Here is a 115,343-nt window from a genome sequence, read left to right on the forward strand (position 1 = left end):
CCGCTCTATTCATCACCGACTCGGAGTTTCGGATTCAAACTTGTAACGAAGTGGCAAGCACCTTATTCCGTTTCGAGCATGCCGAAGACATCATTGGTCTCCAAGCGACGGTTCTACATGATGCGAAGGAAATCGCTACCCGCCGTCAACATCTCGAACAATTGAACTTAAAAGACTTATCGGACGCGCAACTGTTTTTACTGCATGGACGGGAAGCCGAAAATGAATGGACCTATCATCGCTTGGATGGCTCAACGTTCCATGGACGCCTTTATATGACACGGTTGCCAAACGATACGTACTTCCTGCTCATTCAGGACATCACACCGCAAAAACAAATCGAATGGCATCTGACAAAAAGCGAACGCCGCTTCCGACTCTTCTCGGAATCCGTCGTTGAAGCCGTTATCTTTCATGACCACGGAATCATCATCGATGCCAATCGCGCAGCAGAAGTCATTTTCCGGACGAAACTCGAGAAAATGAAAGGCAAGACGACGCTTGAATTGATTCATCCGGATCATCACGCGCGTGTCTTGCAACGCATCGAGGAGCATCGAGAAGAACCGTACGAAGTCCTCGGTCAACGTGCCGACGGAACTTCTGCCGAAATCGAAGTGTTTCCGCGTGAAATCATCTACAACAACATCCGGATGCGTGTCGCCGTCGTTCGTGATATTACAGAACGAAAAAAGATTGAGAAAATGCTTGAACGCGAAAAAAATGCCATCATGCGTCAGCGTGATATCACACAATCGATTCTTCAGGCATCCAATGAAGGGTTCCTACTGACAGAAGAGGATGGGAGTTTCATCTTCATGAACGTCAAAGCACGCAAATTACTCGATGTCCCAGGCATTGCACCAAGTAAGATTCAAGAACGAATCAGTCTGATTCCGAATCTCGATTTGAACACTCGATTCGAGATGCTCCGACAAGTAGAAGAATTACTCGCCGGAAAACATTCTGAACTATCGTTTCGTTTCACGTTACAGCGACCAAATGAGTCCAGTCCACTTTATTTCGAATTTTATGCGACTGCGATCAAAAAGGAGAAGAGCCGCATTTCTCGTCATGGCTTCCTATTTGTTTTCCGTGATCGGACAGAGGAAGCAAAGATGGATCAAGTAAAGGACGAACTCGTCAGTACAGTATCGCATGAGTTGCGTACGCCGCTGTCCTCCATTCTTGGCTATATGGAATTACTACGATATAAAAAACAATCGGCTGATCGAATCGAACGGTATGTTGAGATCGTCCACGAAGAGACAAAACGCTTGACGACGCTATTAAATGAGTTTTTAGACATTCAGCGTCTAGAAGGTGGAAAACAGGAGTATACCTTCACGTCGTTCTCGTTACGCGATCTTCTTGCATCAACCGTCGATGCCTATGGCGAAACCGTCGAGACGCATCGGATTGATCTAGAACTACCAGAGGATCCTGTTCTGATTTTTGCGGACGAGCACAAAATCAAGCAGGTGATCTTGAACTTGCTTTCGAACGCCATTAAGTATTCTCCACAGGCGGATCATATTCGAGTCATTCTTTCAGCCAATCCGGAACAAGCAACGTTCTCTGTGACGGATCACGGGCTCGGTATTCCACAAAATGCTTTTGAAAAGCTCTTTACGAAATTTTACCGGGTCGATAACTCAGACATCCGGAAAATCGGCGGAACCGGTCTCGGACTTGCCATCTGTAAGGAAATCATCGAATCGCACGGAGGTGCGATTTCCGTTGAATCAGAAATCAATGATGGTTCGACTTTCACCGTTGTACTCGAACGTGATCCAAGAAAGGAATGGAATTGATGCGGACCTATTTCATGACAGGTTTCCCCGGTTTTTTAGCGACCAAACTGATCGAACAACTGGCACGTGTTCCGGACCAAATCGCTTGTTTTCATTTGCTTCATTTATCGTCAGAACGAAACGCAGCTGTTAAGCGACGCCAGGATCTTCTAGAACGTACATCCTTACGATCGGAGCAACTTGTATTGCACGAAGGCGATATCACGGTCGAACAGCTTGCTTTATCGTCTGATATACGGATGATCCTGCAACAAGAGGTCACACATATCTTTCATCTTGCTGCGCTATACGATTTAGCTACGGCATATGAACCTGCCTTTCGGATCAATGTCATCGGTACCGCGAACGTGACACAGTTTGCCCACACGTGCCGTGCTTTAGAACGCTACATCTACTTCAGTACAGCGTATGTCTCCGGTCTGCGCTCCGGCACGATTCTCGAAGAGGAATTACAGGCAAGTCGCTTTAAAAATGCTTACGAAGAAACAAAATACCTTGCTGAAGTGCGCTTACGCAAAGAACTCGGAACGATTCCCTATACAATCATCCGCCTCGGCATCGTCGTTGGACATTCTGAAACAGGTGAAACACCGAAATGGGATGGTGTTTATTTTGTTTTGAACGCGATGCGTCTCCTGCAATCCTTTGCTCCTCTTCCGTATCCTGGTCGAGCAAACGCGCTCGTCAATCTCGTGCCATATGATTATGTCATTGAAGCGACTGCTTATCTCAGTCATGCACCCGTCGGAAAAAATAAGACATATCATCTGACGGATCCATTTCCACATGGCGCACGCGCGATTTTCGAGATGTTACATGTCGCCTATTATGGACGTTACCCGCGTGGTATCGTACCATTTCGGCTCATCAGTACAGCGTTGACATCCACCGTCGCAAAACGACTCCAGATGCAACGTCAGACACTCGATTATTTCATCCATCCCGTTCAATACGATACGACACAGGTCTTACGTGATTTACGAGATACCGGAATCATTTGTCCGGACCTAACAGAAACGATGCCTCGGCTCGTCCATTATTACCAAACACACGCGACACACTAAAAAAGTCCAATCGTTCTTCCTCAAGGGAAGTCGATTGGACTTTTTCATCGGTTACCCGATCAACATATTCTCTTTTGGATAACGAATCGTTCGATCTCGTTGCGTCGCGAACGTGAACAGAATCGTCAAGGAGCCGACACGTCCGAGTAACATCATGAACATGATCAAAAACTTACCAAAGCTATTGAGCTCAGCTGTTACGTTCAAAGAAAGACCGACTGTTCCAAATGCCGAGACCGTCTCAAAGAATAAACCAATAAAGGAAATGTTCGGCTGGGTCAACGCAAGGAGCGTCGTAATTAAAGCGATGAACAATAAACTGAAGACAGCAATCGCGTACGCTTTTTGGATTGCCTGTGCTTGCACCGTCCGTCGCATCAGCACGGTCTCACGCTGTCCGCGTAGATACGTCCAGACATTCTTTAAGATAACTGCCGCCGTCGTGACCTTGATCCCGGAGCCTGTCGACGCGGAACCTGCTCCGATGTACATCAAGACCATCATCAAGCCGATCGAGAGCGGCACCATCGTCGTTAAGTCGATTGTCTGGAAACCAGCCGTCCGTGTCGTGACGACTTGGAAGAATACGATATGAAGTGCATGAAAGAACGACTCGTCGCGTAATGAACCTAAGTGAGACACCCATTCATAGAGCATCATCGCTAAGACACCCAGTCCATTGATGACGAATAACGACAGCACCATCAATTTCGAGTGCAGAGAGATTTTTTTGAAGCTTCGTTTTCCCGCGATGTCAGCAATGACCGTAAAGCCTAATCCACCAATCATCAAGAGCGCCGCGATCGTCAGGATGAACGTCGTATCTTGTTGGAAACCAATCAAGTTATCGCCCCAAAGTGCGAACCCTGCATTGTTAAAGGCAGATACGGCGTGGAACAAACCGTAGTAAAGTGCTTTCCCAAAGCTATATTTGTATTGAATGAACAAATCGAGCGCAATCAAGAACATACCAACGATTTCGACAAGGACTGTCGTGACGATGATATTTCGAACAAGACGAATCGTTCCCCCTGGGCTATCGAGGTTGAACATCTCTTGGATGATGATGCGCTGACGAATTCCGATCTTTCGCCCTGTCACGCTCAGTAAGACGAGCGCAATCGTCATGAAGCCGAGCCCTCCTACCTGAATCAAGAGCATCATGATAAGTTGCCCGAACAGATTAAAGGCTTCCGCGATATTAATCGTCGAGAGACCGGTAACGGTTCCGGCAGAAGTCGCGACGAACAAACAATCGATGAAGGAGATATCTTGCCCCTCCTGTTGCGAAATAGGCAACCACAACAAAAAACCACCTAGCAAAATCGTCAATGTGAAACCCGTCGCGATGAAGCGTGCCGGTTTATCGAACAACTGATGGTACATCAATTCACCCACACGACCAAAACGTGCCAGTGGTGAACGTCTTTTATGCGAGAACATCTTACTCCCCCTAGATTTTTTCAGACAGAATTGTCTTTATCATACTCCCTCGAATTAAGAAGTTCTATCGAAATATGCAATCGACTAAACGTTTTCTTATTTTTTTGGTAAACTAGATAAAAGTGGACGTGTAATCATTAAAGGAGGTTGAGGGAAACAGTGGACCCTAAGACGGCTGATCATTCGATTGAGGATGTCTGGCGAAGGCTGGAACGGCAATCACAATGGATGCCTGCGCAATTGTATTATCAATTTGAGGAACTCTTGTCACTACATTTGGAGCAACCGATTCTAAATGAATTGTATCAAGTGTTAAAAAAATACGACGTACTGACCGATATAGAGCGTGACGAACGAAACGAAAGCATTCAAATGCTAATCGATGAAAACGGCGCTTGATTCTCGGTTTTTGGATTTCCGAGCAGAAGAAGTGTCTTCTGCTCTTTTATTTTTCGTTCTTATACGCATTACATACAGAAAGGTGGCACACATCAATCATGGATATCGTGTCGATAATCGGGATCATACTAGGTCTTATCACATTGATCGGAGGAATGATCTTAAAAGGTGCGCCTCCAGTCGCCCTACTTAACCCTGCAGCCCTCGTCATCATCTTTGTCGGGACAGCCGCTGCCATCATGATTTCCTTCCCGAAGGAACGCCTAAAGGTACTACCGGCACTGTTTAAAGTCATCTTTTTCGAACAAAAATTAATGACGAAACAAGTCTTACTCGGACAGTTTCTGACACTTTCGACGCAAGCACGGAAAGAAGGACTGCTGTCATTAGAAGCAGCTTTAGAAGAAGTCGACAATGCGTTCATGAAGCGTGGTGTCATGATGGTCATCGATGGGCAGCCATCTGAATATGTCGAGGACGTCATGACGCGCGACCTCGAAAACATGACGGAACGGCATCATGCCAATGCAAACATCTTCACGCAAGCTGGAACTTACGCTCCGACCCTTGGGGTTCTCGGTGCCGTCGTCGGTCTTGTTGCCGCTTTATCCGATCTGTCGGATATTGAAAAATTAGGTCATGCGATCTCAGGTGCCTTCATCGCGACGCTGTTCGGGATTTTCACCGGGTATGTCCTGTGGTTCCCGTTCGCAACGAAACTGAAGCAAAAATCAGCGAGCGAGATTCAACTGTACGAGATGATGATCGAAGGCATTCTGTCGATCCAAAACGGTGAATCACCAAAAAACTTAGAAGATAAGCTACTCGTGTACCTGACACCGAAGGAGCGTGCGAACTATGAAGCGGAAAAAGAAGCCGCATGACGAACATATCTCCGAAGGCTGGTTGATTCCCTACGCCGACTTATTGACCTTACTTCTAGCACTCTTCATCGTTCTTTTTGCTTCGAGTAATGTCGATGCCGTCAAGCTAAAAGCGATGTCCCAGTCGTTTAGCTCCGTCTTCAATGGTGGTTCAGGGATGATTACGAACAGCTCGCTCTCCACTCAAGAAGAAGAGGATTCGAAAAAACTCGACGCACGAACGAAGGCACAAAGCTATGAAATCGCAGAACTCGAGAAGATTAAAGACGAAGCAAACAAATATATCAAAAATGAACAGCTCGAAAAAGACATCAAGGTGGAAATTACAAATGAAGGACTTGTCTTCACGATTCGTGACCGAGCCCTCTTCTCGCCAGCTCAAGCAGAAGTAAGAGGACGCTCGCTTCAAATCGCAGAAGGCATGAGTGCACTACTCGTCAAGGCAGGACAACGTCAGATTCAAGTCTCCGGTCATACGGATAATATCCCAATCAATACGGCACAGTATCCATCAAACTGGGAACTCAGTGCAGACCGGGCGATCAGTTTCATGCGTGCCTTACAACGCAATCCAAAGCTCGAACCAAAACGGTTTACTGTCAGCGGTTACGGAGAGTTCCAACCGATTGCGTCCAATCAAACAGAAGCCGGTCGTAGTCAGAATCGACGTGTCGAGGTATTGATTCGACCATTGATCGACTTAAAAGCAAACGTACTCGACGAAACGAAAGTTAAGTCCGGCACGTAAAAAAGATCCTTCGTGGTTGGTTACCACGAAGGATCTTTTCAATAATACGGACGAATCATGATATAGACGATGACGCCAGTGAAGCTGACGTATAACCAAAGCGGCATCGTAAAGCGTGTCCATTTTTTATGCTTCTCGAAATTTTGATTCACAGCATGCGCGAGTGACATCAAGACGAGCGGGACGATGACTGCAGCTAGAATGATGTGCGTAATCAAGATGAAGAAATAGATCGGACGAACAAATCCTTCTCCACCGAACTTCGTCGATTCACTGACTGCATGGTACGTGACGTATGAAATCAAGAATAGCGTTGTCGTCGTCATCGCACCACCAATGAAGCGGCGATGATTCACACGGTTACCGCGACGAATCGAAATCCATGCCCCGAGCAACAGCATGAAGGTAAAACTATTAAAGATGGCGTTCAAAAAAGGAAGTAACGTCCAATCGAATCCTGAGTCGACTTGTACAGGTGGCGCAAAAAATAAGAGAGCCACGAGTAGGTTGATGACAAGAGTCAACAGGATGACGAGTGGGACAAAATTCCGTTTAGTAGCAGGTTGTTGCATGAATCATTCTCCTTGTTTCCAGTCGAAATAACGTTTCAACCATTTTGGGATCGGACCAGCGAATAAACGCTCACGCCAGTAGACATCAGCAGCACGCTGAACGGCAGCACCACGAATCGGATACGGATGCACGACACGTGACAGTTGACCGACCTTATCTTTACGTGCCATTGCATAGACGACTTCTTGCATCCACTCGCCGGCTTGTTCTCCGATCGCATGTGCCCCGATCAGTTTCCCGCGTTTATCGGCGATGAGCTTGACGCGCCCTTCCGTCTGACCATTGATGACGAAACGATCCACTTCATCGAGACCCGTCTGGTAGACTTTGATGTCACCGTGTTTCTTACGTGCTTCTTCTTCTGTCAAACCGAGATGGAACAATTCAGGCGTTGTGAATGTTACCCACGGGACCGCTCGATAATCAGGTTTCGTCCGTAAACCGAACAAAGCATTTGTGACGACGGTTTTTCCTTCTAGTCCTGCGACGTGCGTAAACGGTAAGGAATCAATCGTATCTCCGACGGCAAAGATATGCCGCTGACTTGTCCGGAGCGAACCGTCGACTTGAACGAATCCTTTTTCGACATGAACACCAGCCCGATCAAGACGTAACGCCTCGATGCGTGGCTTACGACCGACCGCGACAAGAACGGCATCCGTTTCGATGACACGTGATTCCCCATTTGCTTCGACCGTCACTTCGATGCCTCCAGCTGACTTGCGGACATGCGTGACCTTCGTATCGAGATGCAACGTCAATTCTTGCTCGAGCTGACGTTGAATGACTTCGACCATGTCACGATCTTCTTTTCCGAGCAGCGTCTTCATGCCCTCGATAACTGTGACTTCCGTTCCGAGGTGCGCGTAAGCTTGCGACAGCTCAAGACCGATCGCCCCACCACCAATAACGAGCAGCCGCTCAGGACGCTCTGTTAATTCAAAGATCGTCTCGTTCGTTAAATAATCGATCGTATCTAGCCCATCAATCGGTGGAATGATCGGTTGGGATCCTGTTGAGATCGCAAACTTTTCACCAACGACAAGCTGTCCCGCTACTTCGACTTCATGTGCACTAAGGAATGTCGCTTCTCCGATATAGACATCGACACCAAGATCTTCAAATCGTTTCGTTCCATCATGGGATTGAATGATGTTACGCGCACGATCAACGCTTGCTTTCGTTTTAGAATAGACCGCGTCTCCGTTCAGCGTCACGTTGTATTTTTCAGCCGTCCGCTTCATGACGTGCACGTCGTGTGCGGCTTCAATCAAAGCCTTTGAAGGAACACAACCATAATGGAGACAATCTCCACCTAGATGTGCATGACGTTCAATCAGGGCAACATGTGCACCAAGACTTGCTGCACCGGCAGCAATCGTCATTCCGGCTGCACCACCACCGATGACAACTAATTGATAGGTCTTCATCGCAAACCCTCCTCATACCGACGTGTGATGTCTTCCATCCGTTTACGGTTGACGCCCCAGTCAGAGTATCCGACACGTGATGCCGAACGGAAATGAATCACTTGTGCGGCTTCATCGAAGTAAAATTCGACGTCATCCTTGAAGCGAAAGACTTTACTCGTGAAGATGGCATGGATGTATGTTCCTTCCTCCTTAACGATTTTGACTCGGTCGAGGCTTTGTAGAATACGTAAGAGGTGGAACTTCGAATCCGCAAGCGTTTCTTTGAACGGGAGCGGACGCATTTTCATATCCTGTAGATCGGTTTGAGTAGATACCGCATTCGGTTTTCCGGAGAGCGGTTGAAGCGTACCATTTGAAACACCAAGTGCCATGACTGATTCCTCCGTTTCCTATCATCTGATCCATTTCGTACTATAATCCACTTTACTTTACCAGTTTCTGTTTCACTCTGCCTGTCTGAGTGTTTACGCTTTCGTGACAGGGAGCAGAATCGTCGCGATGACGCCGCCTTCTGGCTGATTGTCGATGAATAGCTTGCCTTCATGTGCTTCAACAAGCTCTCGACAAATCGATAGCCCGAGTCCCGTTCCGCCCTTTCCTTTTTGCACTTGATAAAACTTTTCCGTGACATGACGTAGGTGTTCTTTCGGAATACCAGGTCCTTCGTCACTGAAAGAAAGGAATAACACACGCTCGGAACGAACGAGTCGAACCGTAATCGCTCCTCCAATTGGTGAAAAACGGATTGCATTATCAAGCAGGTTCAAGAAGACTTGTTTCAATCGGTTTTCGTCGTATAGACCAATGACTTGCGCCGGTAACTTTTGCACGATCTGAACATTTTTCTCTTCCAGCTTTTGACGTAGTTGCGCTGCGACGGTCTCGATGATTTCCGTTAAGTTGACTTCCTGACGGTATAGGACGAGACGACTCGTCTCGAGTTTTGAGAAATCGAGTAACTGTTCAACGAGCGAAATCAAACGCTCCGTCTCTGAATGAATGATGCCCATCCCAAGCGACGCCTCTTCCGGCAACTGATCCTGTTCGACGAGTAATGTCTCACTCCAGCCTTTGATCGATGTCAACGGTGTCCGTAATTCATGGGAAATACCAGAAATGAATTCATCTTTTAATGTTTCCTGCTGTTTGATCTGTTGTCCCATATAATTGATCGTCCGGGCTAGTTCTCCAAGCTCGAACGAGTATTCCTCGTTCACCTTGACGTCGTAATGCTGTTTCGCAATTTGATCCGATGCTCCGATGACTTCTTGAATCGGTCGGACGATCGACGAGACGAGACGTGAGGAATAGATGAAGGCAAGTCCCCAAATTACTGTACCCAGGAGGACGATCGCTAAACAAATTTCGATCACACGTCGATCGATTCGTTCAAGCGACGTCGTATAACGAAGCGCTCCCGTCGTCTGACCAAACGACACGACAGGTTCTGTTACTTCCAGTAAATGTTCTCCCGTCGCCTCATCGTCATATCGTTTCGTGACGGTCTGTCCCGCTCTTACTTGATTGATCGCCTCTAGCGTCAACTTACGTTCCGAGATGAATCCGGTCGAAGAGTAACGTGGAATCCCTGTCGCATCCAACACTTCGATCTCAGCGTCTGGATAAGCATAAGAATCAAGTACATCATGGATTGTCGCTTCTGAATCAGCGTAATCATAAGCAAGGCCACTATTCGCAAATAAGACAGCACTCGCATTCGCATGGCGTTTCAAGACATCCGTCGCCGTCACGTAGTAATAGTTATAGGTCACGAACGAGAGGATCCCGATGACGAGTAAGACTGTCACCGTGATAATCGTCATGAACCGCATCAATATCTGGCGCTTCATTCTTCGTTACGCCACTTGTATCCATGTCCCCACAATGTCTCAATGAACTTCGGTTCCGCTGGATTCTCTTCGATTTTTTGACGAAGACGGCGAATGTTGACATCGACCGTCTTCCGATCACCAAAGTAATTCTCACCCCATACCGCATCGAGTAATTCATCTCGCGACATGACTTGATCTTCGTTTTTGATGAAGTGGCAAAGTAAATCGTATTCAGTTGGTGTCACTTCGACATCGACACCTTCTTTTTGGACGCGCTTCGCCCCTAAATCAATCCGAAACGGTCCAGAGATGAGTTCACGTGGCTGTTTTCTGCGGCGTAATGTCTCTACCCGTCGCAGGAGCGACTGGATGCGCGCGAGTAGCTCTGCTGGACTGAATGGCTTCGCGATGTAATCGTCCGCTCCTACGCTCAGTCCCATGACTTTATCCTCTTCTCGTGTCCGTGCCGTCAGCATGATGATCCCGACGACTTCATCCTTTGTCCGCGCCTGTTCACAGACGGCAAAACCGTCGACTTCCGGCATCATGATATCGAGTAACAGAATATCGAAGGTTTGTTGATCAAACTGCGCAAGCGCTTCTTTCCCATTTTCCGCCTCGATGACATCATAGCCTGCCCGTTTCAAATTAATGACGATGAAACTGCGAATCGCATGTTCATCTTCAGCTACTAGTATTTTGGTCATTCTTTTCTCCCCCTGATTCTTTATTCCACGAGTGTGACACGATTGACGAACACTTCATAATCCTTCGTCGCACCAATCACATAGACATAATCGATACCTTCTTTGATTTTTCGCTTTTGATCACTCGCAATGTATTGATTCTTCGGAATGACCTCTAATTCGAAATCAATCTGCTTCGTTTCTCGATTGATGAACCGAACACGATTTTCGCGTTTCTCGATCGTTTCACGCGTCGCCCAGTTGGCAGGGAACCGCATGACGAAATTGTATTCTTGATCGATGTACTGCTCTTCTCGCAGTTCGAACCCACTCTCGAGAAATGGTGGATTATCTGATCCATTCCATGTGTAGTATGCCGTGATGCGTGGTTTTGGTTCACCTTCACGCCCTTTACTGCCTTCTGGCGTGTATTGATGACCGAACTCGACGATTCCGTCTTGATCGACATCTTTCGGGAAGGTATACATCGGCTCGACGATCTCATCGACCTGACCGAAACGGACCTGTTCCAACGTATCGTTCGCTAAACGGAATAATGCGATGTGCATCTTAGCATCACGTGTATAAGAGACAATCAAGCCTTTATTGCGCGCAGCATTGATCGTATCGACTTCAAATAAATCATGTTCTGCGAATAAATCGCCATCTTTTGTCGCTAGCGTCGTCTCTTGACGCTTTTCCGACAAGATATCCTTATAATAGATCAAACGAGATGGACTTCCCTTTTGTAGAAGCACCATATCTCGCTCGCGATCTTGATTCAAATCATTCACCGACAGGCGGTCATACCGATCCACCTTCGTGACATCTCGTTGCTTCGACAACAGCTGTTCAATGATATATAACGTGTTTTCACCATAACTGGTAATCCCGATGACTAAATGGTTTTGTTTATGTTGCGCGTCAGATACGACTTCGAGTCGATCGATGGCTCGCCCATCAGCAACTGTCTGCCGTGTCACAAGTCGCCATTTTTCACCTTGTCGTTCATGAACGAGAAGATGAATCGTGAAACGTCCATCCTGCTCACTACGGTAGAAGGTGATCGCCTCATCCTTACCGTTTCGATCTAAATCAACGAGTTCATATAGACGGGATACTGCTTGATTTCGTGGCGCCACGATTTCTGCCTGTTTCGGCAAATCGCGGTCAATCCGCTCTTTCAACGACTGCTCCCATGCCGGAAGGGACGGATGTTCGAGTAGAGAGGCGGGATGCGGAAACATCGTACTGCATCCTGCTAATAATAGACTTGATATGATCATGAAGAGATATTTCATAAAGTTGGAATCCTTTCCGTACTGGCTCTGTTTCCACTTTATCATACTCTCTCAATGGAGAGTATATTGTCGAATGGGACACAAGTTGTTACGATATACAGATAATTGAAAGGGGTTTGAATGTATGACGTATAAAATGATTGTTCTCGATTTAGATGATACCTTGTTGACAAGTGACCATACGATTTCACCACGTACGAAAGAAGCTTTACTCGCTGCGCAGCGTCGCGGGAAGAAAGTCGTGCTCGCTAGCGGTCGTCCGACATTTGCCATGCTCGACCTCGCAAAAGAACTGGAACTCGCCCGCTACGGCAGTTACATCCTAAGCTTCAATGGCGCTTCAATCATTGATTGTAAAACGAACGAATCGCTCTTCCTCAGCACGCTTTCCCCGGAGACGGTCCATCGTCTTTATGATGTAAGTAAACGGGAGGATGTCTACATTCACACGTATGTCGGACATGAGATTCTGACAGAACAACCGAACGAGTATACGACACTCGAAGGACAATTGACTGGTATGGACGTCATTCCCGTCGCTGATTTTAAAACAGCGATTCAAACACCTGTCGTCAAGTGTTTAATGATGGCAGAAGAGACACACCTCGCGCGGGTCGAGCAGACGCTTCAACAAGAGCTTGCAGGGGAACTCGCGGTTGCTCGCTCAAAGCCATTTTTCCTTGAATTCACGGAAGACGGTGTCACAAAAGGCACAAGCCTTGCCTTACTGTCTGAGAAGCTTGGTATCGCTCAGGAAGAAGTCATTGCTTGTGGAGACGGCAACAACGATCTATCGATGATCGAATGGGCAGGTCTTGGCGTCGCGATGGCGAATGCAGCCGATACCGTTAAAGAAAAAGCCCAGTATATGACCGCTTCGAATGATGAAGATGGTGTCGCCCTCGTCGTCGAAAAGTTCATGATGGATGAAGAACCGACTATCTCAAGTCACTGAGTAACTCAAAAAAGCGTGTATTCCGCATTCAACGGAACACACGCTTTTGATTTACGATAAACACCAGTCAATTGGCTCTCTTCCCTGCTCTTTCAGCCAAGCATTCGTTTGCGAATAAGGTTTGCTACCGAAAAATCCTCGGCTCGCTGATAAGGGACTTGGATGAACGGCTTCGAGAACAAGATGACGATTCGTATCAATCAGCACCTTTTTACTCTTCGCGTGATTTCCCCATAGGATGAACACGATCGGTTGTGTCTGTGTTCCTAGGACTTCAATGACCTGATCCGTGAATGATGCCCAGCCTTTTTTAGCATGCGATCCCGCTTTTCCTTCTTCAACCGTGAGCGACGTATTCAGTAAAAAGACACCTTGTCGTGACCAAGCTTCGAGATTTCCGGATGTCGGAGCCGGACAACCGATATCCGCGACGAGTTCCTTATACATGTTTCGAAGGGACGGCGGGATCGGAACTCCGTCATGGACAGAAAAGCTGAGTCCATTCGCCTGACGTGGACCATGGTAGGGATCTTGCCCTAAGATGACGCACCGGACATCTTCTGGCGCGACTGCATCGAACGCATGAAAAATCCGCTCTTTCGGAGGGTAGACGGTCGTCGTTTGATAGGCTTCCTTCAAAAAAGCCCACAGTTCTTGAAAATAGGGTTTTTCCTTTTCTTCTTTTAACACGGTTTGCCAAGATGGATGCACGTGAATCCGCTCCTTTTTCAGTCTCAAGTCGCTGTTCGTCCGTCTTGATTCTGCTATGATGGATGATGAGGTGGAAAACTATGATTCAGACAAAACAATTATTCGGACTACCATTCGTCGATGCGACACCTTCGCAATGGTATACCCATATTAAAACAATCTTACACGACCGCGGAAAAGCCTTTCTTGTCACAGCGAATCCCGAGCTCGTGTTGCGTGCATTACGCGAACCTTCTTACGATGCCATCTTACGACGGGCGACGTTCATCACACCAGACGGAATCGGTGTGACGGCTGCCAGTAAACGGATGGGAGCACCGCTCACTGCGACATTGCCGGGAATCGAGACGGCACGTGAACTATTGCGGACGGCAGACGCACTCGAGAAGCGTGTCTTTTTACTCGGTGGACGTCCGGAAGTCATGAAATCGTTGATCCGTCAGTTATCGATTCGTTTTCCGAACATCCACTTCGTTGGAACGTTTCATGGTTTTGGAAAGACAGAAGAAGCAACGCAAGCCATTACAGAAGCAGACGCTGATCTTGTTCTCGTCGCACTCGGTGCGCCAAAACAGGAAGAATGGATCGCTTCCATCTATGATCAAGTCGATCACGGCATCTTTATCGGTGTCGGTGGTGCGTTCGACGTCTGGTCCGGACACAGTAAGCGCGCGCCTAAATTATTCCGTCGCTTCAAGCTAGAGTGGCTCTATCGTATCTCGACGCATCCTCGTGGATTCGAAAAACTCAAGGATTTGTTACTTTTCCTGACGCTTGTGCTTCGTAAAAAATCAACGCTCTCTTGAGCACACACAAAAAGGGCTGACTTAAAAAATGACGCGTCCTTTCACGCCCTTTCCTCAGGCGAGACACAAGCAAGAGCGACCCTGCAACGAAGTGAAGCAGCCCGATGCTTGTCCCAGGAAAACGATGCGAGATGAACAAAAAAGCGCAATTTTTCTCGTTAAGAGAAAAATTACGCTTTGTCTTCAGTCTCAAGGCTCCCGACACGGCGGGAGCCTTTTTGACGCTTATCTTATGCGTTGACAGTCGAGAATGAACGACCGAGTTCTTTTGCTTTAGCGATTGCTGCTTCTTTGATCTCTTCTGCTTTTTCTGGGTTCATTGCCATACCTTCGATGAAGAGTGCATCGTAATCTGTTACACCAGTGAAAGCAAGCGCTTGACGGAGGTAGTCATCACCGAAGTTGAGACCAGATCCTGTGTAGACGCCACCTGTTGCTTGGATGTGGAGTGCTTTTTTGCCTTCCATCAAGCCTTTTGGACCTTCTGCAGTATAAGCGAATGTTTTACCTGCAAGAAGAACGCTGTCGATGTACATTTTGAGACGTGCTGGGAAAGAGAAGTTCCACATTGGTGTGACGAAGACATACTCATCTGCTTCCATGTATTGCTCGAGATGTTTTGTCATCGTACCGACTTTTGCGATCTCCACTTCTGTTAACTCTTCGCCTGTTGCGAATTTGCCCCATGCGCTAAGAACATCTGTATCGATTTCTTGGACTGTTTCGTTATATAGATCAAGAACTTCTACTTCAGCTGAAGGATTCGCTGCTTTGTAGCTTTCGAGGAATGCTTCACCGACTTGAAGGCTGAAAGAATGTTCTGTAGCTTTCGGGTTAACAGTTACATAAAGTAATTTAGTCATTATTATTTCTCCCTTTTATTTAAAGTAAATTCTGTAACTAAACATACCAACCACCTTTTCGTTTGTCAATCAGTTTGACTTCTAAACAAATAAAAAAAAGCTCAAGTCCGTGACCTGAGCTTTCTTGATCTTATGAGTGCTAATCCTTACACATTTTCGAGTGGCGTATAATGTTCGGCTCGTAAACCGATTCGTTTCAACTGATCAATCAACTGTTCCTTTTCAGAAACCGACAAATCCTTAAATAAGTCTGCTAAAAAGGCTTCATGCTTCGGGAATGTCTCTTCCATTAGTTCGCGTCCAGCTTCCGTTAATGTCCCAAACGTGACACGACGATCCGTCGCACATGATTTTCGCGCAATCAACCCACGCTTTTCAAGTTTATCCACGACATACGTCACACTTCCGCTCGTTAATAGAATCTTATCGCCAATTTGTTGTAGAGGCGTGTCCCCTTTGTGGTACAGCAATTCAAGAACTCCGAATTCCGATAAATTCAACTGATGTGTTTTGATGTCTGCCTTTACTTGCTCCGTCACCGCATGCATCGTCCGAGATAGAACAACGAGCATTTTTAATGCCAGCTTCGAGTCTGTCGATTCCATTTTACGTTCGCCCCTCTTTGTGTTGTATCGTCACAATCATAGACTTCTTTGTCTAACTGGTCAATTCTTGCTGAATTTTTGCAATGATCCACTGCTCAAAAATAGTTCTTGCCGTGAAACGCGTTTCATACTCTATCGTCTTGATATACACTAAAAAGGAGGTAATCATCATGTCGATCCATACTCGGTTAACCCAGCTATTCAAGCGGAATGTTGCTTTTGAGTGGGCCATCGAACAATTGCATACACCAGCAGGTTATTATTTGTGTCAGCACACGTTGGTTGATCAATACCCTGATTTGTCTCCTCAAGAAAAAACGAGACTGCTCTCAAAGATCAATGAACTGGCTGAGCAGACAGCTCCATTCTCGGCTCCCGTCTCTCGACAGGATTGGCGCCGACTTGAACGACGATTATCTCGTAAGATGTAATCCAGGAGGGATGCGCGATGACGAACATCCGAGACTTGGCACGTGAAGCCAACGTGTCCGTTACGACAGTCTCACGTGTACTAAATGATCATCCTTACGTTGCGAACGAGAAGCGACAAGCTGTTCGAGAAGCTATCGAAAAACTCGGATATATCCGTAATCAGACTGCCGTCCATCTATCGACGGGTATGACAAAAACGGTCGGAGTCATGCTTCCGTTCGTTGATCATCCATATCACGCTGCCATTCTCCAAGGCATCGCGCAAGCCGCCTTTGACGCGAGCTATCGGTTCTTGACGTGGCAAACGAATTATGTGGAAACGCATGAACAACTGGCACTGGATGCGCTGGCGCAACAGGAAATCGACGCACTCATCGTCGTGTCGCACAGTCTTCCCTTATCAGCGATTTTATCGTATGAACAATATGGCCCGATCGTCTTTTGTGAACATCATGAAGATGTCGCTGCCGTCTATATCGATCACTATACGGCCTTTCAACAGGGACTTGCACATCTACGACAACAAGGACATACAAGCATTGGTATTTGTCTCTGGCGCCCCGACAGTACGAATAGTTTGGCGCGTAAACATGCGTATCAAGAAGTTGTCAGTGACGCGTTCGTCTATGAACAGACATTGACGATCGAAGATGGTGCGAACGTCGCAAGGCGCTGGATGCAACAGAAACAACGACCGAGCGCCATCTTGACTGCCAGTGATCACGTTGCCGCGGGACTCATCTTGGAACTACGAAAACAAGGCTATCAGGTCCCGGGAGATCTCTCTGTCATTGGCTTTGATGGAAGTGAGCTTGCTGAAGTCTTATCGATGACGACGATCGCGATTCCGTATGCCACGATCGGACGACATGCTTTTCAGCTAACAGTTCGAAACGATATGAATATTCGTCCGCAAATCGAAGTACCGTCAACGTTCATTGCCGGAACGACCGTTCTTCCTTATACCTGAATCCATATAAAAAAGCGACGAGTTCATCGATTTGAATTCGTCGCTTCATTTCGTTTAAAGTGCCCCTGCCGCTACATACCGTGATCCCCAGTAGCCGCCACGGAACGATTCTTTGACGACTCTTCCATAGTACGAGTTCGCATTGATCATCGTACCGCCATCGACAGCGATTCCAACGTGTTGAATCCCACTTCCATGTGTAAAGAAGACGAGATCCCCAGCGCCAGGTGCCGTACGTTTTGTTGCTGAGTATTGAGCCGCTGCCGTACGTGGGAGTGATTTTCCTAATGCTTGATAAACGTAACGTGTAAATCCAGAGCAATCAAAGCTAACAGGACCTGTCGCACCAAAAACATAAGGACGTCCTTTGAGACCTTCTGCTACCGAAACGATCGTTGATCCTGTTTTACTAAGACCTTTCGTCGCTTTAGCGTTATATGCTTTCGTGTATGTAGAGGCGATGTATGCTGATTTCCCTTGATGACGAATTTGATACCATTCTTTAACCTGACCTACGACGGTTACAGCTTGTCCAAGTTTCAATTGCCCGACTCGTTTACTTGATACAGCAGCTTTTGCACGAATATTCAGCACATCCACTGACACCACTACTTTTTTACTTGTTGCAGCTTGCGTTGATGCTGGGACGAGTGTCCAACTACTGATGAGTAACGTTAAGGTTAACAAAACACGAGTGACAGCTTTCATCGATTCATTCTCCTCTTATATATGAATGTATTGTACGTCTGAATTGTCAGATAATTTCTGTATTTATCCTATCATGTTCCAGATTTTCATCATATTACAGTTCTTTAACGCGCATTATTTTTCGTAATACTTTTGTAACAAAATAAAAAAACAGGTTGTAGAACGGCTTAGGATAGCCATTTCTACATACCTGTCAGTTTGAGTCACTTAATCGTTTTTTCAAGAATCAATTGACTTCTTTTTACGGAAACGTGCTAAGAATTCATAGACGATCGGCACGATAAGGAGTGTCAACAACGTCGAACTTGTCAGTCCACCGATGACCGTCACACCTAACCCTTTTGAAATCAATGCGCCACCTTCGAGTCCAAGCGCAAGTGGTGCAAGTGCACCAATCGTCGCAAGTGCTGTCATCAAGATTGGACGTAAACGTGTACCTGCTGCATCGAGTAGTGCTTCACGCGTCGATAAACCTTCCGCTTCTTTATGAATGACACGGTCGATCAAGACGATCGCATTCGTCACGACGATTCCGATCAACATCAAAGCACCAATCAAGGATGATACAGAAATCGTCTCTCCTGTAATCAACAGAGCAACCAGTCCACCGATGATTGCGAATGGAAGTGAGAACAAGATGACGAGTGGTGTCAATGCTCCTCCAAACGTAATGACGAGGACAAGATAGACGATCGCTACAGCTGCTGCCATTGCTAGACCAAGTTGTGTGAACGACTCTTGGATCTGCTCTGTGACTCCGCCTTGCTCATACGAGACGCCTGTCGGACGATCAATGTTTTTAACGGACTTTTCAATCGCTTGAGAAGCCTCTGTTGCTTTATCCGTTTTTAGTTCTGCTGTAACGGTAGCGACGAGTTTTCCATCACGTTCGTTGAGCGAATCAGGAGTCGTTCCTTTCTTCACTTCAACGAAATCGGACAATTTGCGAACGCCAAGCGGTGTCACGACATCCGTCTCTTCCAAATCTTGAACGGAATCGTATGTCGTTTGTTCGTTTGGAACGATGACATCGAGTTCCTTCCCATCTACCTTAATAGTAGAAAGTGGTTTTTCTTCTCCTTGGACATTAGCAATGCCTTGCGCAAGTTGTGCTGTTGAAACGCCGAATTCAGCCGCTTTTTGCTGATCGACTTCGAACGTATATTGCGTATACGCTTCTTTTAAATCTGTCGTTACTTTTCGAACATACTTCGATTCACCTTCTATCGCATCAACGAATTTCGGTGTTACTGCTTCTAAATCTTCAATATTATTCGCAAAGATTGAATACGAGACGCCTGACGAAGCTGCGCCACCGCTAAAGTCTTGCTCTTTCCATTCTCCTGTCGGAATGTCAGCATTCAGCTGTTTGATGGCTGTCTGTTTAACATCTGCGAAATCTTCCGTGTCTGGATCGTATTGGACGATGAAGACCCCTTGTTTCGTATTCCCTGGATTCAATGGATTTTCTCCACCGACGGTAAACTGAAGATTATCGATATTTTTTTGTTTGTTGAAATAATCTTCTGCTTGATCAGCTGCTTTTAACGAATCATCCAACGTTTGACCTGGTTTTGGATTGTACGTGACGTAGAGTGTCTTTTCTCCTTCTTGATTCAAGAAGTTGACACCAATCGTTGGTACGAGAGCAAAACTACCGATCAAAAGCAAGACTGAAAGACCAAAGACGATGAGTTTATGGTTAAGAGACCAATTCAGCATACGGCGATACCCATTCGCCAACTTTCCGCCCTCTTCTTTTTCCGGTTTTGGTGCTTTACCACGCTTAAAGAGCGAATCCGCGAACATCGGAACGACCGTAACCGCAACGATCAAGGACGCGAACAGTGCAAAGACGACTGTCAAAGCGAATGGTAAGAACAGCTCACCAACGAATCCCGTAACGAATCCGAGTGGCAAGAAGACCGCGATCGTAACGACTGTCGACGAAGCGATTGGAATGAAGACCTCTCGTGTTGCACTGATGATCAGTTCTTTTCCTTTTAACTTTTCCGCCGGATCCGTCAAACGACGATAAATATTTTCGATGACGACGATGGAATCATCAACGACTCGACCAATCGCGACCGTCATCGCTCCGAGTGTCATGATGTTCAAGGAAATATCCATCTGCTTCAAGACAAGAATTGCCATCAGAAGGGATAACGGAATCGAAATAACAGCAATGATCGTTGATTTAATGTTTCGTAAGAACAGCAAGATGATGACAATCGCAAATAACGCACCAATCAATGCTTTACTGATCATCGTCGAAACGGATTCCTCAATTGGTTTACCTTGATCAAGTGTCACAGATGCATTGACCGAACCGTTTTCTTTTTCGAAGTCTTTGATCGTCTGCTTGACTGCATTGACGACATCGACTGTATTCGCATCTTGCGACTTTGTTACTTGAACACCAATCGATCGTTCACCATTCGAACGCGAGATCGATTCCTCGATCCCTTTATCCTCAATCGTCGCAACTTGCGACAACGTGACAGTTGGTACTTGCGTTGGCGCCGTCTGTGTTGCCTGACCGGACGTTGCGCCTGTCGCTGGTGTCGTTTGGGATGCCGCAGGGGCTGACGCTGGAGCTTGTCCTGCTTGTCCTGCTTGTCCTGCTTGTCCTGCTTGTCCTGCTTGTCCTGCTTGTCCTGCTTGTCCTGCTTGTCCTGCTTGTCCTGCTTGTCCTGCTTCAGGAGTATTCGATACTGGCGGCGTATATGGAAGACGAAGATCTTTTAATTCCTTGACCGTCGTTGCTTTTCCATCTAATACGACTGCTTGTTCCTTATCTCCCAACTCGTACAAGCCAAGCGCTAAACGGGAATCATTAGCTTGAATTAATTGTTTCGCATTCTCTTCGGTTAGACCGTAACGTTCGAGTTTTTTCTCATCGAAGCGAATTTCGATCCGGCGAATCTCTTGACCCGCGACTTGAACCGTCTGCGCCCCTTCGATTCCTTCAAGCTTTGGTTGAAGTTCGTTTTCAACGAGTTTCGTCAATTCAGATAGGGATCGTTCCTTATCCGAAACGGCAAAACCGATGACTGGGAATGCATCAAAGGAAATCCGTGATACTTGTGGTTCCTGAACACCTTCCGGCAATTCGACGTTTGAAAGAGCTTCTTTTACTTTTTGCTCGGCTTCTTCCATATTCGTACTGAAGTTATAGTCGATTTGTAGGTTCGATGCATTTTGGAAGGACGTCGAACGTACAGTATCGACTCCTGATAAATTTTCGACCTTACTTTCAAGTTCTCGACTGACTTCATCTAGAACTTGTTCTGGTGTAGCACCTGGATAAATCGTCGTCACCGACACGGTCGGTGTCGTGATGTCTGGCAATGTCTCGAGCTTCATCGATGTTCCCGCATAAATACCGGCAACCGTGATGATGATCGTCATGAGCCAGAGGGCAAACTTATTGTTCACCGAAAACTGGATGATCTTTTTCATCGTATGGTTCTCCCTCACTCTTCAATTTGTTTATCTAGTCGTCGTGCACGTTCTATTAATTGCTGAATTAATCGTTGTCGCACATCTGGAGACGGTGCGCCGAACTGAAAATGCTCCGACAATTTCAAACCGTCTAATATAAAGCGAATCGATAACACTTCAACCGGATCCATCTGTTCTGTCAGTTGGCGGAAGAACTGCTCCGCTTGTCGCTTTCGTTCCTCGACGAACGTCGCATGATCCTTTAACAAGGACAACAAGTAAAGAAGCGCATCCATGTCGAGATGGAACTCCTCTTGTTGCTGGATTTGCAACGTCACGAACGCTTCCATCGGTCCCATCGTCAACTGATGCTGTTCATATAGTTCAAATTGTCGTGCTTCTTGCGCCTCGATGACCCCCATTAATAAAGCTTCCTTCGAAGCGAAATGATACAATAGTCCACCTTTTGAGACATTTGCTTGTTTCGCTACTTCTTCAAGCGTCAATTGGGTGAATCCTTGTTGCAAAATAATCGTCGTCGTTGCTTCAAGAATCCGACGACGAGTCTCTTGCGCTTTTGCACTGGCCAATAGTCTCCCCCTTCCCTCATATTTACTGTACCGTCTGGACGGTTTCTTTTTACAGTGTACGAATTCTTATTTGAAGATGCAATCGCTTTGTTTATGTTTCACGTGAAACTTTCGTGAACAAAAAAAGACTGACTCAAATGTCAGTCTCTACAAAGATAAGGGCGTAAAAAGACGCGTCATTCTTTTTGAGTCAGCTTCTTTTGAATCCATTATTCGGCTGTTTCGCGTGCACTCTCTCGTAGTGCCGCTTGCATCGTATCGAATAAGTGACGCTCTCGTAGCACTTGGACGCCACGATCCGTCGGTCCACCAGGTGCCGCAACATCAGCAATCAGACGATCCGTACTTGCGTCGGAGCGCATGAGAATTTCAGCTGAACCTTTCATCGCTTGAGCAACGATTCGACGTGCATTTCCTTCTTCAAAACCAGCATCCGTCAAAACCGGCACCATGCCAGCTACGACTTCATAGAAGAAAGCAGGACTACATCCTGCTGCCGCCATGAATGCAGGCATCGTCGATTCATTTGCTTCCGCAATTTCTCCGACACGTCCAAATAATGCTTCGACTACACTTCGGATCTCTTCATTCACGCGTGAGCCGAACCATAGTCCAGTCATTCCTAAACGGTGTGCGACTGGAGTATTCGGCATGGCAGCGACTGTCGGACGTTTTGCCAACTGTTCGATTTCATATGGTGTAATATGTGCAGCAATCGAAACAATCGTCTGATTCGTCCATTGTTGATTCGCTACATAGTCGAGTACACCATCGGGTTGCATGCCCAGCATGACGATATCGTATAAGGAGACATCTTCCTGCTCGACCGTTTGAACACCGTGTCGTGCTGCGACTTCTGTCAAGCGTATCCCGCCACTCCGATTCGTCATCGTGATATCTTCTCGTGCAAATCCAGAAGCGACCCATCCTTGAACGAGTGCCTCACTCATCGCACCGGCTCCTACTATTAATAGTTTCATCATCTATCCTTCCTCTCCCTCAAAAAAAGACCAGTCATGAACTGGTCTTGTGCGGGTCCATTATACACGAACGGCTAAATCTTCGACAGCAACGACTCGAAGTCCCTTATCGTCAAGTTTCTTGACGATTTTTTTCTTCGTCTTCTCGTCACAATCCGTCGGTAATGTAATCAATACACGACGCATGACGCTACTCTTCGCATCGAGTGTCATCAGACTCGCGACCGTTGAATATTTGTTGACGATCTTCGAGATCTTCTCAAGTGCCCCTTTTTGTTCACTTAGGGCTACTGTCAGGACGTAACTTCCAGAATCACGGTTCCACGCTTCTTCAAGCATTCCAAGCATTTTTCCGTGAGGTAGAATACCGAAGAAATGACCATCGTCATTTAAGACCGCGATATACGGTAATTCCTTGATCGAGAAGAAGACTTCAAAGAAATTACTTCCTGTATAGATGTATTTGGATGTATTCTTAATCAGCGACATGACGTTGTCGTCTAAGCTGCCACCATTCATCCCATGCCGGTAGATGTGCATCTTATAGATGTTGCCCTTGAAGTCCTGTCCTGATTGGTCAAGGACCGGGACACAGCGGTATCCGGTTTTTTCAAGTGTGTCGAGTGCTTCACGAATCGTCGCTGTCTCGGAAATCGTGACACATTGATGCTTCGGAATACATAAACTTTGTACGAGCATAATAAAATCCTCCTCTTTTAACTGATTACGCAGACTTAATCATATCATTCGATTTTCATGCGCCATATCCTCTTTTCCCACTTCTGATGCGCTTTTATTCTTACAATCACAAGACAATCTCTTGCAATTACAACGTAATCCAACTCATTTCAATCAAGTACATTTCAATTTTTCCATTGTCAGACAATTTATTAAATCTACAATCACCTTCATATTAAGATTTATTAAGATTTCGTAAAGACGCTTCATAAATGTATTCTTTTACAATACCGTCTGCTACAATCGAACTCGTGAAGTTACTTCACTATTCTATTCTTGTTCTTAATATGGAGGCAGAAGAAATGTTTAGTAAAAAACAAGATCCATTCGCAGTGAAATTATCCGAAATCGCAGGACACTTAAAAACGACTTCGCAATTCTTCGTTGACTTTAAAATCAACGGCATCGCGGATGTAAAAGAATTTGCACATAAAGTAAAAGACTTCGAAACAGCTGGGGACGATTTGATGCACCAGTTGATCATCGACTTGAACAATGCGTTCATCACGCCGATCGACCGTGAAGACTTACTCGCACTTGCTAACGCACTTGATGACGTCTTAGACGGTTTTGAAGAATGTTCAGCGATCTTCGAAATCTACAATATCGTTCAAGCAGACGAGCACATGATCAAGTTCGTCGATGAAATCAACATCGCTGTCACAGAACTCGCGATGTCAATGGATCTTCTTGTTGCACGTAAATTGCAACCGATGCGTGAACACGTCATCAAAATCAAAGAACAAGAGACGATTTGTGACAACCTACGCCGTAAATCGATCAAAGCATTGTTCGCAACAGAAACAGATCCAATTAAAATCATCCAATATAAAGAAATCTATGAATCGCTCGAATCAATCGCGGACTACTGCCAAGATGCAGCTAACGTCATTGAAACGATCATCATGAAAAACGCTTAAGTGAGGAGCTAACGAGATGGATAGCCTGTTTATCATCACCGCCATAATCGTGATTCTCGCACTTAGCTTCGACTTCATCAACGGTTTCCACGATACAGCGAACTCGATCGCGACTTCGGTGTCGACTCGTGCTTTGAAACCACGTCATGCCATCATCTTGGCTGCATCGATGAACTTCCTAGGTGCAATCACGTTCACTGGAGTCGCAAAAACGATCTCTGGTGACATCGTTGACCCGTCAACACTTGAACATGGTAGCTACGTCGTCATCGCTGCCTTGATTTCAGCCATTGCCTGGAACCTTTTGACTTGGTACTTCGGTATTCCGTCAAGTTCTTCGCATACACTGATCGGTTCGATTGCTGGTGCTGCTGTTGCCTCTGTTGGATTCGGAGGAATCGAAGCAAAAGGCTTCTTGAAAATCGTTCAAGCCTTGCTCATTTCACCAGTACTCGCATTCACACTTGGTTTCATCGTTTATGCAATCTTTAAAGTCATCTTCAAAAAAGGAAACTTGGCGAAGACGAATCGTCGCTTCCGTCATGTTCAAATTGCAACCGCTGCTTTGCAGTCGTATACACACGGTACGAACGACGCACAAAAAGCGATGGGGATCATCACGCTTGCTTTGATCTCATCTGGTTATCAAACAGATCACGAAGTTGCGACTTGGGTTAAACTCTCATGTGCGATCGCGATGGGTCTCGGAACATCTGTCGGTGGATGGCGGATCATCAAAACAGTTGGTGGTCAAATCATGAAAATCCGTCCGGTCAATGGGGTTGCAGCTGACTTAACATCAGCAGCGATCATCTTTGGAGCGACAGCGATTCATCTTCCGGTTTCGACGACACACGTCATCTCTTCTGCCATCTTGGGTGTAGGTACATCACACCGTAAGAAAGGTGTAAAATGGGGAACTGCACAACGTATGCTCATCACATGGGTCATCACATTGCCGATTTCGATGGCTTTCGCTGCCTTGATCTACTATATTCTCGACTTCTTATTCATTAAATAAGTACTTGCCCCGCCTACTCAAAAGAGGTGGGGTTTTGTGTACGTTAGAAGCGTCGACAGTTGTTGTTTTTCCCATAATTCGCTATGATGAAGAACAAGAAGGATTGTCTATTTCTTTAGGAGGAATGCCCCATGACAAAACGTAAAGCCTTAACGATTGCTGGTTCCGACACGAGCGGTGGAGCTGGTATTCAAGCTGATTTGAAAACATTCCAAGAACTTGGTGTCTATGGAATGAATGCTTTGACGGTCATCGTCGCCCAAGACCCTGATCACTCTTGGCACCATGCGGTTTACCCAATCGACACAGAACTCGTCCGGACACAAATCCACACGGTCCTTGGAGGTATTGGTGTTGATGCGATGAAGACGGGTATGCTCCCGACTGTCGAAATCATTGAAGCCGTAGCTGAGAAAATCAAATCATCCGGCGTTCAAAACGTCGTGATTGATCCTGTCATGGTCTGTAAAGGTGAAGACGAAGTACTGAACCCTGATACGGCAAACGCACTTCGTGATGTCTTGACACCACTTGCGACGGTCGTCACACCGAACGTCTTCGAAGCCGGACAACTGTCGGGCCTTGGTAAGACACCAGCAACGATCGACGAGATGAAACTTGCAGCAGCACGGATTCACGAAAAAGGTGCGCAATACGTTCTTGTCAAAGGTGGCAGCAAGATTGACCATCCACAAGCAGTTGACGTGCTTTATGACGGAAAAGAGTTTATCCTGATTGAGGACGAACGAATCGAGACACCGTACACGCACGGTGCTGGCTGCACGTACTCTGCAGCAATCACGGCCGAACTCGCAAAAGGTGCATCGGTAGAAGCTGCTGTCCGTACAGCAAAATCTTTCATCACTTCCGCGATTCGTCATTCATTCCGTTTGAATGAATACGTCGGACCAACTGATCACGCTGCACATCGTATAGTCCAGTCTTGATCCGCTTAAGAAGTCCGCGATATCCGCGGACTTCTTTCTGTATAGGAGAGGAGAAAAGTTTATGCAAGCCATTGATGTACAAGAAATACAGCGTTATATCGACGAACATGCGAATACACCGTTATATGTACACGTCGAGACGACGAACGGTGCCTACGCGACGCACCAAGATCCAACTTTCCATAGCGCGGGGATGTTTTTCCGTAATGCGGAAATCACTTACGAACGTGGTCTGATCACAGGAAACGGACCTTACCGGATCGGTTTGAAACTTGCCCACGGCTGGTTATACGGTGAAGGATTGACTGACTTCGAATTTGCTGGGGAACAATTGTTGATTGCCGGTCACGATATCGAAGGACGTCTTGCGATTGCTTTTGAACTTAGCCCGACACCATTCGCTCAAGGTGCAGAGGAGGTAGACGCATGACACACGAAGATCATTTACTCGTCGTCTTCCCTCACCCGGATGACGAAGCTTTCAGTTCTGCCGGTACGATCATCGAGCACGCAGAAAATCGTGGTCCTGTCACATATGCTTGTTTGACGCTCGGTGAGATGGGCCGTAACATGGGACGCCCTGTCTTTACGAACCGGGAACAGCTCGCAACGATTCGCAAACGTGAGTTGATCGATGCAGCTGAAAAAATGAAGATTTCGGATCTCCAAATGTGGGGACTTCGCGATAAGACCGTTGAATTCGAGGATGAAGCGGCACTTGCTGACCGTATCCTTACCTTGATTCAACAGACGCGCCCGACTCGCTTGATTTCATTTTATCCGGGTTACGCGGTCCATCCCGATCACGAAGCGACAGCTCGCGCCGTCGTTCGTGCCCTTCGGATGATGGATCCTGCCGATCGCCCTGAGTTCCTTGCGGTCGCTTTTGCGAACAATACGAAAGAAGAGCTTGGAGAAGGAACATTCATTCACGATGTCAGTGCCTATACGGATCAAAAGATCAAGGCACTCGAAGCACACGCTTCACAAACAGGTGGTTTGATGAAAGTCATCTCGGAAGACTCGAACATCCGTGACCTGCTCCTCAAAGAACGCTATTACCACTATCCGCTGTAATTTCCTATTAAGAGATGCCGATCGTCCGAGCGACAATCAGCATCTCTTTTTTGGCCTTCATTAGAAAACGTCGACTTTTTTGACGGCTTCTGCTAGTGTGAATAGTTGAGACTACGTCTCCGGAGTTCGTAACCTCCTCCGTTATAAAAACTAGGAATGGAAGTGTACATTATGAAAAAAGAACGTGCTCTTGTCGTCTTTAGTGGCGGCCAAGACTCGACGACTTGTCTGTTTCAAGCATTGAAACAGTATGAAGAAGTCGAAGTCGTGACGTTTAATTACGGACAACGTCATGCACAAGAACTCGAAGTCGCACGCGACATCGCCTCTGAGCTCGGTGTCAAACACCATGAGCTTGATCTCTCTCTTCTCAGTCAACTAACGAGTAACGCCTTGACTGACCACAGCCAAACCATCACGACGAATGAAGATGGTCTCCCTTCTACTTTCGTAGATGGACGAAACCACCTGTTTCTTTCGTTCGCAGCCGTCCTCGCGAAAGGACGCGGAATCCGTCATATCGTCACTGGCGTATGTGAAACGGACTTTTCTGGTTACCCAGACTGCCGTGATGCCTTCATCAAGTCACTGAACGTGACATTGAACCTTGCAATGGACTATCCATTCGTACTGCACACGCCACTCATGTGGCTCGACAAAAAAGAAACGTGGGCGCTTGCCGACTCGCTCGGTGCGTTTGATTTCGTTCGAAATCGCACGTTGACGTGTTACAACGGCGTCATTGGAGATGGTTGCGGCGAATGCCCGGCCTGTGAATTACGAAAAAATGGATTAGATGCATACATCAAGGAGGTTCAACACACATGACATTCAATTACGAAGCACCTGAAACGGTCGAGCGCCCGACTGGCGACTCGCTTATCTATACGAAATCTCGCGTCATGATTGTCAAAAAATTAACGTTTGACGCAGCGCACCATCTATATGATTACGATGGAAAATGCCGTGCGCTTCATGGTCATACGTACCATGTCGATATGGGCATCAGTGGTTTTCTTGATCACCGCGGTATGACACTTGATTTTGGTGATCTTAAGAAAATCTTTAAAACACATCTCGAACCACTTCTCGATCACCGTTATTTAAATGAATCATTACCATACATGAATACAACAGCTGAAAACATGGCGGCGTGGATTTTTGAGACGCTCGGTCAACACCTTCCAGACGAACGTGGACTTCGTGTCGAATTCGTCAAACTCTATGAGACGCCGACTGCTTTTGCTGAAGTCCGTCGTGAGTGGATGAACGAAGCATGAGTGCCTTAACGAAAACGCCAAAAATTCCGGTTCTCGAGATTTTCGGACCAACGTTCCAAGGGGAAGGACGATCAATCGGTCAAAAGACGATGTTCGTCCGAACCGGTGGCTGCGACTATTCCTGTTCGTGGTGTGACTCCGCCTTCACATGGGATGGTTCTGAAAAACCCGAACTCTTGACGGCAGAGACGATCATGGAACGCCTCGATGCACTCGGCTCTTACGGACATGTCACGATTTCCGGTGGGAACCCGTTACTTCATGCTTCGATCGGTACGCTGGTTGAGGCATTAAAAGAACGAAACATCACGATGTCGGTTGAGACACAAGGTTCTTACTGGCAAAATTGGTTGCTTGATATCGATGACGTCACACTCAGTCCTAAACCCCCTTCAAGTGGCATGAAGATTGATTTTGATCGTTTGGATGTTTTTTTCAAGCGTCTACCGGAACAACAGCGTGCCGTTAAAATCGTTATTTTTGATGAGGCAGATCTCGACTTCGCGGCGATGATTTCAGAGCGATATGCCTTAAAAACGCTCTATCTATCACTTGGAAATCCGGATCCGCACGAAGAAGGAACGATCGCCCCACGGATGTTACACGATCTAAAAACACTTTGGGAACGCGTCGCCCGTGATGAACGCTTTAATCACGCGCGTGTTCTACCACAATTACATGCCCTCGTTTTTGCAAACGACCGTGGCGTTTAAGGAGAAATGATTCATGCGACCTGAAGACTTAAACGATTTGTCATTACTCGGCCAAAAAGCCGTACCTTATATTTTCGAATACCAACCAGAAGTACTCGAAGCGTTTCCGAACCGCCATCCGGAAAATGATTACTTCGTGAAATTCAATGCACCAGAATTTACGAGCCTTTGCCCGATTACGAATCAACCGGACTTCGCGACGATCTACATTTCGTATATCCCGGATGAAAAACTCGTCGAATCGAAATCACTTAAATTGTATCTATTCAGCTTCCGTAATCACGGTGATTTCCACGAGAACTGCATCAACGTCATCGGGAAAGATCTCGTGAAATTGATGGAACCGCGCTACCTCGAAGTGTGGGGGAAATTTACGCCACGTGGTGGAATTTCGATTGACCCGTACTACAACTACGGAAAACCTGGTACAAAATATGAACGAATGGCAGAACATCGTCTATTCAATCACGATCTCTATCCTGAGACTGTCGATAATCGTTAAACGCTCAAAAGAGGAACAGTGGACTTTTCCACCGTTCCTCTTTTTCATACCTATTAACTCGATGGGATGTCGATCAAGGTCGTACGATCGTGCTGACCGATGACTTCAGATGACCAAATATAAATATGCCGTAACAAATGATCCGAAGTAATCTGCAAAGCACGGACCAGCCGCTCAATCATCGAAAAAGACGGATCCACAATGCTATTTTCGATACATCGAATCACCTCAGGTGTCATTTTAGTCAATTCAGCTAATGTATGCTGATCTAACTGATGACGTTCTCGTAATGTACGAATCCGCTGACCGTACTGCCCGATCGGTTGAATCCCTTCTTTCATCCGCCCAACATCTTTTCTTTTTGAAACCAAACAACGTTCACTGTAGTCTTATTCCCACTTTTTTTAAATCTGAATACCTTTCCGAACTATCAATTTTTAATCAAAATAAAATTTAAATATTTTTCTTATAAAACACTAGCTTTTTAAAAAGTTATCGCTTACAATTCTATATGCAAACGGTTGCATTAATCGCTTACATTATTGCACTGTTCTTACACACATATTAGAGAAAAAGAGATACAAAAGGAGTGAATGATCTTGAAAAATGCTATTTCGTTCGATTTTTGGCAAAAACTCGGTAAAGCCTTGATGGTCGTCATCGCGGTTATGCCTGCTGCAGGAATCATGATCTCGGTCGGGAAACTGATCGGCATGTATGGAGGCGATATCGCGTTAATGCAAACGATTGCTCGAATCGTTGAAGATTTAGGTTGGGCTATCATTACGAACCTTCATGTCTTATTCGCCGTCGCGATTGGTGGGTCATGGGCAAAAGAACGTGCTGGTGGTGCGTTCGCAGCGTTACTCGCCTTCATTTTGATCAACCGTGTCACAGGAGCTATCTTCGGTGTCAACGCTGACATGATCGCGGACCCAAAAGCAACGGTCGATTCATTGCTTGGTTCTGAGCTCATCGTAAAAGATTATTTCACTTCAGTTTTAGGGGCACCTGCTCTCAACATGGGAGTATTCGTCGGAATCATCTCTGGTTTCCTTGGTGCCGTTCTCTTTAATAAATTTTATAACTTCAGTAAATTGCCAGATGCGCTTGCATTCTTCAACGGAAAACGTTTTGTACCATTCGTCGTCATTGGTGGATCAGTCGTTGCAGCATTCGCCTTATCACTCGTTTGGCCGTTCGTTCAAGGCTTATTGAATGACTTCGGTCGCTGGATTGCCTCTTCACGTGATTCTGCACCGATCATTGCACCGTTCGTATACGGTACACTCGAGCGTCTATTACTTCCGTTCGGTCTTCATCACATGTTGACTGTCCCGATGAACTACACGGAACTCGGTGGAACGTACAAAATCCTGACAGGTGCTGCTCAAGGATCGACGGTTGCTGGTCAAGATCCGCTTTGGTTAGCTTGGATCACTGACCTCGTTAATTTAAAACAAGCCGGCAACACACAAGGATACAATGACTTAATCAACAGTGTCGTTCCTGCTCGTTTTAAAGAAGGACAAGTCGTCACATCACTTGCTTCATTGATTGGTATTGCTGTCGCAATGTACATGTCAGTTGATGAAGATAAGAAGAAAGCATACAAACCTGTCTTCTTATCTGCTGGACTTGCAGTTTTCTTGACAGGTGTCACGGAGCCAATCGAATTCATGTTCATGTTCATCGCTCCTGTTCTTTACGTCATCTATGCTGTGCTCACGGGTGTTGCTTTCGCACTAGCAGATGTCATGCATCTTCGGATTCACGCATTCGGTGCGATCGAACTCTTGACGCGGATTCCATTGATTGCAAAAGCTGGATTAATTGGTGATTTAATTCGTTTCATCGGTGTCTGTGTGTTCTTCTTCTTCTTGAACTTCTTCACGTTCCGTTTCGTCATCAAGAAGTTCAACTATGCGACACCAGGTCGTAACGGGAACTATCTGGACGATATCAACGTATCTACAACTGAAGCTTCAGGTGAGGCTGCTGCGACATCAGCTCCTGCCGACGATTCGCAAGCTTCACAAATCATCGATTTGCTTGGTGGACAGCAAAACATCGAGGACGTCGATGCCTGCATGACGCGTCTTCGTGTCACTGTCAAAGATCCAGCGCTTGTTGCAAAAGAAGCAGACTGGAAAGCAAACGGTGCACTTGGTCTGATCCTTAAGAACAATGGCGTGCAAGCCATCTACGGTCCAAAAGCCGATATCTTAAAATCAGATATCCAAGACCGGATCGGCGCATAAACCTGCGAGATTAGGGAACTACCTAAAGGTGAAGCTCTTTTATAAGAGTTTCACCTTTCTTATTTGAAAAATCAGGAGGACCACTCATGCGTCTACTCACACTAAATTGTCATTCGTGGCAGGAAGAACAGCCACTCGAAAAATTAAACCAGATCGTTCAACAAATTCTCGCTCAAGATTATGATGTCATCGCACTGCAAGAAGTGAGTCAATTGATGGATACACCCATCGTCTATGACGATGTGCGCAACGATAATTTTGCCTATTTGATCCAGCAAGCGTTAAAAGAACAAGGTCAAACCTACTCCCTCGTCTGGGATTTTGCTCATATCGGCTATGATAAGTATGAAGAAGGACTCGCTCTTTTGACGAAACATCCAATCTTAAAATCGGACAGTTATTATGTTAGTCGTAGTCAAGATACATTCGATTGGAAATCACGAAAAATCGTCCGTGCGACGATCCAAGTCGACGGTACACCGATTACGTTCAATACATGTCATCTTGGCTGGTGGGCAGATGAAGTCGAACCGTTCCAGGAACAATTCAATCATTTGATGGCTCGGATGGATCCACTCGAATGGACATTCTTCCTCGGTGATTTCAACAACGATGCCTTAGAACGAAATACAGGTTATGACTATATGATGCAACGGGGATTGCACGATGTCTTCCTGCTAGCTAAGGAAACAGTCGGAATTGAGACGATCAATGGCAACATCGATGGATGGGAAGACAATCAACAAGGATTGCGGATTGATCTCGTCTTATCGAATCGGAAAATTGACGTTGAACGCGTCGGTGTCGTGTTTGATGGGATTCACGGTCCCGTCGTTTCCGATCACTACGGGGTTGAGGTCGATATTCAGATTCAAAAAAATGAATATTAAGTATTGACAACGCTTTCTTTTCTCCTTTAAGATGAAATCAAATCAATAGTGCGGATTGTGACAGTACGGCTGGCAAGACCGAAATGACACCTCGTTAGGAGAGGTGTTGTTCGGTCTTGCCTTTTTTTGTCTCATTCAGCACGTTTCATGAAAAAGGAGGACTTTTCCGATGGATTATCAACAAACTGCTAAACGTGTGCTCGAACTCGTCGGCGGACGTGAGAACATCATCACTGCCGCTCACTGTGCGACACGCTTACGCCTTGTCTTGCATGACGAATCAAAGGTCGATCAAGCGGCACTTGAAGATTTGGATGGTGTAAGTGGTGCCTTCTCGAGCTCTGGTCAATATCAAATCATCTTCGGGACCGGTACCGTTAATAAGGTATTCGCTGCGTTTGCACCACTCGCTGGTGTGAAAGTCGATGGAGAAGAGCCACTCGACGTTAAAAAGGCTGCATCGCAAAAATTAAACCCGTTCGCCCGTCTTGCCCGTTCGCTCTCGAACGTCTTCGTTCCACTCATTCCGGCAATCGTCGCAGCTGGTCTCTTGATGGGATTACTCGGTATGATCAAGGCATTCGGTTGGGTCGAGGGCAATTCGCCGATCGTTCAACTACTTGATATGTTCTCGTCTTCAGCCTTCATCATCTTACCGATTCTGATCGGTTTCTCGGCAGCTCGTGAATTCGGTGCAAATCCGTATCTCGGTGCCGTCATCGGGGGAATCATGACACACCCGTCCCTCTTGAATCCATGGACACTTGGGAACAGTGATCCTGAAGTCATGAAATTCCTCGGAATGAACATCGAGTTAATCGGATACCAAGGAACGGTCTTCCCGGTTCTCTTAACTGTCTGGGTCATGGCAAAGATTGAACAACAAGTCCGGAAACGAACACCCGAGACGCTCGACTTACTCGTCACACCATTCGTTACGGTCCTCGTCACTGGTTTCCTGGCGTTGATCGTCATCGGTCCAATCGGAACGTTGCTCGGGAAAGGAATCTCATTCGTACTCGTCTTCTTCTACGAACAGTTCTCAGTCGTCGCTGGTCTCCTCTTTGGTGGACTTTACTCGACGATCGTCATCACTGGGATGCATCACAGTTTCCATGCAATCGAAGCAGGGTTACTTGCCGATAAAAGTATCGGAAAGAACTTCCTTTTACCGATCTGGTCGATGGCGAACGTCGCTCAAGGCGGTGCCGGACTTGCCGTCTACTTCTTGACAAAGAACGTCAAACTCAAAGCACTTGCCCTACCGTCTGCGTTCTCAGCCTTTCTCGGTATCACGGAACCTGTCATCTACGGCGTCAACTTACGTCTTGGAAAACCATTCATCGGCGGTGCAATCGGTGGTGCGATTGGTGGCGGTTATGTCGTCTTGACGCAAGTCGCGGCGAACGCCTACGGACTAACTGGAATCCCGATGATCGCGATCGTCGCCCCGCTCGGTGCAACGAATTTGATCAACTACCTCGTTGGATTCGTGATTGCGGTCGTCACTGCTTTTGTTTCGACTGTCGTCTTGATGCGTCTTGATGCACGTAAACAAAAAGAAACAGACATTGCTGCTTAATCCTTCATGCGACCAAACCGGGTCCACTGACTCGGTGGTCGCATTTGTCGGTTCGCAAAGCGTCTACGTTCGCTTTATAATAAAGAAAAGACTGGAAAGGAGGACGTCAGGCTGATTATTCATAAAATCCTCAACAACAATGCAGTTGTCGTTAAAGAAAATGGACAAGAACGCATCGTCATGGGACCCGGTATCGCCTTTGGAAAAAAGAAAAAAGATCCGATCCAAGCGACGAAGATCGAAAAAATGTTCATCCCTTCGTTTGAAAATGCGGAACAGTTCAAAGAGATTCTGACGACGACACCACTCGAGATCATCGACTTATCCGAACGCATCATCTCGCATGCAGAAGGTGAACTTCAGACGCCGTTTCATGACTATATTCATGTCAGTCTGACGGATCACCTCGCTCATGCCGTACGGCTAGCACGTGAACAACTCGTCGTGCATAATCGACTAGCGGAAGAGATTCGTCTTTTATATGGACCGGAGTATGCGATCGGAGAATGGGCAGTCCTTGAAATCGAACGCGCGTTACAGGTCACCCTCCCTAAAGAAGAAGCAGCGAACATCGCGCTTCACTTATATAATGCACGCCAGACTCATCCGAACATGGCAACTGCTTTGCAGACGGTGACGTTACTCAATGAACTGCGCGAACAGATTGAAGTCTTTTTTGGACAAACGATCGAGACCTCATCGATGACGTATTATCGTTTCTTCACGCATATGAAATTGGTCCTCGCCCGAATTGAACAAGGAGAAACCTTACACGACATGGATGATGTGATTTTATCTGCCGTCAAAACACGTTATGCTGAGGCTTATGCCTGTGCGAGTCAAATGGGCAATTGGTTGACTGTCGAACTCGATACACGTGTACCTGAATCAGAAATCGGCTATATGGCTTTACACATCGAACGGATTCGTCCGGATCTTGAAAGGAGTTCTACGTATGAAAATCTTTAGTTTGGGGGAAGCATTGATTGATTTGATTCCTCTTGATGCTGAAAACATGACGTTTCAAAAAAATCCTGGAGGTGCTCCTGCCAATGTCTCTGTCGGACTCGCTCGATTAGGCGCTGATAGTTATTTTCTTGGAGCTGTCGGTGATGATTCGATGGGACACTTCTTGAAAGATACGTTACATCATTATGGTGTTCGTACCGATCATCTCGTCCACGATTCGACGCAAAAAACAGGACTTGTGCTCGTTACGAACGGTCAGGATGGAGAGCGGTCGTTCGAGTTCATCAACGCGGAGCGCGCTGATATGCAATTTCACGAAACACATGTCCCGGAGGATTTCACATCCGTCGATTTATTACACATCGGTTCGATTTCTTTAATCACTGGAGAATCCGTCAACGCGACACGAAAAGCCATCGCACGTGCAAAAGCACACGAAGTACCGGTTTCTTACGATCCGAACTTACGAGAGTCGTTATGGCCGAATCTTGACGAAGCGCGGACGACGATCCGGTCTGTCCTACCGGATGCACAAATCGTCAAACTTGCTGAGGAAGAATTGACGTTTCTAACTGGACAAACGAATCTTGATGACGGGGCTGCTGAATTGTTAGCTGAATATCCGATTCGTCTTCTTGCCATCACGCGAGGAAGTGAAGGATCGATTCTCTATACGGATCGTGCGATGGCTGTCATCGATGCGATTACGGTCGACGCAATCGATACGACAGGAGCTGGAGATGCCTTCATGTCCGGTTTACTCTACCAGTGTGCGTTACGCGATTTTTCATTTGATTGGTCTGAAGATGAACTTCGCGACATCGGTCGATTCGCAGCGATTTCAGGCGGACTTGCTGCTTCCGTCAAAGGAGCGATGGCTGCTTTGCCAACGCTCGACGAAGTCGCTCATCGCTTGAGTTGAATCGATGACTCAGTAGAAATAAGGATGGAGAGATTCCGGACTCAGTGCCGAAATCTCTCCATCCTTTTCGTTTGATTGATGAATCGATTAAGGTGTATCGATAAATCGTTTGATTTCATCTAATGACTCATCCTGTTGTTCTTTTGACGTTAATGGGCTGCTATTGTCCCCTTTTTGTCGACCGTACATACCAAAGTTCGCGTGGTTCCCTTGCTTGATTTCATGGAATACCGCATCTTTTCGAACGTCCTGTTTACTTTTTTCGATATCAGCGACTGGTAAGACACCATCTCGTCCCCCATAAATCGTCAACGAGGGCACATCAATCGAATCAATCGGATAGGACGCGAGGAAAACGATCCCCTTAATTTTTGGATGTTGTTCAACGATCGTTGAAGCTGCGCTTCCACCGAGCGAATGCCCGATCAGATACCATTTTTTGATTTGCGGATATTCCTCGATGATATCGAGTCCTTCGTTTGAGTCAAGCAACGCAATCCGAAACGGTAGCTTCGGGATGACGACGAAGTGCCCGTCTTTCGCTAGTTGCTTACCGTAATAACTGTAGGCCGCTGCATCGACTTTTGCCCCTTGATAAAAGATGAATCCGACATCACTCGTCTTCTTTCCAAATGTCAGTTGACGGGGTGTATCTGTCTCCACGTAAGACTTCGCTTGCGTAGAAGCATCATAGTCGAACTGTGCCCAAATCATGAAGGCAACTACGAGCAGTGCCAACAGCGCAGCAATCGTTCCAATGATTCGTATACTCCATTTTTTCATCTCATTCCCTCCCGTTATCGTTATACCCCACATTATGTGTTAAATCACATACGAAAACAAATATTAGAATTTTCAGTCATTGTAAGCATCCCTATCGCTTTTTCATGAATTAGTTTAAGATGAAACCAATATTGTTTTTTCGAAAGGAGATTCACGTTTTGCCGCGTACCCTTGTGTCTACGATTCAATGGTTTTTATTCATCATCTGTACTAACATTGCCCCGCCCCTTGCCATCGCAGCATCGTTTGAACTCTCGGGTGCCGAGACGCTTTCCTTCTTATCTCGTTGTCTATTCGTATTTGCCATCTTAAGTCTCTTTCAAGTCCTGCTCGGACACCGTCTACCAATCATGGAAGGTCCTGCTGGAATTTGGTGGGGTGTATTTGCCCTTTATTCGTCGATTGGTGTCACATTGTACGGCAGTTATTCAAACACGTTACAGTCGCTTGGATTCTTACTCCTACTCAGCGGTATCATCTGTATCGTCTTGACGATGACAGGTGTCTTACGGCGCTTAGTCCCTCTTTTTACACCGCAAGTCATCGGTGTCTACATGCTGTTGCTGTCGGCACAGCTGTCCGGATCCGTCATGAAAGGATTGCTCAATATCGAGGATGGACGAATTCAAGTATTACCTGCCGTCATCTCGATTCTGACGGTCTTGATCTCGCTTTATTTAGAACGAAGCGATCGCTTACGCCAGTACGCTTTATTAATCACGTTACTCGTCGGTTGGAGCATGTTTGCATTGATCGGTCGTGCCGAGATGCCAAGCTTCGACGGTCCACTGTTCACTTTACCGAGCTTGTTGCCGTTCGGCGGTATTCATGTCGACTGGAGCTTATTACCGACAGCTCTCATCATCTCGTTGTTGTTAATGACGAACGTCTTAGCAAACATTAAAGTCATTGAACGAATCATCAGTGCCAAGCGTGGTGAAACCGTTAAAGGACAAGTCGGAACAGCTGGTATCACGGCTGGTATCGGACAACTCTTCGCTGGTTTGTTCGGTACAGTCGGTCCTGTCGCCATTTCCGGAACGGCTGGTTTTATTGCCTCAACAGATAACACGGACCGCAAAGCGTTCGTCTATGCGAACATCACGTGCCTTTTCCTCAGTATCGTGACACCATTCGTCGGTTTGATCGCTAAAATCCCCGTCGCTGTCGGTTATGCGATGGTCGCACCGATTGTTGCCGGGATGGCGATCATCGGCGTCACGGAAGCAGCCCGCGACTTGAATCGTCAAACGGCGATGATCACGGTCGGTCTCCCGGTCCTCGTCGGCATCGGTGCGTTGTTACTACCGAAAGGGGCAACGGCCGATTTACCGCCACTCGTGACGACCCTGATGTCAAACGGTCTCGTCCTCGGAACATTGGTCGCCTTGCTCGCAGAAGGGTTACGCCATATCCGGACGAATGATTAATAAAAAGACGCTTTCTCGATCGAGAAAGCGTCTTTTTTCATGCATCAGCGAATACCGCGCATGTATTTTTGAAGTTTTGATGCGAAAGCGAACAAAAGTAATCCGAAGATGACGGCAACGATACCCGTGATACCGAAGTACAAAATCTCCGTGTCATTCGTGTAGTATTTAACGATTTGTGCGTTGACCGCTTGACCCGTTGCGTTCGTCAAGAACCACAGACTCATCGTTTGCGCTGAGAAGGCAGCCGGCGCCAGTTTTGTTGTTGCCGATAGACCGACTGGTGACAAGAAGAGCTCACCGATGACGACGAGGAAGAAGCTCAGTGCAAGCCAGAGTGGACTAACTGACGTCTCCACACCGAACAGGATACCTGGTAGTGTCATGACGATGAACGAAAGTCCAGCGAACAGAAGACCAAACGAGAACTTTTGCATCGTCGTTGGTTGACGGTCACCGAGTTTGACCCAGAAGCTCGCAAAAACAGGTGCTAACACGATGATGAAGAGCGGATTCAACGATTGGAAGAATGCCGGTTGAATCTCAAATCCTAAGAATGAAAGATTCGTCCGTTCACTTGCGAAGATGGAGAGGACGTATGAACCTTGTTCTTGGATTGCCCAGAAAATCGCTGCTGCGATGAACAAAGGAATATACGCAATCAAACGTGAGCGCTCATCATCCGTGATCTTTGGACTACGAAGCATGACTGTGAAGTAAGCGATCGGAATCAAGATCCCGAGAATCGTGACCATTAAAGTAAAACGAGAAATCGTCAACAGTCCTGTCATCGATGCAACGACACCGAGTACCGCAACGACGACGACAACGATTGATGCGATCGTGATGAAGCGTTTTTTCTCGTCCCCTTTTAATGGGTTCAAGACGTACGTACCCGCTTGACCAAGGTTTTTCTTTTTCGTCAAGACGAAGACGACAAGTCCTGCGAACATCCCGATGGCAGCGAGTGCGAAACCAGCGTGATATCCACCACGGTCAGCCACTTCACCGACGACGAGTGGTGAGAGGAATGCCCCAGCGTTGATCCCCATGTAGAAGATACTAAAACCAGCATCGCGGCGGTTATCCGTCTTGCTGTACAAATCACCGACGATATTCGATACGTTCGGTTTCAAGAAACCAGTACCGATGACGATAAGTCCCATCGAGATGAAGAGAGCTGTAATGCCTGCTGGTAAAGCAAGGACGATATGCCCTAGCATGATCAAGATACCACCATAGAAGACGGTGCGTGACGTACCGAGTAAACGGTCAGCTACCCATCCCCCAATGATCCCTGACATGTAGACGAGCGAACCATAAACGGCCATGATTGACGCAGCTGTCGTCTTATCGATACCTAGACCACCGTTGGCAACTGAATCGTACATGTAGAAGATAAGGATGGCACGCATGCCATAGTAGGAGAAACGCTCCCAAAACTCAGTGAAGAAGAGGGTGAACAACCCTTTCGGATTCCCGAAGAATCCTTTTTGCGGAACGGTCTTGTAGACCTGATCGCGATCAAACTCTGCCATATGATCGGCTCCTTTCATCAATCCTAAATAAGTGCATAATCCATCATCTTTTTCCCGCTTTCCCCAAACGATAAGCGTGACGAAACAGATAGGATACGAATACACTGTTTTGCCTGAATTGTCTCACTTCTTTTTTTATATATGAGACAGCACTTTACCATTCAACAGCAAATCATTTGATGAGTCAAATATTATTTACGTTACAAGAATAACAAAAAGAGGCTGGGACATAACTAGCTGAATTTAACGAAAAGAAGGAATTGCCATCACTCAGGATGTGCAATTCCTTCTTTTTTCATCGTCTCTCGTCAAGCTGCCCTTCGGGCAACGCTTTGGATGAGCCATTTCCTCAAATTTACGGCCATGAGGATGAAGCCGAGCTCACGCTTCACCTTCGCTTTTCCTCGCACAGAAAAGCGAGTGAAACTCAAATTAGCCTTCAGATATCCAAAAACTGGTTCCACGTCTATCTTCCGTTTCGCATAGAGGGATCCTGTTTTTTGATCTGAAAGCCATTTTTTCATCTGTTCTTTTTGTTCTTCCCATGAAGTGTTTATGTGTACCTGTCGGTGACGCCCTTCTTCGGCCTTTGTACAACGGGAGCGGAACGGGCAGCCATCACACCCTTCACTTTCATACACCTTGAAATCACGCGTGAATCCGTAACGATCTGTTCTCTTGGACATGTAACGGAACGTTACGTCCTGTCCATTCGGGCACACAAACCGATCCGCCGTTTCATCGTAAGACCAGTTCGCTGTGTTAAAGGGATCGTTGCGCCATTTTCGCGACTTTTCTTTTTCGAACATCGTGTAAGGGATGAGTGGAATGCGCCCACGGCGCATCAGAATATCCTGATAATTCTCCTGACTCCCATAGCCGGCATCCGCAACGATATGCGGTGGTAGTGGTAAATATGAGCTGACCTCATCTAAAAAGGGGAGTAACGTCCGGGCATCCGTCGGATTCGGATAAATATCATAAGCGAGTGTGTATTGTCCTTCGGTCGCGATTTGAACGTTATAGCCTGGTTTGAGTTGTCCATTTTGCATATGATCTTCCTTCATTCGCATGAACGTCGCGTCTGTGTCCGTTTTCGAATAGCTGTTCCGTCCAGCGAGCGTCCTCTTTTGAAGGGCGTATCTCTGTTTCCGCTCGATGAAATCTGTAATCTCCTTTCGAAGGAGACGTGGTTCCTTCCGTTCAGAACGCAGACGTTTTCTTTCTTGAGTGTCCGTACTCGCCTCGATTTTTTGGTTGATGGAAGCGATATGTGCGTCTACAGCTTCACCCATGTGTTCGAGTTCTGAGAGAGTGAGCTCGTCCGGGCTTTCTCGTTCAATTTCCGGTAGGATGTCTTGTTCGACGAGGTTGTCATAGATACGATTCGATTTGTCCACGAGAGACGCACTATGACGTTCAATCGATTTCCGCCAAACAAAGGTATATCGGTTCGCATTCGCCTCTAACTTTGTACCATCGATAAAGATGGCTTCTTCATTGATTTCTCCCATCTCGACGAGATGGCAACGGAAGGTAACGAAGGCTTGCTTCAATATCGGAGTGACTGCGGGATGCACTCGAAAACGGTTGATGGTACGATAGCTCGGCGCATTCCCTTGTGCTAGCCACATCATCCGCAGACTATCGGATAGTAATCCTTCAATCTTCCGACCGGAGAAGACCGATTGTGTGTAGGCACATAAGATGATTTTCATCATCATGCGTGGATGGTAAGCCGGGCATCCTGTCGTGCGCATGAAAGGCTCGAACACATCGTCTGGAATGGATTCGACGAGATGGTGGACAGCGAACGCGATATCGTTTTCTTGAAGACGAACTTCTAAATCTAAGGGCAGAACCAGCTGGTTCATGTTATAATCTTTAAACATAAGGGCACCTCCGATGGTTATGGTTTGGTCACTTTAACTTTATCAGAGGTTGTCCTTATTTGTTTATTCAGAATCGGTTTTTCTTCATAGAACAAGGCCCTCGAAACGTATAGTCGTTTCGAGGGCCTTTTGTTTGTGAAACTGAGTTATGTCCCAGCCTCAGGATTGCATCTGTTTCGATTCGATGATTGTAATTCCAGGCGGTGCATGTAATGTTTCACGGATCATCGCCGCAGCGACTTGACCAGCTTCGATCGGAGCAATGGCGCTCCGCTTCAACAAGGGGCGTAAGACCGTCGAAATTTTCGCAGCCGCTTGTTCGCCTAAGCGGAATTCATCTCGATCCCCTAATAACAAGGATGGTCTAAAAATCAATAACGCGTCATACCCCAGTACACGTAATCCGTTTTCCGTGTCCCCTTTTACGCGATTGTAGAAGGTTTTGGCATTCGGATGGGCACCGAGCGCCGAAATCAAGGCAAATCGTGTCGCCCCGAGGTCTAACAATTCACGGCCAAGTTCAATCGGATATGTGTAGTCAACCAAACGAAACGCCTCTTGCGATCCTGCTTGTTTGATCGTCGTGCCCAGTGCACAATAGACATGGTCAACGACAGGTAATTCGATTTCTGTCACACGATCAAAATCAATCACCCACTCTTCCAATTTCGGATGAAAACGGCGCATCGGGCGGCGAACGAGAACATGTACCTCGCTATATGCATCTTCTGCCAACAAACGATCCACGAGTTCTTGTCCGACTAGACCAGATGCTCCTAAAATTGCTGCTCTCATACGTTTCTCCCTCCTTCATGCTATCGACCAATTGGTACGAAATAAGAACGGTTTCCAGTAATCCGTTCTCCGGCACGGACACCAATCGCACTTGGTCTTCCTCCTAAAATAAAGACACCGTACATATACGCGACTTCTCCCTCTTCCCGAAGTGAGTACGTCGGTAATTCTTGATACGCTTGATAAACAGCCGGTTGATCACGAAACGTATGCTGTTCGTTCTTTAACATGATATTTCCGTGTCCATCATGGACCGTCACGGTATCTCCCTCACGCCCGAAAATCGGTTTTTTAACGAATGATCGCTGGCTTGAAATGAATGGATCAGCGGATAAGTACGTCGGTAAAAAATAACGCGCAATCGTCATGTGGTCCGTTTCGCTCAAGTACGGATGATTGGCTTCATGCAACATCCAGATCAATGCAAGAACCGACTTAGCTTGCATTAAAAAGGCAGACGGCGGGTTGATGATTTCGAGTCGACCCGTCTCGACGAGTTGCAGGAGTAATTGTCCTAAATTTCTTCCGTCCTCATCCCGGTCAAGTAAGGCCATCTCGATCGGAAAGGTTTGACGATATAAGATATCGATTCTTTTACCAGCCTCATCGTACAGACCTTCTTCCGGACGAATCTCTAATGCATGAAGTGGACAATAGGTCGCATCACTCCAAAACGACTGCAAATACTCAGCCGTCAATCGATCCTCGATGTGGTCACCATGTGAGGTGAAGACGACATGCGGATGCTGTTTCGTCCGATGTATCGCGGCTTCGATCGCACGACAGACAGTTGCCTTCAGCCATTTGTTTTCCCCATCGTTGACCCGTTCAAAACCTTGTTTTTCCGCTACGACATCATTGACTTCAAATACTTCTTTAATGAAAGTCGGCGTATCCGCGTTCCATTCCATGAGTGAGATACGATCTGCCGTCGCAATGAAATCAAAGCGTCCGATGACGGTCAATGGTCGCATCGTCTCGAGTCGTAAAAAAGCGAGACTTTCAACTGGAAAGCCAAGCTCGAGCAGTGCCTCATCATCCATCGATCGAAGAATCGGAAGTACTTTTTCAAATATCTTGTAAACTTCTTGCGCTGCGATATGCAGTTGAGTGATTCGTTCGTCCGAGATAGGCATGATTTCCGTCACAGCGTACGGTTCCCCGTCTAGCACATCCCAAAAACGATCGATGTCTCCGTAAAAGGTTTGTCGTCTGTTCATCCGCCGAAAAAGCCGGAAGATGAGCCTGTTCCGAATCCCTTTGTCTTCGTGTTATAACTCTTTACTTCTTTTGATTTCGGCGTATACCCTTTTGTTCGCATCGCACTATGCATCAAGGCACGTGATGCGAAATAACTACCACCCCAGTAATAGTATCCTGAATGGGTTGATGAACTATCATCACAGTACCAAACGCCTTCATCATTATCATACTCATAGTCATCACAATCCGGATCATCTGGTCGTTCCGCTCGTGCATCATCCGATCCACACCCACTCAGTGTCGTTCCGATCAACAGTGTTGCAGCTAGTGTCGCTTGTTTCATCCAATTCACCGTCTCAGTCCCCTTTCCTTTTACTCTCTTTATGGATAGTATACGCTTTTTTGGAGAGAAAAGTTTCTTTGTTCTGCCGGAACTTTTTTTCCTTGAAGGTGGTAATAGTATCTATAGAATGAAAAGGAGGATTTACGCATGTCACTTGCCTACTACGTTGAAGAAAATGGTGAATTCCAGCCGATCTATCAATATGATCGCTATGCGATCGAACCGGAAGAGATCATCGCCCACCAACTCTGTGAATTCCATATCATCGAAGGACATCAATACGAGCTTCGTTCCAATGAGATGGCAGGTGATTACGATCAATTGATCGTCGATCATATCAAGGCATCACCGCGTGCGACAGAAGAACGCGTTTATCCACCGCACCAAATTCATATCGAGTTCAGACAGTATTTGTCCGACAGCGCTCAACCGCTCCTAAAGACATCAACGGTTCCGAATCACATCCAAGCGATGCGTTTTTTGATCAAAGACAAGATCGAAGTCGAAGGCCACGGTGTGTTTGAGCGTGACAGCTGTGAAATCGATATCGACCGAAATTGTTACGTCGTCTATCTTGCCGATACACTTTGAGATGTAAAATCAGGTCTCTTCATTTCCAAGAGACGTTTTTTTTGGCATACTAGAAAGTAAGAACGAATCAATCGAGGTGAACGAACATGAGTGAACAACCAAAAAAACTATCATTGCAAGAGGCAATGATTGAACGCTTGAAAGCAAAAAAACAAGCGCAAACAAAACGTCCGACTGGCTTACAAGGAACACAAACGAAACAATTGACGAGCCAACAGACGAAAAAAGCAAACAACCAGAAAAAACGGACAGGCGTCTAAGTCACAGGAATTCATGAAATAAGGAGTAATTATGAGTATTTTAACGGTATCTAACTTAAGTCACGGATTCGGTGACCGCGCCATTTTCGAAAATGTCTCCTTCCGCCTGTTAAAAGGCGAGCACATCGGTCTCGTCGGTGCGAACGGTGAAGGAAAATCGACGTTCATGAACATCATTACGTCGCAACTTGAGCCGGATGAAGGAAAAGTCGAATGGGCGAAGCATGTACGCGTTGGTTATTTGGATCAGCACGCTGTCCTTGAAAAAGGATTAACCATCCGCGATGCACTTAAAGGTGCATTCCAGTACATGTTCGACATCGAACAGGAAATCAATGATTTGTACGGTAAAATGGGCGAAGTCGAGCCAGAGGAACTGGAAAAAATGCTCGAAGAAGTCGGCGTCTTGCAGGACATTCTGACGAATAACGACTTCTATACGATCGATGCAAAAGTCGAAGAAATCGCGCGCGGTCTTGGGCTCGATGAGATCGGACTCGACCGGGATGTACAAGAGCTCAGTGGTGGACAGCGGACGAAAATCTTGCTCGCCAAACTCCTTCTTGAAAAACCGGACATTCTCTTACTTGATGAGCCGACCAACTATCTCGATGTCCAGCATATCGAATGGTTGAAACGCTACTTGAATGAATATGAGAATGCGTTCATCTTGATTTCGCACGACATTCCATTCCTCAATAGCGTCATCAACTTGATTTATCATATGGAAAATCAAGAATTGAATCGTTATGTCGGTGATTACGACAACTTCGTTACGATCCATGAAGCGAAGAAAAAGCAACTCGAGTCTGCGTTCAAGCGTCAACAGCAGGAAATCTCTGAGTTGAAGGACTTCGTTGCCCGGAACAAGGCACGTGTCTCGACACGGAACATGGCGATGTCACGTCAGAAGAAGCTCGATAAGATGGATGTCATCGAACTTGCGCAAGAGCGTCCAAAACCAGAGTTCCACTTCCTCCAAGCACGGACACCAAGTAAATTGATGTTCGAAGCAAAAGGTCTCGTCATCGGATACGATGAGCCACTTTCGCGCCCTCTTGATCTGACGATCGAACGTGGGCAGAAGATTGCGTTGCACGGTGCGAACGGAATCGGTAAATCGACGTTGCTCAAGAGTTTGCTCGGTGAAATTTCAGCTGTCTCGGGTGTCGTTGAGCGAGGCGAGAACTTGCATATCGGGTACTTCGAACAAGAAGTTAAAGAGAAGAACTCGAATACGTGTATCGAAGAGATTTGGAATACGTTCCCGTCTCTGACACAACAACAAGTCCGTGCCATGCTCGCGAAGTGTGGTTTGATGACGAAACACATCGAATCGAAAATCGAAGTGCTCAGCGGTGGGGAAAAAGCGAAAGTCCGTCTTTGTAAATTGATGAATACGGAATCGAACATCCTCGTACTCGATGAGCCGACGAACCACTTGGACGTCGAAGCCAAAGAAGAATTAAAACGTGCGTTACAAGAGTACAAAGGAACCGTCCTGTTGATCTCACACGAACCAGAATTCTATGAAGCTGTTGCGACAGACTTATGGAACTGTGAATCATGGACGACAAAAGTATTCTAAGCTACACCATACAAAAGATGGGATGCCCAGAAGGGTATCCCATCTTTTTAGTTCACACACTTAATCATTGCATGATCGTGCATCTTCACGCACACTAAGACTTAGAAAATGATTATGAAGGAGCGTGTTTTTTTGGAAACGATCACGAAAAAGGCAACACTATCCTATCTCCATGTTCCAAGCGGTGGTTCAGAACAGTTGATTGCCCGTCTCTATTCACCTGAACATACAGCGGATGCTCCACTGATTGTCCTCTTCCACGGATTTCCCGGGAAACAGTTGAACATGGACTGGGCAGTTCAACTTCAAAGCGCAGGATACCATGTACTCGTCACGTCGTATCGTGGAACGATCGGGAGCCCTGGAACCTTCCGATTCCAACATGTTTTGGAAGACGCGACCGCGACACTACAGCACGTCTGCTCAGAGCCTTTCACTGCCGAACATGGCATCAAGGCGGATCAGATTACCGTCGTTGGTCATAGCATGGGTGGATTCGCCGGTCTACATGCTTTTGCTGAGACACCGGAGGCTGCACATTATGTCGGAATCTCTCCGTTTAATTTTGGTCTCGTCGGTCAGCTCGTCCTCGAACATCCGGAATACGAAGCTGCGCTACACGGTGTACTCGAACGAGGAGCTTCGTTCCTGAATGGTGCCGTTGCTGACGCGTTACTCGATGAGTTGAAGCACCATCATACGACTTGGAATTTACTGACGCTAAAAGAACGTCTAGCCGATCGCTCGATGTTGCTTATGACGTCAGAACGGGACGAAACATCGATCAAAGCACTCCATCATGACTTATTGCTACCCGGCAGTCCGTTCGAGGAAGCGATCGTCGATAGTGATCACAACTATATCGAAAATCGGGACGCTGCCTTTAACGAATGGACGTCTTGGCTCGCCCGACAATAAAAAGAGCGCTCAGCGTACGACTGAGCGCTCTTTTGCTGAAGTTTGATTTCGTTGCACAGGACGAATCCGCATCCGATAAAGGACGAGCGTAAACATCGTCAGTGATGAGATAGCGTACCAAATCGTCGTGAACAGGGTTCCGATATCCGTACCGATGAAAAGACCATGTGCCGTCATTAATAGCCAAGCAGGTAAGACAAGCCAGTGCGTCAATTTCCAAAGCGTCTTGCCTAACGTCTCCTTTAAGAAATCTGATGTCACGAGAACGAAGCCGAATAAGTAGAGACTGATCGTTCCTAGCGCATTCCAGAGTGGTTCATAAGAAGCTTGGCCCGGAATCAGGACTTCAAAGATCGTCAGTGGTGCGTATGAATCGACGATGATGAGCGTCGCATGAAGGACGATTGCGAGCAAACCTGCCCAGCCACTATATAAATGCACGTGATGCAGTCGTGCTTTTTGTTTTTTGAGTGCCGGGTAGGAACCGAGCAATCCCGCTAAGACTGAAATCGTCATGAAGAAGTGCCCACTTAATCCACTCAACCGGATCATCGTCCATGTTGAGAACAACCATTTCATCCAGTCCATGTCTCACTCACTCCTTTCTGTTCACTTCGCCATTCCCCAGCAGTATCCAAAATCAATAATCGTCCTTTTGGAAACCAACGAAACAGCTTTTCTTGACGTTCTGTCTCTGTCATCTGAAAGGCAAGTTTCGTCATGACTTCCGCTTCATAGAGTTGTGGCGCATATGCGGTCACTTGAAGAATCGGACTTTTCGTCGGACGTCCTGTTCGTCCATCTAATAAATGATGATGCGTCTGTCCGTCCGTCTTCCACGATCGGTAGACGCGGTTCGATGTCGCGACCGCGCCTTGTCGCAACTGCACATCAGCGACGCGTTGTTCGGTCTCGGGATGCGTGATCGTGATATTCCATGGTTCCTCATCGGACCAGACGATGACGTCGCCTCCCGCTTCAATCAATCCACGATTCCAGCTTTTTCGTAGTCGTTGCGCTGCAATCATCGCGGCAGCTCCTTTTCCGATTCCACCTAGGTCGATAAAACCGCCTCCGACTCGAGTCACGTCACATCCTTCAATGATGAACGGGGCGATCTCTGGTGGAGCAACCTCTTCATAAGCGACAGCTTGTGTGAATGGAAATGATTGGCGATAGCCATTGGCTTGTTGTTGCGCCAGCAGGAATGGGGAAAAATAACGTTCGGTCTGCTCGAAATATCGTGTGGCGCGGGCAAGCAAGCGGGCTAACGGTAAGGACACCGATAACGTGTCGCCAATCCGTAAGCGATTCAATCGACTGACTTCGCTTTGCTCATCAAAGCGTGACCACTGCCGATCCACATAATGAAAGAATCGGACAAGTTCCTCCCATTCTGCTTCATCGATCAGCTGATCCGTTACGAACCGCACCTGATTATGCATCGCATACAATTGTCGCTCCATCTTCCTCCTCCTTACCTCGAATGGCTAGACTGACCGTCACTCGATCCGCCGGGTTGACTGAAGCCAGACGATTCATCACCTTGCCATTGATCATCATCGTCTTCTTCGTAATATCCATCATCCCCTTCGTATTCGCCTTCATCATCGCTATATTGATTCCCTTGAGATGGTAATGTCGTATCGTTCGAATACGTATCGCCTGTCGAAACAGGTGTCGTCGAGGAATCGTTCGAACTGACACTCAACTGACCAATGGCGAGTCCGATGAAGACGGAACTACTAAGCCCGACGAGCCATTTCGCAAATGGTTTGGGTTTCATCTGTTTCCTCTCCCTTCTTGTTACGTTTACTGTATCGAAAAAAACTGACAACTAACTGACGGCAACTATGGGATAATGAGAAAAAAAGAGGAGCGATGTGCATGCGCGTTTTGGTAGCAGAAGATGATCAGCGTCTTGCGAAGATGTTACGCCTCCATTTAGAGCGGGCAGGATATCAGGTAGATGTTGCGCAGGATGGAGTGGAAGCACTCCTCCAATGTCAGACGTATCGCTATGACTTACTCGTTCTCGATTGGATGATGCCTCGTAAGAGCGGAATCGAAGTCGCCGCTACCTTACGCCAAGAACAGTTCGAAGGCGGCATCTTGATGCTGACTGCTCGTGATACGGAAATCGATCTCGTTCATGGTCTCGATAGTGGAGCCGATGACTATCTCGTTAAACCGTTTCAATCGAATGAATTACTGGCACGACTGCGCGCGCTCAGTCGTCGTCAACAAAAGGCATTCGTGTCAACGGTCTCTTTCAATGGACTAGTCCTCGATCTGTCCTCACAAACGATTTCCTACGAGCGACATCCAATCGATTTAACACGACGTGAATTTGAATTCCTTTCTTTGCTCTTAAGACGACCTGAACAGGTGATGAGTCGTGAATTGATCATCGAAGTCGTATGGGGGATCGGAGCGGATATTACGGATAACGCGCTCGATGCACTCGTCCGACTCGTTCGGAAAAAATTAGATGCGGTCGGAGCTCCTAATTTGATTCGGACAGTTCGCGGATTCGGTTATCGTTTAGGTGATCCGCATGCTTGAATCGATTCGAAAACGACTAACCTTGTTATTCAGTGGTTCGTTTTTTCTTGTACTAGTCCTCATCCTGATCGGAGTGTATGTCACAAACGCCCAATTGCTGAATCGGATGGAATTGAATCAATTGAAGGGCGTATCTGATCGAGATATCTTCGAACGGATCGAGCATGCGGAAGACCAATTCATTCGAAATCCGATCTACTTCCAGTTACTCGACGGTTCAGGAAACGAACGCTATGCAAGTCTGCCGCCTGGCGTCGAGATGAAAACACTACGCCGTTTTTTAAGTTCGAATGATACGACGAAACAAGTGGAATGGGATGATCGACACTTCTTGCTGTATCAACGGAGTACCGAAGAAGGACGACTACTACTGATGAAGGACATCTCTCCGACCGAAGACACCTTACAGCGATTGATTGCCGTTCTGGCGGGGATCGCGGTGCTCGCAACGATTGTCCTGACGCTAGTCGGATACATCCTTGCTGGTCGAGCCGTCATTCCGGTGCAACAAGCATTCGATCGCCAACGTCGTTTTACGTCCGATGCTTCACATGAACTACGGACACCTCTGACAATCGTCTATAGCGGAATTGAATTGCTAGAAGCGGAATCACTTTCGAATGAAGGACGTACGATTCTAGAGGACATTAAAGCAGAAACGGCAGGCATGCAGTATTTAGTCTCTGATTTATTATTACTTGCGCGAGAAGGACAACCTTCACCGAAACAGGAAGTTGATCTTAGTTCACTCGTCCAAAAGACTGTCGAACGTTTTCAGCATGCCTACTCGGATCGTGTCATCCATGCTTCGATTGCGCCTAACTTACGCATGAAAGGGGATGCCCATCAATTGAACCGCTTATTGACGGTCTTTCTTGAGAATGCTCTCGTCTACAGTGATGACGTCATTGATGTCTCCCTCGAAGAAACTACTACAGAACGCCAGTTGATGATACAGGACCGTGGAATCGGTATCGCTTCCAATCAACAAACTAAAATATTCGAGCGTTTTTACCGGGGGGACCATTCGCGTCACGGAACAGGAACTGGTCTTGGGTTATCAATCGCTCAATCCATTGCGGAGCAACATGGTGGAACGATTTCCATTGATTCAACATTAGGTGAGGGCACACGGTTCATCATTCATTTCCCCACTCTTTAAAACGATGTCAGTTAACTGTCAGATAAGCAGGGTAAAGTGAAATTATGCTTTACCATACTTATCCAAGGAGGTTTTTGATATGTTGGGGAACGTACCGCTTCATCCACTTCTTGTCCATGCACCGATTGCACTTTTATTATTTGCGACGATCCTATTACTCATCAGTCTGAAGTGGACACAATTCAAACTGTTTGCCCTTTTTACGTTAGTCGTCGGTCTGATTTCTGGAGTTGCTGCCTATTTGTCTGGAGACGGGGCAGAGGAGTATGCGGAAGCGAACTTAAGCAGCGTTACCCATGCTGCCATCGAAAATCATGAGCATTTCGCGTTGTTCAGTCTTGTTGCCTTTGGTGTCTCACTGTTATTTCTTTTGTTGGGTTACCGCTCGAACAAAAAAATGTTTTTATTACTCAGTTTCGTTGTTGCCATCGTCGGTAGCGGACTACTTGCTTATACTGGTCATCTCGGTGGTCAAATGGTCTATGCCAAATAATACAAGAGCCGGTCTATTTTCTCTTTTGATGAGAGAAGTAGACCGGCTCTTGTATGTTGTTTCGATTTATTTACGATGTGCACGTCCCGGGCGACGGTTATTCGAACGACGCGTGTTTCCGCGTCCTTCTGTCGTCTTCCGTGATCCTTTACTTTGATCGTGCTGTGCGCGAATCGCCTCTTCAGACAATTCGACGACGATCGGCGTGACCGAGATGTTCAATTCCCGTTCCATATCACGGAACGTCCGACCATCTTTCGGTGTCACGATGGAAACGGCAATACCGTCGTTCCCAGCACGTCCCGTCCGACCGATTCGGTGAACGTAGCTTTCCGCATCGTCCGGTAAATCATAGTTAAAGACGTGTGTCACACCTGTCACATCGAGTCCACGCGAAGCAACATCTGTTGCGATCAGGAATTGTGTTTTTCCTTGATAGAACTTTGCCATCGCTTTTTCCCGTTTCCCTTGCGTTAGTCCACCGTGCAATTCATCCGTCGGATACCCTTGCATCTGCATTTCTTCGTTCAATTTACTAACGCGACGTTGTGTACGGCAGAAAATGATTGCTGCGTATGGACGCATCTCGTCAAGCATCGTCCGCAGTGTCGCTTGTTTGCGGCGATCCGTCGTCTCGACGACGAACTGTTCGATCGCTTCAACAGTAATGCTTTCCGCTTCCACCTGTACTTCGACTGGATTACGCAAATACGTTTTCGCCAGTTCCTCTACTTTCGGTGGCATCGTTGCAGATAACATGACGAATTGACGATCAACCGGTGCTGCTTCGATGATGTCTTCAATTTCTGGCAAGAAACCGATTTGCAGCATTTGGTCCGCCTCATCCAAGACAAGCGTCCGTAATTCACTTAAATCAAGTGTACCGCGACCGACGTGGTCAAGAATTCGTCCTGGTGTCCCAATGATGATTTGTGGCATCCGACCGAGACGTTGAATCTGTTTAAAGACGTCTTGTCCGCCATATACAGCAAGTGCACGATACTGTTCCGTGTTCCGAATCAGTTTATGCGTCTCATCGGCAATTTGACGCGCAAGTTCACGTGTTGGTGCAACAATCAATGCTTGAACCGTTTGTGATTCGACATCGATTTGCTCAAGGATTGGTAAGAGAAACGCTAACGTCTTTCCTGTTCCCGTTTGCGCCTGCCCAATCAAGTCACGTCCGTCGAGTAATGACGGAATCGCTTGTTCTTGAATGGGTGTTGGCTCCTTGATGCCTTGTTTTTGTAATTTTTTTATCCACAGATCGCTGATGTGTAATGTTTCAAATGTTGACATGATATATCCTCCTAAAAATTATCCACAGAAAAAAGCTGTGGATAACCTGCTTCGCATAGACAAAAACAGTTATCCACAGCCGTGCTCTATTCAGTATACACAATTTACGCGTTTGTTGCTTCCTGTTTTAGCTTCCAGTCGAGCACGAATGTACCAAACGGGATGAATGATGCAATGAACGCAATCCCAGCCTTGATAATCGACCAATCGTATTTGAATTTCACGACCGCGAGCCAGAGTGCATACATGACGAATAAGACACCGTGAAGTGCACCAACGACCGAAACAGCTTGCGGAATATCCGCCATATACTTCAACGGCATCGCAATCAACAGTAAGACTAAAAACGAGATTCCTTCTAGTATCGCAATCATTCGGAATTGCCCAAGCGTAGTTCTTAACATCCCGTCACTCCTTTTTCTTGATTCCTGTTCTTAGTATACGGGATGGACGATCCTTCTGTGACCTGTGTCACAGGATTGTCAGATTTCGAGTGGACGTAACCGTGCTTCGATGGCAGCTCGCTTTGGTTCAAGAAACGGTGGTAACGCAAGCGTCTCTCCTAACGTTTCAACCGACTCATCCGTCGCGAACCCTGGTGTGTCTGTTGAAAGCTCAAACAAGATATGGTTCGGTTCCCGGAAGTAAAGAGCTTGGAAATAGTGACGATCGACTTTACCGGAGTTCGGTAAGTGATAGGCATTCAAGCGTTCGACCCACTTTTCATATTCATCACTGTTCGGCACTCGGAACGCGACGTGATGCACACCACCACGACCTAGACGTTCTCGGTCGAGATCTGGACGTGCCTCAATATGAACCTCTGCTCCGATTCCACCTTCTCCCGTTGCATAGACTTCAATCGGTGCAAAGTCACCTGCTAAAGATGGATAAAAACCTACTTTTCGGAATCCCATGACTTCCGTCAGAACACGAATCGTCAACGTCGGATCGTTGACCGTTAATGTGACAGCTCCCAGTCCAACGATGGCATGCTCCGATGGAATCTCTTCTTGCGGCCATGGTACACCACCTGCGACACCTGCCTCACCATCTTCCGCGACGAGAATCAAGCGTGTTCCTTCCTGATCACGAAAGGCTAGTGTTTGGCGCCCTGCTCGCTCGACAATTTCATCGTGATCCACACCTTTCACTTCAAAACGTTGTTTCCAAAAATGAAGTGCAGCCGTTGTTTTGACACGAAGCGATGTCGAAGAGATACTCGATGCTCCCGGTACGCCCGTTCCAAGATGCGGAATATCAAAAAACGTCAAGTCCGTTCCTGGATTCCCTTCCGCATCTCCATAAAACAAATGATACGATGTCGTGTCATCTTGATTGACAGTCTTTTTGATCAGACGCATGCCAAGTATTTGTGTGTAGAATTGATAATTGCGTTCTGCCATGCCTGTTAAGATCGATACATGATGAATTCCGAGTAATTCCATCTTCCTCACTCCTTGTCAATGATTTGGTAATTGGAGTATATCTCATATTTACCTTGAATTCAAGATATTAGTCTAATAAAAAACCGCCCCTCCGAAAAGGGACGATTGAATAGTTGAAATTAAAGTTTTACGACGTTAGCAGCTTGTGCTCCACGTGCGCCTTCAGTGATTTCGAACTCAACTTCTTGACCTTCGTCAAGTGTTTTGAAGCCTTCACCAGTGATTGCTGAGAAATGTACGAATACGTCTTCTCCGCCTTCAACTTCGATGAAACCGAAACCTTTTTCTGCGTTAAACCATTTTACTTTACCTGTGTTCATGGGAACAACCTCCAAAAATAAATTACTTAATACATATGCTGAGCATATGAAAGGAATTCATTATTGTCCCGAAATACATGGAGCAACGAAAAGATTGTTCGTGACACGATGTGAATCCGTAATGACAATAACAATATTAAGCTAACGTAAGTATAAAATGGATGCGCTTTAAAAGTCAAGTTGCCAGACCAATGTTTTTCCAATTGATTCCACTTCTTCTACGTAACTCAAACAAAAAACAGGTTCAGCTGAAACTGAACCTGTTCTTCTGTTTTTAACGGTGGATCCAGACTGCTCCAGCAGAGTTATCTTTTGCTTCACCGATGACTTGAATCTTCAGCCCGTTGTTCGGAAGCAATTTTCCTGCGTCCGGAATCAACTGGTTGATGTACGATTTTGAATCATCAAACTTCGTCACACCTGGGAGACCTTTGTAGTCGTATGTTCCACGTGATGGCGAATCGATGAGCCATGCAGGTGCTTTATCGTAGCTGAACGCAGCATCTGCGATCTGGTAACGTGTGCTTCCTGTCGTGACCGGCTTACCGTTAAGTGTTCCAACGATTGCTTCAGGGTGCGAGTCAACGACTCCGAGGAATCCTTCACCTGGGTGTACGCCAACCCAGTTATTGTCAAAGCTCGAGTCACCGTACCAGACGACAAGACCTGTGTTGTACTTGACGCCACGTGCATGCTCGAGTGCTTTATCCGAGCCTGCATAGTTACGCCATTCGAGGTAGTATGCGTTATCAGCATAAGAGAAACCATTTGAAGCGATGAAACCATTCAATGTGAATTTCGGAGTGCCTTCTGCATCATCTTCGAAGACGACTTTTCCGTCGACTGTCAACTTCGCGTTATCAAGTGCGAATCCGTCGAGTGCGAGACCCGCATCACCGACATATTCGAACTTCAACGTGACTTTTTTACCAGCAAATTCGCTCAGATCATACGATTTATCAACCCATGCACCTTTTGTTGAATCAGCGCGCTGATCGCCATCTGTATCTTCATCACCGATTTTGTCGATGATTTTTGATTGACCACCGGCAGTTGCCGTGACAGTCAAGAAGTCATAGTTGTATTCAACGTCATACAGTGTCTTGAAGTCGAATTTCGCTTCTTTTGCATTCGTCAAATCGAATTCTGGTGATGTCATCGACGTTTTCAAATCATTTCCTTTTGTACTGTAGTAATATTTTTGACCGAACGCCGGCGCGATACCTTTTACCGGTTTTTTCGGTAGGTTAACCTTGATGATTCCTGGATTTTTTGATTTCGTTACGCTTTGGTCGAGGTACGATGCCGTCCCTGCCTTAGTGAGCGAATCAAAATCAATCTGTTGGATGTTCGCCCAGTTTCCACCCATCACGTTTTGGAAGAACTCTTTGTTTTGTGGCGAGAAACTTGTTGGTTCTGTTCCAGCAACTTTACCATTCCAGCTACCACCACTCATGATCGACCATGAAGCGACCGGTTCACCTTGACCTGTGTACTGTGTATCGTACTCATCAGGAAGTCCAAGATCATGACCAAATTCGTGCGCGAAGACGCCGACTGCACCATCTTCTGGTTGAACCGTGTAATCATATGCAGCCATTTTTCCGCCCCAGTAATTGACGCTTGCCGTCGTATCCGCTACAGGATATACGCTACCAAGTGTCCAGCGGTGTGACCAGATCGCGTCGTCACCGAGCTTACCGCCACCCGCTTCTTGTCCAGTACCCGCGTGAATGATCATCAAGTGATCGACGAGACCGTCTGGCTCATTCAAGTTGCCGTCTCCATCCATATCGTACTGGTCAAACTTATCGTAATCTGCTAAGTTGATGCCAGCTTTAACAGCTGCAGCTAACGAATCTTTGACGAGACCACGTGGTCCTTTTGCTCCCGGTAGATTATCATTCCCGCCTTTTGGATCATCTGAACCGTAATCCTTAGCAGTTCCTGGAACCGTTAGCCAGTTCGAAACCTTCCCGTCAACGGAATAACTTCCACCTGATTGCTCTTCGTAATATTGTTTGAATGTCTTTACTTTTTCTCCATTGAAGAGTTTGAATTCCTTATCACCAAACATTAAGTCTTGATAATGTTTTTGGTTGAAGTCATTCGAATACATATATCCAGGCTCCTGCACGACGTTATTATGCTTGAAGTCGCTATATTCGACGAGAAGAACGAGGACTTTATCCGTCCGTGTTGCTCCGTTATAGGCAGCCTGTTTCGCTTTATCAACTTTGACGAAGCCATTCGGATTGCCTTTTTTATAGTTGTCATGCTTTTTCTTTAATTGTTTAGCCAATTGATCTTTCTGTTTCGATAAGAAATCTTTTGTTTTCTTATCGAATGCGGCTTCTTTACTTGATTCATGATGATCATGATCATGATCGGCTGCCGGTTTCCCATTCGCCTTTTTATCAAGATACTTTTGAACGGCTTGTTGCTTCGTCGCGGCTGAAGCTGCTTTTGAAATGACCCCACGTTTTTCAAGCACTTTGACTAAACGATCCTGATCGACCGTATTTAAGTCCATTGGTGCACCAGAGGCTGCTTTTTCTGCTGCTTGTACGGATTTTACCTGCCCACCAGGTAAGACCGGACCGACAGCAAAAGCAGCTGCCGTAATTCCAGACAGTACGGCTAAGCTAAGCTGTTTCTTTTTTCCCACGTGAATTGACCCCCTATGTAGTAGTGAAAAGTAAAAGATTACTATACTTTTCTGAATATTCAAATCTTAGTTTATTTTACTTCCTTAATCAATCTTTTCTAAGATAATTAGTGCTTTATGACCATACCTATTTTTGAGTATTAATTTCAAAAGTTTTTCAAAAGATTCTTTCACCTTTTTTTCAAAAAAAACATCCTTCCACCGTTTTAGAAAACGGTACGCTGAAAGCACTCTAATTCACTAAAGGGAGGATATAATGAGCGCTTTACAACGTTTTGAACGCCACTTACTAAGAAACTATCTGCTCGGTTCATTCATCGCGGTGTTCGGCGTCGGGTGTCTGTTTATTTTTGAGACCCTTACTTTCACGAGGAATGAACAGTTGATTTTAATGGGTATCATGGGTTTATCTGTCAGTCTGATGGTTTTACTCGAATATATGCTTTATTCTCGGCACATCGGTGCCTTACGACGCTTCTTCCAAAACGAGATTCCTTCACTCGCCTCTTTCCAAGAGGCTTATCAAACGACCCATCACTTTCCGGTTCTGACTGTTCAACGCATCATGGGACCACACTTCTTAGGTCTCTCAGTTCCCGCATCACTCCTGACAGCACTCGCAATCTCTCAAGAGTGGTTAAAGATGCCGTACTACTTGATTGGTCTCGCCTGTTTTGGTGCTGTCCTCGTCGCGATTTTACACGGTCTGATTGAATTTTTTCTAACCTACCGCGTTACGGAGCATATGCTCCTCACGTTAGAGAAGTATGCCTTCGAACATGGCTTTGATGTTCCAAGAAAAACGACGGTCGTCACGTTAAAGCAAAAAATGCTGATCAGCACATTGATTATCGGTGTTTTTCCGATCATGTTGTTCGTGCTCGCCTCAGCCGTTCAGTTAACGGAAAATGAAAGCCTCCGCTCTTATTGGAGCTGGTCGACGCTTATTTTAATCGTCATCTTGTCCGTCGCGACGTTTTGTAGTCTTCTTCTTTATGAGAACATTCGAAAACCGATTGCGATTCTTCAACAAGGTATTCAAGATGTCGAAAACAATCGTCTCGTCTCGTTACCAAATCCGTATTCAGATGAATTCTCGCACCTCGTCTCTGGTTTTAATCTGATGATGGAAGGAATCAAAAAACGCGATGAACAGAATGAGCAATTGCTGGACAGTCTGTTTACGTTATTTGCCGCAACACTTGATGCCCGGGATCCTTATACGGCAGGACACTCGCTTCGTGTCGCTGCTTATTCAGTGGAAATCGCTACGGCTGCCAACCTGCCGTATGAACAAATCGAGCTGTTACGCAAATCAGCTTTGTTGCACGATATCGGAAAAATCGGCATTCGTGACGATGTGTTATTAAAAGAAGGTCGCCTGACTGACGAAGAGTTCCAGATCATTCAGCAACACCCTGTCATCGGTGTGCATATTCTATCCCAAGTTCAGCTGCCAAAGACGTTACAACCAATTCTTCCTGGGGTAAAGTACCATCACGAACGCTATGACGGAAAGGGGTATCCGGAAGGACTCGCAGGAGAGGACATCCCACTCTTCGGTCGGATCATGGCGATTGCTGATGCCTACGCTGCGATGACATCTGACCGTCCTTATCGTAAGGGAATGCCAGTGGAAAAAGCTTTATCCATCTTAGAAGAGGGCATGGGTACACAATGGGACGCCACCTTTACGCGTCTTTTTCTAGACTTGAAACGTTCGCCGATTGAAGACGTGTCGTAAGTACGGAAAGGAGTTTCTCATGCATCCTAAAATCGTGGAACGTCATGAATTTTATTTTGTTGGTCTTGGACTAACATGTGAAGAAAACGAATTGCATACGTTAATGCCGGAACTCTGGCGTGAATTTTCAAGACGCTCACATGAGATTCCTGCAAAACCAGATAGCTATCCGCTCGATATCTCACTCGAACGAAACGGAACCAAATACTCGCAATGTGTCGGGTATCCGGTCTCGTCACTCGACGATATTCCAAAAGGAATGAAAGGTCACCGTATTCCTGCTGCACGTTATATTTTTTGGAAACATGAAGGACCTGATATCGAAATTTGGAAGTCCTTCGAAAAAATTCAACGTTTTGCCTCGAAACAAGGGATTGAACTTGATCCTCATGACTTTAAGATTGATGAGACACGAGATGATGTCCACCATCTCTACCAACGGATTCGTTGAACCATTCGCTTGAATGGTTCTTTTTTTGCGTTGAAATATCTTTCATACTTAATAATTCAGTACAGGTACTACGGACTATATTCAGAAAATTCGATTTAATTCGAATGACTTATTCTCGCTTTCTTAATTCTTTGGCATAGTTAGACTCAACCCAAACAAGGAGGCGATTTATTTTGAAAAAGTTTCTCGCTACATCGCTTGTCGCAAGTGTACTTGTCGTTCCTACGGTCGTAGGTGCAGAAGGTCTTCAAGCTGGTAAACTCACGAAAGCTTCGTCAGAACCAGCTGCAACAATCGTTAAAGATTTCGTGAACAAAAAAGGTGACTTTGCTGTTCAGAATGTCGAAAAAGACGGATCTTCACAAATCGTACGTCTCCAACAAGAAGTGGATGGCGTCCCTGTCTTTGGTAGTGTCGTCGTCGGGAACGTCGCGAAAGACGGTACTTTGAAAGCAATCGTAAACGATGCGATCAACGTCAAAGGAAAACCAGGTCTCGCGAAAAAAGCAACTCTTTCTGAAAAGAAAGCAATCAAGTTATACCAAAAAGCAATCAAGGCTTCTGAATTCGAAGTCGCTCCAAAAGCAGAACTCGTCATCTATCCTGTTAAAAATGATGCAGTCTATGCGTATAAAGTGACATCGACGGTCCTCGCTGGTAAAGAACCATCACGCTGGACATATTTCATTGATGCAAACTCAGGTAAAGTACTTAACAAGTTCGACCAACTCGCTCACGCAACAGGCACGGACGTTCTCGGACGTAGTGTCACATTCAACACGACGTTGAGTGCTGGGAAATACTATCTGCAAGATACGACACGCGGTAAAGGGATCTACACATACGATGCGAAAAACCGGACCTCACTTCCGGGAACACTCTGGGCTGATGCAGATAACGTCTTCAACGCGACATATGACCGCGCTGCGGTCAGTGCACACGTCAATGCTGCCAAAACATATGACTTCTATAAGAACACATATGGTCGCAACAGTTATGACAATGCCGGTGCACGCTTGAACTCAACTGTTCACTATTCGACGAGCTACAACAACGCATTCTGGGATGGAACGAAAATGGTCTACGGTGACGGAGACGGTTCAACATTCACGTACCTCTCAGGCGCACTTGACGTCGTTGCGCACGAATTGACACACGCTGTCACAGAATATTCAGCTGGTCTCGTTTACCAAAACGAGTCAGGCGCGATCAACGAAGCCGTTTCTGATATCATGGGTACAGTAGCTGAGTACTCTGTTGGATCGAACTTCGACTGGCTCGTAGGAGAAGACATCTACACGCCTGGTGTCAGCGGTGATGCACTCCGTTCGATGTCGAACCCAGCTGCTTACGGTGATCCAGATCACTACTCTAAACGTTACACAGGTACACAAGATAACGGTGGTGTCCACACGAACTCTGGTATCGTCAACAAAGCCGCTTACCTCCTCGGTAACGGTGGAACACACACAGGCGTAACTGTCACAGGTGTCGGTGTACCGAAACTCGGTGCGATCTACTACCGTGCTCTCACTGTTTACTTGACTCCGAACTCGAACTTCAGCTCACTCCGTGCAGCAGTCGTTCAATCGGCAAAAGACCTTTATGGTTCAACAAGTGCAGAAGCAACAGCTGCAGCGAAATCATTTGATGCAGTAGGCGTCTACTAAGAAAATCTCCTCCCAAAGGATTTTCATATTTCCTCCCGAGTGTCGGACTCGGGAGGTTTTTTGCGCAAAAAAAAGACGGATTCGCTTGAAGCGAATCCGCTGTTCATTCATTCTTGTCCAGGATCACGCGCAAGACGCAGACGCATCTTTCCGTTGTCCGGGAACACTTTTAGTTGTAAGGATTCTCCCTCGTACCACGTACCATAGTTCGTATCGACGACGGGTTCACCGAGCGTTGACAAGGCGTTCGTTGAGGCATTCGTCCAGTCGATCGCTTCAATGATTCCGTCCGAGACGACGAGCAGGTATCCGGCGTTCGAGAAGTAATACGTATTGACCGCGTCCTGTTGCGTATTACCAACAGCACCATATTTTGCTTCGAAGTCAGCAATTGGTTTTCCGAGATACTGCTCCGGCTTATCAATCGGTTGGTTGGCAACTGCTTGCGAGAGTGCCGTAAGGACTGCTTTATCTGATGTTCCTTTTGGTGCTTCTAATCGGACATCGGTCTCAGGCAAATACCCTTCGATACTATCATTGAGTTTCAAGTGGACCATTCCGTCTTTTGCATCCAATACCTCATAGACATCACCTAAATCTGCTTTATAGATGACACTACTTCGGCTTGCATCGCGATAGACGTTCGCGAACGGACGTGTCACCCAAGCTGCTTGCGCATACTCTGCCACCTTTTTCTTTGATTTCTTCTTCTCTTTTTTCGCTTCTTTTGGATCCTTTGTCGAGGCTGTCTCTTTCTTCGACTTTTCGTTTTTCGTTGCTTGATCCGTCGTTTTCGGCTTCTCAAGCGTCGATGTTGCTTGAGAGGCATCGTTATTCGTCAACATATACAACCAGCCACCTACGATGAATAGCGTTGCTAAAATACCGCCAAACGCAATCCCTCGGCGATTGCGTTTCTGTTTCCGTCGTTCTTGTCGAGACTGTCGTTCTTGTTGGTGTTCACTCATGTATGGTTCCTCCTGAAAAGTCGACACAGTTTTTCCCCACTATACCACCAATGTTTACTCGAAATATTTAAATTTCGATGACAGTTCGACCACGGTGACGAGAAGTCAGCAGAGCTTCTGCGATTTTAGGTAAGTCGTTCAGTGTTTTGACGTCGACTTCTGGTTCAAGATCGACGCGCCACTCATCCGCCAGCCGTTGCCATAAGATCTCTCGATATGCAATCGGTGTTTGTACCGCATCGATTCCGATCAAGCGAACGCCACGCAGGATGAAGGGATAGACTGTCAGTGTCATCTCTGCCCCACCGACGTTACCACACGTCGTCACGACACCACCATACTGTACGAAGCGAATGACGGATGCGAGCAATGGACCCCCTACCGTATCAATGACACCTGCATACGTTCCTTTTTTTAATGGACGGTCTGTTTCTTCTAAGAACGTAGTGCGGTCTAATACCTCTGCCACACCTTTTTTAAGTAATCGTTCTTGTTCTACTCGTTTCCCGGTTACGGCGTGTACTGTATAGCCTAATCGAATCAGTAAGGCGATCGCAATCGTACCGACACCTCCTGTCGCTCCAGTCACAAGGATGGGTCCTGTCTCCTTTGAGACAATTCGTGATAGTTCATCGACTGATTGCGCTGCTGTCAATCCTGCCGTTCCATGTCGCATCGCTTCTAATGGGCGAATGGATTCTGGAAGTTGCGTCACCCAATCGGCTGGTACGCGTATGTATTCTTGAAATCCGCCAGAGGTATTCATTCCAAAATCAAAGCCATTGACGACGACCGCTTGACCGCTTTGAAACCGTTCATCTGTCGTTTGTTCGATATATCCTGCTGCGTCAACGCCTGGTGTGTGCGGATAGGATTTCGTCACCCCTCGATTACCCGACATCGATAAGGCATCCTTATAATTGACACAGGAATGCGTGACACGAATTAAGACGTCTCCTTCCGGTAAATCATCGACTTGTTTCGCCTCAACCTTCCCTTCATAGTTCCCATCCACCTCTCGTACGACGAATGCTGAAAAAGTGTGTTTCATGATGTCTCTCCTTTCTCTTGTGCTTCTCTATACCCTGTTGTTTCCATCGACACACTAAAAATCCCTGTCGTTTCTCAAAGAAACGACAGGGATCGGGGACGGAAAAAACATCAGCGTTCCATAGGTGGTCAAAGGTAACAGGTCAGCCTGTCAATGGTTCATGGTCATCGGTTTGCCATCGCCATCTCTTCTCCACAGAGGAAAATTGAGGTCCGTCCCCTCTCCTTGACGTGGAGTCTCACCACGTCAAGGAGTTACATATAACGTCCACCATCAAAGTCAATTGTCGTTTGATAGTTCGCGGCATTGATCGCATTCGATACTTTGTGTGCTTGCCGTTCCACTTCCTCCGCTTTTAAGCGATAGGCATCTGGATCGAATAAGGCATGACGAATGATCGTCGTCCCTTCAAATCCGTATTGGAACTCGCGTTTTGGTCGACTTGCGAGCATCTGATAATTTTGTGCCTTTGCCCGCAATTGGGTCGCCCACTCGATTGCTTCGACGAGCGGCATTTCTCCTTCATCCGTCGCGATCACGGTGTTTAAATTTGCTGCATAAACGAGACGATCTAAGACCCGCATGTCGTAACGCACAATGTCCATTGCGGCTTCTACGTCAGTTATCGTTCGTCCTTGTTGCGTCGGGAGTGCTTCTCCCTTTTCTAAATCAATGAACGCGACGCGCTCCATTTCTTCGATTAGCTGATCGAGTTGTTTCCTCAAAATACTCTTTAATTTCACGGCATCTGCTAGGTACATCATCATCTCCCCTTTCCTGTTCCATTTACGTCATTCCTTTCAAAAGGTTTCAATCAAACTGATGGACAAAGGCACCAAATTCTCCCTGAATCGTTTGCTTGTCCATCTCCGATATCGTAGCAGTTCGTTCTGTGTAGCGTTCTAAGAGGTAGGCTTTTATTAGGATATGTGACGGTTGGAATCCGATCCGCAGGCACCATTCCTGAAGTGTTTCTGTATCATGTCGCTGTAAACGGACCGGGAGAATCTGATTGAACTGGATAAGCTGTTTGCGAATCCAGACATCTGGTAGCTCGACCGGATTCTCAGTTAAAACAAAGTCGTTGGCTAAGGGCTGTAACGGGATGTCGGCTCTGATCGATTCCTCGTCCTGCTTCTTGGTCTTTCGACGTTTCCGCCAAACGATATAGCTTATGATGAATAGAGGTAGAACAATCAGACTCATCAGTAACATCGATGAGGACGATTCCCCTTTTTCATTTATACCTCGCTTAGCATTTTCAACCCCTACAACGATGAGCTTATTCTTTTTCGGTTTGAGGTCTTTCTGCTTTTTGGGCTTTTCATTCGTGTCCCAAACACGTAAATCTTCGTCATTCTTCGTCTGCTTTTTAGGCAACCACGAAAGAAATGGAATGTTTAACAGCTTGCCGTTTTTCTTGCAGTTCGGTTTACAGGATCCGTTCGTTTCAACTCCTGACATCTTTATCGCTTGTGGCTTCAATGCTTGAAAAGCCGCTTCCGTCAGCGGCTTACTAATCCCTAATATCAGCAAAATCAATCCGATACCAATTACGAGTCGTTTGCGAAGTGACATCAAAAGCCCTCCTTTTTATAAATCCATTATAATCCAACTGTATAGTTTTAGTGTATTTTTATGGATGTTATGAAACAAGGAATGATTGTTCAATTAGAGGGGAAAAGGTAGACAGACCTATTCAGAGAGGAGAACTATTTCATGTTGAAACTCGATCACACGCATGATCCGTATCAAAATGCGGCGCTGATTCAAGAATACGTTGAAACATCAAGCAACGAACAGGCTGTTCGACAAGCAGAACGACTACTACACGATAGTACATTTATTGCACCACGACGTGATCCTAACCTCAGTCGAACACTTCGTTCGATGATCTCACCGTTATTTTTGACAAACCGTGATAAACATATTTTACCGCTGACACCAGCTTTCGTAACGCCACACGATGAGATTCGACCGAGTTGGTTCGGGCGGCTCAATCATGAGTTCGAACGTTTGATCAGTGAAGTCGAAATCGTTGATATCACTTCCTATGGTGCGGTCGGTGATGGACAGACAGATGATACACAAGCGTTCATCGAAGCGCTCGGTGATGGACATCGACAAGTCCATGTTCCAGCCGGTACGTACATCGTTCGAGGAATTCGTTTACCTAGTTATACGATTTTAACGGGAGCTGGCAAAGGGAAAACGATTATAAAGATGCACGATGACGCACCTAAAGGACGACGTCTTGTGACGAACCAAAATTATCTCCTTGGCAATCATCACCTGCTTGTTGAGAAAATGACGCTTGATTGGAACATCAAACGAATCGGTGACGCAAAGAAAAGTAGCACATGGGGCAATCACTCCAGTTGTCTCACATACGCACATGTCACTTATGGTTGGGTCTTTGATGTCGAAGCTGTCAATCCAGGACTCCATTGTTTTGATATCTCGACACCGTATTACAATTACAACGGGGACGGTGCTCGAGCAAATTTAAGTAGTTCATTCATCTGGTTCGATGGATTGATCGGTTCTGGATTCGGCGATGACGGGATTACGACGCATCATAGTGATCATCTCTTCATCTCGAACTGTTTCATGCATGACCCAAGTGGACGTGCTCATGCAGAAGGTTTCTCGAATTCAAATGGTATTGAAATCGATGATGGATCACGCGACGTTTGGTTGTTCAACAACGCAACAAGTCGTTGTTTCGGTGGACTTGAGATTAAGGCACATGCAACCTCTTCTGCTGCCTCGACCGTCAAAATCGTCGGGCACCTATCGATTGATGATCATCGCGCCTTTAACTTCCGACACATCGGTCACCATCAAGCGACTGATCCGACGTCTCAGACGGCTTATAATATCATCGCAACGCGTTTGATTGCTCAGACTCCTAAATATACAGAACTCTATGCGAATTCAAAACCGCGTGCGCTCGTCGTTTCCGCTTATCGTAATGTCGTCATACATGATTTTACGGTGCTCGGTGATCCATATTATGACTATCAAGAACAACCGATGATCGGAATTCAATATAAGGCACGAAACGTCACGCTCAGTCAGTTGAAGATGAGCGGATTCCGTCAAGCGAAAACGGATATTCAAATCTTTGGTGGAGAAAACGGAGCTGAGGACGTACGCCTTCGTGATATCCGCATTGAGGATTCCGCCAAACACGGGATTACGATCGGTCCAGACATCACGCGTGTCAAGCTAACGAACGTGGCATTAAAAGGAGACGGAACAGTTGGCTTGAACGCTAAATCGGAACCGGAAATGGAACGGTTCATCGCGACCGGATTCAAAGTACCGATTCGCACCAAGTCGACACAAGTATGAACAAAATGACGAGGCTGACTCAAAAAAAGAATGACGCGTCTTTTCACGCCCTTTCCTCAGGCGAGACACAAGCCAGTTTTCCTGCTTCGTTGAAGCAGGAAAACGGGTCTTGTTTGTCTCTGACAGCGCGATGCGCTTTTTCCTGTAGGAGTGGCGTGTGACGCGCCATTCTTTTTGTTACGAGATAAGGGAGGCAGATCATCATTCTGCCACTCGTATCTTTGGGAAAATCGACTTTTGAGTCAGCTCCGTCATTTTTCATTGGGATCGAATATACGCGAGAACGCGTGTATCAATCGCACGATCCGCTTGTTCGCGCATCTCGAAGTTTTCCGTATGCAGATATGTCCGGAACGCGTCTTCGAAATCACCCCGGTAGCCGAGCGCTAATAATTTATCCATCAACTCTGACTCTAAGACATCATCGATTGGCTTGATTTCTTCTGGCTTACTCGGTTGCAAATAAAGTGTATGCAGTTGATAGATCCGTTCGAGCTCTTCAATCGGACTCGGATGATCGTCAACGCGTAAATCAATATAGCGGTCGTTGAATCCACCGTATCCGCCCCCCTCCTTGACGACGAGGAGTGCCGCTGATTGCATTCCGCGTGAATCCCCGCCTGCTGCTTGACCTGCTGCTAACGCACGCAACAAACGTTCTGCAAGCGGACCTTGCGTTGATTCAAAGACGCGTGCCATCTCTTTCACCGTATTGCCGTCTACAAGAATATTCCCTTGTGCTGCAAAGTGTTTACCGGCAATACCACCTGCCCAGTCGTTACATCCCTCACCCGTGAATGTCGCACTCTTGCCATTCGCATCGATGATCCCGACCTGGCGATCCGCTCGTCCTTCATCTGCTTCCGTCAATCGACGTAACACCTCGTCCGCTGAAGCGCCTTGTTCGATCATCCGCAATCCTTCAGGACCATACGTCGTGTTTGCAAACGACTGTGTCGCTACCGCACCCACTCCCGCCTTCGCAAATGGTACGGCACTCCCTACCGCTAAAAACTTCGACTGAACGGCAACACCCCACGCTTGTTCTTTTTCACAATACCCAACGATTGAATATGTCACTTCAGTTCCCCCTTTAGTCATTACCTATTCCGTTCGTGATAACTCTTCCCGATTCCTGCAACTGAAAAACCTTCCGGACAGATGTCCGAAAGGTCGACTTCATTGAATACCAAGCGTTACGGCAAGTAATAAGGCGGCACATGCTAAAGCAATCCAAATCGCGAAGAGTTTCCAGACGAAACGTAACCATTGCTCATACGGAATACCTGCGATTGCGAGAAATGCCATCAAATGTGCGCTCGTCGGGAAAATCATGTTCGTCAGTCCATCCCCATATTGGAATGCTAAGACAGCCACTTGACGCTCGATCCCCAATAAATCGGACAATGGCGCCATGATGGGCATCGTCGTCGCCGCTTGTCCACTCCCCGATGGAATAAAAAAGTTCGTAATCAATTGCACGGCGTACATCCCGATGACGGCAAAGAACGTCGGTAAATGTCCTACGGCATTCGATAAGCCGTAAATGACCGTATCGATAACACGTCCTTCTTCGAGAATGACGACGATCGCACGAGCAAATCCAACAATCAATGCGCCGAACGTCACGGCTTTCGCACCGTCAATCAAACTCTCGAACGTACCGTTCACACCAAGCGTAACGATTCCCGCAATCATACCGATGATCAAGAAGGATGCGGTTAATTCCGTCAAATACCAGCCCCACTCAAAGATTCCGATCACATTGAGCGTAATGCCTCCGATTAAAACCAGTAAAACAAAGGCATGACGTTTCGAAAAGCGTGAAATCGTCGTCGCTGCTTCTTCCGAACGACGTTGTTCGAGATCATAAACAAGACTGCGCGCCGGATCATGTTTGACTTTCCGTGCGTAGTTCATGACATAAAGAATCGTCACCGCTAAAAATACGATATACACAGCCGTTCGATATCCGAGACCACTAAAGAGCGGTACTTCCGCAATTGATTGAGCGACACCTACCGTAAACGGATTCAACATCCCGCCGGCAAAACCAACCGCCGCCCCTAGACTGACGATCGCGGCTCCTGTCATCGCATCATATCCAAGGGCACGCGCTAACATGATCCCAATCGGCACGAAGATGATCGTTTCCTCTGCCATACCAATCGTCGCCCCGGCAATCGAAAAGACGAACATCGTCATCGGAATCATGATGTGCCCCTTTTGACCAAACCGACGGATTAATTGATTGATCCCCGCCTCGATGGCGCCGGTTTGACGAATGATACCGAAGACACCACCGACAAGAAAGATGTAGAAGATGATCGCAGCACCTGCTTCCATACCTTTTGGGATTGCTTCAAATAAACCAAAAAGATTGACAGGTGCAGACTCTACCGCGCGATATGTACCGTCGATGACGACAGTCTGTCCGTCTTGCTTTTCACGATCGAATTGTCCTGCTGGAAGTGTATACGTCAAGATGACTGAGATGATGAGAATCGCCATGATGATGGCATATGTATGAGGCATCTTGAAGAATGATCGCTTCGACCCTGCTGCATTCGTTCGTTCATTCATGATAAAAGCCTCCTTTTTGTGTCATTATAAGAATAATGCCCTAATCAGGGAAAAACTAACAGTTTCAATGAAATGTCATACGATTGTAAAAGAAAAGTGGAATACTGCTAACTTAAAGTTTCGTTAAAAGTAGAGGCTTTGATCAACCGTGTCGCATGAAACAAAAAAGGAAGGTATTCTAGGCCATGAACCCCGAATACCTTCCTTATGTGTTACGTCAATCTCTTATGATTATGCTTGGAACGATTGAACGTCTAATGGTTTAGCAAGAGCCGTTTGAGCAAACGCAACGAATTGTCCGAAATGGGCACTCGTGTTGTGTGCTTCAATTGCAGCTTGGTCTTCCCATTTTTCAATCATCATGAAGACATTTTCGTCTTCTGTACTTTGGAACAGATCGTAGCTGATGTTTCCAGCTTCAGCACGCGATCCTTCTACTAATGTTTTAGTTGCTGCTAAAAATTCTTCTCGTTTTGCGGGTTGTACTTCTAACTTTGCTTCGATGGCGATCATCGGAAAGCCTCCTTTGTAATTTCGTTAACTTAAGCATCGTAGCACCTCCCGATTCGTTACGCCATAAAGATGCTCGGACGATTGATGATATTTAATTACGGGTAATTACAGAGGGAATTATTACTTTGTACCACATCAGAGAAGGGAGCAACGAAGATGCGTGTTGAGGTATTTTACTTTGAGGATGACGGACATATTCCGAATAACCCTAATTTTCCGGTGTTGATTTATCGGCATGCATTTGAAGAACCGTCACGCATCGAACAGACTTTCCATTCACATGACTGGCGCAATAGCTGGGTGGATGGCATTTTTGATTTTCATCATTATCATAGTATCGCCCATGAAGTAATCGGTATCCTCGAAGGACATGCGACCGTCCAACTCGGTGGTCCACTCGGTAAGACCTTCACCTTGACGAGTGGAGACGTTCTCTTACTTCCTGCAGGCACAGGACACAAAGCACTTGATACAAGTCGACACTTCCGTGTGATCGGTGCCTATCCGAATGGTCAAGACTACGACACACTGACAGGTCAAACAAGTGAACGTCCGGAAAATCTTCAACGGATTCGTCAGGTGATACGTCCCAATCAAGATCCTGTACTCGGTAATCACGGTCCTTTATTTGAGCATTGGTGACATCTCCTTCTTGTGAAGAAGACGTTTTTGTTCGGAGTTCGCGTGGTAAACCCTACTATTGTCTCTCTATTTAAAGGAGGAAGAACGATGAACACAACAGAAAAGACGTTGATACTTGCTGCATTAAAGCAAAAAACAGTGACGTTTTCCGATCAGACACATGTTCGGGCACTCGGACAAGGCACATGGCGGATGGGAGAAGAGTCGGAGAAGCACGAAGCAGAAATCGAAGCACTCCGTGTCGGTCTCGATAGTGGAATGGAACTCATCGATACGGCAGAGATGTACGGGGAAGGTGCTTCTGAAGAATTGATTCGCGACGCGATTGCAGATCGACGAGAGGAAGTCTTTCTCGTCTCGAAAGTGTATCCGCATCACGCTGGCGGAGAAGCATTGAAGCAGGCTTGTTCCAAATCGCTTGAACGTCTCGGTACGGATTATCTTGATCTCTATCTTCTTCACTGGCGTGGCGACATTCCACTAAAGGAAACCGTTGAAGGACTGGAAGCCTTAAAACAAGAGGGCAAGATTCGCCGTTGGGGTGTATCGAATTTTGACGTATCAGACATGAAAGAACTGTTGGCACTACCAAACGGTGACCAGTGTGCTGTCAATCAGGTACTCTATCACCTCGGCTCACGCGGAATCGAGTATGAACTGCTCCCGTTACTACGCGAACATGGTATTCCAGTAATGGCGTATTGCCCACTAGCTGAAGGTGGTTCACTGCGTGATCAACTCCTAAATCATCCGACCGTCGAGGAACTCGCTGAGACACATGGTGTTGAACCGGCACAGATCTTACTTGCTTGGGCGATGCGTGAAGGTGACGTCATCGCTATTCCTAAAGCCGGACAAGCACATCATGTCGAAGCCAATGGTCGCGCTGCGCTTCTGAATTTAACAGAGGAAGAGCTAGCTGCACTTGATCAAGCGTTCCCAGCACCAACAAAAAAAGAACCACTCGATATCGTTTAAGGAGGTCATTTTCATGACAAAACATGTTCAACTCGGTCAATCTAACTTATTCGTTCACCCCATCGGTCTCGGTACGAATGCTGTCGGTGGACACAACTTGTATCCGAATCTCGATGAGCAAGCCGGACGCGATCTCGTTCGTGTCGCTTTGAAGCAAGGAATCAATTTCCTCGACACAGCTTTTATCTACGGACCAGAACGTTCGGAGGAACTCGTCGGTGAGGTCTGGAACGATACGGTCGCTCGAGAAGATGTCGTCCTCGCGACGAAAGGTGCGCATCAGTTCGTTGACGGAAACGTCGTCATGAACAATTCACCAGACTTTCTCCGTCAATCGGTCGAAGAGAGTTTAAAACGTCTTCAGACAAACTATATCGATTTGTATTACATTCATTTTCCGGATGAATCGACACCAAAGGATGAAGCGGTCGCAGCACTCGCTGAACTGAAAAAAGAAGGAAAGATTCGCGCAATCGGTGTCTCGAATTTCTCACTCGAACAACTGAAGGAAGCGAACAAAGACGGACATGTCGACGTCTATCAAGGGGAATACAACCTATTCAAACGGGATGCGGAAAAAGAATTACTCCCGTATATCGTTGAGAACGGTATGTCCTTCGTCCCGTACTTCCCACTCGCTGCTGGATTATTGGCAGGGAAATATACGAAAGAGACGACGTTTGATGATCTACGAAAAAATGATCCCTTGTTCCAAAAAGATGTCTTCGAACAAAATCTCGCAAAAGTCGATCAACTACGTCCGATCGCAGAAGCACACGATGCGGAAGTCGCACACGTCGTACTCGCGTGGTATTTAGCACAGGACGGCATCGATGCCATCATTCCTGGTGCCAAACGACCAGATCAGGTGACGGATACGTTGCGTACGTTAGACGTTCAGTTGTCGCAAGAGGATATCAAAAAAATCGACCAAATTTTTAGCTGATCGATCTCTTCCTATGTATATGAGCAGAATAGGCGAAAAATCATACTAAACTTCGTATGATGGAGGCATGGAGGCGATTGATCATGAAGCACCATTTTCATTTAACTGCAGACTGGCCGGGCAATCGCAATGATGTCGGTCAGATCGAGACGGGTGAACTAAAAACAAAAATCTCAATTCCGGACGCCATGGATGGTCCAGGGGTTGGTACGAATCCAGATGAGATGTTACTTGGGGCTGCTGCTACGTGCTATATCATCACGCTTGCCGCGATGCTTGAGCGTAGTCACATTCCAAAAGTCTCGTTAACGATGGAATCTGAAGGCATCGTCGATGTCACGAACGGTGTCTTCACATACGACGCGATCATTCATCGTCCGAAACTCTTATTGCCATCTGATCTGTCGGATCGTGATGTGGAGAAGGCACAACGTCTTGCTGAAAAAGCGGAAGGTTCGTGTATGATTACGCGGGCGCTAGCTGGTAATGTTAAAGTATCGCTTGAGGCTGTTGTGGAGCGAATCTCAAATTAACAAATAAAAATCATCGTTTAACTTTTTAGTTAAATGATGATTTTTTTACTTTATTTATCTATTTATTGGTATATTATTGATGATTTATTCATTGTAAATACCATTTACTATCATTCGGAGGATAACCATGTCTTATTATGAAACACTACGTTCTTCAACTGAAACTAACTCACAATCCGATACAACAAGTGTCTCTGTACCAGCACATGACTACACAACAGAATTACTTACACATCTCAATCAAGTACTATATCAATCTTTAGACCATTTACAAAAACAAGATGAACCTGATCAAATGGTTGAAACAGTCAATGAATGGCTCCTGCATTTAAATCAACCTCCGATCGACTCGCCACTTCATCGTGAACTCTCTACTAGCACAACTCATGCTTTACCTACACAATATAAAAATTCTTTGCGTGCTTGGGAACTCATCGCTCCTGGCCAACTCGAACAAGAACAGTTATTGCATCATATCAATCAAGAATTATGGACAGCATCTGCTGCTGATTGGATGGTGAGTTTTACACGACATTCTGGAATCCAAACGCTTGTACCAGCTTTAAAAGAAGCAGAAGCTCAAAACAAACCAATTCGCATTTTGACTTCATTTTATATGAATATTACAGAAGCGAAGGCTATCCGGCATTTGATGGAATTCAGCAATATCGAAGTAAAAATTTATGAACCGATTAAAAAAAATCATGCGTTCCATCCGAAAGCATATTTATTTTCTCGTCCTGATCAGTTGGATAGTGCTATTGTTGGCTCCTCTAATTTATCAAAGTCGGCTTTAACACACGGTATGGAATGGAACATTCGTATACCTTCTACACCCGTCACAACATTAGTCACTCAAGCGAAAAGCTTGTTTGAACAGCTTTGGAACAGCCACGAAGCGACTGTATGTACAGAAGAATTATTACTTCAATACGAACAGTACCAACAAGAAACACCACCTATAAAATCATTTTCTATCCGCGATACAATTGCCGAACCCGCTGTCGATTACACCGTTATTGAACCAAACCTCATGCAGATTCCGGCTTTAGAAGAACTGGATCGTTTGCGCGAGCGAAAAGAAACAAAAGCAATGGTCATTGCGGCAACAGGAACGGGGAAAACGTACTTAGCAGCATTTGATGTTCGTCAAGCTCAGGCTAAAAAAGTGTTATTTGTTGCACATCGCGGAAAATTGCTATCACAAGCTGAGCATACATTTAGACAAGTTTTTTCAAATGAAAGTTATACATTTGGTAGATATTCAGGATCACAACAAATTCAAGATGCACAATTTACCTTCGCTACCGTTCAAACACTCTCAAAAGAGGTTCATCTTAATCAATTTTTAAAGGATACGTTTGACTACATCATCATTGATGAATTCCATCATGCTTCATCTGCTTCTTACCAAAACATTCTTAACTATTTTAAGCCCCAATTTTTGCTTGGCGTAACGGCAACACCAGAACGAATGGATGGTCAAAATATCTTTCAGCTTGTTGACTATAATGTTGCTTACGAAGTACGTCTGTATGATGCCTTAGCACAAGATTTACTTTCACCATTCCATTATTTTGGGATTCAAGATGATGAATCGATTGATTATTCTCTTATTCCTCAACAAAACGGATTTTATGTAGAACAAGATCTTGTTGTTGCACTCGAACGATCAACACGAACAGATTATATTGTTGAAATGATTCGTAAATTTGGGTTCAGTGGTAATCAGGCTGTTGGACTAGGATTCTGCGTCAATATTAATCATGCAGAGTTTATGGAGCAGGAATTTAAACGACATCAGATTGAAGCAATGGCTGTTACAAGTAAACAGTCCGAAGATGAACGCGAAGAGGCCATTCGCCGACTAGAGGACGATCAAGATCCACTGCAATATATTTTTACAGTTGACTTGTTTAACGAAGGCGTCGATATTCCAAAAGTCAATCTAATGCTATTTTTACGTCCAACGGAGTCTCCTACTATTTTTATTCAACAATTGGGGAGAGGCTTACGTAAACATAGCTCAAAAGAATTTGTTACGATTTTAGATTTTATCGGAAATAGCCAAAAGGCTTTTGTTGCACCGCTTGTGTTGTCTGGTCAACAATCGTTTCATTCTATTGATCGTTATAAAATTGCTACTGCTGTAAAACAGCATTTTCCGATTTTACCGGAAGGATCTTTAGCCATTCTAGATTCAATTACAGAAAGATTTATTATTGAACAAATGAAAAAAATAGAGTTTTCAGCTAGCAAACAGCTCCGTGAAAGTTATCAAAGGCTGACACGCATGATCGGAAATCCTCCGAGTTTAAATGATTTAGTTACGCATAAAGACGCACCAGCTATTGAAAGTATTGTTCAGCAATGGAGAAGTACATTACGTCTTAAACAACTTGAAAAACATGCTACCGACGAAGAACTACGTTTATTGCTCGATGACACTACACGCAAAATTGTGGAACAGCTCGAAGGACTATTCCCAATTCGTGAGCCCTTCAGCTTACTGATTTTAAAACATTTACTGCATCATCCTTCTGCTTCAGTTCAAGATATTGAACAAGAAGTTTTCAAAGAATTCGCCTTATCGACGAATCACTCTTTCTCAAAGCGACCTATTATTCATCATCTTTTTAAACGCTGGTCTACTGCGTTTAAAAATGATCGTATTCAATTGCTAGATGCTGTATCAAAAGAGCGCTATCGCTTTTCAAATACAGTCGGCCAAGCACTTCAACAATCAACTGAATTACGTTCATATATGATACATTTTATCCAAGCAGGTCTACTTGCATTTCATCAACTACCAGATCGAATCAACTGGTTGATCGAAGACCAGGCGTTTCTATTACATCAAACATACAATCGTTCTGTTATCCAACGTCTTCTTTGTTCACCAAGTCAGGAAGGTTCTTGGCGTGAGGGCGTAGCTCAAGCTGGTGACGACTACATTTTATTCGTGAATTTACACAAAGATGAAGCCATTGATGAGCAACTAAAATATAACGATTATTTCTTAGATCAATATCGTTTCCACTGGCAGTCTCAAAGTAATGCAACTGCTACAGGTAAAGCGGGTACTTTATATCAAAACCATGAGAGCGAAGGAATTCGTATTCATTTGTTTATGCGTAAAGCAGATAAAGAACAAGGAAAAACGCTACCGTTCACATACTTTGGCCAGTTAAAGCATCTTCAAAGTACAGGTTCTAAACCGATTAGTGTGACTTGGTCACTTCATTCTCCACTATCAATTGAACTGTTTAAGGAGTGGCAAACTCTTTCTTAATGTACTCAACTGCAGGAATATCAGCAGGAGCCCATTCAAGCTGATCAAGGTCTGAAACAGATACCCAGCGAAGCTCTGCATGTTCTACGGCAATCGGTTCTCCTGTTACGATTTCAGCTTCAAACGTATGCAATGTAACAATAATAGCATCGTACTCGTACGTCGTTTTTTCAATTGGTTGTTTGACCTTAATATTACATTTTAATTCTTCATTGATCTCGCGAACTAAAGACTGTGAAGGCGTTTCATGTAGCTCAATTTTCCCACCAGGAAACTCCCATAAGTTGGGCAATGACATTTGGCTACTACGAAGTGCACACAATATTTCATTATGATCGTTGCGAATGACAGCCCCTACGACTTGAACATGTTTTTTCATTTTTTATGTTTCACTCCAAATCATTATAGATTTTTCAGTTCTCTGCTTATCATAACAAAAACCGTTATTCCTTTGACTTATGATATGCTCCCCAAAAAGTAGACAGTTGAAATAACAAAAACTGTTTACTTTTTTGAAGGGAGCTTTTTCTATGACTACATCTAAGTTTTCGTCAGATGAAAAACTAAGAATCATTAAGATGTGTGAAGACGGAATCGACTCGATCAAATCGATTGCCTCGCTCTTCGAGCTTTCAGTCAGCACCTTAAATAGATGGAGGATAAAATATCGTACGGGCGGCTCCATAGCACTTCGTAATCGAACAGAGTGGACGCGTTATCCGGAAGAACTGAAGATGGAGGCTATACGTGCAGTACTCGACCAAAAGGAATCGCTTATTAGCGCTACGGCACGGTTTGATATCTCGGATAAAGGTCTACTTGCGAAGTGGATAGAGAAGTATACTAGTCATAGTACTAAAGGGAAACCATTGAAGGAGCGATCCATTATGACTAGAGGTAGAACCACCACATTCGAAGAACGTGTTCAGGCAGTTATGGACTGTATACAAAGCGGAAAAGACTATCAACGCATCATGGAGACCCATCGGGTCTCATACCAACAAATCTATAGTTGGGTAAGAAAGTTCGAGAAGGACGGAATCGACGCACTGATGGACCGTCGCGGGCGTCAGAAGCCAGTAGAAGAATTGACGGATGAAGAACGTTTGGCGTTAGAGCTGAAACGACTCGAGCGAGAAAATGAGCGTCTACGCATGGAGAATGATTTCTTAAAAAAGTTAGAGGAGATCGAGAGGAGGTCACGTTAAGTCAAATTCGTCTTCAAGATAAATATGAAGCCATCCAATCATCGGTAGAGCAATTTGGTTACCCGATCATCGCCCTATGTCACCTCGCTGGTGTCTCGCGCGCTGCCTACTACAAGTGGTTACGCCGGATTGGCATACCGCAGACACGTGAAACGGAGAACATGAAAATCATCGAAGAGATGAACGAGATCCACCTTGCGGTGAACGGAATTTATGGCTACCGACGGATGACATTGAACCTGAAACGCCGTTTCGGAAGAAACGTCAACGCGAAGCGTGTCCGTCGTCTGATGCATATCGCCGGTATTCATTGCGTCATACGCCGGAAACGTCCTTTGTATATTCGTAATCGCCCTCAACAGACCGCAGAGAACATTCTGAACCGTGATTTCAACGCGGCAGGACCGAACCAAAAATGGGTGACGGATGTCACGGAACTGAAGTACGGCGCCTCTCAGAAGGCATATTTGAGCGCCATACTAGACCTATATGATGGATCCATCCGTGCCTTCGTTCTTGGGCACTCCAATAATAATCAGCTCGTGTTCGATACTCTCGAACTCGCCCTACAGGGCGCACCGGGAAGTCGTCCCTTGCTTCATAGTGATCGAGGATTTCAATATACGTCTCATGCGTTTCGTCATATGACACGCGTGGCAGGCATTACACAAAGCATGTCTCGGGTTGGAAGATGTATTGATAACGGACCGATGGAGTCTTTTTGGGGAGCGTTGAAGTGCGAAAGTTATTATCTACATAAGTTTGTGGAGTTCGACGAACTCCGACTCGCAATCCAGAAATATATTCACTTCTATAATGAAGAACGGTACCAACAACGGTTAAACGGCTTGGCTCCGTTAGAATACAGAGCTCAAGCCGTTTAAGAGATTTTTATTATTTGTCCTGTCTACTTGACAGGGAGCAGTTCATTATGCAAAGAATAGCGGTTTTATTATATCCAGTTATCCACATGTGGATAACCCCATTTATGGTATACTTATGGCACTTATCCACAAGTAGAAATGAGGAAACTAACATGTCTCGTGAACTTTATCCGATTGTCGTCAAACCAAAATGGATTGAATCGATTCGAAGCGGGTATCCCGCCTTACGCAAGGAAATGTTCGAAGCTTTGCACCATGTCAAAGAGGCAGGCGGACTGCTTCATCTGATGACAGAACATAAAGAATACCTCGCGACCGGTTATTTTGGCAAGCAGGAAAAAGGTGTCGGTTGGACTCTCTCAATGGACGAGCAAGAAGCGATTGATGTCGCCTTCTTCAAACAACTTTTTGAAAAAGCGTTAGACAAACGAAATGAATTTTTTGAAGAGTATTCAGAAGCCTTCCGTATCTTTAACGGTGCAGGAGATGGTATTGGTGGTTTGACGATTGACTGTTATGATCATCATTACCTCATTACATTCGAAAATGAAGGCATCTATACATTCCGCCCACTGATTCTTGAAGCTCTTGAATCACTACTGAATTATAGAAGCATTTATGAAAAACGAGACTTCCTCGTCGATCTTCAACCGGTCAAAGGCGACGACTTTTTGAAGGGCGAACGAGGCGATTTTCCTGAAGTCGCACAAGAATATGGCGTGTTGTATGAATATGACTTGGATGCTGGTATGCGGACTGGTTTTGACATTGCCCAACGTGAACTTCGCCGAATCCTTCTCGATTCCGTCGAACGAAAGACCGTACTTAACCTCTTTTCCGATACAGGAACGTTAACGGTAGCTGTTCTTTATGGTGAAGCTGCTCGAACGACAAGCGTTGATTTCTCGACACGTAGTCGAAATAAGACAAAAGATAATCTAATGTTGAACAGTTTTACTCCCGAAAAACAGAAGATTTTAGTTCAGGATGCGTTCGACTACATCGAACAAGCGGATAAGAAGACTCGTTTTGACGTCGTCTTGTTCCATCCACCCGTACAAGTCAATACACGGACACGTCAGTTTCGGACGGAACAGGATCTCGCCCTTTGGATCCAAAAAGTCATTCATCTGACGAATCGTGGAGGACTGCTTGCGATTACGACAGATAGTCCTGCTCTTGATGCATCACAATTGAAAAAAGCTGTCGAGCAAGCATTCAACAAGTTGCGTCAAAAATTCGAAGTCGTGTGGGAGCAACCGGAGCAGAAAGATTTCCCGACTCCTCCTTCCATGCCACAACTCGCTCCAAAAAGCATTCTTGTTCGCCGTAAATGATCTGTTATCTAAAAAATCCGCTACCGAATTTTTCAGTAGCGGATTTTTTTATATTTTTAACAGGAAATGTAAAATGAATGGAGAATCATTTTTTAGGGGTTGGATATACACTCACTTTACCAAAGTGTGATGTTTGATCAAATCGTTGATAGAGATCGTTTAATGCATCGCGTTCATAAGGAATCTGCTCTTCAATCCGAATCTCGAGGACACCCTCTTCCACTAAATGAACGAGTTCTGATAAGTGACGTTGCTGTTGTTTCATCTCATCTACTTTTCCTTTCAGCAACGGAAGCGCGACGAACACAGCTTCAAGTGACAAAGCTTTACTATGCATCATCGTTAAATCTTGTGTCGTCCGTGTCGCGATCGAAATGATACGTCCCCGTTCTTTAGCGAGTATGAACGATTCTTGTAAATGGTCACCGCCGACTGTATCAATGACGACGTCGAATCCGTCCAGATCCAGTCGGTTTAGCAACGCTTCAGCCGATTCTTCCTTGTACCGATGAACGCGGATCCCTTTTGCTTCTAGCCAAGCTGCCTTCTCGTCAGAAGAGGCGCTCGCTGTGACGTCACATCCATAATGACGAGCAAGTTGTACGGTAAGATGTCCTACTCCACCCGTTCCACCTGCTACATATACACGGATGCCTGGGGTAATCGCGATTCGCTCTTTTAAAATTTCCATCGCCGTCAACCCAATCACCGGTAAACAACCAGCAACCTCAGCCGAGACCCCTTCCGGTCGTAAGACTGCCATCTGTTCAGGTACAAGCATTTCTTCCGCTAGCGCACCGGCACGTGTTCCAAGTCCGCCACCGAATGCGACGATGCGATCGCCGATAGAAAAAGACGTCACACCCTCGCCGATTTCAATGACTTTCCCCGTTACATCGCCCTGGAGAATTCCAGTCGTCGAAGCCGCCGCCACATGTCCGAAGAACATCTTCGTATCAAGTGGATTGATGCTCGACCCCTCGATTTGAACCCGTAATTCGTGTTTCCCCGCTTTTTCAGGTGTGACGTCTTTTTCTGTCAGTGATGCGTCTTTTCCATACTGATCGACTACGAATGCTCTCATGAAGAATTCCCCCTTTTTCATTATTAGTCTATCATGATTCAGAATTCTCTCACATTAGTCGTTCATGCTATGATGAAGGTATCTTATGACGAGAAGGGACGTTTTTGATTTGAAACAAGAATTGATTGATCGTCTAACTACATACGTGAAAGTCGATACACAGTCGAACTATGAGAGTACAACTGTTCCAACAACTGAAGGGCAATGGACACTGGCTCGTTTGCTCGTAGAAGAATTAAAGACAATTGGCATGGAAGAGGTCACGGTCGATGACAATGGTTATGTCATGGCTACGTTACCCGCTAATACAGATGCAGACATTCCGACAATTGGTTTCCTTGCTCACCTTGATACGGCAACGGACTTTACAGGTACGAATGTCCGTCCGCAACTCGTGGAAGCATATGACGGAAATCCCATCACGTTAAGTGAAGTACCGTCCGTCATCCTGTCTCCAACTGATTTTCCGGCACTACACAACTATGTTGGTCATACCTTAATGACAACGGATGGTACGACATTACTCGGTGCCGATAATAAAGCCGGAATCGCAGAAATCATGACAGCCATGCATCATCTGATTTCACATCCAGAAATCAAGCATGGTCGCATTCGTGTTGCCTTCACACCAGATGAAGAGATTGGTCGTGGACCACATCACTTCAATGTCGAAGCATTCGATGCCACGTATGCTTATACGGTCGACGGCGGTCCGCTTGGTGAACTCGAATACGAAAGCTTTAATGCGGCTGCGGCCAAAATCGTCTTCCATGGAACGAATGTCCATCCAGGAACAGCAAAAGATAAGATGGTCAATTCGCAGAAACATGCGATGGCATTCCACGATCGTCTTCCTGGAGAAGAGTCTCCTGAATTCACGGATGGTTTCGAAGGATTCTTCCACTTAATTTCGTTTGACGGTTCTGTCGAAAAAACGACACTCGACTACATCATTCGTGATTTTGATCGTGAGGCATTCGAAGGACGGAAACACTTCTTATCTGCCCTTGTCGATGAGTGGAACAAAAAGTATGGCGCAGGTAGTGTGGAAATCGATTTACACGATCAGTACTACAATATGCGCGAAAAAATCGAACCCCACATGCACATCATTGATATCGCTCATGCAGCGATGGAGTCGCTTGACATCACACCGATCATTAAGCCGATCCGTGGTGGAACGGATGGATCACAACTTTCATACATGGGTCTTCCGACACCGAACATCTTTACTGGTGGCGAGAACTACCACGGCAAGTTTGAATTCATTTCGGTCGATAATATGGTCAAAGCAACACAAGTCATCATTGCCATCGCTCAAGGATTTGAACAAGCTTCGCGCTAATCAAAAAGCAGATTCTCAGCGCTGAGAATCTGCTTTTTTCACGTCTACCGTTGTGGTCTTTAAGCGGTTTATCTTAGACATATTTCAATTAGTTTTTTTCTTGTGTCGTACCGTCAGGAATCGGTAGTTGAACCATACTCCCTGATCCACTGACGAGTGGTGATTTCCCGTCCCACTTCTTGACAGCTTCGTATTGAATCATTTCTTTCGTCAACGTCTTCTGTAATTCTTTTTGTGCTTTTGCCAACCCTTGAGCTTCGATCAAACGCGCATCGGCTGCTCCTTTTGCTTCTACGCGAAGACGTTCTGCCTCTGCTTTAGCGATTTCAAGATCCGTTTTCTTTTTATCGAGTTCCTGCGACGCTTTGACACGCGCATCGATTGCTTCCTGTGTCTTTTCATCTGGTTTTGGTGCACCGAGTGCGACATCCTCGATGATGAAACCGATATCCTTGACGTCTTCTGCAAACTGCGTCTGAATGCTCGTCGAGACGTTTCCTGATTTTTCACCGAACAGTTCAAGGACGGTAACTTTCGAGATTTGCTCACGCGACGCATCATAGAGTCGTTGTTTCAAGTAACCTTTGGCAATCTCATCGATTTCGATCGGTCCGAACTTGTTGAAGACTTTCGTCACCTTATCCGGTGAGACGGAGAAGCTGTATGTAAAGTCAACGACGATGTTCTTTCCATCCTTGGTTGCAAGTGTCATGTTCTCAAGCGACTTCGTCTGTGTCCGGATCGGATACTCCGTCACCCGCGTGATTGGTGAAACGACATGCCAGCCTTGTGATAACGTCTCATCTTTGACACCGCTTGACGGGGTATAAACGACACCAACTTGTCCGGGTTCGATTTGTTCGACGACGAACGGCGTTGTAGCCAGCAGGGCTAATACAAGTACACCGGCGATGATCATCGATGGACGAATTTTTTTCTTCGGTTTGATTTCTCTCATTCTGAATCTCCTTTATCAATCTTTTCTTGGATATAGCGATAGAGTTCCATGCCAAGCAAAACGATGAGGGCGAAAAACAATAACGTGAAAAAGATGGCCATCTAACCCCTCCTCTAGCGAATTCCTTACTTTCTTCTACGCATCCATCTGGAAAATGTTTCATTATTTTAAATGTCCGGTTGCTTATTTTTAATTTCTGTCCTAATATGGAAAGAACTTTGCCTGCTCTACGACAGATCATGATTTGTGGTACACTCGAATGAGCACATCACTTACTAGAAACGAGGGTTCATCTCTATATGATTACAGTACAAAACGTCGGTCTTCGCTTTGCGGACCGAAAATTATTCGAAGACGTTAACATCAAGTTCACGCCAGGTAACTGTTACGGTCTGATCGGTGCGAACGGTGCCGGTAAATCAACGTTCTTGAAAATTCTCGCTGGTGACATTGAAGCACAACAAGGCGATGTCATCATCACACCAGGCGAACGCTTAGGCGTCCTTCGCCAGAACCATTACGAATACGAAGAATTCCAAGTCATCGAAACAGTCATGATGGGACACAAACGTCTCTATGAAGTCATGAAAGAAAAAGATGCGATTTATATGAAAGAAGATTTTTCAGATGAGGACGGCATGCGTGCTGCTGAACTCGAAGGTGAATTCGCTGAAATGAACGGTTGGGAAGCGGAGTCGGAAGCAGCGATGCTTCTACAAGGACTTGGCATCAAGGAAGACCTTCACTCGAAAACGATGGCTGAGCTGACAGGATCTGAAAAAGTTAAAGTCTTGCTTGCCCAAGCATTGTTCGGTAAACCTGACATTCTTTTACTCGATGAGCCGACAAACGGACTCGACCTGAAAGCTGTCAAATGGCTTGAAGAATTCTTGATCGGATTCGAAAACACGGTCATCGTCATTTCCCACGACCGTCACTTCTTGAACAACGTCTGTACGCACATGGCGGATCTTGATTACGGTAAGATCCAACTGTATATCGGAAACTATGATTTCTGGTATGAATCAAGTCAGCTTGCTTCGCGTATGGCAAGTGACCAAAACAAGAAAAAAGAAGAGAAGATTAAAGAACTTCAAGCCTTCATCGCACGTTTCAGCTCAAACGCTTCGAAAGCGAAACAAGCGACGTCACGGAAGAAATTGCTTGATAAAATCACACTCGACGACATTCGTCCATCATCACGTCGTTATCCGTTCGTTGGCTTTACGCCAGAACGCGAAATCGGAAATGATCTCTTGATGGTCGATGGTCTCTCGAAGACGATCGATGGCGTCAAAGTCCTTGATAATGTCCGCTTCTCGTTGAACAAGACGGATAAAGTCGCGTTCATCAGCCAGAGCGATATCGCGATCACGACACTATTCAAAATCCTTATGGGTGAGATGGAACCGGACAGCGGTACATTCAAATGGGGCGTCACGACTTCCCAATCATACTTGCCGAAAGATAACTCGGAATTCTTCGAAGGCTCGGATAAGACGATCCTCGATTGGCTCCGTCAGTATTCACCGGCAGATGAGAGCGATACGTTCCTCCGTGGATTCCTCGGTCGGATGCTCTTCTCAGGAGAAGAAGTCATGAAAAAAGCATCTGTCTTATCCGGGGGCGAAAAAGTCCGTTGTATGCTTTCAAAAGCGATGCTCAGTGGTGCTAACGTCCTTGTACTCGACGATCCAACGAACCACTTGGATCTCGAATCGATCACGGCACTCAACGATGGTTTGATCGCTTATAAAGGCGCAATGCTCTTCAGCTCGCATGACCACCAGTTCGTCGAAACGATCGCGAACCGCATCATCGAGTTGACACCAAACGGTATCGTCGATAAAGAAACGACATACGATGAGTATTTGAACAACGATACGATCCAACAGCAATTAACAGCGTTATACGCACAATGATTTTAAAAGAGACCGGAACTGTCGTTTCGGTCTCTTTTTTGAACACGTTGAAGGAGGAATGCGATATGCGACATCGCGTATGCGCTGCGTTGATTGAAGAGCAACAGATTCTAATGGTCGAGTTACATACCCCTTCCCGGACATTTTGGACGTTACCCGGCGGAGGTGTCGAGAACGGTGAAACTAAAGAGCATGCCGTCGTGCGAGAAGTGTTAGAAGAAACGCATCTTCACGTCACGGTCGAACGGAAACTTTACGAGATTTCAATGGATCAAGGAACAGAGACATGTTTTCTCGTTCGCCGTGTCTTAGATAGTCCTGAACCTCGACTCGGGATCGATCCTGAACTATCGCTTGATCAACAAGAATTACGAGCTGTTCGGTTTCGACCATTAAAGGAGCTTCAAGATGATTCACAGATTTCTCGTTTGCGTCGACTATCGTAACGATATAATCTTTGGATTAAATGAAAATTTAATAACCGTATTTATACTTAAAAATAGTAGTCGGTAACTAAGCTTTTTGATAATCCAAAATCGCTCGATCCAGCGATAGAAAACGAGAACGTTATCAAGGTGTCGACTGCCTATCCGTTTTACCGAGTGGTCACAAATCGTATACGAATCGATAAGATATGAAAAAACGGATTTTCAGGCGCGGGAATCCGTTTTTTCATGCATTGTTCTTCTTTTGTTTCGCTGCCTCTTCTTCGACACGTTGCAACAAGGCCTGAACAATTTTCTCGTTTTCTCGTTCGCCACCGAGTGACAAGAGACTTTTCCCAACGAAGTTTGCCCCTTCATTTTTTCCTGTATAAATCAACAGACAACGAGCGTGTCCAAGTGGTTTGAGCGTAAACGTCATCTCAATCTTAAATATTTTAGCTAACGTGAATCCAATCGTATTTTGTTTAAAGTCCGGCTCATTCGTATAGGCTAAATCGGTCACGATGTAGGTTTCGAGTCGGTTGCCCTGCATGTACGTTTGACGATACGTCGAACCGACGACACCCGGTTTTCGTTCAATCACCTCATGCTGGACGACGTTTGGAATCAAACGCTGCAATCGCGTGTGATCAAACAAGTGCCATGCTTCCTCAATCGGGATATCGAGCTGTCGTTCTTCTCTCCACGTAATCATAGATCCGCCCCCTTTTCTATAGAAATACCCTGTCATCCGGTCTTGTAACGTCCGGTGACAGGGCGGGAGCAGATTCTTATTTTACTGTGCTTGTTTCAAGGGCTGCACCGAGGAACTTCGCTAGTTCGAGCATGCCGTAGCGTCCTGCAGCTGCCTCGGCATCCGAATTATAGTTCGTATTCGTATTGACGTCATACGTATAGATCGTACCTGACGCATCCTTAATGAACTCGATGCCTGCGACCGCGATTTGGTTCGCTTGGAGGAATGCTTCATACTTTTGGATGATCGGGTCATCGAAGCCTTCAACGATTTGGAACTTCATCGGTGTTTGTGGCGCTTCTTCACCAACTGGGCAGAACAAGTCGTCGATCACACATGCATCCGCTGGGCAAAGCTCAAAACCTTCTGATGTATCGACTCGAACCGCGTAGACCAACTTTCCACCTACGAACTCACAACGTGTGATGTACGGTTCTGGTGCTTGAATATACTCTTGAATCAACGTGATGCCATCGACTGGTTCGTCGAATGTCGGACCGTCGAGATAAGCTTCAAGTGCTTCAATCGAATGGAATAACTGGACGCCGAGACCTTTCCCTGCACGGTTGTGTTTCGTGATGAATGACGAAACACCGATCTCTTTTGCTGCTTGTACGATTTGATCGCGTCCGACGGCAGCCGTCGTCTTCGGTACACGAATCCCAGCCTTCCGCAACGCCGTGTATTGATTGACTTTGCTGACTTCAAGACGAAGCGCACGCGTTCCGTTAAAGACGGTCCGGTCATGCTCTTCTAACCAAGCGAGGACCCCTTCCGTCAACTCCGGCGCGTAACGATGCCCCCGCGTATGCGAAGACGCACTCATACGACTGTAAAAGACACCTTCTGGCGGCAGTTCATCTAACGGTACGATTCCTTCATTTAAGTGCCACTGCTCGTACGGCAACTTGAGTTCTTCGAGACGTTTGATGAGATGATCCGTCCATTCTTGGTTTTCGTGGAGAATATGAATTTTCGTCATGATTGTTGACCTACCTTTCGTTTCGCTTCGACCAGTGGCATTACGTCACAAGCAAAGCGTTCCATTTCTTCAAGTTGTGGTGAGAATTGTAACAAGAGTAACGTGACACCAACGGCTTCGAACGCTAGAATCCGTTCGGCAATCTGTTCTGGTGTTCCGATCAAGTTCGGTCGCAGACCACGGTTCGAAACGGAATAATCATTTCGCTCGACCTGTTGTTCCAGTTGCGATTTACTGATGAAATCTTGATAACCGGCATAACCGGCGCTGTCTTCCTTGACGTCCGTGATGCGTTGCCACTCAAGAAGCGCTTCTTCTTCCGTATCCCGACAAATGATGTAGGCAGCAAGACCGAAGCTCTCAAGCGGTGCGTGTCCCGTCGCTTCCCGGCGTATTTTCATGTCATTGATTTTATGAGCTACTTCTTCAACAGTGCCTCCATGCATGACGTAGGCATCACAATGTTCGACGATCGTCCGTTTTCCGGCTTCACTTTCTCCACCAGCGTAGAGCTTAATTCCCGGACGCTGGACAGGTTTCGGATGGAGTTCTGCCTGTTCGATCGTGTAGTGATGACCGAAGAAGCTGTACGGTGACGCATCTGCCCATAGTCCTTTCATGACCGTGACGAACTCTTCCGTCCGGGCATAGCGCTCATCATGTGCAGTAAAAATACCGTTGTATTGTTTTGCTTCTTCTGCCCACCAGGCTGAGACGACATTGAGCGTAAATCGCCCTCCACTCAACTGATCGATGTTTGCCGCCATCTTCGCCGTCGTCGCTGGATTATGGAACCCGGGACGAACCGCTGTCATGATCTCAAGGCGTTCTGTTGTTGCAGCAATCGCCGCTGCCGTTGTCCATGCCTCAAGACTCGGTTCCTTGATGCCTTTGATATCGTTCAAGTTCAATTCCGCAATCAACGTCGTCGAGAAGCCGATGCGTTCAGCTGTTTGTGCGACTTGTTTCGCATAATCGAATGTTGCTGGCATCTGTTCATCCTCGACGTTACGTAGCCATCCCCCAAAAATCGGTAACCAAAAACCATACTCCACTCCATCGTCCCCCTTATGATAAAAAAAACGCTCTTTTCGAAGTTCGAAAAGAGCGACGGTATCTTGTCCTGTCCGCTCTTATCTTCAGAAGGTATCCCTTCCTGGAAGTAGCACCTTCCGCCATAGCGGCGGGGTTGCTGAAGTGTCTTCGGGCCAGTCCCTCGACTTCTCTAGATAAGATGTATTGCATTCATCGTACAGAATTCATTGAACTAAAGCAACCATTAAACCGTCTTTTCCTATCGGATTTATCCCTAAAGAAAAATCCCGACGTGATGTCGGGATTCGGAATTAGTATGGTGCGACGAAATCTGATGTCTGCTCTGGCGCTTGCTCCCCACGAATACGATCGTAGAATTTGGCAAGCGTGACACTGAAGTATGGTCCGACCCATAGGACAGCAAGACCAAGCGTAACAATGACAAGCAACGCCCAACCGATAAACGATAAGAAGAGCAAGAATGCTTCCATCTTGTGTCCATCCATGAGTTGCCGTGAGCGTGTGATGGCCTCGAGAATACCGATCGATGGTTCATCCCGAAGGATGTAGAACGTCAACAAGTAAGAGAATGACTTGATGATACCAGGGATGATTAAGAGTAACGTCCAGAGCGCGATAAAGATGAACTGAACAATGGCCAGCCCCACCACTTTCAGGAACATACCATATGGCTCAAACAAATCCGTCACTTTCGTTTCTTCGCCACGAGCAATCGACATGGCAATCCATGTCCAACCGACTCCTACTGGAATCAATAAAATCGACACCAATGATACAACGAGATCTATACTACTAGACGGCTCATCGATATCCGATCCAAATAAATTAGGAACACCCTGAATAATACTAAACAGCAGAAAAGCTAGGACTGCAAATCCCCAACGACCGCTGAGCGACTCCTTCGCTGCTTTCTTTAATTGAGATGACATGAGTAAGGTCCTCCTTGAAAAATAAGTTCTCACCTTACTCTACGGCTTAAAATTTCTAATGTTTCACTCTTTTTTCAATAATTTCCCGTCTCGTTGCTGGTTGAGCCAAGCACGCTCAAGTTGTCGTCCACATGTTAGAACGAACGTTGAACATCGAAGCGCTTCATCGCAAACGAAATGTCATGTTTTTCGTCTATGTACGCTGATATATCTCCACAGCCGGATCCTGACGCTTGTATTTCGCGACGATGACGATCAAAACCGTGATGATCACAAGCAGGAACCAAGAAGACAATTTTCCAAGATCAACGACTGCCCAGCCTCCTTCCTGATGCGGATAGACCCAGCCTTTAAAGAACGTCACGATGTTCTCCGCGATCCAAATGAAAAAGGCAATCAGTAAAAAGGATAGGACGAGCGGCATCCGGTAGATCGTCTGCTCGATCGTAAAATGAACCCATGACTTATAGAAGACAAGGACGACGAGGACCATCAATAGCCAGCGTGCATCGAAGATCCAATGGTGGGTGAAGAAGTTGAGATAGACGAGACTGCCGACGCTGATCGCAAGCCAAGGCGGTGGAAATGCTGTGAAGCGTAAATGAAATCTTCGGAACGCTTGACAGACATAACTTGCGACACTTGCATACATGAATCCTGCATACAAGGGAACACCAGCCACTTTCGTTAGAGCCTGTTCCGGATAACTCCAAGACCCAACGTTCACCTTGAACAGTTCAAGTGCTAGACCAATCACGTGAAAGAGTAAGATCAGTTTGAACTCTTCCAGCGTTTCATAACGCGTGACAAGTAAGACGATTTGGACGAGAAGACACCATAGCAACAGGAGATCGTATCGCGCGATCGGTTCAGCAGGAAGATAACGTGAAAGAGCAAGCGCTGCGAAAATCATGACGGGAAAGACACAACAGATGGCTTCTATGTATGTAAAACGAATCAGGTGCCGGATCGCTTTCATCCTGTCATCTCCTTTTTTCTTCAGTATACGTTTCTCTTTCGACCTTCCCCTCCTTCTTAAGATGGAAAAAACGGAAAATTTCGTCTTTCTTCTTCTACTTTCCTCATGATACAGTTAACGAATCAATTATTTTTAAGAAATGAGGTGTTAGACATGACGCGTCATCGTGCTTCCTGGTTATTACGCGCTACGTTAAAGTGGGGACTCTTCCTACTCGGTTTATTTTTACTCGCTCTCGGCTCATCGATGATGATCACGGCTGAACTCGGTGTCTCGACGTGGGATGTATTACATCTTGGTCTCCAAAAGAAGACGCCGCTATCCGTCGGAACGATCATCTTGCTTGTCGGTCTATTACTCGTTTTCGTGAAGTACGCGTTAGACCGCGTCACACCGCAAATCGGAACGCTCGTCAACGCGATTTTCGTCGGTGTCTTCATGAATCTTGTTCTTGGTTCTCATCTCTTACCTTCTTTTGAGTCGATCTGGTTGAATACGCTCTGGCTGATTTTCGGTATCTTCATCATTGGGATGGGCGCTGGTCTGTATGTCGCTATTGGATACGGGGCCGGTCCACGTGATGGGTTGACGCTGACACTTGCAGAGCGCTTCGGAACGTCAATTCGTCTGATGCGGACGATCATGGAAGTCACGGCATGCGGCATCGGTTGGTTGCTTGGAGGACCTGTTTTCTTCGGTACGATCCTCTCGATTTTCCTGATCGGACCGTTCCTGCAATTTTGGTTGTTCTATTTCCGCCGGATCATTGCAGCAATTGATGCAAAAGGACTTCCAGCGTCTGAACGCCAAATTAGCTAAGTCGCCTGACTCGATATCATTCCGCGTGAATGATATCTTTTTTTATGTCAGAAGCAGATAAGTTGCGTCATCAAAATAAACACGTTATATTCGTTTACATATCAATCTTTGATACGTCAAAGGTTTCTTCGAACGAAGGGAAGGATGTGATGGATTGAGTATTTCCTGCACCGAAAAAGGACGTTTGATCTATGCACTCGTCTCCGTCAATAAGACGATTGCTCAAAAATTCGATCTCTGTACGGATGGTTTCAGTCAGACGCGAATGGACCTACTTGCTCAACTACAAGTCGATCAAACGATCAGTCAAAAAGAATTGCAAAAACGCGTCAATGTCGATCACGCGGCGGTGACCCGTCACCTCAAACACCTGGAATCGACAGGGATGATTGCTCGCGAGCGTTCAGCCGCTGACAATCGGGTGATTCTTGTTTCCTTAACGGAACAAGGGGCGACGCGCATTGCACGATTACGCGAACAAAAAGAGGAGTTCCTCGAGAACTTACTCGAAGGATTCTCTGCTGAAGAACAACGGACGTTAGCTGAGATGATTCAACGCATCGAAGCGAACGCCGAAACATTACCTAAATTAAAAGAGGAGTCGCTTTAATATGGCAACGCAAACTCAAACAGACTTCATGGAAATCGTCAAAGGACGCCGTTCGATTCGTAACTACGATACAGACGTGAAGATCTCAAAAGAAGAAATGACACAAATTCTTGAAGAAGCAACACTCGCACCTTCTTCTGTCAACATGCAACCATGGCGTTTCCTCGTCATCGATAGCGAAGAAGGCAAAGCGACACTTGCACCACTCGCGAAATTCAACCAAGTCCAAGTCGAAACATCTTCTGCTGTCATCGCCGTCTTCGGTGACATGAACGCTGTTGATCAACTCGAGAACATCTACGATACAGCTGTCGCAAAAGGGCTCATGCCACAAGAAGTACGCGATCGCCAAGTACCAGCGATCCAAGGGATGTACAGCAGCGTATCAGCAAACGACTTGAAAGACAGCATCTTGATTGACTCGGGTCTCGTCTCGATGCAATTGATGCTCGTCGCTCGTGCACACGGTTATGATACAAACCCAATCGGTGGTTACGAGAAAGATCAAATCGCGGAAGCATTCGGTCTTGAAAAAGAGCGCTATGTACCAGTCATGTTGCTATCGATTGGTAAAGCAGTTGACGCAGGATACCCATCGGTTCGCCTACCGATCAACGACATCGCAGACTGGAAATAAGTTTTTCACACTATAAAAAAGAGAAAACACACAAGGGAGATTGAATAATTATGACTACTCAAACAACAACGGACTTCATGGAAATCGTTAAAGGACGTCGCTCGATTCGTAACTACGACACGAACGTAAAAATTTCAAAAGAAGAAATGACACAAATCCTTGAAGAAGCAACACTTGCTCCATCTTCAGTTAACATGCAACCATGGCGTTTCCTCGTCATCGATAGCGAAGAAGGTAAAGCGACACTCGCACCACTCGCAAAATTCAACCAAGTTCAAGTCGAGACATCTTCTGCTGTCATCGCTGTCTTCGGTGACATGAACGCGGTCGACAGCATCGAGACAATCTACGACATGGCTGTTGAAAAAGGTCTTATGCCACAAGAAGTACGTGATCGCCAAGTACCAGCCATCAAAGGTTTCTACCGTCCAGAAGACGTTGAAACATTACGTGATAGCATCTTGATCGACTCAGGTCTCGTTTCAATGCAATTGATGCTCGTCGCTCGTGCACACGGTTACGATACAAACCCAATCGGTGGTTACGAAAAAGACCAAATCGCAGAAGCATTCGGTCTTGAAAAAGAGCGTTACCTCCCAGTCATGTTGCTTTCAATCGGTAAAGCCGTGGACGCAGGATACCCATCGGTTCGTCTACCAATCGCTGACATCGCAGAGTGGAAATAAGCGATCTCACTCAGTCCGGATTCCTTTCATAGGAATCCGGCTTTTTTATATACTCAAAGAAAAGGAGGCGTCAGTAATGTATGATGTGACGATTATCGGAGCCGGTGTGGCAGGAATTTTCCTCGCCCATCAGCTTGTTGAAGACGGGCAACGCGTCTTACTGCTCGATGCCGGAAAACCAATCCGTGAACGAACGACAGAAGATGCGTATCTTGGATTCGCAGGGCTTGGCAAATCAGAAGGAAAGTTCAATTATGCGACAGGATTCGGCGGGGAACTCGTCTCAAAAATCGGTGAAGAGACGACACGACGACTGTTCCAAGAAGTCGATGATCTTTTATGTACATATGGTGGAGGTACAGTTGAGACCTACTCGACGCATTCCTCTACTGTAGCGTCTCGTGCCCGTCGCGCCGGTCTACATTCGGTCGAGACGACCGTCCGTCATTTAGGCACAGTACGGACAGCTGCTGTCTTCACGGCGTTTGAGGACGCCTTATTACCACGTCTCGATGCCCGGTTCGAAACGACAATCGAGCAGATCACGAAATCAGAGCCGTTTACGATCAAAACAGCGGACGAGATCTTCGTCAGTCAACGGATTGTGTTCGCGACAGGTCGTTCAGGTGCAGACTTTACGTTGCAAAAGTTAGCGACGCTTGGTGTCACCCCACAGCGGACTCGACTTGATCTCGGGGTGCGAATCGAGACGGATGAGGCGCTATTTCGGACATTGTTACAGGAGACGTTCGAGACGAAGCTCGGTTACGACTCGCCTTACGGTCAAGCCGTCACCTATTGCATGAATCCGCGCGGACGGATCATCCGCAAATATCAAGAAGGACTCGTCATGCCGGACGGCCAAAACGTCCACGAGACGGCAGATGGCTCGACGAATCTGAACTTTACACTATTTCTCCCGCGTTATTTTTCGACGCTAGCGAAAGCGAATGCGTATGCCGCACGCATCATTGGCGGAATCAACCAAGGTGGTGATCGCATCCTCGTTCAGCGACTCAGTGATTTCCGAGCATCGCGAGCGACGGCAAACGATCAACTGAGTCGTAACACCATTGTCCCTTCCCTAACCGCGTCCCCCGGTAATTTGCATGCAGAAGTGCCTACAGAAGACCTGCTCGTCTTAGAAGGGTTTTTAGAGCGCCTTGAGCAACTCCTTGAAGTGGAACTTCCGGGAGATACGTTGCTTTACGGATTAGATGGCAAGTTTTACGCACCGATGCTTGAGACGTCAGAGACGTTTGAGACGACATGTCCCGGTGTCTATGCGATCGGGGATTGTTCCGGTGCCACACACTCGCTTGCCCAAGCAGCTGCTAGCGGACTCCATCTTGGACATGCCTTGACGCAAAACAGCCGGTCCCTCTTCGCTTAAGCGGAGAATGACCGGCTTGTCTTATTTCTTGAATGCTTCGTACACTTTCAATTGTTTCCCTTTGACCTTCGTCGTCTTCATCGCCCGGAGGACAAGCGGACCTTTCCCGTTGAGGATATCGACATACGTCAACGTATCCTGAATCGAGATGATGCCGATGTCGTCTGCTGTGACGCCTTCAATCTTCGCAATCGTTCCAACGAAGTCGACGGCACGGAGTTTTTTCTTCTTCCCACCGTTAAAGAACAATTTCATGATGTCCGCATCAAGCTGTTCCGTTTTCGAAGAACGCGTATCTTCCGTCGCCATTTTCTCTTCGAATGCATCCGCTGTTCGCATCAAGTCCTTTTCCGTTGGTGCTTGGCGACGTGTCAGTTTCCCGTGATACTGCTCGATTTCCTTTAGGCGACGTTCGTCTGCCGGTGTGACGAGACTGATTGCTTGTCCGGCTGCTCCTGCCCGCCCCGTCCGACCGGTCCGGTGAACGTAGCTTTCTCGTTCGACAGGGAGATCATACTGGATGACGTGCGTGATGTTCTCGATATCGATGCCGCGTGCTGCGACATCTGTTGCGACAAGAATTCGGAACTTCCCTGCACGGAAGGCTTTCATCGCATCGAGTCGATCGTCTTGTTCCATCCCACCGTGAATTGCTTCAACTGGATAGTCATGGGCGCGTAGACCATTCGCGACGAAATCAACGTGTTCTTTCGTCCGACAGAAGATCATGCAACGATCCGGGTTTTCAGCGACGAGGACATCTTTTAAAATGGCGAACTTCGTCTTGTCCGTCACCGGAATATAACTATGCGTAATCGTTGAGACGACGGTCTCGCCCGCTTCGATTCGTTTTGGTGCCTCCATGTAACGATCACTCAACTGTTCGATGTCTTCTGGGAAGGTCGCAGAGAACAACAGTGTCATCCGCTCCTTCGGTAACTCGGACAAGATGGCATCGACTTGATCGAGGAAGCCCATGTTCAGCATTTCGTCCGCTTCATCTAAAACGACGTAACGGATTTTCTCAAGCGATAGCGTGCCCCGCTCGATATGATCGCGTACACGTCCCGGTGTACCGACGACGACGTGTGTCTTTTGTTTGAGTTCCGTGACTTGTCCACGGAACGGTTGCTTGCCGAAGACGGCCGTCGCTTTGATCCGCTTATAGCGTCCGATGTTCATGATGTCTTCTTTGACCTGCAAGGCCAGCTCACGTGTTGGCGTCAAGACTAAGACTTGTGGTTTGTTTTCTTCCCACTCGACGAGTTCACAAAGGGGGATTGCGAAGGAAGCCGTCTTCCCACTTCCTGTCCGTGATTTGACGATGACGTCTTTTCCGGATAATACGACGGGGATGACCGATTGTTGGACTTCGGTTGGTGTCGTGTAACCGAGTTGCTCGATCGAATCGAGAATCGGTGTGCTTAAGTTAAAATCATTGAATCGTGTACGTGTCATAGAATGTCCTCATTTCTTATCGTAAAAAAAGCTTCCCACCGAAACGATGAGAAGCCCAACGAATTATTTGGATGCTACTTTATCTTTTTTGATTTGCTTACTACGTAATTGACCACATGCCGCATCGATGTCTGTTCCGTGCTCGAGACGAACACCACAGTTCAAGCCGTTCTTTTTCAACGTATCGTAGAACGTCGTGATATCTTCAGACGTACTGCGCTGATATTGACCGTGCTCATCGACTGGATTGTACGGAATCAAGTTGACATACGTCAGGTGACGTTTGTCTTCGAACAGTTTTGCTAGTTCGACTGCGTGTTCTTTTTGGTCGTTGACGCCACGAAGCAAGATGTACTCGATCGTGATTTTACGGTTCGTCGTTTGAACGTAATAATCGATCGCTGGCATCAATTTCTCAAGCGGGATCGCCCGGTTGATTTTCATGATTTGCGTACGCAATTCATTGTTTGGTGCGTGAAGCGAGATGGCTAAGTTGACTTGGAGTTTCAAGTCAGCGAACTTGTAGATCTTGTCTGCCAAACCACTTGTTGAAACCGTGATGTGACGTGCACCGATCGCAAGACCATTGTGGTCCTTGATGACGTTCAAGAAGTCAACCATGTTGTCGAAGTTATCGAACGGTTCACCGATACCCATGACGACGACGTGGCTGACACGTTCTTCGTTACCGACTGCATCGAGGTGATGTTGGACGTTCATGATTTGCTCAACGATTTCGCCTGCTGACAAGTCGCGGCTCTTCTTGATCAGACCACTTGCACAGAAGCTACAGCCGATGTTACAGCCGACCTGTGTCGTAACACAGACAGAAAGACCGTACTTATGACGCATCAGAACCGTTTCAATCAAGTTGCCATCATATAATTTGAAAAGGAACTTGATTGTTCCGTCTGCTGATTCTTGCTTGACCGCTTCTGTCATCGAGTCAATCGTAAAACTCTGATCTAACAACTCAAGGCAATCCTTGTTGACATTCGTCATTTCCGCGAAAGTCGTGACACGTTTACGGTAGAGCCAATCCCATACTTGTTTGGCACGGAATGGTTTGTGCCCTTGATTCGATAACCATTCTGTCATCTGCTCAAGCGTTAATCCATAAATGGATGGTTTATTCATTTCGAAAGACCTCATTTCTTTTTCCAGAACTACAACATTCCTTTATCTTAGTAAAAATCAGCGCGTGACGCAACGTTCAAATCCTAAATGTTCACTTTCTGTAAAGTTTTTGCGCCACTTTCGATCAAATCGACAGACTCCGACGTCCGAATTGAACGACTGCTCCAGTCAAGAACACGAGACAGAGGACAAGTAAAAGAATGGAATGAAGAAGAAAATGATTCGTTCCTTCTAGTAATTGCGTCGTATTGAATAAGGAGAAGACGGATAGATAACGGAGCCACTCCGTCTTGTCACTTAGCTCCGACAGAATCGTCAAGACGATCGATAGAACCAGCACACTACCGGCAAGCGAAAAAGCACGACGTTCTTCGTCAAATAACGTCGCAACGAATAACGTAAAGGCGCCGATCGCCAAGAGTAACAATAGCGCATTGAGCTGAATCCGCCATAAGATGACGTCATTGATCGAAATATCTGTCATCCACCAGTCGGATACCATCAAGACAAGTCCATTCAGTCCTACGAGAACCATACTTGCGATACCCATGACGATCGCGACAGCAAACGTATACGCATTCCGGGTGATCGGGGCTGCGAGATAGACGATCAGCTCTCCGTTGTCGATCGGTCGCGCAACGAGGCGCGCTGCTAATGAGAGCAAGAATAGACTCGCAATGACTTGAAAGATCAATCCATAATAGTTCCCTCCGAGCAGATCCAGTACATTATCGAATCCCGTCACCTTATCGTATTGAAATGCTTTTAAGACTTCTGGAGGTAACGCTTCTAGTTTTGTTTCTAGTAAACCAGTCTTCATCATCGATGGATAAAGCAACGCAAGCATCAATAAGTAGAGACTCGTTCCAATCGCATAAGCAAGCATGGGCTTTCTGACCTGCTTGAATAAAGAGCGGATCAACAATATCACGACGATTCCTCCTCTCCATAATAATGCAAGAAGACCTGTTCTAAATCATCTGCTGACGGACGAATCAGCCGTACATCGTACTGGGTTAAATAAGCGATCGCCTGATTCAAGCTCAGCGTCTCATCCGTTTGAAAACTGACTTCCAGCCGCTTCGGTTCAACACCGACTTGCATCGCGAACTGTGCTGCTTCCACCTCCGTTCGGAAGACGATCGTATACGTCTTTCGACTCGATCGAACCAACTCATGAATATCCGATTCGACGATGATGCGCCCTGCTTTGATTAAAGCCGCTCGATCGCACGATTTTTCCATCTCCGGAAAGTGGTGTGAACTCATCAGAATCGCTTTTCCAGCATGCTTCTCCTGTTCGATCCACTCTAAAAAACGCTCTTGCATCAAAGGATCAAGTCCACTGGTTGGCTCATCAAGTAGATAGACCGGTGCATCTTTCATGAAGCAACCGACAAGTGCCAGTTTTTGCTTCATCCCTTTTGACATCTTGCGGATTTTCGTCTTCGTCTCAAAAGGAAATCGTTTCAACAACAGTTGTCGCCGTGCCGGATTGCTACCGTGTAGTCGTTGCATCAAATCCAGCATGTCTGCTCCCGTCATGTCTCCAGGTAAACTAATCTCCCCCGGCAAATAACCGACCAACTGCTTCACCTCTTTACTTTGCTTCCAGCAATCAAAACCACCGATCGTCGCCCTTCCATCGTCCGCAACCATTAGTCCCATCAAATGTCGGAGTGTCGTTGATTTTCCAGATCCGTTTGGTCCGATGAAACCGAATATCGTACCCGGATCAACTGTAAAACTGACATCGAATATTCCACGCCCCGGCGCAAATTCCTTCGTCACATGCTCCAAACGGATCATCATCCGACCTCCCTATCTTTTATTTCTTTCCTCACTGTATTCATACCCGTTTTGAAGCAGTTTGTTCGGATCAAAGCGATAGATGACGAACCTCTCGTCATGATTTTTTTCATAGAGGTCTCGTAATCGAATCTCATCGATTTGCTCGAATACGGTATGGCGCTCCAGGTACTCCCGGTATTCATCGGTCGGGTAATACAAGATGAGATCAACCGAACGCGGGGAACGTTCGACCGAACTTAAAATGTGATCGATCACTTTCATGAAAATTTGTGAAGAGAATGGATTAAAGAAATAAAACTTATTCGCCTCATCCGGAATGGTATACTGCTCGGCATACGTCTGTTCGAATCGCAAACTTCCGGAACGCCGCTTCCGTCGACTTTGGTATTTCGCCATATTCCGAAGTGCGTCCTCGTAAAATTGTCCATTCATCTCGATTCCGATGACGGAACAGTCGAATCGGTCATGTAAGTAAAAGTTTAAACGCCCTTTCCCACACCCGAAATCGATGACAGTATCCTCTTTTTGAAACGGATAGGTTTCGCATAATTCGCCGAGTGCCGCATAAGGCGTCGGTTCATAGCGATTGTAGTGACTAAACACACCATAAAGGTGTTGCATCTCAATGGTCTCAATTCGTAATCGTTGATCATATTCCTGTTCATTCATCTCTTTTGTTCCTTCTTTCCGGTATTCTTTCCCTCATCGTACTATACTGAAGAAGTACGTTACTCGTTTTTTGAAAGGGGATTTTATGATGATCGTCGTTACGAACCGGATTAAAGTCAAAAAGGGGATGGCTGCAGCTCTCGCTCCTCGTTTTACGCGTCCAAGTGGACTTGATACGATGGACGGATTCATCCGTGTTGAGGTCTTATTGACGCAAAACATCGAAGAACACGATGAAATGAACGTCAACATGTACTGGGAAGATATGAAGAGTTTTCAAGCGTGGCGGGAAAGTGACGATTTCAAAGCGTCACATAGTCGACCTGCGAGTAGTGAGGCAGGAGAATCGCCAATGCTCGGCAGCGAGATTCTGACATATGAAGTCGCTTCGGTCAAAGAACGCGCATGATGCACGAAAAGGACTCGTATCGAGTCCTTTTTTATATACCTATATACAAATAGTGAAAGGGTCGAATTATCACAAATGGTATTATTTGTTATCATAGTGCCATTACAGAGAGAGAGGGTCCTTCATGAATTCATTAACTATATTTGAACAAGCCATTCGTAGCTTACCTGACGATCGTACGTTACGACGTGATGAATTATGGACGGACGATTTTTTATTGCAACAGGAGAACGAGCTGACCGTCTATTACTCTCCGATTGGCGAATACGTCAATACTGAAGCAAAAGTCGTCATCATCGGGATCACACCAGGTTTTGAACAGATGCGAATCGCTTTCGAAGAAGCGACAGATGCCCTTCACCATGGTGTTTCATTAGAAGAGACGGCACGCCTCGTCAAATATACAGCAAGCTTTGCCGGAACGATGCGACGTAACCTCGTCCAGATGCTCGATACACTTGAACTTCCAGCATTGCTCGGAATCGAGACGACGGCTAGCTTATTTCATCAACACCAGGAATTGTTACATCCGACGTCACTGTTAAAGCAACCCGTCTTTTATCGCGAAAAAAATTACTCGGGTCATCAACCGAAGATCAATCGTAGCCCTTTATTGAGGCACTACGCGGAAGAACACTTCGTCGCTGAGATCAATCAGTTACAAAAAACAGCGTTATTAATTCCACTCGGTCGGGTCGTCGAGACGCAAGTCCGTGGATTGATTCATGATGGACGAATCGAACAGCATCAGCTTCTTTCCGGATTCCCCCACCCATCTGGCGCGAACGGTCATCGAAAAAAACAATTCGAGGAAAACCAAGCCTATTTGATGAAACAGCTCATTCAACATTTTGCTGAATAAACAACTTTATCTTAAATTATCAGAATATATGGTTGAATCGCTTCTGAAATACATGATAAAGTGTCCATAAGAACAGAATATGACTATTCTATCGATGAGGTAGAGGCGCGATTTCAATCAGTACTTGGTCCGAGGATGACAACGAAGACGACTACAGGAAAGGTGACATCGCCGAAATGACAGTATGTGTCTAGCATATCGTCGTTGGTCGATTCGGGAAACACCCGATCGATTGCCATACATAACAGTTGTATGGAGCGCTCCAATTCGGCTAAGAAAGACGCATCCAGCGAGGGTGTCGGCTTTGTTGCCGGTGCCCTTGCTTTTTTTGTGCCGCGGGGTCTCATCTTTAAGCCATTTTTAAAGAGGAGGATATTTTTCATGGTCAACTATTCAGATTCCATTATTGCCCTTGTACCTGCTTTACTAGCTATCTTATTAGCCATCTTTACGCGAAAGGTCGTTCTTTCGTTAGGTGTCGGCATTCTCGTCGGTGCCCTGTTACTCCACCGTTTTAACCCGATCGATACGGTAACCTATCTCGGCAAGAACATCTTCAGTCTCTTTTGGGCAGACGGTGCCTTGAACGAGTGGAACGTCTTATTGCTTGTCTTCTTGTTATTGCTCGGCGTCCTTTCCACGCTCATTCAGACATCAGGTGGCGCTCGTGCCTTCGGTGAATGGGCTTCTACTCACGTCAAGACAGCGCGTGGTGCACGCTTAGTTGCCTTCGGACTCGGTATCTTGATTTTCATCGATGATTACTTCAACAGTCTCGCTGTCGGCAACGTCAGTCGTCCGTTAACGGATCGCCGTGGTGTCTCACGTGCGAAGCTTGCCTATTTAATTGACTCAACGGCTGCGCCTGTTTGTGTCATCAGTCCGCTTTCGAGTTGGGGCGCATTCATCATCTCCATCATCGCCGGTATCTTAACGACGCACTCGATTACGGATTACTCAGCGTTTAGTGCTTTCATGATGATCGTTCCAATGAACTTCTATGCGATTTTTGCGTTACTTTTAACACTTTACATCGCTTACTCTGGCGTCTCTGTCGGACCGATGAAACAACATGAACACCGTGCCGCGAAAGGTGAACTTTTTGATGCGTCAAAAGGAACACCGATGGGGATGGCAAAAGAGGTCAACGAACATACGAACGGAAAAGTACGGGATCTCGTCGTTCCAATCGTCGTTCTCGTCATTGCTACGATCAGTGCGTTACTCGGAACAGGTGCTCAGGCACTTGCAGCCGACAATCGCCCGTTTACTTTAATTGGAGCATTTGAGGCAACAGACGTCACACGTTCACTCGTCGCAGGTGTCGTCATCAGTTTAATCGTTGCTTTCCTGATGCTGATCGGACGGAAAATTCCGGGCCGCGATTACCGTGCAAGCATCGTTGCTGGTATGCGTTCGATGTGGCCAGCAGTCGTGATTCTGTTATTTGCTTGGACGATCATTGCTGTTATCGGTGATATGAAAACAGGCGATTATCTCGCAAGCTTCATCAGCAACTCGATTTCTGCTTCGTACTTGCCGTTCTTATTATTCTTGATTGCCGGCTTGATGGCATTCTCGACAGGAACAAGTTGGGGCACATTCGGGATCATGTTGCCAATCGGTGCGGATCTCGTCATGGCTGTCGATGCTTCACTCTTGTTACCGACGCTTGCTGCTGTTCTTGCTGGATCTGTCTTCGGTGACCATTGTTCACCGATTTCCGATACGACGATCCTCAGTTCGACAGGGGCTGGATCCCATCATATCGATCACGTTACGACACAATTACCGTATGCGCTAGTCGGTGCCGTCACTGCGGCAGTCGGTTATTTAGTCATCGGTTTCACGGAGTCTTCGGTCTTCGGTTTCATCGGAGCTCTTGTCACATTCGTACTCTTTGTCGTCGTCTTGAACGTTCTCTCGAAAAAAGGCGAAACCGCTTCGGATTTACAAACGGATTGATGAAACACTTTACGAAAAAAGGCATTGGATGCGCGCATCCAATGCCTTTTTTATATCTATTCGTTTCACACCATCAATAAACACACATCATTCGCGAACGCTACTGGATCCTCGAGTGGGAGTCCTTCGACAAGCAATGCTTGTTGATACATTAGTTTTGTATAGCGCTCGAATTTTGAACGATCGTTTTGATACGCCGTTTCAAGAGACTCGAACACTGCGTGTGACGGATTCAATTCAAGAATCTTGACCGCTTCTACCCCTTCATTATTCGGCATCGCCTTCAGAATTTTCTCCATCTCGATCGAGACAGCGCCGTCCGTCGCAAAGCAGACAGGATGCGATTTTAGACGTGTTGAGGCTTTGACTTCCTTGACTTGCCCACTTAGCACTTCCTGCATGGCTTGGAACATCTCTGCTTGTGCGTCCGTCGTCTCCGCTTCCTCCGCTTCAATCCCTAAATCGCTACTCGTGACCGACTTGAACGTCTTCTCGTTGTACGTCACGAGCATCTGGATCGCGAACTCATCGATCTCTTCCGTGAAGTACAAGATATCATACCCTTTATCACGGACGAGCTCGGATTGTGGTAATTTATCCAGACGATTCGTACTCTCACCAGCGGCGTAGTAAATATGTGCCTGATCTTCCGGCATCGCTGCGACGTATTCTGCGAGTGTGATCAACTTCTTTTCCTTCGCCGAGTAGAAGAGGACCAGATCCTGCACCTGTTCTTTATGCATGCCATAATCATTATACATACCGAACTTCAGCTGGCGTCCGAACGCTTGATAGAATGTTTCGTACTTCGTGCGATCCTCGCGCAGGAGGGCTTCGAGTTGTGTCTTGATCTTACTTTGGATATTTTTCGCGATCAATTTCAATTGACGATCGTGTTGCAGTAACTCGCGCGAGATGTTGAGCGATAAGTCTTCCGAGTCAACCATCCCTTTGACGAAACTGAAGTGATCCGGCAACAAGTCGCTGCATTTTTCCATGATCAAGACACCGTTGGCATAGAGTTCAAGACCCTTTTCAAATTCCTTCGAATAATAATCGTACGGTGCCTGCTCTGGAATGAATAAGATCGATTGATAACGAACAGCACCGTCGACACTGATATGAATGTGTTTCGCTGGTGTGTCGAAACCATAACGCTTCTCTTGGTAGAAGTTCGTATAGTCCTCGTCTGTCAATTCCCGTTTGTTCTTCCGCCAGATCGGCACCATGCTGTTGATCGTCTTGACGACTTCGACCTCTTCCGTCTCGTCACTGCCTTCGATCGGCTGACGTTCGAGTTCCTTCATCTCGATCGGATAACGAATGAAATCTGAATATTTTTTGATGATACTGCGCAAACGATACGTCTCGAGGTATTCGTCATACGATTCTTCTTCCTCGTTCGCCTTGATGTGGAGTGTAATCTCCGTTCCGACGGTTTCCTTGTCGACTTCCTCGATCGTATAACCTTCGACACCACGCGATTCCCATTTATAAGCGACTGCACTGCCGAACGGTTTCGTAACGACAGTGACGACGTCTGCGACCATGAAGGCAGAATAGAATCCGACACCGAATTGTCCGATGATATCATGACCATCTTGTGCTTCATTCTCTGCCTTGAAGGCAAGCGATCCACTTTTTGCGATCGTACCGAGATTCTCTTCTAGTTCTTCCTTCGTCATTCCGATTCCCGTATCACGAATGATGAGTTGACGCGCTTCTTTATTTGGTTCGATCGTAATTTTGTAGTGTTCCTTTTCGAACGAAATCGTCTCGTCCGTCAATGCTTTGTAGTACATCTTATCCATGGCGTCACTTGCATTCGAGATCAATTCGCGCAGGAAAATCTCCTTATGCGTATAGATGGAATGAATCATCATCTCCAGCAATCGTTTTGATTCCGCCTTAAATTGTTTCGTTTCCATGCTCATTCTGCCTCCCCTTTTTTAGCACTCATTCATATAGAGTGCTAATTCATCTCCTATTATTAGGGAGTTCGAAATATCTGTCAATCTCCTTTTTCACTGTGTGTCGTGACTTTTTCAAGGACAATCATTCCGATTTGACGTAAGTGTTCTGCTGACCCGTAGGTGCCATGGCTAACGCCGTTTTCATCCTTTCGATTACCGAGACCGATGAACTGCTCACTCGGTTTGAAGTGGAGTCCGACGACGGGTACCTGAAATCGTGACGAGAAGCCAACTTGAAAAATCGCGTCTGGATAATCCGTTGGTCGATAGGTTGTCCAATCGATATCTGGTTCGAGCTTCGCAAATCGTTCCGTGTGCTCCTTACCGAGCAGGATGATCCCTTTTATCGAAAACAGTTCAAGCAGGCGTAACAAAAATGTCTGACCGAATGGACTATCTTCCAACACGCTGCGTTCTTTGATCGCTCCCATGTAGTGGTGTGTCGGAAACGGGAAAAAGTCCAAATGAATGACTGGATCAAGCGTCTTTTCGTAAAACGACGCACCCAATCCGTTCAAGAATCCTTCAAGCTTACCGCCACCCGGTCGACCGAACCATGTCCGGTAAATGTTCGGTTGTTTGAAATAATCATTGAAGCGCCGGATTGAATCTGTCAGCGTCTCCTCCTGGAGATAATCCTCCCATGACATCGACTTCGGACGAATAAAGAGCGGACCGGTCTCGTCGAATCGTAATGCGCCCGTCCGGTCTAAAAACTGCGTTCGGGATGGGTTCGTCGCGATCGTCACCCAACTGCTACGCGTCGCATCACCAAACCAAAGGACAGGTGTCGTTTGATCAATCAGTTGATCTGCGAACGCACTTTTCTCGAGCGTCATTTGATACTCGACAGCTTCCTGTAATAATTTTTTGGCAAGTTGCCATTGATCGGATGTCAGCGTTCTCATCTCCCTTTTTACAGCGATTATGCTGTTGTAGATGTACCCCTTATCTTCTATTACTAGACGCGTCGATGGGTTTAACCTCCATTTCTCCGGGAATGTTTCATAAGGTGAACGATACGACTTAGGAGGGGTTTAGCAATGGGTAGACTGGATCAAAAAATAGCTGTCATTACCGGCTCGGCAACAGGGATTGGACAAGCGACTGCGCTTGTATTCGCAGAACAAGGAGCAACGGTCGTTTGTGCCGATGTCTCACTTGAAAAAGCACAACAAACAGTAGAACAGATTACACAACAAGGCGGGAAAGCGGAAGCCGTCCATGTTGACGTCTCAGACGTCGAGAGTGTTGAGCAACTTGCGAAGCATGTCAAAGAGACGTACGGTACGGTCGACGTCCTCTTCAACAATGCCGGAATCGATGAACAAGGTGGGAAAGTCCACGAGTATCCAATCGATCTCTTCGACCGGATCATCGCTGTCGATTTACGCGGTACATTCCTCGTCAGTAAATTCTTGATTCCACTCATGCTGGATAACGGTGGTTCGATCATCAATACGTCATCGATGTCGGGTCGCGCAGCTGACTTGAACCGGTCTGGTTATAACGCGGCGAAAGGCGGGATCGCGAACTTCACTCGCGCGATGGCAATCGATTACGCGCGTCATGGCATTCGTGTCAATTCGTTATCGCCAGGAACGATTGAAACACCACTCATCGATACACTCGTCGGTGAAAAAGAAAAAGAACAAGGCAAACAGTTCCGCGATGCGAACGCCTGGATCACACCACTCGGTCGACTCGGTAAACCACGCGAGATGGCAACGGTCGCCCTCTTCCTTGCTTCTGACGACAGCTCGTATGTCACAGGTGAGGACATCACGGCGGATGGCGGCATCATGGCTTATACATGGCCGGGAGAGATGTTAATCGATTCGAAGTGGAAAGACGAAGCAGAAAAAAGTGAATGAGCAATGCGCGGTGTAACCCTTTGGTTGCACCGCTTTTCTTTTACCTCAAGACGTTCAGTACCGCAAATTATTTTCTGAATTAGGTTACCTCCCTGAAGTATTTTTATCAGGGTATAGGACAGGTAAAGGGGGAAAAAATCATGCAAACAGCGATTGCTTACTTACAACAGTGTCTTCAAATTCCAAGCGTCAATCCGATGGACGGAGAAGAAGCCGTCGCACGTTACGTATACGATGTACTGGTCGACCATCAGATCTCGACAGAATGGATCGAAGTCTCACCTAAACGGATTTGTCTCGTCGCGACCGTTCCTGCGAGTGAAGAGGTTTCACGTCCTGCCGTCCTCGGTCTATCTGGTCATCTCGATACGGTTCCAGTTCAAGAAGACGGCTGGACGAAAGATCCATATGGTGGCGAAATCGAAGACGGCCGCATCTATGGTCGTGGGGCTTCTGATATGAAATCCGGTGTCATGGCAATGGTGCAAGCACTGATTCAATATAGAGAACGTCAAGAACGACCAAACACTATCAAACTTCTGATTACATCCGATGAGGAGAATGGAATGACGGGTGCTCGTCATTTGACCGAACAAGGACACGCGGATGATTTAGACGCTTTACTGATCACAGAACCAACAAGCGGAATGATCGGTTATGCACAAAAAGGGGTCGTTGGGATCGAAGTGACATGTCGTGGGAAAAGTGCACACAGCTCTGCCCCTCAACTCGGACGTAATGCGATCGATGACGTCTATCGCGTCATCCAGGAAGTGAAGTCGGAACGCTTCTCGATTACAGCGAATCATCATCCGGCGCTTGGTCCGGTCGTCGCGTCAATCACATCCATAAAAGGAGGCGAAGGACCGAACGTCGTTCCGAGTCAGGCTTCCTTTTATATGGATATCCGGACGATTCCCGGGTTCGGTCGAGCGGACGTTCTTGCTGCCTTTACAGCTATCGAGCGTCGTCTTGTAGCAGAAGATTCCGAGTTTGATATGAACGTGACCGTCATCAAGGATATTCCTTCTTGTGAAACCGATGAACAGGCGCCTTTCTTGCAACAGGTCGCGGATACGATGGAGCAGGTTAGCGGCGTGACACCACGAAAAATCGCTATTCCAGGTGGAACGGATGGTGCGATGTTCAGCCAAGCGAAAAAGTCATTTCCAATCGCAATCGCTTCATTCCATGATTTCCGTCTCGCACACCAAGTGGATGAATCGATTCCGTTATCCGAATATGAAAAAACGATTGCGTTTTGCTTCAACTTGATCAACACACCATTACATCAATCGCTCCCATCACATAAAAAAAAGAAGGAACGACATTCGATATTGTAACCGAATGTCGTCCCTTCTTTTTGTGTTAGCGCCTTTCATCAGCTGATTCAGTAGACGCCAAGTTGTGCTAACGCCTCACTTAAATAACTTTGATCACTGCGAAACTGGTGACTCGTTTGTCCGTCAGACCAACTGATGAAGACACGACCAAGTCGGTCATAGCGTAAGCGGAGACGAATTACTCCCTGCTCGAATACGACTTCACCGTGTAACGACTCATGGACGTGAGCAAAGTTACGGATGAACGCATCATATTGATTGAATGTAACTGAAAACTGGTGTTCACTATTCCGCCCTACCATCTGAATCGTTAGTTCTTCTTGCGTTGGATGTACGTGTAAGATTTCCCATAGTACACTGCTTTCTTCTCCTCGAAACACGATACGATGCTTCATTCGATTTCCACCTCTGAGCCACAGGATATTTACTAGTACTTCTCGAAAGTAACCCATATCTTCTTCATCCGAAAGGAGTCTGCTTATGCCTGATACGCCAAAGACAGGTCCTACCGAACAGTCCGTTGATGCCTTTCTGGCACAAGTCGAACCGCCGCAACGTCAAGATGGTATCACACTACGTCAGTTCTTCGAAGATGTCACGGGATATGAAGCCGTCCTTTGGGGTTCATCCTTGATTGGTTTTGGTTCCTACCATTACCGCTACGCCTCCGGCCGCGAGGGCGACAGCTTTTATGTCGGCTTTTCTCCGCGGAAGACGAACCTCGTCCTTTATCTCGCGCTTGGTGAAGACGCAGTCTCAGAACGACTGCTTGCCAGTCTCGGTACGTATCGACGCGGTAAGTCCTGCATCTACGTCAAACGACTGACTGACATCGACTTAGGCATACTTCGGGAAATGATCGAGCACTCGATCCGCACGTTAAAAACCATGTACCCCTCTTGATTTCAATCAAAAACGAGGCTGGGACATAACTAGCTGAATTTAACGAGAAGAAGGAATTGCCATCACTCAGGATGTGCAATTCCTTCTTTTTTCATTGTCTCGCGTCAAGTTGCCCTTCGGGCAACGCTTTGGATGAGCCATTTTCTTAAATTTACGGCCATGAGGATGAAGCCGAGCTCACGCTTCACCTTCGCTTTTCCTCTCACAGAAAAGCGAGTGAAACTCAAATTAGCCTTCAGATATCCAAAAACTGGTTCCACGTCTATCTTCCGTTTCGCATAGAGGGATCCTGTTTTTTGATCTGAAAGCCATTTTTTCATCTGTTCTTTTTGTTCTTCCCATGAAGTGTTTATGTGTACCTGTCGGTGACGACCCTCTTTGGCCTTGGTACAACGGGAGCGAAACGGGCAGCCATCACACCCTTCGCTTTCATACACCTTGAAATCACGCGTGAATCCGTACCGATCTGTTCTCTTGGACATGTAACGGAATGTTACGTCCTGTCCATTAGGGCACACAAAACGATCCGACCTTTCATCATAAGACCAGTTTACTGTGTTAAATGGATCATTGCGCCATTTTCGAGACTTTTCTTTTTCGAACATCGTATAAGGGATGAGTGGAATGCGCCCTCGGCGCATCAGAATATCCTGATAATTCTCCTGACTCCCATAGCCGGCATCCGCAACGATATGCGGTGGTAGTGGTAAATATGAGCTGATCTCATCTAAAAAGGGGAGTAACGTCCGGGCATCCGTCGGATTCGGATAAATATCATAAGCGAGTGTGTACTGTCCTTCGGTCGCGATTTGAACGTTATAGCCTGGCTTGAGTTGTCCATTTTGCATATGATCTTCCTTCATTCGCATGAACGTCGCGTCTGTGTCTGTTTTCGAATAGCTGTTCCGTCCAGCGAGCGTCCTCTTTTGGAGGGCGTATCTCTGTTTCCGCTCGATGAAATCTGTAATCTCCTTTCGAAGGAGACGTGGTTCCTTCCGTTCAGAACGTAGACGTTTTCTTTCTTGAGTATCCGAACTCGCCTCGATTTTTTGGTTGATGGAAGCGATATGTGCGTCTAAAGCTTCACCCATGTGTTCGAGTTCTGAGAGAGTGAGCTCGTCCGGGCTTTCTCGTTCAATTTCCGGTAGGATGTCTTGTTCGACGAGGTTGTCATAGATACGATTCGATTTGTCCACGAGAGACGAACTATGACGTTCGATCGATTTCCGCCAAACAAAGGTGTATCGGTTCGCATTCGCCTCTAGCTTTGTACCATCGATAAAGATGGCTTCTTCATTGATTTCTCCCATCTCGACGAGATGGCAACGGAAGGTAACGAAGGCTTGCTTCAAGATTGGAGTGACTGCGGGATGCACTCGAAAACGGTTGATGGTACGATAGCTCGGCGCATTCCCTTGCGCTAGCCACATCATCCGCAGACTATCGGATAGTAATCCTTCAATCTTCCGACCGGAGAAGACCGACTGTGTGTAGGCACATAAAATGATTTTCATCATCATCCGCGGATGATAAGCAGGGCATCCCGTCGTCCGCATGAAAGGATCGAAAACATCATCCGGAATGGATTCGACGAGATGATGGACAGCGAACGCGATATCATTTTCTTGAAGACGAACTTCTAAATCTAAGGGCAGAACCAGCTGGTTCATGTTATAATCTTTAAACATAAGGGCACCTCCGATGGTTATAGTTTAGTCACTTTAACTTTATCAGAGGTTGTCCTTATTTGTTTATTCAGAATCGGTTTTTCGTCATAGAACAAGGCCCTCGAAACGACTACACGTTTCGAGGACCTTTCGTTTGTGAAACTGAGTTATGTCCCAGCCTCGTCTTGTTATCGAATTAATGTCCGCCTTCCGTCCGATCGATATGGCGAATGTGTTTGAGATTGACCCCGATGATGATGACGGATAAGAGGACGAAGCCACTTCCGACATAAAACGGTAGATTTGCGTTGAAGATTTCAGCCAATTTACCGGCCATGAATGGCGCAATGGCTGCCCCGAGAAAACGTAGGAAACTGTATGCCGCAGATGCTGTCGAACGTTCGACAGGTGCTGCATCCATGACAGCTGTCGTGATGAGCGTCCAGATGCTGTCAGCTTGTGAAGCAAAACCAGCAACGGTTGCGATGACGGCGATTCCGAGCATTAACGTTCCTTTTTGACCAATCCGTGATGAGATCGCGCCTGTAATCAACATCGCGAATGCCATGACGGCGTTATAACTTGTAAATAAGAGCGTTACTTCACTTTTTGATGCTTCTAAATTCTCGGCAATCGTCGGTAAGACGGGATTGACGAGCCCCATTCCCATGAATGCTGTGATACTGGCGAAAAAGACTGCCCAGACAGCAACCGGTTGATGGAATAATCCATGTTTGCTTTCTGTTAATACCGTTTCCGGCTCAAGCGTCGTTGTTTTTTCAGCAAGTGCCATAGTGTCCCTTCTTTCTATTGAATGTGTTACATGAACTGTTTAAACGAATGGCGGATGACGTCGCCTCGACTAATGATCCCAACAAGACGTCCTGCTTTCAGAATCGGAAGCTTTTTAATCCGTTTTGCGCCGAGCGTTGCTGCAATCTCTTCCATTTCTGTGTCAGCGTCCGCAGTTACGACTTTCCGGCGTGCCAGTTCCATGACAGGTCGATTCAAAATATGACGAATCCGATCTTCATAATCTTCTTCGTCTCCTTTGATGACATCTACATATAAGAATGTATCGACGATGATGTCCTTGTGTTTTCCGATCGCGCGCATGATATCTCCGTCACTGATATACCCGACTACCTCTTGCTCAGCATTAATGACAGGTACGCCGCTAATACCAGATTGAATGAATCGTTCGATGACCGTCCGAATCAGATCTGTATCGTTTACTGTGATGACCTCTTGTTTCATCGACTCATAAGCTTTCATCTGAATTCTCCTTTGTCGTTCATTTCTCATATGAAAAAGTTGTATGATACAATTAAAAGAACAAAAATGATTGTATAATACAACTACAACTCTGTCAAGCCTCCTGCTTTTCGCATTGACAGCTTATCCACATTGGGTAATCATGAGGGACAGAGAGATTTTTTTGAAAGGGGAGATACCCGATGTCTCAACAATCACTCGAAACCATTGAACTCGAGTTAGCGATCCTGATCCGGCGCTTGACGACAGCGACGGCAGACAATCGTAATTTGGATCGTGCTTCCTACCTCTTACTGCGACAACTAGCGGATTCCGGCAACGTCGGTGTCAAAACACTTGCCCGTGAACTCCAGCTTGATGTCTCGACCGTCAGTCGCCAAGCTGCAGCGCTCGATCAAAAGCAACTCGTGGAAAAAGTAAAAGATCCGACAGATGGTCGTGCCTTCTTCTATCATATTACGGATAAAGGACAAGAAGAGCTCACGATTTACCGGACAGCACGTCTCGCGAGCATCGAACGTCTCCTGACGGATTGGCCATCGGACGATGCTGAAGATTTTGGACGTCTGTTGCAACAATTCAACCGTGCCTTGCGCGAGCGTTAACGAAATTACACCATTTATAGGAACGGAGGCGAAATCAATCGATTTCGCCTCCGTTTTTTCGTCATTATTCATGATGTATGAGTAACCTGACAAACTGAACGAATTTGTGCGATGTGTTCGGGTGACGTTCGGCAACAACCACCGATCAATCGTGCCCCTGCCTCATACCATGTCTTCGCGACGGTTTGGAACGATGTACACTGATTCGTACCTGACCACGTTTTTGCGACCGGATCATAGACCTCACCGGAGTTTGGATAGACGATGATTGGCACATCCGTCAACGCCTTGAGGTGACGGATAAAGTCGGTCGCGTAAGATGCCGGAAAACAATTTGCACCGATTGCTGCGAGCTGTGGATGTTGCCCAATTGTCTCGATGCACGTCGCAAGTGCCGTTCCTTCACTAATGTGCGTCGCATCTTGAAGCGAAAACGTCAGCCAAGCGGACACTTCCGGATACGTTTCGAGAATCCGGAACAACACGACAGCTTCCTCGAGCGACGGAATCGTCTCGAATGCTAGCAGATCAGCCCCCGCTTCAATCAACGCTTCGATCCGTGGCCTGTGGAAGGCTTCTAGCACATCCACTGACACCCCATAATGACCGCGATACTCAGAACCATCTGCTAAGTAGGCACCATAAGGACCCACTGATCCCGCGATCAATGCGTCACTCTTCCCGATACGCGTGCGTGCGCTTTGCGCCAAGGTGACCGTTTGTCGAATCAGCGCCTGTGCTTCCTCTGTCGTGATATGACGTTGCTTGAAGCCTTCGATACTTGCTTGATAGCTTGAAGTGATGGCGACATCAGAACCTATTTCAAAGTAATCACGATGGACACGCTCGATCTGTTCCGGTGCTTCGATCAAGAGACGTGCTGACCAAAGCGGGTCGTTCAGATCGAATCCCTTCTGTTCAAGTTCGGTTGCAAGGGCACCATCTAAAATGAGAAAGGGAACTTCCTGTAATCGTTGATCAACTGGATTTTTGATTCGGTACATCTTCAACACTCCGTTTCTGAGAAGAATTCGTGAACGCATGAACGACATAACAGATCACGATGAATGGAATACCACAGTACAAGGCAATTCGTTGTGTCGGATCAAATCCGATACCAATCAGAGAAATCAAACAAACGACGAAAGCGGCGATCGGTACGAATGGAAAGAGTGGTGTGCGATAGACCAATTCGTCGACCGTATGCCCTTCACGAAGAAATTTCTTCCGGAAGCGATACTGGGCCACACTGATACTCATCCAAACGACGACGACAGCAAGACCGGAAATCGAGACGAGCGCGATATAGACACTCCCTGCTGCATAGATGCTAGACAGCAAGGCAAGTCCTCCGCCAAGCATGCTGAATAATACGGCTCGAAGTGGAACCCCACTTGGCGTCACCTGGGCGAAGAAGCGTGGAATCATGCGTTCGTTCGCAAGCGACCAGAGCATCCGAGAGGCGGCGTAAAGTCCAGAATTCGCTGCCGACAAGATCGCTGTCAAAATGACGAAGTTCATCACGTCTGCTGCGTAGGGAATTCCGATTCGTTCGAACACGGCGACGAACGGATTTTCGAGTACACCTTTCCCATCCGTTGGCAATAAGACGGCTAATACGATGATCGTACCGACGAAGAAGAGGACGAGTCGCAAAATCGTCGTTCGGATCGCAAGCGGAATCGTCCGTTTCGGATCGACTGCTTCACCCGCCGCGACACCGATTAGTTCCGTTCCCGAGTAAGCAAAGTTCACGGCAAGCATCGTCATGAAGATGACGAAAGCGCCATTTGGAAACAACCCGCCTTCGGTTAACGAAGAAAAGAATGGAGCCGGGCTACCATCTTGCAGTGGAATAAAGCCGACGATCGCTCCCGCACCGAGTAAAATGAAAGCAATGATTGTCACGACCTTAATGGCGGAAAACCAAAACTCGACTTCAGCGAACACGCGAACCTTCAAGACGTTGATACCAAGGATCATCGCAGCGAACAATGCGCTGAACACCCATACAGGAATCGACGGGAACCAACGTTGCATTAAAATGCCTGCTGCCGTGAATTCTGAACCAAGGGCGACCGTCCATGTCAGCCAGTAGAGCCAGGCCACTGTATAACCGGTGCCGGGTCCGATGTACTTCGTTGCGTACTTATGGAATGATCCGGTTTCCGGCATGTGCACGGCGAGTTCACCGAGACTTAACATGACTAAGTAAACGACGACGGCCCCAATCAAATACGATAAAATCGTTCCGACACGTCCTGCTTGTTCCAACGTATAACCTGTACTTAAA

At 46.4% G+C, this 115,343-nt stretch carries 115 protein-coding genes and 2 riboswitches (2 of these 117 running past the window's edge); of the genes, 57 read left to right on the forward strand and 58 right to left on the reverse strand.

The genetic code is table 11. The features are described from left to right. A protein-coding gene (locus MKY22_RS15290; protein WP_341089753.1) for an ATP-binding protein crosses the window boundary here: on the forward strand, positions 1–1,814 show its 3' portion. 322 nt of this gene lie to the left of the window's left edge; only the last 1,814 of its 2,136 coding nucleotides appear in the window; its start codon lies off the left edge, out of view; the stop codon is at positions 1,812–1,814. 14 nt (positions 1,815–1,828) lie between these two features. Then, a complete protein-coding gene (locus MKY22_RS15295) occupies positions 1,829–2,878 on the forward strand; it encodes an SDR family oxidoreductase (RefSeq protein WP_341089755.1) in 1,050 nt (349 codons plus the stop codon). A gap of 51 nt (positions 2,879–2,929) precedes the next feature. Here MKY22_RS15295 and MKY22_RS15300 read toward each other — a convergent pair whose 3' ends face one another. Beyond that, a complete protein-coding gene (locus tag MKY22_RS15300; RefSeq protein ID WP_341089757.1) occupies positions 2,930–4,321 on the reverse strand; it encodes a TrkH family potassium uptake protein in 1,392 nt (463 codons plus the stop codon). Positions 4,322–4,480: 159 nt separating this feature from the next. Between MKY22_RS15300 and MKY22_RS15305 the strand changes: the two genes are divergently transcribed. The 3 genes from MKY22_RS15305 (at position 4,481) to MKY22_RS15315 (ending at position 6,352) form a co-directional block, all read left to right on the forward strand. Then, on the forward strand, positions 4,481–4,720 hold the full coding sequence (locus MKY22_RS15305) for a hypothetical protein (RefSeq protein WP_023469697.1): 240 nt from the start codon (positions 4,481–4,483) through the stop codon (positions 4,718–4,720). A gap of 98 nt (positions 4,721–4,818) precedes the next feature. Continuing rightward, positions 4,819–5,604, forward strand: coding sequence for a flagellar motor stator protein MotA (gene motA, locus MKY22_RS15310; RefSeq protein WP_035412066.1), 786 nt, complete (start codon positions 4,819–4,821; stop codon positions 5,602–5,604). Further along, complete coding sequence (locus tag MKY22_RS15315) at positions 5,579–6,352, forward strand: flagellar motor protein MotB (RefSeq protein ID WP_035412064.1); 774 nt, start codon at positions 5,579–5,581, stop codon at positions 6,350–6,352. The genes motA and MKY22_RS15315 overlap by 26 nt, the downstream gene beginning before the upstream one ends. A 38-nt stretch (positions 6,353–6,390) precedes the next feature. Here the strand turns inward: MKY22_RS15315 and MKY22_RS15320 are convergent, their stop codons facing one another. The 6 genes from MKY22_RS15320 to MKY22_RS15345 form a co-directional block, all read right to left on the reverse strand. Then, entirely contained in the window at positions 6,391–6,924 is a 534-nt protein-coding gene (locus tag MKY22_RS15320) for a DUF420 domain-containing protein (RefSeq protein ID WP_056064864.1), read from the reverse strand. Positions 6,925–6,927: 3 nt separating this feature from the next. Then, positions 6,928–8,355 (reverse strand): dihydrolipoyl dehydrogenase family protein, encoded by a 1,428-nt coding sequence (locus MKY22_RS15325; RefSeq protein ID WP_035412058.1) that lies wholly within the window; start codon positions 8,353–8,355, stop codon positions 6,928–6,930. Continuing rightward, positions 8,352–8,729: a DUF1499 domain-containing protein gene (locus MKY22_RS15330; RefSeq protein ID WP_290779927.1), complete on the reverse strand. Its 378-nt coding sequence runs from the start codon at positions 8,727–8,729 to the stop codon at positions 8,352–8,354. Before MKY22_RS15330 ends, MKY22_RS15325 begins: the two co-directional genes overlap by 4 nt. 93 nt (positions 8,730–8,822) lie before the next feature. Then, positions 8,823–10,181, reverse strand: coding sequence for a sensor histidine kinase (locus MKY22_RS15335; protein ID WP_341089770.1), 1,359 nt, complete (start codon positions 10,179–10,181; stop codon positions 8,823–8,825). Between the two features lie 23 nt (positions 10,182–10,204). Then, a complete protein-coding gene (locus tag MKY22_RS15340; RefSeq protein ID WP_214729092.1) occupies positions 10,205–10,897 on the reverse strand; it encodes a response regulator transcription factor in 693 nt (230 codons plus the stop codon). Positions 10,898–10,917: 20 nt separating this feature from the next. Further along, positions 10,918–12,162 carry a hypothetical protein gene (locus MKY22_RS15345; protein ID WP_341089774.1) on the reverse strand — a complete coding sequence of 415 codons (1,245 nt, stop codon included), beginning with the start codon at positions 12,160–12,162 and terminating at the stop codon, positions 10,918–10,920. 139 nt (positions 12,163–12,301) lie between these two features. Here MKY22_RS15345 and MKY22_RS15350 point away from each other — a divergent pair, with 139 nt between their 5' ends. Next, a complete protein-coding gene (locus MKY22_RS15350) occupies positions 12,302–13,132 on the forward strand; it encodes a Cof-type HAD-IIB family hydrolase (protein ID WP_341089775.1) in 831 nt (276 codons plus the stop codon). Between the two features lie 51 nt (positions 13,133–13,183). On the opposite strand, the gene ung is transcribed toward MKY22_RS15350, so the two are convergent. Continuing rightward, entirely contained in the window at positions 13,184–13,843 is a 660-nt protein-coding gene (gene ung / locus MKY22_RS15355) for a uracil-DNA glycosylase (protein WP_341089776.1), read from the reverse strand. An 80-nt stretch (positions 13,844–13,923) separates the two neighbouring features. On the opposite strand from ung, the gene MKY22_RS15360 reads away from it, so the two are divergent. Further along, positions 13,924–14,649, forward strand: a complete 726-nt coding sequence (locus MKY22_RS15360) for a WecB/TagA/CpsF family glycosyltransferase (protein ID WP_149428012.1) — start codon at positions 13,924–13,926, stop codon at positions 14,647–14,649. A 230-nt stretch (positions 14,650–14,879) separates the two neighbouring features. Here MKY22_RS15360 and MKY22_RS15365 read toward each other — a convergent pair whose 3' ends face one another. Both MKY22_RS15365 and MKY22_RS15370 read right to left on the reverse strand, forming a co-directional pair. After that, positions 14,880–15,512: an NAD(P)H-dependent oxidoreductase gene (locus MKY22_RS15365; RefSeq protein WP_023469709.1), complete on the reverse strand. Its 633-nt coding sequence runs from the start codon at positions 15,510–15,512 to the stop codon at positions 14,880–14,882. Positions 15,513–15,658: 146 nt separating this feature from the next. Continuing rightward, positions 15,659–16,117 (reverse strand): MarR family winged helix-turn-helix transcriptional regulator, encoded by a 459-nt coding sequence (locus MKY22_RS15370; RefSeq protein ID WP_029342913.1) that lies wholly within the window; start codon positions 16,115–16,117, stop codon positions 15,659–15,661. 170 nt (positions 16,118–16,287) lie between these two features. Here MKY22_RS15370 and MKY22_RS15375 point away from each other — a divergent pair, with 170 nt between their 5' ends. Both MKY22_RS15375 and MKY22_RS15380 read left to right on the forward strand, forming a co-directional pair. Continuing rightward, entirely contained in the window at positions 16,288–16,548 is a 261-nt protein-coding gene (locus MKY22_RS15375; RefSeq protein WP_087681642.1) for a hypothetical protein, read from the forward strand. 17 nt (positions 16,549–16,565) lie between these two features. Beyond that, the gene (locus MKY22_RS15380; RefSeq protein ID WP_341089778.1) at positions 16,566–17,519 is read left to right on the forward strand and encodes a LacI family DNA-binding transcriptional regulator; all 954 of its coding nucleotides are present in this window, start codon (positions 16,566–16,568) and stop codon (positions 17,517–17,519) included. Between the two features lie 54 nt (positions 17,520–17,573). Here the strand turns inward: MKY22_RS15380 and MKY22_RS15385 are convergent, their stop codons facing one another. From MKY22_RS15385 to cbpA, 5 genes are all read right to left on the reverse strand, one after another. Then, on the reverse strand, positions 17,574–18,227 hold the full coding sequence (locus MKY22_RS15385) for a C40 family peptidase (protein ID WP_341089779.1): 654 nt from the start codon (positions 18,225–18,227) through the stop codon (positions 17,574–17,576). Between the two features lie 219 nt (positions 18,228–18,446). After that, positions 18,447–21,689 (reverse strand): efflux RND transporter permease subunit, encoded by a 3,243-nt coding sequence (locus MKY22_RS15390; RefSeq protein WP_341089780.1) that lies wholly within the window; start codon positions 21,687–21,689, stop codon positions 18,447–18,449. A 14-nt stretch (positions 21,690–21,703) separates the two neighbouring features. Next, positions 21,704–22,261 carry a TetR/AcrR family transcriptional regulator gene (locus MKY22_RS15395; RefSeq protein ID WP_214856683.1) on the reverse strand — a complete coding sequence of 186 codons (558 nt, stop codon included), beginning with the start codon at positions 22,259–22,261 and terminating at the stop codon, positions 21,704–21,706. 209 nt (positions 22,262–22,470) lie between these two features. Continuing rightward, positions 22,471–23,241: a pyrroline-5-carboxylate reductase family protein gene (locus MKY22_RS15400; RefSeq protein WP_214729119.1), complete on the reverse strand. Its 771-nt coding sequence runs from the start codon at positions 23,239–23,241 to the stop codon at positions 22,471–22,473. Between the two features lie 60 nt (positions 23,242–23,301). Then, positions 23,302–23,940, reverse strand: coding sequence for a cyclic di-AMP binding protein CbpA (cbpA, locus tag MKY22_RS15405; protein WP_023469717.1), 639 nt, complete (start codon positions 23,938–23,940; stop codon positions 23,302–23,304). 341 nt (positions 23,941–24,281) lie between these two features. On the opposite strand from cbpA, the gene MKY22_RS15410 reads away from it, so the two are divergent. The 9 genes from MKY22_RS15410 to queF all read left to right on the forward strand — a co-directional run bounded on the left by MKY22_RS15410 (position 24,282) and on the right by queF (position 30,439). Continuing rightward, a complete protein-coding gene (locus MKY22_RS15410) occupies positions 24,282–24,899 on the forward strand; it encodes a DUF47 domain-containing protein (protein WP_023469718.1) in 618 nt (205 codons plus the stop codon). A gap of 16 nt (positions 24,900–24,915) precedes the next feature. Continuing rightward, positions 24,916–25,920 (forward strand): inorganic phosphate transporter, encoded by a 1,005-nt coding sequence (locus MKY22_RS15415; protein ID WP_023469719.1) that lies wholly within the window; start codon positions 24,916–24,918, stop codon positions 25,918–25,920. A 131-nt stretch (positions 25,921–26,051) separates the two neighbouring features. Next, positions 26,052–26,867: a bifunctional hydroxymethylpyrimidine kinase/phosphomethylpyrimidine kinase gene (locus tag MKY22_RS15420; protein ID WP_290779956.1), complete on the forward strand. Its 816-nt coding sequence runs from the start codon at positions 26,052–26,054 to the stop codon at positions 26,865–26,867. A 61-nt stretch (positions 26,868–26,928) separates the two neighbouring features. Next, entirely contained in the window at positions 26,929–27,297 is a 369-nt protein-coding gene (locus MKY22_RS15425) for a YojF family protein (RefSeq protein WP_023469721.1), read from the forward strand. Further along, positions 27,294–27,944, forward strand: a complete 651-nt coding sequence (gene bshB2 / locus MKY22_RS15430; protein ID WP_341089794.1) for a bacillithiol biosynthesis deacetylase BshB2 — start codon at positions 27,294–27,296, stop codon at positions 27,942–27,944. Before MKY22_RS15425 ends, bshB2 begins: the two co-directional genes overlap by 4 nt. 171 nt (positions 27,945–28,115) lie before the next feature. Next, positions 28,116–28,772, forward strand: a complete 657-nt coding sequence (queC, locus tag MKY22_RS15435) for a 7-cyano-7-deazaguanine synthase QueC (protein WP_053452086.1) — start codon at positions 28,116–28,118, stop codon at positions 28,770–28,772. Then, a complete protein-coding gene (gene queD / locus MKY22_RS15440; RefSeq protein ID WP_023469724.1) occupies positions 28,769–29,224 on the forward strand; it encodes a 6-carboxytetrahydropterin synthase QueD in 456 nt (151 codons plus the stop codon). The genes queC and queD overlap by 4 nt, the downstream gene beginning before the upstream one ends. Next, the gene (gene queE / locus MKY22_RS15445; protein ID WP_214856687.1) at positions 29,221–29,937 is read left to right on the forward strand and encodes a 7-carboxy-7-deazaguanine synthase QueE; all 717 of its coding nucleotides are present in this window, start codon (positions 29,221–29,223) and stop codon (positions 29,935–29,937) included. Before queD ends, queE begins: the two co-directional genes overlap by 4 nt. 13 nt (positions 29,938–29,950) lie before the next feature. Then, on the forward strand, positions 29,951–30,439 hold the full coding sequence (queF, locus tag MKY22_RS15450; RefSeq protein ID WP_035412002.1) for a preQ(1) synthase: 489 nt from the start codon (positions 29,951–29,953) through the stop codon (positions 30,437–30,439). A gap of 53 nt (positions 30,440–30,492) precedes the next feature. Here the strand turns inward: queF and MKY22_RS15455 are convergent, their stop codons facing one another. Beyond that, positions 30,493–30,780 carry a helix-turn-helix domain-containing protein gene (locus MKY22_RS15455; protein ID WP_214856688.1) on the reverse strand — a complete coding sequence of 96 codons (288 nt, stop codon included), beginning with the start codon at positions 30,778–30,780 and terminating at the stop codon, positions 30,493–30,495. A gap of 252 nt (positions 30,781–31,032) precedes the next feature. Here MKY22_RS15455 and MKY22_RS15460 point away from each other — a divergent pair, with 252 nt between their 5' ends. The 5 genes from MKY22_RS15460 (at position 31,033) to MKY22_RS15480 (ending at position 37,063) form a co-directional block, all read left to right on the forward strand. Continuing rightward, positions 31,033–32,700, forward strand: a complete 1,668-nt coding sequence (locus MKY22_RS15460) for a PTS transporter subunit IIBC (RefSeq protein ID WP_341089809.1) — start codon at positions 31,033–31,035, stop codon at positions 32,698–32,700. An 86-nt stretch (positions 32,701–32,786) separates the two neighbouring features. Continuing rightward, on the forward strand, positions 32,787–33,590 hold the full coding sequence (locus tag MKY22_RS15465) for an endonuclease/exonuclease/phosphatase family protein (protein ID WP_341089811.1): 804 nt from the start codon (positions 32,787–32,789) through the stop codon (positions 33,588–33,590). 169 nt (positions 33,591–33,759) lie between these two features. Then, entirely contained in the window at positions 33,760–35,172 is a 1,413-nt protein-coding gene (locus tag MKY22_RS15470) for a sucrose-specific PTS transporter subunit IIBC (protein WP_341089813.1), read from the forward strand. 126 nt (positions 35,173–35,298) lie between these two features. Beyond that, positions 35,299–36,141 carry a PRD domain-containing protein gene (locus MKY22_RS15475; RefSeq protein WP_231681717.1) on the forward strand — a complete coding sequence of 281 codons (843 nt, stop codon included), beginning with the start codon at positions 35,299–35,301 and terminating at the stop codon, positions 36,139–36,141. Beyond that, on the forward strand, positions 36,128–37,063 hold the full coding sequence (locus MKY22_RS15480; RefSeq protein ID WP_341089815.1) for a carbohydrate kinase family protein: 936 nt from the start codon (positions 36,128–36,130) through the stop codon (positions 37,061–37,063). Before MKY22_RS15475 ends, MKY22_RS15480 begins: the two co-directional genes overlap by 14 nt. An 87-nt stretch (positions 37,064–37,150) precedes the next feature. Here MKY22_RS15480 and MKY22_RS15485 read toward each other — a convergent pair whose 3' ends face one another. Next, complete coding sequence (locus tag MKY22_RS15485) at positions 37,151–37,846, reverse strand: alpha/beta hydrolase (RefSeq protein ID WP_341089817.1); 696 nt, start codon at positions 37,844–37,846, stop codon at positions 37,151–37,153. Between the two features lie 173 nt (positions 37,847–38,019). On the opposite strand from MKY22_RS15485, the gene MKY22_RS15490 reads away from it, so the two are divergent. Further along, positions 38,020–39,276, forward strand: a complete 1,257-nt coding sequence (locus tag MKY22_RS15490; RefSeq protein ID WP_231681714.1) for a purine/pyrimidine permease — start codon at positions 38,020–38,022, stop codon at positions 39,274–39,276. Positions 39,277–39,320: 44 nt separating this feature from the next. On the opposite strand, the gene MKY22_RS15495 is transcribed toward MKY22_RS15490, so the two are convergent. The 5 genes from MKY22_RS15495 to MKY22_RS15515 all read right to left on the reverse strand — a co-directional run bounded on the left by MKY22_RS15495 (position 39,321) and on the right by MKY22_RS15515 (position 45,047). After that, a complete protein-coding gene (locus MKY22_RS15495) occupies positions 39,321–40,814 on the reverse strand; it encodes a peptide MFS transporter (protein WP_341089821.1) in 1,494 nt (497 codons plus the stop codon). A 308-nt stretch (positions 40,815–41,122) separates the two neighbouring features. Next, on the reverse strand, positions 41,123–42,706 hold the full coding sequence (locus MKY22_RS15500) for an IS1182 family transposase (protein ID WP_341089823.1): 1,584 nt from the start codon (positions 42,704–42,706) through the stop codon (positions 41,123–41,125). A 159-nt stretch (positions 42,707–42,865) separates the two neighbouring features. Further along, positions 42,866–43,501, reverse strand: coding sequence for a hypothetical protein (locus tag MKY22_RS15505; RefSeq protein ID WP_058704374.1), 636 nt, complete (start codon positions 43,499–43,501; stop codon positions 42,866–42,868). 20 nt (positions 43,502–43,521) lie between these two features. Beyond that, on the reverse strand, positions 43,522–44,721 hold the full coding sequence (locus tag MKY22_RS15510; protein ID WP_341089825.1) for a glutathionylspermidine synthase family protein: 1,200 nt from the start codon (positions 44,719–44,721) through the stop codon (positions 43,522–43,524). Further along, a complete protein-coding gene (locus tag MKY22_RS15515) occupies positions 44,718–45,047 on the reverse strand; it encodes a hypothetical protein (protein ID WP_035395686.1) in 330 nt (109 codons plus the stop codon). The genes MKY22_RS15510 and MKY22_RS15515 overlap by 4 nt, the downstream gene beginning before the upstream one ends. Before the next feature lie 147 nt (positions 45,048–45,194). Here MKY22_RS15515 and MKY22_RS15520 point away from each other — a divergent pair, with 147 nt between their 5' ends. The 4 genes from MKY22_RS15520 to MKY22_RS15535 all read left to right on the forward strand — a co-directional run bounded on the left by MKY22_RS15520 (position 45,195) and on the right by MKY22_RS15535 (position 48,404). Beyond that, the gene (locus MKY22_RS15520) at positions 45,195–45,638 is read left to right on the forward strand and encodes a hypothetical protein (protein ID WP_341089827.1); all 444 of its coding nucleotides are present in this window, start codon (positions 45,195–45,197) and stop codon (positions 45,636–45,638) included. Between the two features lie 86 nt (positions 45,639–45,724). Next, complete coding sequence (locus tag MKY22_RS15525; protein ID WP_023469740.1) at positions 45,725–45,898, forward strand: hypothetical protein; 174 nt, start codon at positions 45,725–45,727, stop codon at positions 45,896–45,898. A 31-nt stretch (positions 45,899–45,929) separates the two neighbouring features. After that, the gene (locus tag MKY22_RS15530; RefSeq protein ID WP_050677180.1) at positions 45,930–47,486 is read left to right on the forward strand and encodes an ABC-F family ATP-binding cassette domain-containing protein; all 1,557 of its coding nucleotides are present in this window, start codon (positions 45,930–45,932) and stop codon (positions 47,484–47,486) included. A gap of 132 nt (positions 47,487–47,618) precedes the next feature. Next, complete coding sequence (locus tag MKY22_RS15535; RefSeq protein ID WP_341089831.1) at positions 47,619–48,404, forward strand: alpha/beta hydrolase family protein; 786 nt, start codon at positions 47,619–47,621, stop codon at positions 48,402–48,404. A gap of 9 nt (positions 48,405–48,413) precedes the next feature. Here the strand turns inward: MKY22_RS15535 and MKY22_RS15540 are convergent, their stop codons facing one another. The 3 genes from MKY22_RS15540 to MKY22_RS15550 are packed head-to-tail and all read right to left on the reverse strand — an operon-like array spanning position 48,414 to position 50,190. Then, the gene (locus MKY22_RS15540; protein ID WP_290779992.1) at positions 48,414–48,992 is read right to left on the reverse strand and encodes a hypothetical protein; all 579 of its coding nucleotides are present in this window, start codon (positions 48,990–48,992) and stop codon (positions 48,414–48,416) included. Continuing rightward, positions 48,980–49,870: an FAD:protein FMN transferase gene (locus MKY22_RS15545; protein ID WP_341089837.1), complete on the reverse strand. Its 891-nt coding sequence runs from the start codon at positions 49,868–49,870 to the stop codon at positions 48,980–48,982. Before MKY22_RS15545 ends, MKY22_RS15540 begins: the two co-directional genes overlap by 13 nt. A gap of 11 nt (positions 49,871–49,881) precedes the next feature. Then, positions 49,882–50,190, reverse strand: a complete 309-nt coding sequence (locus MKY22_RS15550; RefSeq protein WP_058704368.1) for a hypothetical protein — start codon at positions 50,188–50,190, stop codon at positions 49,882–49,884. Between the two features lie 101 nt (positions 50,191–50,291). Here MKY22_RS15550 and MKY22_RS15555 point away from each other — a divergent pair, with 101 nt between their 5' ends. The 3 genes from MKY22_RS15555 (at position 50,292) to MKY22_RS15565 (ending at position 52,624) form a co-directional block, all read left to right on the forward strand. Further along, entirely contained in the window at positions 50,292–50,969 is a 678-nt protein-coding gene (locus MKY22_RS15555; protein WP_058704367.1) for a response regulator transcription factor, read from the forward strand. Then, positions 50,962–52,131 (forward strand): sensor histidine kinase, encoded by a 1,170-nt coding sequence (locus tag MKY22_RS15560; protein ID WP_341089841.1) that lies wholly within the window; start codon positions 50,962–50,964, stop codon positions 52,129–52,131. The genes MKY22_RS15555 and MKY22_RS15560 overlap by 8 nt, the downstream gene beginning before the upstream one ends. A 79-nt stretch (positions 52,132–52,210) precedes the next feature. Further along, entirely contained in the window at positions 52,211–52,624 is a 414-nt protein-coding gene (locus MKY22_RS15565; protein WP_023469748.1) for a DUF2231 domain-containing protein, read from the forward strand. Between the two features lie 66 nt (positions 52,625–52,690). Here the strand turns inward: MKY22_RS15565 and MKY22_RS15570 are convergent, their stop codons facing one another. From MKY22_RS15570 to MKY22_RS15590, 5 genes are all read right to left on the reverse strand, one after another. Further along, the gene (locus MKY22_RS15570; RefSeq protein WP_023469749.1) at positions 52,691–53,923 is read right to left on the reverse strand and encodes a DEAD/DEAH box helicase; all 1,233 of its coding nucleotides are present in this window, start codon (positions 53,921–53,923) and stop codon (positions 52,691–52,693) included. Between the two features lie 104 nt (positions 53,924–54,027). Further along, the gene (locus MKY22_RS15575; RefSeq protein WP_050677188.1) at positions 54,028–54,327 is read right to left on the reverse strand and encodes a DUF3817 domain-containing protein; all 300 of its coding nucleotides are present in this window, start codon (positions 54,325–54,327) and stop codon (positions 54,028–54,030) included. A 78-nt stretch (positions 54,328–54,405) separates the two neighbouring features. Next, complete coding sequence (locus tag MKY22_RS15580; protein WP_341089846.1) at positions 54,406–55,371, reverse strand: ring-cleaving dioxygenase; 966 nt, start codon at positions 55,369–55,371, stop codon at positions 54,406–54,408. A 119-nt stretch (positions 55,372–55,490) separates the two neighbouring features. Further along, positions 55,491–55,691, reverse strand: coding sequence for a cold-shock protein (locus tag MKY22_RS15585; RefSeq protein ID WP_023469752.1), 201 nt, complete (start codon positions 55,689–55,691; stop codon positions 55,491–55,493). A 274-nt stretch (positions 55,692–55,965) separates the two neighbouring features. Then, the gene (locus tag MKY22_RS15590; protein WP_341089850.1) at positions 55,966–58,359 is read right to left on the reverse strand and encodes an immune inhibitor A domain-containing protein; all 2,394 of its coding nucleotides are present in this window, start codon (positions 58,357–58,359) and stop codon (positions 55,966–55,968) included. Between the two features lie 256 nt (positions 58,360–58,615). Here MKY22_RS15590 and MKY22_RS15595 point away from each other — a divergent pair, with 256 nt between their 5' ends. The 3 genes from MKY22_RS15595 (at position 58,616) to MKY22_RS15605 (ending at position 62,224) form a co-directional block, all read left to right on the forward strand. Continuing rightward, a complete protein-coding gene (locus MKY22_RS15595) occupies positions 58,616–60,103 on the forward strand; it encodes an HD domain-containing phosphohydrolase (RefSeq protein ID WP_341089852.1) in 1,488 nt (495 codons plus the stop codon). Between the two features lie 19 nt (positions 60,104–60,122). Next, positions 60,123–60,554: a GyrI-like domain-containing protein gene (locus tag MKY22_RS15600; protein WP_035411934.1), complete on the forward strand. Its 432-nt coding sequence runs from the start codon at positions 60,123–60,125 to the stop codon at positions 60,552–60,554. 173 nt (positions 60,555–60,727) lie between these two features. Further along, positions 60,728–62,224 carry a M4 family metallopeptidase gene (locus tag MKY22_RS15605; RefSeq protein WP_035411931.1) on the forward strand — a complete coding sequence of 499 codons (1,497 nt, stop codon included), beginning with the start codon at positions 60,728–60,730 and terminating at the stop codon, positions 62,222–62,224. Positions 62,225–62,331: 107 nt separating this feature from the next. Here the strand turns inward: MKY22_RS15605 and MKY22_RS15610 are convergent, their stop codons facing one another. From MKY22_RS15610 to MKY22_RS15625, 4 genes are all read right to left on the reverse strand, one after another. Continuing rightward, entirely contained in the window at positions 62,332–63,192 is an 861-nt protein-coding gene (locus MKY22_RS15610) for a hypothetical protein (RefSeq protein WP_035411928.1), read from the reverse strand. Positions 63,193–63,259: 67 nt separating this feature from the next. After that, entirely contained in the window at positions 63,260–64,243 is a 984-nt protein-coding gene (locus MKY22_RS15615; protein WP_341089862.1) for a YhdH/YhfP family quinone oxidoreductase, read from the reverse strand. Positions 64,244–64,497: 254 nt separating this feature from the next. Further along, complete coding sequence (locus MKY22_RS15620) at positions 64,498–65,004, reverse strand: hypothetical protein (RefSeq protein WP_341089864.1); 507 nt, start codon at positions 65,002–65,004, stop codon at positions 64,498–64,500. Between the two features lie 49 nt (positions 65,005–65,053). Beyond that, entirely contained in the window at positions 65,054–65,821 is a 768-nt protein-coding gene (locus MKY22_RS15625; RefSeq protein ID WP_341089865.1) for a hypothetical protein, read from the reverse strand. A gap of 141 nt (positions 65,822–65,962) precedes the next feature. On the opposite strand from MKY22_RS15625, the gene MKY22_RS15630 reads away from it, so the two are divergent. Beyond that, positions 65,963–67,600 carry a glycosyl hydrolase family 28-related protein gene (locus MKY22_RS15630; RefSeq protein ID WP_341089866.1) on the forward strand — a complete coding sequence of 546 codons (1,638 nt, stop codon included), beginning with the start codon at positions 65,963–65,965 and terminating at the stop codon, positions 67,598–67,600. A 258-nt stretch (positions 67,601–67,858) separates the two neighbouring features. On the opposite strand, the gene MKY22_RS15635 is transcribed toward MKY22_RS15630, so the two are convergent. The 3 genes from MKY22_RS15635 to MKY22_RS15645 all read right to left on the reverse strand — a co-directional run bounded on the left by MKY22_RS15635 (position 67,859) and on the right by MKY22_RS15645 (position 70,696). After that, positions 67,859–68,680, reverse strand: coding sequence for a DUF1028 domain-containing protein (locus MKY22_RS15635; RefSeq protein ID WP_035395554.1), 822 nt, complete (start codon positions 68,678–68,680; stop codon positions 67,859–67,861). A gap of 99 nt (positions 68,681–68,779) precedes the next feature. Then, positions 68,780–70,183 carry a YfcC family protein gene (locus MKY22_RS15640; RefSeq protein ID WP_341089872.1) on the reverse strand — a complete coding sequence of 468 codons (1,404 nt, stop codon included), beginning with the start codon at positions 70,181–70,183 and terminating at the stop codon, positions 68,780–68,782. Positions 70,184–70,414: 231 nt separating this feature from the next. Next, entirely contained in the window at positions 70,415–70,696 is a 282-nt protein-coding gene (locus MKY22_RS15645) for a putative quinol monooxygenase (RefSeq protein ID WP_035411908.1), read from the reverse strand. A gap of 156 nt (positions 70,697–70,852) precedes the next feature. On the opposite strand from MKY22_RS15645, the gene MKY22_RS15650 reads away from it, so the two are divergent. The 5 genes from MKY22_RS15650 to MKY22_RS15670 all read left to right on the forward strand — a co-directional run bounded on the left by MKY22_RS15650 (position 70,853) and on the right by MKY22_RS15670 (position 77,087). Then, positions 70,853–71,338 (forward strand): cupin domain-containing protein, encoded by a 486-nt coding sequence (locus MKY22_RS15650; protein WP_341089876.1) that lies wholly within the window; start codon positions 70,853–70,855, stop codon positions 71,336–71,338. Positions 71,339–71,425: 87 nt separating this feature from the next. After that, the gene (locus tag MKY22_RS15655) at positions 71,426–72,316 is read left to right on the forward strand and encodes an aldo/keto reductase (protein WP_341089878.1); all 891 of its coding nucleotides are present in this window, start codon (positions 71,426–71,428) and stop codon (positions 72,314–72,316) included. A gap of 13 nt (positions 72,317–72,329) precedes the next feature. Then, a complete protein-coding gene (locus MKY22_RS15660; RefSeq protein WP_341089880.1) occupies positions 72,330–73,262 on the forward strand; it encodes an aldo/keto reductase in 933 nt (310 codons plus the stop codon). Between the two features lie 80 nt (positions 73,263–73,342). Next, positions 73,343–73,795 (forward strand): OsmC family protein, encoded by a 453-nt coding sequence (locus tag MKY22_RS15665; RefSeq protein ID WP_133208492.1) that lies wholly within the window; start codon positions 73,343–73,345, stop codon positions 73,793–73,795. A gap of 127 nt (positions 73,796–73,922) precedes the next feature. Then, a complete protein-coding gene (locus tag MKY22_RS15670; RefSeq protein ID WP_133208436.1) occupies positions 73,923–77,087 on the forward strand; it encodes a DUF3427 domain-containing protein in 3,165 nt (1,054 codons plus the stop codon). Here the strand turns inward: MKY22_RS15670 and mutT are convergent. After that, positions 77,062–77,466, reverse strand: coding sequence for an 8-oxo-dGTP diphosphatase MutT (gene mutT / locus MKY22_RS15675; RefSeq protein ID WP_058704348.1), 405 nt, complete (start codon positions 77,464–77,466; stop codon positions 77,062–77,064). The genes MKY22_RS15670 and mutT overlap by 26 nt on opposite strands. Positions 77,467–77,617: 151 nt before the next feature. Here mutT and MKY22_RS15680 point away from each other — a divergent pair. Both MKY22_RS15680 and MKY22_RS15685 read left to right on the forward strand, forming a co-directional pair. Beyond that, a protein-coding gene (locus MKY22_RS15680) for an IS3 family transposase (protein ID WP_341089885.1) occupies positions 77,618–79,179 on the forward strand; the annotation gives its coding sequence in 2 pieces (ribosomal slippage) (positions 77,618–78,251 and positions 78,251–79,179; 1,563 coding nt in all). A 152-nt stretch (positions 79,180–79,331) separates the two neighbouring features. Continuing rightward, the gene (locus MKY22_RS15685) at positions 79,332–80,516 is read left to right on the forward strand and encodes a class I SAM-dependent rRNA methyltransferase (RefSeq protein ID WP_214748825.1); all 1,185 of its coding nucleotides are present in this window, start codon (positions 79,332–79,334) and stop codon (positions 80,514–80,516) included. A gap of 85 nt (positions 80,517–80,601) precedes the next feature. On the opposite strand, the gene MKY22_RS15690 is transcribed toward MKY22_RS15685, so the two are convergent. Beyond that, positions 80,602–81,600, reverse strand: coding sequence for a zinc-binding dehydrogenase (locus MKY22_RS15690; RefSeq protein ID WP_214748828.1), 999 nt, complete (start codon positions 81,598–81,600; stop codon positions 80,602–80,604). 109 nt (positions 81,601–81,709) lie between these two features. On the opposite strand from MKY22_RS15690, the gene pepT reads away from it, so the two are divergent. Further along, the gene (pepT, locus tag MKY22_RS15695; RefSeq protein ID WP_133208493.1) at positions 81,710–82,945 is read left to right on the forward strand and encodes a peptidase T; all 1,236 of its coding nucleotides are present in this window, start codon (positions 81,710–81,712) and stop codon (positions 82,943–82,945) included. Between the two features lie 88 nt (positions 82,946–83,033). Here the strand turns inward: pepT and MKY22_RS15700 are convergent, their stop codons facing one another. Next, on the reverse strand, positions 83,034–83,903 hold the full coding sequence (locus tag MKY22_RS15700) for a prohibitin family protein (protein ID WP_341089892.1): 870 nt from the start codon (positions 83,901–83,903) through the stop codon (positions 83,034–83,036). Positions 83,904–84,202: 299 nt separating this feature from the next. Here MKY22_RS15700 and MKY22_RS15705 point away from each other — a divergent pair, with 299 nt between their 5' ends. Both MKY22_RS15705 and MKY22_RS15710 read left to right on the forward strand, forming a co-directional pair. Further along, positions 84,203–85,825, forward strand: coding sequence for an ABC-F family ATP-binding cassette domain-containing protein (locus tag MKY22_RS15705; protein ID WP_035411871.1), 1,623 nt, complete (start codon positions 84,203–84,205; stop codon positions 85,823–85,825). Positions 85,826–85,890: 65 nt separating this feature from the next. Then, positions 85,891–86,271, forward strand: a complete 381-nt coding sequence (locus tag MKY22_RS15710; RefSeq protein WP_052019147.1) for an NUDIX domain-containing protein — start codon at positions 85,891–85,893, stop codon at positions 86,269–86,271. 226 nt (positions 86,272–86,497) lie between these two features. On the opposite strand, the gene MKY22_RS15715 is transcribed toward MKY22_RS15710, so the two are convergent. The 5 genes from MKY22_RS15715 to MKY22_RS15735 form a co-directional block, all read right to left on the reverse strand. After that, complete coding sequence (locus tag MKY22_RS15715; protein ID WP_035411867.1) at positions 86,498–86,965, reverse strand: hypothetical protein; 468 nt, start codon at positions 86,963–86,965, stop codon at positions 86,498–86,500. Between the two features lie 76 nt (positions 86,966–87,041). After that, positions 87,042–87,989: an ATP-grasp domain-containing protein gene (locus MKY22_RS15720; protein WP_341089900.1), complete on the reverse strand. Its 948-nt coding sequence runs from the start codon at positions 87,987–87,989 to the stop codon at positions 87,042–87,044. Continuing rightward, entirely contained in the window at positions 87,986–89,044 is a 1,059-nt protein-coding gene (locus MKY22_RS15725; RefSeq protein ID WP_312067174.1) for an LLM class flavin-dependent oxidoreductase, read from the reverse strand. The genes MKY22_RS15720 and MKY22_RS15725 overlap by 4 nt, the downstream gene beginning before the upstream one ends. Before the next feature lie 75 nt (positions 89,045–89,119). Next, a riboswitch (SAM riboswitch) is annotated at positions 89,120–89,225 on the reverse strand. Positions 89,226–89,335: 110 nt separating this feature from the next. Beyond that, complete coding sequence (locus tag MKY22_RS15730; RefSeq protein ID WP_312067173.1) at positions 89,336–89,974, reverse strand: DUF975 family protein; 639 nt, start codon at positions 89,972–89,974, stop codon at positions 89,336–89,338. Between the two features lie 193 nt (positions 89,975–90,167). Next, positions 90,168–90,953, reverse strand: coding sequence for a DUF817 domain-containing protein (locus tag MKY22_RS15735; RefSeq protein WP_341089906.1), 786 nt, complete (start codon positions 90,951–90,953; stop codon positions 90,168–90,170). 153 nt (positions 90,954–91,106) lie between these two features. On the opposite strand from MKY22_RS15735, the gene MKY22_RS15740 reads away from it, so the two are divergent. The 5 genes from MKY22_RS15740 (at position 91,107) to MKY22_RS15760 (ending at position 95,098) form a co-directional block, all read left to right on the forward strand. Then, positions 91,107–91,772 carry a YczE/YyaS/YitT family protein gene (locus MKY22_RS15740; RefSeq protein WP_290780672.1) on the forward strand — a complete coding sequence of 222 codons (666 nt, stop codon included), beginning with the start codon at positions 91,107–91,109 and terminating at the stop codon, positions 91,770–91,772. Positions 91,773–91,926: 154 nt separating this feature from the next. Beyond that, positions 91,927–92,382: a MarR family winged helix-turn-helix transcriptional regulator gene (locus MKY22_RS15745; RefSeq protein ID WP_214856583.1), complete on the forward strand. Its 456-nt coding sequence runs from the start codon at positions 91,927–91,929 to the stop codon at positions 92,380–92,382. A 1-nt stretch (position 92,383) separates the two neighbouring features. Then, positions 92,384–93,019, forward strand: a complete 636-nt coding sequence (locus MKY22_RS15750) for a nitroreductase family protein (RefSeq protein WP_029342971.1) — start codon at positions 92,384–92,386, stop codon at positions 93,017–93,019. A gap of 50 nt (positions 93,020–93,069) precedes the next feature. Continuing rightward, positions 93,070–93,705 carry a nitroreductase family protein gene (locus tag MKY22_RS15755; RefSeq protein ID WP_023469790.1) on the forward strand — a complete coding sequence of 212 codons (636 nt, stop codon included), beginning with the start codon at positions 93,070–93,072 and terminating at the stop codon, positions 93,703–93,705. 76 nt (positions 93,706–93,781) lie between these two features. Continuing rightward, positions 93,782–95,098, forward strand: a complete 1,317-nt coding sequence (locus tag MKY22_RS15760) for an NAD(P)/FAD-dependent oxidoreductase (RefSeq protein ID WP_341089915.1) — start codon at positions 93,782–93,784, stop codon at positions 95,096–95,098. Positions 95,099–95,119: 21 nt separating this feature from the next. Here MKY22_RS15760 and MKY22_RS15765 read toward each other — a convergent pair whose 3' ends face one another. From MKY22_RS15765 to MKY22_RS15785, 5 genes are all read right to left on the reverse strand, one after another. Then, on the reverse strand, positions 95,120–96,556 hold the full coding sequence (locus MKY22_RS15765; protein WP_341089917.1) for a DEAD/DEAH box helicase: 1,437 nt from the start codon (positions 96,554–96,556) through the stop codon (positions 95,120–95,122). A 63-nt stretch (positions 96,557–96,619) separates the two neighbouring features. Further along, the gene (gene rlmN, locus MKY22_RS15770) at positions 96,620–97,693 is read right to left on the reverse strand and encodes a 23S rRNA (adenine(2503)-C(2))-methyltransferase RlmN (RefSeq protein ID WP_023469793.1); all 1,074 of its coding nucleotides are present in this window, start codon (positions 97,691–97,693) and stop codon (positions 96,620–96,622) included. Between the two features lie 124 nt (positions 97,694–97,817). Then, complete coding sequence (locus tag MKY22_RS15775) at positions 97,818–98,624, reverse strand: ABC transporter permease subunit (protein ID WP_312067366.1); 807 nt, start codon at positions 98,622–98,624, stop codon at positions 97,818–97,820. Next, a complete protein-coding gene (locus tag MKY22_RS15780; protein WP_290780660.1) occupies positions 98,621–99,502 on the reverse strand; it encodes an ABC transporter ATP-binding protein in 882 nt (293 codons plus the stop codon). Before MKY22_RS15780 ends, MKY22_RS15775 begins: the two co-directional genes overlap by 4 nt. 12 nt (positions 99,503–99,514) lie before the next feature. Beyond that, entirely contained in the window at positions 99,515–100,174 is a 660-nt protein-coding gene (locus tag MKY22_RS15785) for a methyltransferase (protein ID WP_312068051.1), read from the reverse strand. 88 nt (positions 100,175–100,262) lie between these two features. Between MKY22_RS15785 and MKY22_RS15790 the strand changes: the two genes are divergently transcribed. The 3 genes from MKY22_RS15790 (at position 100,263) to MKY22_RS15800 (ending at position 103,410) form a co-directional block, all read left to right on the forward strand. Then, a complete protein-coding gene (locus tag MKY22_RS15790; RefSeq protein ID WP_023469797.1) occupies positions 100,263–100,583 on the forward strand; it encodes a heme oxygenase in 321 nt (106 codons plus the stop codon). A gap of 124 nt (positions 100,584–100,707) precedes the next feature. Continuing rightward, a complete protein-coding gene (locus tag MKY22_RS15795; protein WP_214856578.1) occupies positions 100,708–101,445 on the forward strand; it encodes a hypothetical protein in 738 nt (245 codons plus the stop codon). 92 nt (positions 101,446–101,537) lie between these two features. Beyond that, positions 101,538–101,716: riboswitch (Lysine riboswitch) on the forward strand. 110 nt (positions 101,717–101,826) lie between these two features. Beyond that, a complete protein-coding gene (locus MKY22_RS15800) occupies positions 101,827–103,410 on the forward strand; it encodes a Na+/H+ antiporter NhaC family protein (RefSeq protein ID WP_050678769.1) in 1,584 nt (527 codons plus the stop codon). Positions 103,411–103,475: 65 nt separating this feature from the next. Here MKY22_RS15800 and htpG read toward each other — a convergent pair whose 3' ends face one another. After that, positions 103,476–105,338 carry a molecular chaperone HtpG gene (gene htpG / locus MKY22_RS15805; RefSeq protein ID WP_133208455.1) on the reverse strand — a complete coding sequence of 621 codons (1,863 nt, stop codon included), beginning with the start codon at positions 105,336–105,338 and terminating at the stop codon, positions 103,476–103,478. A gap of 83 nt (positions 105,339–105,421) precedes the next feature. Continuing rightward, entirely contained in the window at positions 105,422–106,291 is an 870-nt protein-coding gene (locus tag MKY22_RS15810; protein ID WP_341089929.1) for a hypothetical protein, read from the reverse strand. Positions 106,292–106,426: 135 nt separating this feature from the next. Here MKY22_RS15810 and MKY22_RS15815 point away from each other — a divergent pair, with 135 nt between their 5' ends. Beyond that, positions 106,427–107,257, forward strand: a complete 831-nt coding sequence (locus MKY22_RS15815; RefSeq protein WP_056064722.1) for an SDR family oxidoreductase — start codon at positions 106,427–106,429, stop codon at positions 107,255–107,257. Positions 107,258–107,397: 140 nt separating this feature from the next. Continuing rightward, positions 107,398–108,600, forward strand: a complete 1,203-nt coding sequence (locus MKY22_RS15820) for a M20 family metallopeptidase (RefSeq protein ID WP_313122747.1) — start codon at positions 107,398–107,400, stop codon at positions 108,598–108,600. Positions 108,601–108,647: 47 nt separating this feature from the next. Here the strand turns inward: MKY22_RS15820 and MKY22_RS15825 are convergent, their stop codons facing one another. Next, complete coding sequence (locus MKY22_RS15825; protein WP_313122746.1) at positions 108,648–108,995, reverse strand: hypothetical protein; 348 nt, start codon at positions 108,993–108,995, stop codon at positions 108,648–108,650. A gap of 85 nt (positions 108,996–109,080) precedes the next feature. On the opposite strand from MKY22_RS15825, the gene MKY22_RS15830 reads away from it, so the two are divergent. Further along, positions 109,081–109,503: a DUF1801 domain-containing protein gene (locus tag MKY22_RS15830; RefSeq protein WP_341089939.1), complete on the forward strand. Its 423-nt coding sequence runs from the start codon at positions 109,081–109,083 to the stop codon at positions 109,501–109,503. Between the two features lie 104 nt (positions 109,504–109,607). Here the strand turns inward: MKY22_RS15830 and MKY22_RS15835 are convergent, their stop codons facing one another. The 3 genes from MKY22_RS15835 to MKY22_RS15845 all read right to left on the reverse strand — a co-directional run bounded on the left by MKY22_RS15835 (position 109,608) and on the right by MKY22_RS15845 (position 112,445). Then, positions 109,608–111,191, reverse strand: coding sequence for an IS1182 family transposase (locus MKY22_RS15835; protein WP_341086759.1), 1,584 nt, complete (start codon positions 111,189–111,191; stop codon positions 109,608–109,610). Between the two features lie 175 nt (positions 111,192–111,366). Continuing rightward, positions 111,367–111,963, reverse strand: a complete 597-nt coding sequence (locus MKY22_RS15840; RefSeq protein ID WP_341089941.1) for an MFS transporter — start codon at positions 111,961–111,963, stop codon at positions 111,367–111,369. A gap of 26 nt (positions 111,964–111,989) precedes the next feature. Further along, a complete protein-coding gene (locus MKY22_RS15845; protein ID WP_035395501.1) occupies positions 111,990–112,445 on the reverse strand; it encodes a CBS domain-containing protein in 456 nt (151 codons plus the stop codon). A 182-nt stretch (positions 112,446–112,627) separates the two neighbouring features. On the opposite strand from MKY22_RS15845, the gene MKY22_RS15850 reads away from it, so the two are divergent. Beyond that, on the forward strand, positions 112,628–113,050 hold the full coding sequence (locus tag MKY22_RS15850) for a MarR family winged helix-turn-helix transcriptional regulator (protein ID WP_023469807.1): 423 nt from the start codon (positions 112,628–112,630) through the stop codon (positions 113,048–113,050). A gap of 68 nt (positions 113,051–113,118) precedes the next feature. Here the strand turns inward: MKY22_RS15850 and mmuM are convergent, their stop codons facing one another. Both mmuM and MKY22_RS15860 read right to left on the reverse strand, forming a co-directional pair. Continuing rightward, positions 113,119–114,054 carry a homocysteine S-methyltransferase gene (gene mmuM / locus MKY22_RS15855; protein WP_341089945.1) on the reverse strand — a complete coding sequence of 312 codons (936 nt, stop codon included), beginning with the start codon at positions 114,052–114,054 and terminating at the stop codon, positions 113,119–113,121. Continuing rightward, positions 114,029–115,343, reverse strand: the 3' portion of a protein-coding gene (locus tag MKY22_RS15860) for an amino acid permease (protein WP_341089947.1). The gene runs 89 nt beyond the window's last position; 1,315 of the gene's 1,404 nt are visible here — the last part of the coding sequence; the start codon falls outside the window, past its right edge — the gene reads right to left on this strand; it ends in the stop codon at positions 114,029–114,031. Before MKY22_RS15860 ends, mmuM begins: the two co-directional genes overlap by 26 nt.

The organism is Exiguobacterium sp. FSL W8-0210 (assembly GCF_038006045.1).
Classification (GTDB): domain Bacteria; phylum Bacillota; class Bacilli; order Exiguobacteriales; family Exiguobacteriaceae; genus Exiguobacterium_A.

Coding starts and splice junctions, on each gene's coding strand:
- MKY22_RS15295 (WP_341089755.1), top strand. CDS start 1,829: ATGACAGGTTTCCCCGGTTTTTTAGCGACCAAACTGATCGAACAACTG.
- MKY22_RS15300 (WP_341089757.1), bottom strand. CDS start 4,321: ATGTTCTCGCATAAAAGACGTTCACCACTGGCACGTTTTGGTCGTGTG.
- motA (WP_035412066.1), top strand. CDS start 4,819: ATGGATATCGTGTCGATAATCGGGATCATACTAGGTCTTATCACATTG.
- MKY22_RS15315 (WP_035412064.1), top strand. CDS start 5,579: ATGAAGCGGAAAAAGAAGCCGCATGACGAACATATCTCCGAAGGCTGG.
- MKY22_RS15320 (WP_056064864.1), bottom strand. CDS start 6,924: ATGCAACAACCTGCTACTAAACGGAATTTTGTCCCACTCGTCATCCTG.
- MKY22_RS15325 (WP_035412058.1), bottom strand. CDS start 8,355: ATGAAGACCTATCAATTAGTTGTCATCGGTGGTGGTGCAGCCGGAATG.
- MKY22_RS15330 (WP_290779927.1), bottom strand. CDS start 8,729: ATGGCACTTGGTGTTTCAAATGGTACGCTTCAACCGCTCTCCGGAAAA.
- MKY22_RS15335 (WP_341089770.1), bottom strand. CDS start 10,181: ATGACGATTATCACGGTGACAGTCTTACTCGTCATCGGGATCCTCTCG.
- MKY22_RS15340 (WP_214729092.1), bottom strand. CDS start 10,897: ATGACCAAAATACTAGTAGCTGAAGATGAACATGCGATTCGCAGTTTC.
- MKY22_RS15345 (WP_341089774.1), bottom strand. CDS start 12,162: ATGATCATATCAAGTCTATTATTAGCAGGATGCAGTACGATGTTTCCG.
- MKY22_RS15350 (WP_341089775.1), top strand. CDS start 12,302: ATGACGTATAAAATGATTGTTCTCGATTTAGATGATACCTTGTTGACA.
- MKY22_RS15360 (WP_149428012.1), top strand. CDS start 13,924: ATGATTCAGACAAAACAATTATTCGGACTACCATTCGTCGATGCGACA.
- MKY22_RS15365 (WP_023469709.1), bottom strand. CDS start 15,512: ATGACTAAATTACTTTATGTAACTGTTAACCCGAAAGCTACAGAACAT.
- MKY22_RS15370 (WP_029342913.1), bottom strand. CDS start 16,117: ATGGAATCGACAGACTCGAAGCTGGCATTAAAAATGCTCGTTGTTCTA.
- MKY22_RS15375 (WP_087681642.1), top strand. CDS start 16,288: ATGTCGATCCATACTCGGTTAACCCAGCTATTCAAGCGGAATGTTGCT.
- MKY22_RS15380 (WP_341089778.1), top strand. CDS start 16,566: ATGACGAACATCCGAGACTTGGCACGTGAAGCCAACGTGTCCGTTACG.
- MKY22_RS15385 (WP_341089779.1), bottom strand. CDS start 18,227: ATGAAAGCTGTCACTCGTGTTTTGTTAACCTTAACGTTACTCATCAGT.
- MKY22_RS15390 (WP_341089780.1), bottom strand. CDS start 21,689: ATGAAAAAGATCATCCAGTTTTCGGTGAACAATAAGTTTGCCCTCTGG.
- MKY22_RS15400 (WP_214729119.1), bottom strand. CDS start 23,241: ATGAAACTATTAATAGTAGGAGCCGGTGCGATGAGTGAGGCACTCGTT.
- cbpA (WP_023469717.1), bottom strand. CDS start 23,940: ATGCTCGTACAAAGTTTATGTATTCCGAAGCATCAATGTGTCACGATT.
- MKY22_RS15410 (WP_023469718.1), top strand. CDS start 24,282: ATGTTTAGTAAAAAACAAGATCCATTCGCAGTGAAATTATCCGAAATC.
- MKY22_RS15415 (WP_023469719.1), top strand. CDS start 24,916: ATGGATAGCCTGTTTATCATCACCGCCATAATCGTGATTCTCGCACTT.
- MKY22_RS15420 (WP_290779956.1), top strand. CDS start 26,052: ATGACAAAACGTAAAGCCTTAACGATTGCTGGTTCCGACACGAGCGGT.
- MKY22_RS15425 (WP_023469721.1), top strand. CDS start 26,929: ATGCAAGCCATTGATGTACAAGAAATACAGCGTTATATCGACGAACAT.
- bshB2 (WP_341089794.1), top strand. CDS start 27,294: ATGACACACGAAGATCATTTACTCGTCGTCTTCCCTCACCCGGATGAC.
- queC (WP_053452086.1), top strand. CDS start 28,116: ATGAAAAAAGAACGTGCTCTTGTCGTCTTTAGTGGCGGCCAAGACTCG.
- queD (WP_023469724.1), top strand. CDS start 28,769: ATGACATTCAATTACGAAGCACCTGAAACGGTCGAGCGCCCGACTGGC.
- queE (WP_214856687.1), top strand. CDS start 29,221: ATGAGTGCCTTAACGAAAACGCCAAAAATTCCGGTTCTCGAGATTTTC.
- queF (WP_035412002.1), top strand. CDS start 29,951: ATGCGACCTGAAGACTTAAACGATTTGTCATTACTCGGCCAAAAAGCC.
- MKY22_RS15455 (WP_214856688.1), bottom strand. CDS start 30,780: ATGAAAGAAGGGATTCAACCGATCGGGCAGTACGGTCAGCGGATTCGT.
- MKY22_RS15460 (WP_341089809.1), top strand. CDS start 31,033: ATGATCTTGAAAAATGCTATTTCGTTCGATTTTTGGCAAAAACTCGGT.
- MKY22_RS15465 (WP_341089811.1), top strand. CDS start 32,787: ATGCGTCTACTCACACTAAATTGTCATTCGTGGCAGGAAGAACAGCCA.
- MKY22_RS15470 (WP_341089813.1), top strand. CDS start 33,760: ATGGATTATCAACAAACTGCTAAACGTGTGCTCGAACTCGTCGGCGGA.
- MKY22_RS15480 (WP_341089815.1), top strand. CDS start 36,128: ATGAAAATCTTTAGTTTGGGGGAAGCATTGATTGATTTGATTCCTCTT.
- MKY22_RS15485 (WP_341089817.1), bottom strand. CDS start 37,846: ATGAAAAAATGGAGTATACGAATCATTGGAACGATTGCTGCGCTGTTG.
- MKY22_RS15495 (WP_341089821.1), bottom strand. CDS start 40,814: ATGGCAGAGTTTGATCGCGATCAGGTCTACAAGACCGTTCCGCAAAAA.
- MKY22_RS15500 (WP_341089823.1), bottom strand. CDS start 42,706: ATGTTTAAAGATTATAACATGAACCAGCTGGTTCTGCCCTTAGATTTA.
- MKY22_RS15505 (WP_058704374.1), bottom strand. CDS start 43,501: ATGAGAGCAGCAATTTTAGGAGCATCTGGTCTAGTCGGACAAGAACTC.
- MKY22_RS15510 (WP_341089825.1), bottom strand. CDS start 44,721: ATGAACAGACGACAAACCTTTTACGGAGACATCGATCGTTTTTGGGAT.
- MKY22_RS15515 (WP_035395686.1), bottom strand. CDS start 45,047: ATGAAACAAGCGACACTAGCTGCAACACTGTTGATCGGAACGACACTG.
- MKY22_RS15520 (WP_341089827.1), top strand. CDS start 45,195: ATGTCACTTGCCTACTACGTTGAAGAAAATGGTGAATTCCAGCCGATC.
- MKY22_RS15525 (WP_023469740.1), top strand. CDS start 45,725: ATGAGTGAACAACCAAAAAAACTATCATTGCAAGAGGCAATGATTGAA.
- MKY22_RS15530 (WP_050677180.1), top strand. CDS start 45,930: ATGAGTATTTTAACGGTATCTAACTTAAGTCACGGATTCGGTGACCGC.
- MKY22_RS15540 (WP_290779992.1), bottom strand. CDS start 48,992: ATGGACTGGATGAAATGGTTGTTCTCAACATGGACGATGATCCGGTTG.
- MKY22_RS15545 (WP_341089837.1), bottom strand. CDS start 49,870: ATGGAGCGACAATTGTATGCGATGCATAATCAGGTGCGGTTCGTAACG.
- MKY22_RS15550 (WP_058704368.1), bottom strand. CDS start 50,190: ATGAAACCCAAACCATTTGCGAAATGGCTCGTCGGGCTTAGTAGTTCC.
- MKY22_RS15555 (WP_058704367.1), top strand. CDS start 50,292: ATGCGCGTTTTGGTAGCAGAAGATGATCAGCGTCTTGCGAAGATGTTA.
- MKY22_RS15560 (WP_341089841.1), top strand. CDS start 50,962: ATGCTTGAATCGATTCGAAAACGACTAACCTTGTTATTCAGTGGTTCG.
- MKY22_RS15565 (WP_023469748.1), top strand. CDS start 52,211: ATGTTGGGGAACGTACCGCTTCATCCACTTCTTGTCCATGCACCGATT.
- MKY22_RS15570 (WP_023469749.1), bottom strand. CDS start 53,923: ATGTCAACATTTGAAACATTACACATCAGCGATCTGTGGATAAAAAAA.
- MKY22_RS15575 (WP_050677188.1), bottom strand. CDS start 54,327: ATGTTAAGAACTACGCTTGGGCAATTCCGAATGATTGCGATACTAGAA.
- MKY22_RS15580 (WP_341089846.1), bottom strand. CDS start 55,371: ATGGAATTACTCGGAATTCATCATGTATCGATCTTAACAGGCATGGCA.
- MKY22_RS15585 (WP_023469752.1), bottom strand. CDS start 55,691: ATGAACACAGGTAAAGTAAAATGGTTTAACGCAGAAAAAGGTTTCGGT.
- MKY22_RS15595 (WP_341089852.1), top strand. CDS start 58,616: ATGAGCGCTTTACAACGTTTTGAACGCCACTTACTAAGAAACTATCTG.
- MKY22_RS15600 (WP_035411934.1), top strand. CDS start 60,123: ATGCATCCTAAAATCGTGGAACGTCATGAATTTTATTTTGTTGGTCTT.
- MKY22_RS15610 (WP_035411928.1), bottom strand. CDS start 63,192: ATGAGTGAACACCAACAAGAACGACAGTCTCGACAAGAACGACGGAAA.
- MKY22_RS15615 (WP_341089862.1), bottom strand. CDS start 64,243: ATGAAACACACTTTTTCAGCATTCGTCGTACGAGAGGTGGATGGGAAC.
- MKY22_RS15620 (WP_341089864.1), bottom strand. CDS start 65,004: ATGTACCTAGCAGATGCCGTGAAATTAAAGAGTATTTTGAGGAAACAA.
- MKY22_RS15625 (WP_341089865.1), bottom strand. CDS start 65,821: ATGTCACTTCGCAAACGACTCGTAATTGGTATCGGATTGATTTTGCTG.
- MKY22_RS15630 (WP_341089866.1), top strand. CDS start 65,963: ATGTTGAAACTCGATCACACGCATGATCCGTATCAAAATGCGGCGCTG.
- MKY22_RS15640 (WP_341089872.1), bottom strand. CDS start 70,183: ATGAATGAACGAACGAATGCAGCAGGGTCGAAGCGATCATTCTTCAAG.
- MKY22_RS15645 (WP_035411908.1), bottom strand. CDS start 70,696: ATGATCGCCATCGAAGCAAAGTTAGAAGTACAACCCGCAAAACGAGAA.
- MKY22_RS15650 (WP_341089876.1), top strand. CDS start 70,853: ATGCGTGTTGAGGTATTTTACTTTGAGGATGACGGACATATTCCGAAT.
- MKY22_RS15655 (WP_341089878.1), top strand. CDS start 71,426: ATGAACACAACAGAAAAGACGTTGATACTTGCTGCATTAAAGCAAAAA.
- MKY22_RS15660 (WP_341089880.1), top strand. CDS start 72,330: ATGACAAAACATGTTCAACTCGGTCAATCTAACTTATTCGTTCACCCC.
- MKY22_RS15670 (WP_133208436.1), top strand. CDS start 73,923: ATGTCTTATTATGAAACACTACGTTCTTCAACTGAAACTAACTCACAA.
- mutT (WP_058704348.1), bottom strand. CDS start 77,466: ATGAAAAAACATGTTCAAGTCGTAGGGGCTGTCATTCGCAACGATCAT.
- MKY22_RS15685 (WP_214748825.1), top strand. CDS start 79,332: ATGTCTCGTGAACTTTATCCGATTGTCGTCAAACCAAAATGGATTGAA.
- MKY22_RS15690 (WP_214748828.1), bottom strand. CDS start 81,600: ATGAGAGCATTCGTAGTCGATCAGTATGGAAAAGACGCATCACTGACA.
- MKY22_RS15700 (WP_341089892.1), bottom strand. CDS start 83,903: ATGAGAGAAATCAAACCGAAGAAAAAAATTCGTCCATCGATGATCATC.
- MKY22_RS15705 (WP_035411871.1), top strand. CDS start 84,203: ATGATTACAGTACAAAACGTCGGTCTTCGCTTTGCGGACCGAAAATTA.
- MKY22_RS15710 (WP_052019147.1), top strand. CDS start 85,891: ATGCGACATCGCGTATGCGCTGCGTTGATTGAAGAGCAACAGATTCTA.
- MKY22_RS15715 (WP_035411867.1), bottom strand. CDS start 86,965: ATGATTACGTGGAGAGAAGAACGACAGCTCGATATCCCGATTGAGGAA.
- MKY22_RS15720 (WP_341089900.1), bottom strand. CDS start 87,989: ATGACGAAAATTCATATTCTCCACGAAAACCAAGAATGGACGGATCAT.
- MKY22_RS15730 (WP_312067173.1), bottom strand. CDS start 89,974: ATGTCATCTCAATTAAAGAAAGCAGCGAAGGAGTCGCTCAGCGGTCGT.
- MKY22_RS15735 (WP_341089906.1), bottom strand. CDS start 90,953: ATGAAAGCGATCCGGCACCTGATTCGTTTTACATACATAGAAGCCATC.
- MKY22_RS15740 (WP_290780672.1), top strand. CDS start 91,107: ATGACGCGTCATCGTGCTTCCTGGTTATTACGCGCTACGTTAAAGTGG.
- MKY22_RS15750 (WP_029342971.1), top strand. CDS start 92,384: ATGGCAACGCAAACTCAAACAGACTTCATGGAAATCGTCAAAGGACGC.
- MKY22_RS15755 (WP_023469790.1), top strand. CDS start 93,070: ATGACTACTCAAACAACAACGGACTTCATGGAAATCGTTAAAGGACGT.
- MKY22_RS15760 (WP_341089915.1), top strand. CDS start 93,782: ATGTATGATGTGACGATTATCGGAGCCGGTGTGGCAGGAATTTTCCTC.
- MKY22_RS15765 (WP_341089917.1), bottom strand. CDS start 96,556: ATGACACGTACACGATTCAATGATTTTAACTTAAGCACACCGATTCTC.
- rlmN (WP_023469793.1), bottom strand. CDS start 97,693: ATGAATAAACCATCCATTTATGGATTAACGCTTGAGCAGATGACAGAA.
- MKY22_RS15780 (WP_290780660.1), bottom strand. CDS start 99,502: ATGATCCGTTTGGAGCATGTGACGAAGGAATTTGCGCCGGGGCGTGGA.
- MKY22_RS15785 (WP_312068051.1), bottom strand. CDS start 100,174: ATGAATGAACAGGAATATGATCAACGATTACGAATTGAGACCATTGAG.
- MKY22_RS15790 (WP_023469797.1), top strand. CDS start 100,263: ATGATCGTCGTTACGAACCGGATTAAAGTCAAAAAGGGGATGGCTGCA.
- MKY22_RS15795 (WP_214856578.1), top strand. CDS start 100,708: ATGAATTCATTAACTATATTTGAACAAGCCATTCGTAGCTTACCTGAC.
- MKY22_RS15800 (WP_050678769.1), top strand. CDS start 101,827: ATGGTCAACTATTCAGATTCCATTATTGCCCTTGTACCTGCTTTACTA.
- htpG (WP_133208455.1), bottom strand. CDS start 105,338: ATGGAAACGAAACAATTTAAGGCGGAATCAAAACGATTGCTGGAGATG.
- MKY22_RS15810 (WP_341089929.1), bottom strand. CDS start 106,291: ATGAGAACGCTGACATCCGATCAATGGCAACTTGCCAAAAAATTATTA.
- MKY22_RS15815 (WP_056064722.1), top strand. CDS start 106,427: ATGGGTAGACTGGATCAAAAAATAGCTGTCATTACCGGCTCGGCAACA.
- MKY22_RS15820 (WP_313122747.1), top strand. CDS start 107,398: ATGCAAACAGCGATTGCTTACTTACAACAGTGTCTTCAAATTCCAAGC.
- MKY22_RS15825 (WP_313122746.1), bottom strand. CDS start 108,995: ATGAAGCATCGTATCGTGTTTCGAGGAGAAGAAAGCAGTGTACTATGG.
- MKY22_RS15830 (WP_341089939.1), top strand. CDS start 109,081: ATGCCTGATACGCCAAAGACAGGTCCTACCGAACAGTCCGTTGATGCC.
- MKY22_RS15835 (WP_341086759.1), bottom strand. CDS start 111,191: ATGTTTAAAGATTATAACATGAACCAGCTGGTTCTGCCCTTAGATTTA.
- MKY22_RS15840 (WP_341089941.1), bottom strand. CDS start 111,963: ATGGCACTTGCTGAAAAAACAACGACGCTTGAGCCGGAAACGGTATTA.
- MKY22_RS15845 (WP_035395501.1), bottom strand. CDS start 112,445: ATGAAAGCTTATGAGTCGATGAAACAAGAGGTCATCACAGTAAACGAT.
- MKY22_RS15850 (WP_023469807.1), top strand. CDS start 112,628: ATGTCTCAACAATCACTCGAAACCATTGAACTCGAGTTAGCGATCCTG.
- mmuM (WP_341089945.1), bottom strand. CDS start 114,054: ATGTACCGAATCAAAAATCCAGTTGATCAACGATTACAGGAAGTTCCC.